Annotated in this window: 97 protein-coding genes, 2 tRNA genes and 2 pseudogenes (1 of these 101 cut by a window edge); 70 read left to right on the forward strand and 31 right to left on the reverse strand. The window is 70.3% G+C overall.

Annotation, left to right across the window (positions count from 1 at the left end; all coding sequences use genetic code 11):
- On the reverse strand, positions 1-1,949 hold a 1,949-nt coding region (gene fxsT / locus ABZ910_RS09225; RefSeq protein WP_361361202.1), incomplete at its 3' end, for an FxSxx-COOH system tetratricopeptide repeat protein.
- 934 nt (positions 1,950-2,883) lie between these two features.
- Here fxsT and ABZ910_RS09230 point away from each other — a divergent pair.
- The gene (locus ABZ910_RS09230; RefSeq protein ID WP_361361204.1) at positions 2,884-3,705 is read left to right on the forward strand and encodes a hypothetical protein; all 822 of its coding nucleotides are present in this window, start codon (positions 2,884-2,886) and stop codon (positions 3,703-3,705) included.
- A 157-nt stretch (positions 3,706-3,862) separates the two neighbouring features.
- On the opposite strand, the gene ABZ910_RS09235 is transcribed toward ABZ910_RS09230, so the two are convergent.
- The 4 genes from ABZ910_RS09235 to ABZ910_RS09250 all read right to left on the reverse strand — a co-directional run bounded on the left by ABZ910_RS09235 (position 3,863) and on the right by ABZ910_RS09250 (position 7,591).
- Positions 3,863-4,495 (reverse strand): hypothetical protein, encoded by a 633-nt coding sequence (locus ABZ910_RS09235; RefSeq protein ID WP_361361206.1) that lies wholly within the window; start codon positions 4,493-4,495, stop codon positions 3,863-3,865.
- Positions 4,496-4,576: 81 nt separating this feature from the next.
- A complete protein-coding gene (locus ABZ910_RS09240; protein WP_361361208.1) occupies positions 4,577-4,942 on the reverse strand; it encodes a hypothetical protein in 366 nt (121 codons plus the stop codon).
- Between the two features lie 428 nt (positions 4,943-5,370).
- A complete protein-coding gene (locus tag ABZ910_RS09245) occupies positions 5,371-5,964 on the reverse strand; it encodes a hypothetical protein (protein ID WP_361361210.1) in 594 nt (197 codons plus the stop codon).
- A gap of 349 nt (positions 5,965-6,313) precedes the next feature.
- The gene (locus ABZ910_RS09250) at positions 6,314-7,591 is read right to left on the reverse strand and encodes a tetratricopeptide repeat protein (protein ID WP_361361212.1); all 1,278 of its coding nucleotides are present in this window, start codon (positions 7,589-7,591) and stop codon (positions 6,314-6,316) included.
- A 272-nt stretch (positions 7,592-7,863) separates the two neighbouring features.
- Here ABZ910_RS09250 and ABZ910_RS09255 point away from each other — a divergent pair, with 272 nt between their 5' ends.
- The gene (locus ABZ910_RS09255; RefSeq protein WP_361361214.1) at positions 7,864-8,430 is read left to right on the forward strand and encodes an ATP-binding protein; all 567 of its coding nucleotides are present in this window, start codon (positions 7,864-7,866) and stop codon (positions 8,428-8,430) included.
- 310 nt (positions 8,431-8,740) lie between these two features.
- Complete coding sequence (locus ABZ910_RS09260) at positions 8,741-9,037, forward strand: hypothetical protein (RefSeq protein WP_361361216.1); 297 nt, start codon at positions 8,741-8,743, stop codon at positions 9,035-9,037.
- 410 nt (positions 9,038-9,447) lie between these two features.
- Here ABZ910_RS09260 and ABZ910_RS09265 read toward each other — a convergent pair whose 3' ends face one another.
- Positions 9,448-10,227: a GntR family transcriptional regulator gene (locus ABZ910_RS09265; RefSeq protein WP_361361218.1), complete on the reverse strand. Its 780-nt coding sequence runs from the start codon at positions 10,225-10,227 to the stop codon at positions 9,448-9,450.
- Positions 10,228-10,393: 166 nt separating this feature from the next.
- Here ABZ910_RS09265 and ABZ910_RS09270 point away from each other — a divergent pair, with 166 nt between their 5' ends.
- The 4 genes from ABZ910_RS09270 (at position 10,394) to ABZ910_RS09285 (ending at position 13,892) form a co-directional block, all read left to right on the forward strand.
- Positions 10,394-10,741: a hypothetical protein gene (locus tag ABZ910_RS09270; RefSeq protein ID WP_361361220.1), complete on the forward strand. Its 348-nt coding sequence runs from the start codon at positions 10,394-10,396 to the stop codon at positions 10,739-10,741.
- The gene (locus ABZ910_RS09275; RefSeq protein WP_361361428.1) at positions 10,741-12,045 is read left to right on the forward strand and encodes an FtsK/SpoIIIE domain-containing protein; all 1,305 of its coding nucleotides are present in this window, start codon (positions 10,741-10,743) and stop codon (positions 12,043-12,045) included. Before ABZ910_RS09270 ends, ABZ910_RS09275 begins: the two co-directional genes overlap by 1 nt.
- Positions 12,042-12,236, forward strand: a complete 195-nt coding sequence (locus ABZ910_RS09280) for a hypothetical protein (RefSeq protein ID WP_361361222.1) — start codon at positions 12,042-12,044, stop codon at positions 12,234-12,236. The genes ABZ910_RS09275 and ABZ910_RS09280 overlap by 4 nt, the downstream gene beginning before the upstream one ends.
- 300 nt (positions 12,237-12,536) lie before the next feature.
- Positions 12,537-13,892: a replication initiator gene (locus ABZ910_RS09285; RefSeq protein WP_361361430.1), complete on the forward strand. Its 1,356-nt coding sequence runs from the start codon at positions 12,537-12,539 to the stop codon at positions 13,890-13,892.
- 223 nt (positions 13,893-14,115) lie between these two features.
- On the opposite strand, the gene ABZ910_RS09290 is transcribed toward ABZ910_RS09285, so the two are convergent.
- On the reverse strand, positions 14,116-15,735 hold the full coding sequence (locus tag ABZ910_RS09290; RefSeq protein ID WP_361361224.1) for a recombinase family protein: 1,620 nt from the start codon (positions 15,733-15,735) through the stop codon (positions 14,116-14,118).
- Between the two features lie 192 nt (positions 15,736-15,927).
- On the opposite strand from ABZ910_RS09290, the gene ABZ910_RS09295 reads away from it, so the two are divergent.
- Complete coding sequence (locus ABZ910_RS09295) at positions 15,928-16,050, forward strand: hypothetical protein (RefSeq protein WP_361361442.1); 123 nt, start codon at positions 15,928-15,930, stop codon at positions 16,048-16,050.
- Here ABZ910_RS09295 and ABZ910_RS09300 read toward each other — a convergent pair.
- Positions 16,005-16,143: pseudogene (locus ABZ910_RS09300) on the reverse strand (diacylglycerol kinase); the annotation flags it as partial. The gene ABZ910_RS09295 and the pseudogene ABZ910_RS09300 overlap by 46 nt on opposite strands.
- Positions 16,121-17,008, reverse strand: coding sequence for a PPK2 family polyphosphate kinase (locus ABZ910_RS09305; RefSeq protein WP_361361226.1), 888 nt, complete (start codon positions 17,006-17,008; stop codon positions 16,121-16,123). The pseudogene ABZ910_RS09300 and the gene ABZ910_RS09305, both read right to left, overlap by 23 nt.
- A 252-nt stretch (positions 17,009-17,260) precedes the next feature.
- On the opposite strand from ABZ910_RS09305, the gene ABZ910_RS09310 reads away from it, so the two are divergent.
- Positions 17,261-17,617: a carboxymuconolactone decarboxylase family protein gene (locus ABZ910_RS09310; RefSeq protein WP_361361228.1), complete on the forward strand. Its 357-nt coding sequence runs from the start codon at positions 17,261-17,263 to the stop codon at positions 17,615-17,617.
- 63 nt (positions 17,618-17,680) lie between these two features.
- Here the strand turns inward: ABZ910_RS09310 and ABZ910_RS09315 are convergent, their stop codons facing one another.
- Complete coding sequence (locus tag ABZ910_RS09315; protein ID WP_361361230.1) at positions 17,681-18,808, reverse strand: glycosyltransferase family 2 protein; 1,128 nt, start codon at positions 18,806-18,808, stop codon at positions 17,681-17,683.
- A 262-nt stretch (positions 18,809-19,070) separates the two neighbouring features.
- On the opposite strand from ABZ910_RS09315, the gene ABZ910_RS09320 reads away from it, so the two are divergent.
- Positions 19,071-20,489 (forward strand): glycosyltransferase family 39 protein, encoded by a 1,419-nt coding sequence (locus ABZ910_RS09320; RefSeq protein ID WP_361361232.1) that lies wholly within the window; start codon positions 19,071-19,073, stop codon positions 20,487-20,489.
- 121 nt (positions 20,490-20,610) lie between these two features.
- Here the strand turns inward: ABZ910_RS09320 and ABZ910_RS09325 are convergent, their stop codons facing one another.
- The gene (locus ABZ910_RS09325; RefSeq protein WP_361361234.1) at positions 20,611-21,492 is read right to left on the reverse strand and encodes a hypothetical protein; all 882 of its coding nucleotides are present in this window, start codon (positions 21,490-21,492) and stop codon (positions 20,611-20,613) included.
- A 329-nt stretch (positions 21,493-21,821) separates the two neighbouring features.
- On the opposite strand from ABZ910_RS09325, the gene ABZ910_RS09330 reads away from it, so the two are divergent.
- The 10 genes from ABZ910_RS09330 (at position 21,822) to ABZ910_RS09375 (ending at position 37,691) form a co-directional block, all read left to right on the forward strand.
- The gene (locus ABZ910_RS09330) at positions 21,822-22,691 is read left to right on the forward strand and encodes a hypothetical protein (protein WP_361361236.1); all 870 of its coding nucleotides are present in this window, start codon (positions 21,822-21,824) and stop codon (positions 22,689-22,691) included.
- Positions 22,692-22,737: 46 nt separating this feature from the next.
- Entirely contained in the window at positions 22,738-23,538 is an 801-nt protein-coding gene (locus ABZ910_RS09335) for a TIGR03936 family radical SAM-associated protein (RefSeq protein WP_361361238.1), read from the forward strand.
- A gap of 262 nt (positions 23,539-23,800) precedes the next feature.
- Positions 23,801-27,823, forward strand: a complete 4,023-nt coding sequence (locus ABZ910_RS09340; protein WP_361361240.1) for an Rne/Rng family ribonuclease — start codon at positions 23,801-23,803, stop codon at positions 27,821-27,823.
- A 228-nt stretch (positions 27,824-28,051) separates the two neighbouring features.
- A complete protein-coding gene (gene rplU, locus ABZ910_RS09345) occupies positions 28,052-28,372 on the forward strand; it encodes a 50S ribosomal protein L21 (protein ID WP_361361242.1) in 321 nt (106 codons plus the stop codon).
- Positions 28,373-28,386: 14 nt separating this feature from the next.
- Positions 28,387-28,641: a 50S ribosomal protein L27 gene (gene rpmA / locus ABZ910_RS09350; RefSeq protein ID WP_361361244.1), complete on the forward strand. Its 255-nt coding sequence runs from the start codon at positions 28,387-28,389 to the stop codon at positions 28,639-28,641.
- A 152-nt stretch (positions 28,642-28,793) separates the two neighbouring features.
- Positions 28,794-30,239 carry a GTPase ObgE gene (obgE, locus tag ABZ910_RS09355; RefSeq protein ID WP_361361246.1) on the forward strand — a complete coding sequence of 482 codons (1,446 nt, stop codon included), beginning with the start codon at positions 28,794-28,796 and terminating at the stop codon, positions 30,237-30,239.
- Between the two features lie 186 nt (positions 30,240-30,425).
- On the forward strand, positions 30,426-31,928 hold the full coding sequence (locus ABZ910_RS09360; protein WP_361361248.1) for an FG-GAP-like repeat-containing protein: 1,503 nt from the start codon (positions 30,426-30,428) through the stop codon (positions 31,926-31,928).
- Between the two features lie 494 nt (positions 31,929-32,422).
- Positions 32,423-33,922: a bifunctional cytidylyltransferase/SDR family oxidoreductase gene (locus ABZ910_RS09365; protein WP_361361250.1), complete on the forward strand. Its 1,500-nt coding sequence runs from the start codon at positions 32,423-32,425 to the stop codon at positions 33,920-33,922.
- Positions 33,923-34,091: 169 nt separating this feature from the next.
- Positions 34,092-36,173, forward strand: a complete 2,082-nt coding sequence (locus ABZ910_RS09370; RefSeq protein WP_361361432.1) for a hypothetical protein — start codon at positions 34,092-34,094, stop codon at positions 36,171-36,173.
- A gap of 312 nt (positions 36,174-36,485) precedes the next feature.
- A complete protein-coding gene (locus tag ABZ910_RS09375; RefSeq protein ID WP_361361252.1) occupies positions 36,486-37,691 on the forward strand; it encodes a glycosyltransferase in 1,206 nt (401 codons plus the stop codon).
- 37 nt (positions 37,692-37,728) lie between these two features.
- Here the strand turns inward: ABZ910_RS09375 and ABZ910_RS09380 are convergent, their stop codons facing one another.
- Positions 37,729-39,150, reverse strand: a complete 1,422-nt coding sequence (locus tag ABZ910_RS09380) for a polysaccharide pyruvyl transferase family protein (RefSeq protein WP_361361254.1) — start codon at positions 39,148-39,150, stop codon at positions 37,729-37,731.
- Positions 39,151-39,387: 237 nt separating this feature from the next.
- On the opposite strand from ABZ910_RS09380, the gene proB reads away from it, so the two are divergent.
- The 5 genes from proB (at position 39,388) to ABZ910_RS09405 (ending at position 44,283) form a co-directional block, all read left to right on the forward strand.
- Positions 39,388-40,494, forward strand: coding sequence for a glutamate 5-kinase (gene proB, locus ABZ910_RS09385; protein WP_361361434.1), 1,107 nt, complete (start codon positions 39,388-39,390; stop codon positions 40,492-40,494).
- A 138-nt stretch (positions 40,495-40,632) separates the two neighbouring features.
- Positions 40,633-41,085 carry a hypothetical protein gene (locus ABZ910_RS09390; RefSeq protein WP_361361436.1) on the forward strand — a complete coding sequence of 151 codons (453 nt, stop codon included), beginning with the start codon at positions 40,633-40,635 and terminating at the stop codon, positions 41,083-41,085.
- Positions 41,086-41,146: 61 nt separating this feature from the next.
- Complete coding sequence (locus ABZ910_RS09395) at positions 41,147-42,433, forward strand: glutamate-5-semialdehyde dehydrogenase (protein ID WP_361361256.1); 1,287 nt, start codon at positions 41,147-41,149, stop codon at positions 42,431-42,433.
- A gap of 93 nt (positions 42,434-42,526) precedes the next feature.
- Positions 42,527-43,105 carry a hypothetical protein gene (locus ABZ910_RS09400; RefSeq protein WP_361361258.1) on the forward strand — a complete coding sequence of 193 codons (579 nt, stop codon included), beginning with the start codon at positions 42,527-42,529 and terminating at the stop codon, positions 43,103-43,105.
- 110 nt (positions 43,106-43,215) lie between these two features.
- Positions 43,216-44,283, forward strand: coding sequence for a hypothetical protein (locus ABZ910_RS09405; protein ID WP_361361260.1), 1,068 nt, complete (start codon positions 43,216-43,218; stop codon positions 44,281-44,283).
- Between the two features lie 43 nt (positions 44,284-44,326).
- Here ABZ910_RS09405 and ABZ910_RS09410 read toward each other — a convergent pair whose 3' ends face one another.
- Positions 44,327-45,502 (reverse strand): M48 family metallopeptidase, encoded by a 1,176-nt coding sequence (locus tag ABZ910_RS09410; protein ID WP_361361262.1) that lies wholly within the window; start codon positions 45,500-45,502, stop codon positions 44,327-44,329.
- A 104-nt stretch (positions 45,503-45,606) separates the two neighbouring features.
- Between ABZ910_RS09410 and ABZ910_RS09415 the strand changes: the two genes are divergently transcribed.
- From ABZ910_RS09415 to ABZ910_RS09455, 9 genes are all read left to right on the forward strand, one after another.
- Positions 45,607-45,768 (forward strand): hypothetical protein, encoded by a 162-nt coding sequence (locus tag ABZ910_RS09415; protein ID WP_361361264.1) that lies wholly within the window; start codon positions 45,607-45,609, stop codon positions 45,766-45,768.
- 156 nt (positions 45,769-45,924) lie between these two features.
- On the forward strand, positions 45,925-46,089 hold the full coding sequence (locus ABZ910_RS09420) for a hypothetical protein (RefSeq protein ID WP_361361265.1): 165 nt from the start codon (positions 45,925-45,927) through the stop codon (positions 46,087-46,089).
- A 97-nt stretch (positions 46,090-46,186) separates the two neighbouring features.
- The gene (nadD, locus tag ABZ910_RS09425; protein ID WP_361361267.1) at positions 46,187-46,798 is read left to right on the forward strand and encodes a nicotinate-nucleotide adenylyltransferase; all 612 of its coding nucleotides are present in this window, start codon (positions 46,187-46,189) and stop codon (positions 46,796-46,798) included.
- Between the two features lie 16 nt (positions 46,799-46,814).
- On the forward strand, positions 46,815-48,509 hold the full coding sequence (locus ABZ910_RS09430; RefSeq protein ID WP_361361268.1) for an LCP family protein: 1,695 nt from the start codon (positions 46,815-46,817) through the stop codon (positions 48,507-48,509).
- Positions 48,510-48,662: 153 nt separating this feature from the next.
- On the forward strand, positions 48,663-49,109 hold the full coding sequence (gene rsfS, locus ABZ910_RS09435; RefSeq protein WP_361361270.1) for a ribosome silencing factor: 447 nt from the start codon (positions 48,663-48,665) through the stop codon (positions 49,107-49,109).
- Positions 49,106-49,777 (forward strand): histidine phosphatase family protein, encoded by a 672-nt coding sequence (locus ABZ910_RS09440; RefSeq protein WP_361361272.1) that lies wholly within the window; start codon positions 49,106-49,108, stop codon positions 49,775-49,777. Before rsfS ends, ABZ910_RS09440 begins: the two co-directional genes overlap by 4 nt.
- Positions 49,778-49,872: 95 nt before the next feature.
- Positions 49,873-49,945 (forward strand) — tRNA-Ala (locus ABZ910_RS09445).
- Positions 49,946-50,186: 241 nt separating this feature from the next.
- Positions 50,187-50,360 (forward strand): hypothetical protein, encoded by a 174-nt coding sequence (locus tag ABZ910_RS09450; RefSeq protein WP_361361274.1) that lies wholly within the window; start codon positions 50,187-50,189, stop codon positions 50,358-50,360.
- A 3-nt stretch (positions 50,361-50,363) separates the two neighbouring features.
- The gene (locus ABZ910_RS09455; RefSeq protein WP_361361276.1) at positions 50,364-50,597 is read left to right on the forward strand and encodes a hypothetical protein; all 234 of its coding nucleotides are present in this window, start codon (positions 50,364-50,366) and stop codon (positions 50,595-50,597) included.
- Here the strand turns inward: ABZ910_RS09455 and ABZ910_RS09460 are convergent.
- Positions 50,576-51,802 carry a glycosyltransferase 87 family protein gene (locus ABZ910_RS09460; protein ID WP_361361278.1) on the reverse strand — a complete coding sequence of 409 codons (1,227 nt, stop codon included), beginning with the start codon at positions 51,800-51,802 and terminating at the stop codon, positions 50,576-50,578. The genes ABZ910_RS09455 and ABZ910_RS09460 overlap by 22 nt on opposite strands.
- A gap of 113 nt (positions 51,803-51,915) precedes the next feature.
- Between ABZ910_RS09460 and ABZ910_RS09465 the strand changes: the two genes are divergently transcribed.
- Positions 51,916-51,988 (forward strand) — tRNA-Ala (locus tag ABZ910_RS09465).
- 136 nt (positions 51,989-52,124) lie between these two features.
- Here ABZ910_RS09465 and ABZ910_RS09470 read toward each other — a convergent pair.
- Both ABZ910_RS09470 and ABZ910_RS09475 read right to left on the reverse strand, forming a co-directional pair.
- The gene (locus ABZ910_RS09470; RefSeq protein ID WP_361361280.1) at positions 52,125-53,735 is read right to left on the reverse strand and encodes an NADH-ubiquinone oxidoreductase-F iron-sulfur binding region domain-containing protein; all 1,611 of its coding nucleotides are present in this window, start codon (positions 53,733-53,735) and stop codon (positions 52,125-52,127) included.
- Positions 53,732-55,021, reverse strand: coding sequence for a cytochrome b/b6 domain-containing protein (locus ABZ910_RS09475; protein ID WP_361361282.1), 1,290 nt, complete (start codon positions 55,019-55,021; stop codon positions 53,732-53,734). The genes ABZ910_RS09470 and ABZ910_RS09475 overlap by 4 nt, the downstream gene beginning before the upstream one ends.
- Positions 55,022-55,414: 393 nt before the next feature.
- Between ABZ910_RS09475 and leuS the strand changes: the two genes are divergently transcribed.
- From leuS to holA, 7 genes are all read left to right on the forward strand, one after another.
- Positions 55,415-58,297 (forward strand): leucine--tRNA ligase, encoded by a 2,883-nt coding sequence (leuS, locus tag ABZ910_RS09480; RefSeq protein ID WP_361361284.1) that lies wholly within the window; start codon positions 55,415-55,417, stop codon positions 58,295-58,297.
- A gap of 154 nt (positions 58,298-58,451) precedes the next feature.
- Positions 58,452-59,162 (forward strand): hypothetical protein, encoded by a 711-nt coding sequence (locus ABZ910_RS09485; RefSeq protein WP_361361286.1) that lies wholly within the window; start codon positions 58,452-58,454, stop codon positions 59,160-59,162.
- Between the two features lie 79 nt (positions 59,163-59,241).
- The gene (locus tag ABZ910_RS09490; RefSeq protein ID WP_361361287.1) at positions 59,242-60,087 is read left to right on the forward strand and encodes a DegV family protein; all 846 of its coding nucleotides are present in this window, start codon (positions 59,242-59,244) and stop codon (positions 60,085-60,087) included.
- Positions 60,088-60,203: 116 nt separating this feature from the next.
- Positions 60,204-61,355 (forward strand): ComEA family DNA-binding protein, encoded by a 1,152-nt coding sequence (locus ABZ910_RS09495; protein WP_361361289.1) that lies wholly within the window; start codon positions 60,204-60,206, stop codon positions 61,353-61,355.
- A complete protein-coding gene (locus ABZ910_RS09500) occupies positions 61,352-63,979 on the forward strand; it encodes a ComEC/Rec2 family competence protein (protein WP_361361291.1) in 2,628 nt (875 codons plus the stop codon). Before ABZ910_RS09495 ends, ABZ910_RS09500 begins: the two co-directional genes overlap by 4 nt.
- Before the next feature lie 114 nt (positions 63,980-64,093).
- Positions 64,094-64,339, forward strand: coding sequence for a hypothetical protein (locus tag ABZ910_RS09505; protein WP_361361293.1), 246 nt, complete (start codon positions 64,094-64,096; stop codon positions 64,337-64,339).
- A gap of 102 nt (positions 64,340-64,441) precedes the next feature.
- Positions 64,442-65,431, forward strand: a complete 990-nt coding sequence (holA, locus tag ABZ910_RS09510) for a DNA polymerase III subunit delta (RefSeq protein WP_361361294.1) — start codon at positions 64,442-64,444, stop codon at positions 65,429-65,431.
- 238 nt (positions 65,432-65,669) lie between these two features.
- Here the strand turns inward: holA and rpsT are convergent, their stop codons facing one another.
- Positions 65,670-65,936, reverse strand: a complete 267-nt coding sequence (gene rpsT, locus ABZ910_RS09515; RefSeq protein ID WP_361361296.1) for a 30S ribosomal protein S20 — start codon at positions 65,934-65,936, stop codon at positions 65,670-65,672.
- A 234-nt stretch (positions 65,937-66,170) separates the two neighbouring features.
- Here rpsT and lepA point away from each other — a divergent pair, with 234 nt between their 5' ends.
- The gene (lepA, locus tag ABZ910_RS09520) at positions 66,171-68,039 is read left to right on the forward strand and encodes a translation elongation factor 4 (protein ID WP_361361298.1); all 1,869 of its coding nucleotides are present in this window, start codon (positions 66,171-66,173) and stop codon (positions 68,037-68,039) included.
- Positions 68,040-68,314: 275 nt separating this feature from the next.
- Positions 68,315-70,189: an AMP-dependent synthetase/ligase gene (locus ABZ910_RS09525; protein ID WP_361361300.1), complete on the forward strand. Its 1,875-nt coding sequence runs from the start codon at positions 68,315-68,317 to the stop codon at positions 70,187-70,189.
- Positions 70,190-70,300: 111 nt separating this feature from the next.
- Here ABZ910_RS09525 and ABZ910_RS09530 read toward each other — a convergent pair.
- Positions 70,301-70,741: pseudogene (locus ABZ910_RS09530) on the reverse strand (response regulator); the annotation flags it as partial.
- A 12-nt stretch (positions 70,742-70,753) separates the two neighbouring features.
- A complete protein-coding gene (locus ABZ910_RS09535) occupies positions 70,754-74,881 on the reverse strand; it encodes a HAMP domain-containing protein (RefSeq protein WP_361361302.1) in 4,128 nt (1,375 codons plus the stop codon).
- A 102-nt stretch (positions 74,882-74,983) separates the two neighbouring features.
- Here ABZ910_RS09535 and ABZ910_RS09540 point away from each other — a divergent pair, with 102 nt between their 5' ends.
- From ABZ910_RS09540 to ABZ910_RS09550, 3 genes are all read left to right on the forward strand, one after another.
- Positions 74,984-77,041, forward strand: coding sequence for a SpoIIE family protein phosphatase (locus ABZ910_RS09540; RefSeq protein WP_361361304.1), 2,058 nt, complete (start codon positions 74,984-74,986; stop codon positions 77,039-77,041).
- A 41-nt stretch (positions 77,042-77,082) separates the two neighbouring features.
- Positions 77,083-78,315 (forward strand): radical SAM family heme chaperone HemW, encoded by a 1,233-nt coding sequence (gene hemW, locus ABZ910_RS09545; protein ID WP_361361306.1) that lies wholly within the window; start codon positions 77,083-77,085, stop codon positions 78,313-78,315.
- A 100-nt stretch (positions 78,316-78,415) separates the two neighbouring features.
- Complete coding sequence (locus ABZ910_RS09550) at positions 78,416-78,994, forward strand: Uma2 family endonuclease (RefSeq protein ID WP_361361308.1); 579 nt, start codon at positions 78,416-78,418, stop codon at positions 78,992-78,994.
- Here the strand turns inward: ABZ910_RS09550 and ABZ910_RS09555 are convergent.
- Complete coding sequence (locus ABZ910_RS09555; RefSeq protein WP_361361310.1) at positions 78,972-79,841, reverse strand: DUF3097 domain-containing protein; 870 nt, start codon at positions 79,839-79,841, stop codon at positions 78,972-78,974. The genes ABZ910_RS09550 and ABZ910_RS09555 overlap by 23 nt on opposite strands.
- A gap of 31 nt (positions 79,842-79,872) precedes the next feature.
- Positions 79,873-80,610 (reverse strand): MBL fold metallo-hydrolase, encoded by a 738-nt coding sequence (locus ABZ910_RS09560; protein ID WP_361361312.1) that lies wholly within the window; start codon positions 80,608-80,610, stop codon positions 79,873-79,875.
- Between the two features lie 166 nt (positions 80,611-80,776).
- On the opposite strand from ABZ910_RS09560, the gene hrcA reads away from it, so the two are divergent.
- The 16 genes from hrcA to ABZ910_RS09640 all read left to right on the forward strand — a co-directional run bounded on the left by hrcA (position 80,777) and on the right by ABZ910_RS09640 (position 96,787).
- Positions 80,777-81,793, forward strand: coding sequence for a heat-inducible transcriptional repressor HrcA (gene hrcA / locus ABZ910_RS09565; RefSeq protein WP_361361314.1), 1,017 nt, complete (start codon positions 80,777-80,779; stop codon positions 81,791-81,793).
- Positions 81,794-82,942, forward strand: coding sequence for a molecular chaperone DnaJ (gene dnaJ / locus ABZ910_RS09570; protein ID WP_361361316.1), 1,149 nt, complete (start codon positions 81,794-81,796; stop codon positions 82,940-82,942).
- Positions 82,943-83,132: 190 nt separating this feature from the next.
- Positions 83,133-84,215: a nitronate monooxygenase gene (locus ABZ910_RS09575; protein WP_361361318.1), complete on the forward strand. Its 1,083-nt coding sequence runs from the start codon at positions 83,133-83,135 to the stop codon at positions 84,213-84,215.
- Complete coding sequence (locus tag ABZ910_RS09580) at positions 84,212-84,961, forward strand: 16S rRNA (uracil(1498)-N(3))-methyltransferase (RefSeq protein ID WP_361361320.1); 750 nt, start codon at positions 84,212-84,214, stop codon at positions 84,959-84,961. Before ABZ910_RS09575 ends, ABZ910_RS09580 begins: the two co-directional genes overlap by 4 nt.
- Before the next feature lie 18 nt (positions 84,962-84,979).
- A complete protein-coding gene (locus ABZ910_RS09585; protein WP_361361322.1) occupies positions 84,980-85,372 on the forward strand; it encodes a VOC family protein in 393 nt (130 codons plus the stop codon).
- A gap of 85 nt (positions 85,373-85,457) precedes the next feature.
- Positions 85,458-86,024 carry a hypothetical protein gene (locus ABZ910_RS09590; protein WP_361361324.1) on the forward strand — a complete coding sequence of 189 codons (567 nt, stop codon included), beginning with the start codon at positions 85,458-85,460 and terminating at the stop codon, positions 86,022-86,024.
- Between the two features lie 45 nt (positions 86,025-86,069).
- A complete protein-coding gene (locus tag ABZ910_RS09595; RefSeq protein ID WP_361361326.1) occupies positions 86,070-89,363 on the forward strand; it encodes a PDZ domain-containing protein in 3,294 nt (1,097 codons plus the stop codon).
- Between the two features lie 94 nt (positions 89,364-89,457).
- Complete coding sequence (locus ABZ910_RS09600) at positions 89,458-89,811, forward strand: histidine triad nucleotide-binding protein (protein WP_361361328.1); 354 nt, start codon at positions 89,458-89,460, stop codon at positions 89,809-89,811.
- A 6-nt stretch (positions 89,812-89,817) separates the two neighbouring features.
- Complete coding sequence (locus ABZ910_RS09605; protein ID WP_361361330.1) at positions 89,818-90,723, forward strand: ribonuclease Z; 906 nt, start codon at positions 89,818-89,820, stop codon at positions 90,721-90,723.
- A 20-nt stretch (positions 90,724-90,743) separates the two neighbouring features.
- Positions 90,744-91,736: an adenosine deaminase gene (locus tag ABZ910_RS09610; protein WP_361361332.1), complete on the forward strand. Its 993-nt coding sequence runs from the start codon at positions 90,744-90,746 to the stop codon at positions 91,734-91,736.
- A 109-nt stretch (positions 91,737-91,845) separates the two neighbouring features.
- A complete protein-coding gene (locus ABZ910_RS09615) occupies positions 91,846-92,949 on the forward strand; it encodes a PfkB family carbohydrate kinase (RefSeq protein ID WP_361361438.1) in 1,104 nt (367 codons plus the stop codon).
- Between the two features lie 147 nt (positions 92,950-93,096).
- The gene (locus ABZ910_RS09620; RefSeq protein WP_361361334.1) at positions 93,097-94,167 is read left to right on the forward strand and encodes a PhoH family protein; all 1,071 of its coding nucleotides are present in this window, start codon (positions 93,097-93,099) and stop codon (positions 94,165-94,167) included.
- 12 nt (positions 94,168-94,179) lie between these two features.
- The gene (gene ybeY, locus ABZ910_RS09625; protein WP_361361336.1) at positions 94,180-94,677 is read left to right on the forward strand and encodes an rRNA maturation RNase YbeY; all 498 of its coding nucleotides are present in this window, start codon (positions 94,180-94,182) and stop codon (positions 94,675-94,677) included.
- A gap of 15 nt (positions 94,678-94,692) precedes the next feature.
- Positions 94,693-96,024 carry a hemolysin family protein gene (locus ABZ910_RS09630; protein ID WP_361361338.1) on the forward strand — a complete coding sequence of 444 codons (1,332 nt, stop codon included), beginning with the start codon at positions 94,693-94,695 and terminating at the stop codon, positions 96,022-96,024.
- A complete protein-coding gene (locus ABZ910_RS09635) occupies positions 96,021-96,380 on the forward strand; it encodes an MmcQ/YjbR family DNA-binding protein (protein ID WP_361361340.1) in 360 nt (119 codons plus the stop codon). Before ABZ910_RS09630 ends, ABZ910_RS09635 begins: the two co-directional genes overlap by 4 nt.
- Before the next feature lie 53 nt (positions 96,381-96,433).
- A complete protein-coding gene (locus tag ABZ910_RS09640) occupies positions 96,434-96,787 on the forward strand; it encodes a cytidine deaminase (RefSeq protein WP_361361342.1) in 354 nt (117 codons plus the stop codon).
- 31 nt (positions 96,788-96,818) lie between these two features.
- Here ABZ910_RS09640 and ABZ910_RS09645 read toward each other — a convergent pair whose 3' ends face one another.
- Both ABZ910_RS09645 and ABZ910_RS09650 read right to left on the reverse strand, forming a co-directional pair.
- Positions 96,819-97,157, reverse strand: a complete 339-nt coding sequence (locus ABZ910_RS09645) for a P-II family nitrogen regulator (protein WP_361361344.1) — start codon at positions 97,155-97,157, stop codon at positions 96,819-96,821.
- Positions 97,154-98,473 carry an ammonium transporter gene (locus tag ABZ910_RS09650; RefSeq protein ID WP_361361346.1) on the reverse strand — a complete coding sequence of 440 codons (1,320 nt, stop codon included), beginning with the start codon at positions 98,471-98,473 and terminating at the stop codon, positions 97,154-97,156. Before ABZ910_RS09650 ends, ABZ910_RS09645 begins: the two co-directional genes overlap by 4 nt.
- Positions 98,474-98,638: 165 nt before the next feature.
- Here ABZ910_RS09650 and era point away from each other — a divergent pair, with 165 nt between their 5' ends.
- On the forward strand, positions 98,639-99,601 hold the full coding sequence (era, locus tag ABZ910_RS09655) for a GTPase Era (protein WP_361361348.1): 963 nt from the start codon (positions 98,639-98,641) through the stop codon (positions 99,599-99,601).
- Between the two features lie 16 nt (positions 99,602-99,617).
- Here the strand turns inward: era and ABZ910_RS09660 are convergent, their stop codons facing one another.
- Both ABZ910_RS09660 and ABZ910_RS09665 read right to left on the reverse strand, forming a co-directional pair.
- Positions 99,618-99,884 carry a protealysin inhibitor emfourin gene (locus tag ABZ910_RS09660; protein ID WP_361361350.1) on the reverse strand — a complete coding sequence of 89 codons (267 nt, stop codon included), beginning with the start codon at positions 99,882-99,884 and terminating at the stop codon, positions 99,618-99,620.
- A gap of 63 nt (positions 99,885-99,947) precedes the next feature.
- The gene (locus ABZ910_RS09665) at positions 99,948-101,018 is read right to left on the reverse strand and encodes a M4 family metallopeptidase (RefSeq protein WP_361361352.1); all 1,071 of its coding nucleotides are present in this window, start codon (positions 101,016-101,018) and stop codon (positions 99,948-99,950) included.
- A gap of 320 nt (positions 101,019-101,338) precedes the next feature.
- On the opposite strand from ABZ910_RS09665, the gene leuA reads away from it, so the two are divergent.
- Complete coding sequence (gene leuA / locus ABZ910_RS09670; RefSeq protein ID WP_361361354.1) at positions 101,339-103,060, forward strand: 2-isopropylmalate synthase; 1,722 nt, start codon at positions 101,339-101,341, stop codon at positions 103,058-103,060.
- Positions 103,061-103,244: 184 nt separating this feature from the next.
- A complete protein-coding gene (locus ABZ910_RS09675; protein ID WP_361361356.1) occupies positions 103,245-103,940 on the forward strand; it encodes a TerB family tellurite resistance protein in 696 nt (231 codons plus the stop codon).
- Between the two features lie 27 nt (positions 103,941-103,967).
- Here ABZ910_RS09675 and ABZ910_RS09680 read toward each other — a convergent pair whose 3' ends face one another.
- The 6 genes from ABZ910_RS09680 to ABZ910_RS09705 form a co-directional block, all read right to left on the reverse strand.
- Positions 103,968-104,903, reverse strand: coding sequence for a dihydrodipicolinate synthase family protein (locus ABZ910_RS09680; RefSeq protein WP_361361358.1), 936 nt, complete (start codon positions 104,901-104,903; stop codon positions 103,968-103,970).
- On the reverse strand, positions 104,900-105,919 hold the full coding sequence (locus tag ABZ910_RS09685) for an ABC transporter ATP-binding protein (RefSeq protein ID WP_361361360.1): 1,020 nt from the start codon (positions 105,917-105,919) through the stop codon (positions 104,900-104,902). The genes ABZ910_RS09680 and ABZ910_RS09685 overlap by 4 nt, the downstream gene beginning before the upstream one ends.
- Positions 105,916-107,913 carry a dipeptide/oligopeptide/nickel ABC transporter permease/ATP-binding protein gene (locus tag ABZ910_RS09690; RefSeq protein WP_361361362.1) on the reverse strand — a complete coding sequence of 666 codons (1,998 nt, stop codon included), beginning with the start codon at positions 107,911-107,913 and terminating at the stop codon, positions 105,916-105,918. The genes ABZ910_RS09685 and ABZ910_RS09690 overlap by 4 nt, the downstream gene beginning before the upstream one ends.
- Positions 107,910-108,872: an ABC transporter permease gene (locus ABZ910_RS09695; protein WP_361361364.1), complete on the reverse strand. Its 963-nt coding sequence runs from the start codon at positions 108,870-108,872 to the stop codon at positions 107,910-107,912. Before ABZ910_RS09695 ends, ABZ910_RS09690 begins: the two co-directional genes overlap by 4 nt.
- A 4-nt stretch (positions 108,873-108,876) precedes the next feature.
- Positions 108,877-110,511 (reverse strand): ABC transporter substrate-binding protein, encoded by a 1,635-nt coding sequence (locus ABZ910_RS09700; protein ID WP_361361366.1) that lies wholly within the window; start codon positions 110,509-110,511, stop codon positions 108,877-108,879.
- 307 nt (positions 110,512-110,818) lie between these two features.
- Complete coding sequence (locus ABZ910_RS09705; protein ID WP_361361368.1) at positions 110,819-111,334, reverse strand: GNAT family N-acetyltransferase; 516 nt, start codon at positions 111,332-111,334, stop codon at positions 110,819-110,821.
- A gap of 217 nt (positions 111,335-111,551) precedes the next feature.
- Between ABZ910_RS09705 and ABZ910_RS09710 the strand changes: the two genes are divergently transcribed.
- The 4 genes in view from ABZ910_RS09710 to ABZ910_RS09725 are tightly spaced (at most 58 nt apart) and all read left to right on the forward strand, a layout consistent with a single transcriptional unit that may run on beyond the window.
- The gene (locus ABZ910_RS09710; protein WP_361361370.1) at positions 111,552-112,343 is read left to right on the forward strand and encodes an SCO2525 family SAM-dependent methyltransferase; all 792 of its coding nucleotides are present in this window, start codon (positions 111,552-111,554) and stop codon (positions 112,341-112,343) included.
- Between the two features lie 58 nt (positions 112,344-112,401).
- Complete coding sequence (locus ABZ910_RS09715) at positions 112,402-114,240, forward strand: SCO2524 family protein (protein WP_361361372.1); 1,839 nt, start codon at positions 112,402-112,404, stop codon at positions 114,238-114,240.
- Between the two features lie 3 nt (positions 114,241-114,243).
- Positions 114,244-115,161, forward strand: coding sequence for an SCO2523 family variant P-loop protein (locus ABZ910_RS09720; RefSeq protein WP_361361374.1), 918 nt, complete (start codon positions 114,244-114,246; stop codon positions 115,159-115,161).
- Positions 115,158-115,343 carry the beginning of an SCO2522 family protein gene (locus ABZ910_RS09725; protein WP_361361376.1) on the forward strand. Its footprint extends 798 nt past the window's final position, so only the first 186 of its 984 coding nucleotides appear in the window; its start codon is at positions 115,158-115,160; the stop codon falls past the right edge of the window. Before ABZ910_RS09720 ends, ABZ910_RS09725 begins: the two co-directional genes overlap by 4 nt.

Here is a 115,343-nt window from a genome sequence, read left to right on the forward strand (position 1 = left end):
GTGATGTGCAGGGCGCGTTCCTCCAGTGGGAGGGCGTCGGTGTGGCGTCCGAGGGCGCTGTACGTGCTCGCGAGGTTGCCGAGGTGGAGGGCGGTGGTGGGGTGGTCGGGGCCGAGGGTGGTCTCGGTGATGTGCAGGGCGCGTTCCTCCAGTGGGAGGGCGTCGGTGTGGCGTCCGAGGGCGCTGTACGTGCTCGCGAGGTTGCCGAGGTGGAGGGCGGTGTCGGGGTGGTCGGGGCCGAGGGTGGTCTCGGCGATGTGCAGGGCGCGTTCCTCCATTGGGAGGGCGTCGGTGTGGCGTCCGAGGGCGCTGAAGGTGCGGGCGAGGTTGCCGAGGCAGACGGCGGTGTCGGGGTGGTCGGGGCCGAGGGTGGTCTCGGTGATGTGCAGGGCGCGTTCCTCCAGTTGGAGGGCGTCGGTGTGGCGTCCGAGGGCACTGAAGGTGCGGGCGAGGTTGCCGAGGCGGACGGCCGTGGTGGGGTGGTCGGGGCCGAGGGTGGTCTCGGCGATGTGCAGGGCCCGCTCCTCCAGTGGGAGGGCTGAATTTGCCTGGCCTCGTGCGGAGGAGTAGAGGGCAGCCCGCCCCAGTAGGGCCGCGAGTTCGGGGGTCTCTCTCATTTCCCGGTATCCGCTCATGGCTTCGACATGGGGCAACAGCGTTTGCCACTCCGGCCAGGTCCGCGTGTCTTCGGGACCGCCTGGGGGTAGGGCTGCGTGGAGCAGAGATAGGACGGCATCGCTTGGGTGGGGCGGCGCGATGGCTTGGCGGCGGTACAGCATGCGCCGGATGCCCCTGGGGCGCGCTTGTGGAGTGGGGTTTGGCGAGGTGGAGCGTAGGACGGCTTGGACAAGGCGGTGGACGGTGACGGCTGTCTCAGTGAGGGTGATCATGCTGTAAGCAGCCAGCACGCCCAGAGCATGGTCGACGGCCTGCGGTGTGGGCAACGCGGTGGCCAGAACGTGACGCGGTAAAGGATCGGGTGCGCAGTAGGCCAGGACGCGCAGCAGTTCCACTGCATGGGGGTCGGCAGCCTGTACGGCACTCAGGGTGACGCTCCAGAGTTGAGCAATGGTGCGTTGTTGGGGGTCACCAGGAGGGGTAGCGGCGAGCGCTCCGGCAGGGTCGGCGCGCAGTCTCCTGAGGTAGGAGTCGGCGCTGGTTCGGGTCTGTGCGAGGTAGGCGCCAGCCTGCTGCAGCGCGAGGGGAAGGTGGCCGAGTTCGTCGGCCAACTCGGCCAGGGCTGCGGCGTCGGTCTCGGTGAGGCGTTCGGTGATCTCCTGGAGGACAACCAGGGAGGACTCCGGGGTGAGGGTGTCGAGGCGTAGAGCCGTACCGAGGTCGTGCCAGGGGAGGTCGCGGCGGGTGGTGATCAGAACTTGGCCTGTGCTCAGTCGGCCGAGGTAGGGGCGTAGATCGGCAGGTTCTTCGGCATTGTCGAAGACCAGCAGCCATCCGGTGCGGCCTTGCAGCCACATCACTCCCCATTCGGCGGCCTCGTCCAGCGGCAGCCCGGCATGCACTGGGTTCAAGGCGGTTGCCAGCGCCGCTAGTCCGGCTGTGATGGCGGGCGCAGATGATGCCTCGATCCACCACACGGGTCCGTGTCCGGCCGCCAGATGTGCGTGGGCGTGGTGTAGGACCAGCGTGCTTTTACCGACCCCGCCCATGCCTCGCACGCTCTGTGCCACGATGCCGGTCCCGGTTGCCGGCAGTGCCTGCAGGAAGGTGAGGGCGTCGTCGCGGCCCTTGAACACGCGGCTGTCGGGCGCGGGCAGGTTATTCAGCCGCGTAACTGCTTCGCCCGGTACCGCCGCCTGCAACGTGCCTGGAGGCAGGACCAGAGTGCGCTGTTCGATTCGGGCTTGGTCGCCAGTAGCGATCACGCCAGAGCTGTGGCCCGCGGCGGCGGAGCGGCCTCCCGAAGCACGCGGTGTCTGAGGGTCGGTCATCGCTGAATAGTGTTGTTGTCTCCGGTGGCGATGATTCCCGAATTATCCTGGGTGGCTACCGCGCGCTCACCAGATGCTGTCGACCCGCCTGCCGCCGGGTTCGGGGTCGGCGATCCTATGAGGGAGGACGCCCAAGCGCCCAGGATCCCAGCGATCACGGCTCCAGCTCCCGCGCCTGTTCCGATCCGCGTTGCGTGATCCCAAGGAAGAAGCAGATCTCCCAGCCACACGGACAGCGCGAACATGATCAACGACACCGCAATGGCCAACAGCCAACGCCTCGTCCGGCTCATCTGACGCCCCCTCACGCAGGATCCGAGGCCCATCATCCCACTGAGACCCGTCCACACCAGCCGGTCGGTGCAAACCGAGTGCGCCGCTACGAATGATCCGCGCAGATTGGTTCCGGACCCCGGTACATGGGTGGCAGCGCCCGCAGATAGATACGGTCATTCAAATCGGCCCGACCGGCAACAAGCTGCTGCCTCTGACGGTCAAGAACGCTGCGCCGGCACCTGTGTCGAGCGGTCACGCGCACGGAGGTGGGCGAGGCACTCGAGTGGGTGATGGGGAGCTTGGCCGGGGGCTTGCGAGGACGAGGTATCCGCCGCGCTGGCTTCGGCCGGCGTTTCACGTCCTCGCCCATCGGCGCCACTGGCGTCCTCTCGGACGCCGCTGCCAGGCCCTGGAAGTGCCCCCCAGGCCCGCTCCACGGTGTGTGGGCCGACGGCAGACGGGATGGGAGCTCGGGCGGGTGGTGTTGAGAGGACCAGCTAGGTGCTCGCATCCTTCTACTGGGCGCCGTGCCAGGAGTGAGAAAAAACGAGGCCGATTTCCTCCTTTGGCTCTACACTCCTGAAGAGTTGGATCACCGGATCGGAAAGCCATGACTACTGTTGATCTCCGGTCGTCTCGGGCGAAGCTTGATCGCGCAGTGAAGCAGACCGGCGAATTGAATACTCTGATTGAAGGTTTTCGGGAGAGCTTAATTAGCCGCGCTCCTCTGTGCGCAGAGTTGGATCCGGAAAGCGGCTACCACATCGTCCGGATTGATTCAGTTCCCGACTATGAACCCATTCTCGAGGAAGTGAGCCTGGGCGTTGGTGACATAGTTAACAATCTTCGATGCAGCCTGGATCACTTGGCATGGCAGTGCGCTTGCGCGCATGCTCAGGGCATCCCCAATAAACCTAAGAATATCTATTTTATCCTATGTAATGCAGTAGCGGGTCAACAACACAAGACGCCCAGCATATTTTCCCCTACCGCTTGGGGTCGAATGCATGAGTACCAGCCTTGCCGTGAGGTCAATGGACGTCCAGATGGCTGGACGGGGCTGTACATCCATCAACTGGATCTTCTGACTGAGCTCTCAAACTTCGACAAGCATCAGATGCTGGTGCATATTGAACTTCAGGCCAACCACTTTGAGACGATCCCGACTCGCATTGGCCTACCGCCATGGGTGCAAAGAACCGAGTCCGGTGATTTCGATTTTCTGCCTGATCGGACTGGCGATCCAGACCCCGGAGCCGACTGTGTTGATTTCTCGTACTCATCTCACAGGATGGAGGTTGGCGAAGAAGTAGTAAGAATCTTTGCTCCGCTTTGGGGTCGTCAGCCTGAGATTAAACATGTCGGAAGCGCTGTTCCGTACTTTGCTCTTCCAGGAGGGCGGCCTGTCGTGCCGACCCTTCAGCGAATCACTGAATTCGTTGCGATGCTTACTGGCGACCTTCAGAGGAACTGCCCCTAGTCGCTAATGCGTAAATGGTCTCAACGGACTACCCATCCGCAGTCGGAAAGCGATCCAGAGTGCCGCTGTGCAGCTAGTCTTCGGAGACGCTGCCTCCATCGAAGGGTGTAGTTCGCTCGCCGGCCCTGTCGTGACTGAGTGCGGGACTATCGCAGAGTCATTTGAGCCGGTCATCTGTGCGCATCACGCGGCGCACATCAACCAATTTCTTTTCTGCACTATCAGAGTCCAGCTCCACGCGTGCCATCATCTCTTCAGTAAATGTCCGCCCTCCATATTTCTTCTTCACCTCGACAAAAAGGTGGTCCACTCTATCCAGACACAAAAGGGAGGCTTGGGCGGCGATCAATGACTTGCGCAACCGTTCTTCGATGCTTGCAGTCTCCAGAGCCATTTGGCGAAGTTCTTCATCCTCGCTGGCGATCAAGGACAATTGCAAGCCAAGCAAGTTGAGGTGAGACTTCAGCACATATAGTTCAAGGCGCTGATCGATCGAGAGTGCCGCATGGCCCTGAATGCCCTCAATCCGTTCACAGAGCCGCTCCACGTCATAATAGACGTGCGCAACATCTTCCAACTGTGCGTTTGCTTTCATAGCTATCAGCGTGTTGCGGATATCAATAGCTTGCGTACGAGTTCCATGGAGTTCAGGCAAGAGAGCGGACGCAAGAGCATTCTTTCGCCCCCGCCACTCGCGAAACTGCCCAACGGCTGGTACGAGGCCTGCACAAAAAAGTAGCAGTGTGGCAACCACCAGCCCCCATGTGGCCAGAACGAGCGGTTCTTCCATTTTTTGACTCCTTCTTCAATGGCGCCCAACTAATAAACGATTCCGCCCCCCCCTGTTCAACTGGGGAGCTCAGCGAGCCATTCAGGCGGGAGTCTCTGTGGCGAGCCTCTTCAGAAGGGGAAAATCGTGGGTGACTAATCGAGTTGTTGCTTCATGAACCTCTTCAGGAACGAACAACTCTTCAAACCATGGAAGACATACAGCATATTCCACACTTGCATCCAGTCGCCCAAGCGCCCAGAGCCGCTCGAAGCCATAAGACGTATGCCGCGAATTCGAGAGCAACTTTTTTGCAGCTCCGAGCACTCCACCACATTCCTCTACCATCTCAAGGAATCGGGTCGGGTTATATCCCGTGCGTTTTAGAGCGGGAATCCCTCTACTTACGTGCTCTTCGAATTTGGCTTCAAGTACTACCAACCTGCTTGAACCCGGCTCTCGGTCCACGCAGCACCCCCTTCGCCACTTGCGTACCGCGGGCTGCGGGACACAGCGGCTAGAGGATAGCCACCTGTGACTGGGCTGACAGCCGGTTCATTGGAATTCGACGCCCTGCCCCAGGGCTCGGTGCACGCCTGGTCTGTGCCATCTTGTTGCCATGGTTGGCGCCGAAGGGCGGAGGTGCCAGCCCTGTGCCAGATCGTGCGGGGAGCAACGGGGAACAGCGGGGATGAGACAGCGGTCAGCTGGAGTCCGAGACGGCTCCGCCGCCGGTCAGCACAGCAAGGGGACGTAGATCACCTTAGCTTCCCAAGCTGAGGTTATAGCGCTGACGGGCATCGCTCACGGCGCACTGCGGCCACGTGACACGCAGGCGCGGGTCGGCTCGATGAGATGGTTCGTCCCGGTCCGCCGTGCACGTGACAGCACACCGGTCAGCGAGCAGTCCGCCGCAGGGCAATGGGCCAGCGTCCGCCCGGCCGCGGAGGCGTCCGCAAGACAAGCTTCGAGGCCTCCGTGAACTGCCGGCGCGCCTGATGCGCCCGAGTCATCAGCACAGGCCACGAGTGCCAGTCCCGCTCGAATGGCTCATCCGGGTTTGCCTGATGGTTGAGATACCCGGACGCGGCATCAAAGGCCTTGTCCATCGCAATGACTGCCGCGTCCACCGATGCTGGGCCCAGGATGGCAGCGCGATCCAGCGGCTTCGACAAGCCCCGCCGGGCGTCCACGAGGTCTTCCTCTACGGCTATCGCCAGCTCATAAAATTCACCGCCCTGGTTGTCCAGCCACTCCTCTCGCTCCGGCCAAAGGTCCACTGCGTGTTCGAGTTTGCTGACGGCGGTGTCCCAAGCGTCGAGAAGAGCGATGTAGGCCTCTTGCCGTTGACCGCGCAGCCATTGCTCGTGCTCGACTGCGGCTTGGTCCGTGGTCTGGCGACGGTTGCCGTGGATGCCGATGTAGGCGACGACGACGGTGCCGGCCACGCCGAGGGCTGCGGTGAGGATGACGGGCCACTGATCGCGCATGTCAGTCATCCTGCCGTAGCGGGGCATACGCGAAGATCGTCACTCACGCCTTCGTTGGTGCGCGGGTGCCAGCGCTCGACAACGCCCTTGTCGAGGTCGCGGGCCGCGGTCGGCGGCAGGGGGCCCTTTTGAGCAGCACCAAGCGGCTTCCGTGCCGCTGCTGTACAGCAGCCGAGACAGCAATCACCGCGACCGCAGGCAACCGTCAACGACAGACGACTGACCTTGAGACTGTGGAAGCGCTCATTGGTGACCATCGTCGACATCGGCCGACAGGCCAGCAGCGGTTCAGAGCGGTGACCGGGTTGGCGGCCGCAGGTCACGACCACCGGTGATCAGTTGCGGCTGATTAGAACGGGAGCTCTGGCCCGGCTGTGCCTCGCTTGATGGCCATGACTTGTTCGTGGAAGTCGCGTGAGGCGGCCTCGCGCGGGTAGCGGGCGCGGAGTTCCTTGTCGAGTTCGTCGGCTACCAGAAGTAGGGATGGGAGGGACTTCCGGTCGGCTTCCAGGGCTGCTGTGCCCATGCCGATGGCTTCTTCGATCTCGCCGGTGCGGGCGGCGGCGACTCCGAGTGTGAGGCGGGCTTCCGCGGCGCGCATAGGGGAGATCTCGGTTTCGTCGGGGCCGGTGCTGATGCGGATCACGGACCGGGCGTGGGTGGCGGCGCGCTCGTCGTCGCCGAGGAGACGGTAGGCGTCCATCTCGTAGAAGTCCCACTTGTCGGGGTCGATGATGAAGTGATGTTCGGGGTGGTCGGGTCGGGGGAGCCGGTCCAGGCGGGCGCGGCCGGCGTCGAGGGAATCGCGGACCAGGCGGGCGGCGGCACGGGCCTTGTGGGCGTACAGCTGCACGCCGACGGAGTGGGTCTGGTCGGAGGCGTGTCCGGCCTCGACGGCGTTGAGCATGTCTTGCCATCGGCTCTGGGTGAGGGCGAACCATGCCTCGATCTCCCACGCCCACGCCTTGATCTCGCCGTGGCCGGCCTCCTCGCCGATGCGGAGTGCGGCGGCCTTGCTGAGGTTGGCGGCCTCGCGCTGGCCCCGGTCGTACTGGACGCACGCGTTCAGCAGGAACAGCCAACCGGTGTCCACGAGTAGGTCCCGGTGCTGGCGGAGGGTCATCCGGCCTGCGAGCTGCTTGGTGACGAACTGCAGGCCGTTCCGGGTGCGCTCGTGGAGGTAGTCGGCGTTGGCGTAGGGGTAGGCGCGGGCGAGTTGGTCGATGCCTTCCTCGATCGACTCCAGGGCCGCGCTGTTGATGTTGGACATCTCGGTGCGTCGCAGCATCTCGGCGATGTCCCAGAGGCCTGCGCCTCCCTGTGTGATCAGGGTGCTCGGGTCCTCTAGCTGGGCGGTTCGGGCCGGTCGTTCCAGCTCCCACGGTCGTGGCGCTAGTCCTGCGAGTTGACCGGGGATGCGTAGGCCGTCCACCACTTCCAGGATTTTGTGGAACTGCGTGATCCGTGGGCGGACGCCCTTGCCGTCGGTGTCGGGTCGGGCCATCTTGCCGATGTGGTCGCGCTTGTAGCCGACGGCTTCGGCGATCTTGGCGTAGCTGATGTGGCCGTGGATCTTGGCGAGTCTGAAGACTTCGCCGAAGTCGTGGTTGGCGATCGCCGACCGCACGTCTGCGCGTTCCAGTACGTGAGGCGGGAGAGCTGCCGGTGTGGGTGCAGCCACGGTCATCTCACTTCCCCATCGTGATTGACCAACGTCTGTTCTTGCTCGATCTTCTCTTTCGATCTTCGTGCCCTGTCCGTCTCGCGAGTGTACTCAGGGGGGTCCCCAAGAGGGGGGTCCCCAAGTGGGGGGAGCGACAGGCGAGATGTGGGGTGCACTCTCTGGTCACCCTGCCGGGAGGGCCTCGGCAGACGTGACCAGAGTTGGTGGTCCGTGGCATGAACGCGAGGGAATCGCGGCGGCATGAACGGGTGATGGGTGAGTTAGACGCGTTCGCTCACTGGTTCGCGGCTCCGGATCCGTCCACGGGTGGGCACTTCCTGACGCTGACGCTCTATGCCGAGTTCGCGGACACGGCACACGTTGCGCGTGACATGACGGCCCAGTTCCTGCGGAGCGCGGGTGCGGCGGCCGTCGTCGACGATGCCCGGCTGGCCGTGTCTGAGCTGGTCGGGAACGTGGTGAACCACGTGGTGCCGGAACGCTCCCTGACTCGCCCCGGCGGTAGTCGGCGTATCGACGTGTCCTTCAAGATCTGGCCGAAGTGGCTGTTCATCGGGGTCACTGATGAGGACTCCACACCCCCGCTGTTGCCTCTGGGCGACACCTTCTCGCCAGAACTGATGGGGGAGCTGTCGGAAGCGGTGTTGCCGGACAGCGGCCGTGGGCTGCTGATTGTCCAGCGCCTGGCAGCGGCGGTCTGGTGGACACCGGAAGACCAGGGCGGCAAGACCGTGTGGTGCCGCTTCGATCTCAACGGCGAGCGGGAAGACGGCCTGCCCTAACGATCTTCGGGCTGTCGCCTCCGCGTTGCTCTCTCGGGAGCGGGTGGCAGTCCGGAGCCGGAGGTGATCCCTCCGGTGATCGGGGCGTGGCTTCTCGGGACTGTCCGCCGGGATCCCCACCCGGCCCCGAGGGGCCACGCTTCACAACCCCATACCGAGACCGGACCACCCCCGCGCCTGGCAGCAACCGGGGTGGTCCGGGAGGGGACACAGCGATCCCCGGTGCCAGATGGTACCGGGGTCGTTGTGCTGCGTATCTGCCCTGGGCCAAAGACAGTTGACGATCTGTTACCTGAACGGGAGTGGCAAGGTGACTGGCGCGGGTGCGGAGTGGCCGAACGACGGTCTGGACGTGGCGGGCACGGGCTTCGGCCTGTGGGTGTCCGGCGTCGACTACATGGCGGGGTGGTGCGAGGCACGTGACGCTGCCGACCGGTTGAACCGGGCCCTGCTCGGGGTGGGCTTCGAGCTGTCCGAGGTGCGGGCCGTCGCTGCGACCAATGAGGACGGCCGCGGGGTCGTACGGCTGGCGGGCTGGCCTGGCGCCGTGGTCCAGCTCGCTGAGCTCCTGGAGGGGCGCGCGTATGGCGACGGTGGTGCAGTGTGAGGGGCCTTGTCGCTGGTGAGCGGTGCAGGTGGGCACGTCGTCGGCCGGAGAGACTTTGGGCTGGAGCTGCCATGGGGCGAGTGAACAGGGGGCCCTACGCTGGCCCGGCGAATCGGGCAGGTACTGGTCCTGCCCGCGGTTGTGCCCGATGGGCCCCCTGTTCTTCGAGGCTCGCCCCATGGTGGCTGCCTAAAGTCTCGGAGGCCGGCGACCCCCAGCCCACCACGTCCCGGCCCCTGGCAGCCGGTCGACGCCTTGACTCCTTGGGCGCGCTGCGGGTGGGGGCGCCTGCCGTCCGGACGGGATCGGCGGGCACGCCGCACGCCCGGCCGGGGCGGCCGGGCGTCCCGGCGCGCCGTAGGCGCGCCCTTGAGGAAGTGAAGACTGTTTCGACCGATGTCGGCTGCCGGTCAGGCGCGGGCGCGTCGGGTCGGCTGCTTGTCGACGGTGATCCGGAAGGTGACTTCGGCGTGGTCGGCACCGATGCGGAGCTCTTCGAGGATCAAGGGCCGGTCGTCGGTGTCGTGGGTGACGCGGGACAGGTGCAGGACCGGTGTCGCGTCGGGGAGCTGGAGGGTGGTGCGTTCGTCGGGCAGCGGCATGTGTGCGCGCACCGTCTCTGTCCACGACAGTTTGTGTCCGGCCTGGGTGAGCACCCAGTAGATCGCTGCCGGGGGCTTGCAGGGCTCCTTGCTGAGCAGCGGGACAGCTTCGGCGACCGCGAAGGGGATCAATGTGCGGTGCATGGCACGGGTCCCGGTGCCGGGGTCGATGAGCAGCCGGTCACAGCCGAACAGGGCCTCCTCCTCGCCGAGTTGAAGGTGCCGACCGGTGTCCTTCGTGGTGTGGGTGCGGTACGTGCTCGGTTCCTCGATCTCCTGCCAGACGTCCCCGTTGGGCATGACGAACTTGCCGTCGGGGGTGCGACTGATGCGGCGCTCGACGGTCAGGACTGGTTGTCCGCTGGAGCGTACGAAGCTGCCCTTGCCGTGGCGGACGTCGATGAGTCCTTCTGCGCGCAGTGCCGCGATGGCGTTGCGGACGGTGGGGCGAGAGACGCCGTAGCGGGCCATGAGCTGGGCTTCGGATGGCAGCAGGGAGTCAGGCGCGAACTCGCCCGCGAGGATCGCTTCGCGGATCGCGGCGGCCACCTGCTGGTAGAGGGCTCCGGGGCGCTGAATCTCCGACATCTCGGCATCTCCGGGGTGAGGTCGTAGTCACGTCGCACGCGCGACATCACTCGTCAGCATAAGTAGTTGCACTCGTGCCGTACAGGACTTCATAGTCGTAACTCATAAGGACAAGTGACGTCCGCATAAGAATCGGGCGTCTCCAACTGGCCAGGGAGGCCGAAGAATGCAGTCCATTCCCGTGGACACCGGGCGGCTGGGCGTACTGCGGTGCGCCATCGCGCCCGAAGCGAAGATCACCAACTCCGAGACACAGGAGGTGAAGAGGGACCGGGACGGCAACCCGGTCTGGACCGTGGCCGTCACCGTGCGGCAGGACGGTCGGCGGATCTCCGTCATCGAGATCGCCGTGAGCGGTGCGCCGAAGGGCATCGAGGAAGGCCAGATCGTCAAGGTCACCGGCTTGACCGCGTTCGCCTGGTCGATGGGCGACCGGCACGGCATCAGCTTCCGCGCCGACGCCATCACCCCCGTGCACGGAACTCCCGTTCAGGGCAAGGGTGGTGGCGCGTGATGCGGCCGATCCTGCTCGCCTTCGCGCTCGCCGTGCTGGCCTGGCTGCTGGTCGTCGGCGACCTGGTGCGGCGGCACCGTCCGGTCTGGCACTGGTACCTGGTCGGTTACCCGGTCACCGCCTGCCGGGTCCTGGCGACCTGGCGCAAGGCCGCCGTCCTCAACGACCTCGCGGTGTCCCAGCGCCCTCCGCGCGGGCTGCTCGGGGACCTGGTCGTCAAGGGAGATCCACTGCGGCCGGCGGCCCCGCGGATCTCCTTCCCCCGCGCCACCCGCATGGGGCTGACCGTGGCGGTGCGGCTGCACGCGGGCCAGACCCCGGCCACGTACATGAAGGCGGCTGACGCGCTGGTGCACGCGTGGAAGGTCCACGCGGTCCGCGTCACCTCCCCGGAACGCGGCCTCGTCTTGCTGACCGCGATAGCCACAGATCCGTTGGAGCGGCCCGGCTTAGCCACGGCTCCGGCCGAACTCCTCTCCGTGCTGATCGGCGTCCTGGAGAGCGGCGGCGCCTGGGTCATGAACCTGCGCCTGGTCCCGCACTGGCTGATCGCCGGGGCCACCCGCTCCGGCAAGTCCACCTTGCTCGCGCGGCTGATCACCCAGCTCGTGACTCAGCCGGTCGCTCTGGTCGGCATCGACTGCAAGGGCGGCATGGAACTGGGCCTGTTCGACGGGCGATTGAGCGCGCTGGCCACCTGCCGCCGTGAAGCCGTGGCTGTGCTCTCCGCGCTCGTGGTCGACATGCAGGACCGCATGAGCGCGTGCCGGTCGGCTGGGGTCCGCTCGATCTGGGAACTGCCGGACAAGCTGCGCCCGGTGCCCGTGGTCGTGATCGTGGACGAGATCGCGGAACTCTATCTCTCGGACGGCACTCGGGAGAGCAAGGCGGAAGCCGAGCAGTGCTCCACGCTCCTGCTCCGCCTCGCGCAACTCGGGGCCGCACTCGGCATCCACCTGGTGGTCGCCGGCCAACGGGTCGGCTCCGACCTCGGCCCCGGCGTCACCGCCCTACGCGCACAGCTCGGCGGTCGGATCTGCCACCGCGTCAACGACCCCGGCACAGCCGAAATGGCCCTGGGTGACCTGAACAAGGACGCCGTCGCTGTCGCCCAGTCCATCACGGCCCAGGAACGCGGCGTGGCCGTGTGTACCGGCCCGGACGGCGGCTGGAGCCGCGCCCGCTCCCACCTCACCCCCACCGAAGAGGCCGTGGCGATCACGAGGAAGTACGCCGCAACGACCCCGGAACTGCCCGCCATAGACCGCACCCTCGCAGCGCTGGAAGGAGACGAGAAGTCATGAGCACAGGCGCCGCCGTGTCCCTCGTGGTGGTCTTCGGGATCATCACCTTCCTCCTCGTCCGCTCCCGCGACGTCCGCGCCTGGGAAGCGGCCTGCATCGCCGTGTTCGGCATGTACCTCGGCCAGACCCCGGTCAGCCTCACCATCAACGGCTTCGTCACCTGGGTCCTCACCGGCTTCCAGCACTTCTGATCAGGAAGGACATACGGCAATGCCTATGCCTCGCGTGAGGTGCCCGCACTGCAAGGGCGATGGAGCCCGCAGGACCTGGACCGGACGACTGCGGCGCTGCCGCATCTGCCGGGGCACCGGGACCATCCGCTGAACCTGCCGCTCCCAAGTGGCCCCGCACAGAAGGAGATCTCTCATGAACGAGAGCGCGCCATCAACCCTCGTCCCTGCCGCTTCGGCGGCCCACCCCGGAAGGTCACCACCATCACCCCGCAGTTCACCCCGGCTGACAGGCGCGCCGCCCTCGACCGCGCGGCGCGCCTGCGTCAGCTCCCTGAAGCAGACCGCGACGCCATCCGCCTCGCCCAAGACCCCCAATTCCCCCGCTGGCTGGAGCAGATCACCGCCACCGGCGGCTGCTCCCACCCCATCCACCTCACCGGCTTCACCACCACCCTGGTCGGCACCACCGGCGAGATCCTCCAGCACTACGACACCCGCACCGAGCCCGGCGAACGCCTCCTCGTCCGCTGCCGCAACCGCCGCGCCACCGTCTGCCCGGCCTGCTCCCGCCTCCACGCCGGAGACACCTTCCATCTCGTCCGCGCAGGCCTCCTCGGCGGCAAGAACATCCCCACCACGGTCCGCCACCGACCCCGCCTCTTCGTCACCCTCACCGCCCCGTCCTTCGGGGCCGTCCACGGGGCTGGAGAGCTGTGCCGCCCGCGCCGTGACGGCGGCGCCTGCGAACACGGGCGGCCCCTCGGCTGTTCCGCCGTCCACGCCCCGGATGCGCCCATCGTCGGCCAACCGCTATGCGCCGACTGCTACGACTACACAGCCCACGTGCTCTGGCACGCGCACGCCTCCAAGCTATGGGACCGGTTTGTCATTGACGTCCGGCGGCGCCTGGCCTCCTCCGTCGGCCTCGTACAGTCCCACTTCGCCCAGCACGCCCGACTGTCCTTCGCCCGCGTCGCCGAGTACCAGAAACGGGCGGCCGTCCACGTGCACGCCGTCATCCGCCTCGACGGCCCTAACGGACCCGATGACGAACCCCCAGCTTGGGGGACCCCTGAACTGCTCATCGACGCCGTACGCGCCTCCGTCCGGCGAGTCCTGGTCCGCACCCCCTACAGCCTGGCCGTGGGCGAGCTGGCATTGCGCTGGGGCGCCCAGGTCGACGCTCGGTCGCTTCGCACTGACACCGACGGACTCGACGATGACGCGGTCGCGGCGTACGTGGCCAAGTACGTCACCAAAGGCGCGAGCGAGACAGGCGCCGGCACCGACCATCCGCCCGCTGCCAGCGACGACATTGAATCGGCGCCCGTGAGCGAACATGTCCGCACCCTCATGCGCTCCTGCTGGCGCCTGGGCGGCCTACCCGAATATCGGCCTCTCCGCTTGAGGGCCTGGACCCACACGCTCGGCTACCGGGGCCACATCCTCACCAAATCCCGCGCCTACTCCACCACCTACGCAGCACTTCGTGCCGAACGCGCCGACCACGTGGGCCACGCCAACCTGCCCGAGGCGATCACGGAGCGGCACTGGCGCTACATCGGCTCCGGCCACACTCCTGGTGCTGCCCTCATCGCGGCTGGGATCGCGGCCGACCTTGCAGAGTCCCGACGGCTGGCCCTAGCCGCGATGCAAGAGGGGGAGTGGTGCTGACAGCTGCTCTGCCTGACCGTGACTCTCAGCAGCCTCAGCGTTCGCCGCTTCCCCGGAGTGCTGACGGCAGGATGACACCTCTGATCGAAAGTGAAATCGTGATCATCGATGACGACGGAACGGAAGAGCCGTTCGACCCCGCGTCGTGGTTCGTGTGAGGCGAGACGCTGCCTGCCCGGACGCCTTGGGGAGGCGGCTGTGCTCCTGTGCCGACCAGGATGGGTCAGAACGTCTCGGCGAAGTCGTCCTGCTTCAGTATCAGCCGGTCTCGCACATCCTTGGGGATCATGAGCTTCATGTGGATGTGAGGAGCGCGCACCCCCTTCACGTTGGTCCGCGTGATCACGCACTTGACGCCGACCCTGAGCAGGTCGACGGCCATGGCCTCCATGCCGCCTTCCTGCCACCGGGACCGGAACGACTTGCCGTTGTGCACGGCTACCCACCGGTCCTTTGTCGACTCCGGGTCGATGGCTTCCAACTGCTTGATGAGGTCGTCCAGCGTCTTCTCAGCCTGCTCCTTGGTGAACCGCGTCTTCGTGAAGCGGCCTTCGGGCTCCAGCCCCGTCATGTAGTAGCTGATGGACTGTTCGAGGCGCTGTAGCTCCTTGCGGGCCTCGGCACCCTGCCGGTACTCGCGTGTCATGACCGGTTCGTCACCCAGAACCCTCAGGACGTCGTCCACGAGCTTGCTGTAGATCTCATCGGGGTTAGGGGCGCCGTGACCTCCGGCCTTGCACTTGCCGCACCTCAGGTACGAATACGATCGTTCGTTGACTCGGTTCTGCTGCACGATCATGTTCGAGCCGCAGTCGTGGCAAATCAGCACGCCGAGGAACTTCGTCGCGCCACCGGGGTGCCGTGTTGGCTGGTTCTTCCCTCGGCTGTCCAAGACCTCCTGAAGGCTCTTGAACTCTTCCTCAGTGAAGATCGGGTCGGCCACGCGGATGGGCTGGGCGTCGCTGCCAAGGACGATCTTCGAGCGGCGTTTGCCCCCGTTCTTGTCCTCTTCTACGCGGTACCCCATGAGCGCGGGGTTCCTAAGACGGCGAAGCAGCGTCGATGCTGTCAGCCCCGGTCCACAGAGGCCGGCGCGTACGAGGACCCTCGCCATGCGCCGGGCGGACGCGGGTTCGGCCCGCAAGACGGCGTTGCGGCACCAGTGCAGTGCTTTGTGCGCGTCCTCGTTGATGGCGAGTACGACCCTGCCGTCCTCGTTCTCCGATGTCTCGTATCCGTACGCGGGCTTGCCCACAAGCCAGTCACCCTGGGTCTTCGTGTAACCCCAGAGGCTCGCTACGCGTGTGCTCGTGTTGGCCGCCTCGATCTCGGCAATGCCGCCGATGATCGTGACCATGATCTTCCCGGGCGTGGTGGTCAGGTCGATCGAGTCGTTCTTGGAGACGAGGTTCTTCCCGTACTTCAGACACCAGTCGATCATGGTGCTGAGGTCGGTGAGTCGCCGCACGAAGCGGTCCAGCTTCCAGAAGAGGATTTCGTCGAACTCCGGTGCCCGGTTGTTGAGCCAGTCCCCGAGCTGCTTGCGTTTCCACGGCGGAACCTTGGTGGCCGACACGTTCAGATCGCTGGCCACGCCGACGACTCGACAGCCGCGGTCCAGGGCCATGTTGCGCAGGTCGAGTTCCTGGCGAACCGGTGACGTCGTGTCGTCGGTGAGGACAGACAGCCGCACGGACAACAGGGCTCGCGGGGCGTCGTCAGGTAAGAGTGTCTCCGCCCCCTTCAGTTTCTCCAAGAGCGCTAAGTCAGCCTTGGTCCACTCGGCCTCAACTGCGTATTGAGCGCGGTCAGTTGCTGCTTGCGTCCTCGATCGCTTCCCCATGACCGGCACGGTAGCGGTTATAGGCCCGTTGGTGAATGCCCGCAGATGGATACGGCCATCCAAATCGGCCCGACCGGCAAGAAGTTGCTCCCGCTGACGGTCAAGAACGCGGCGCCGGCGCCGGCTGCGAGCGGGCACGCGCACTGAGGTGAGCCAGGCGCACGGCCGGCGCTGCCCGCTCTGCTGGGCAGCGTGCTCGTGCTGCTCGTCACCGCCGGGTTGAGGAGCCTGCTGTGGGTGTTGATCGGCGTGGTGGGCGTGGCCGCCCGTCGCCAGTCGGCCGGGGGGCTGTTCGGTGGCGTTCCCGGTCGGTGACGCGGAACCCGGACCCGCAGCGCTCCCCGGGGTCACCCGGCAGACCACCGGAGTGGGCAGCACCACCGACTCACCATCGATGCCTGCCGGCACCGTGTCCGCGTCGGCCCCCGGTCACCGGTTGCCGGGCGGGTAAGGCAGGGCGGAGGTCCACCGGGCACCGGTCCGACGGCGGAAGGCGTTCCGCGTGAGCCGTGCCCCGCGGAACCAGCAGGTGCGTCACGCCTGCGCGGCCGGCCCGCCGCTCCAGCATCTCCGAGAACGCCCGCTGGTAGTCGTCCCACCGGGCGCGTTCGCGGATGTCGGCCGGCGAGAACTTCCAGTTCCGCTCGGGAACGTCTATCCGCTTCAGGAAGCGGACGCGCTGCTCCTCCCACGACAGGTTCAGGAACAGCTTGACGATCCTGAAGCCGTTGTCGGCCAGGTAGCGCTCCCAGTCGTTGATCTCCCGGTAGCGTCTCTCCCACACATCCAGGTCGTGTGCCGCGTCGGGCAGCCTCTGGCGCCGCAGGTTCTCCGGATGCACCCGCACCACCAGCACTTCCTCGTACTGGGAGCGGTTGAAGATGCCGATCTCCCCGCGCCGGGGCAGATGACGGGCGTAGCGCCACAGGTAGTCATGGTCGAGCTCCTCCTGCGAGGGCACCTTGAAGCCGACCACGCGTACCCCCTGCGGGTTGACGCCGCTCATGACGTGCCGGATGGTTCCGTCCTTGCCGCCGGCGTCCAGCGCCTGCAGGCACACGAGCACCCCGTAGGTGTCCTGGGCGGCCGGCCGCCGTTGGCAGTCGGCAAGGAGTTCGATGCCGCTGCGGAGCAACTCGACGCCGTCCTTCTTCTTGCGGATGCCCGCCTTGAAGCCGGGGTCGAAGTCCTTCTGCAGACGCACCCTGGTTCCCGGCTCGCCCCTCAGCGGGTTGATGAACTCCGCTATGGACTGGGCTCTGTCATCGGCCATCGACCGTTCGCCCTTTCCTTGCGCAGACCGCCCCTCCCCGTGCTCACGTCACGTAGACAGGGTCGACCTGATCAGTGGGGTGGGCCTCACCCTTCGTGGGTGGTTTGCGGTCGAGGAACAGCCCGGCTCATGGCGACCCCGCGGCTCGACGCGCCGCACCACTTGAGGGTGCTTACGCTTGATTGGCACCGTCGGGGGCCCCGTCATCAGCGGGTGGCGGTCGTTCCTACAGCACCAGAAGGCGGTCCCATCATGGCTACTGCATTCGAGACTCCTGTAATCGACACGATCGCCGCCATGACGATCGATTCCGTCGAGCGCTGTCACATGGACGAGCGGACGCTCATCCTGGCTCGTATCGCCGCACTCGTGGCGATGGACGCACCGGCGATTTCCTATCTGGCCCACATCAACCCCGCGATCAAGGCCGACTTCACGGCCGAGCAGTTGCAGGACCTCCTCATCGCCATCGCCCCCGTCGTGGGGACAGCGCGCGTCATGTCGGCCGCGAGTCACATCGCCCAGGCCTTCGGTGTCGCGCTCGCGCTGGCCGACAGCGAAGCCGAAGCCATAGCGCAGGCCGAAGCCGAGAGCCGAGGCGCCGGCTGAGGTGCGCAAGCCCGACTGAGCCGGCAGTGGGCCCCTTCCTTCGGGAGGAGCCCACTGCTGTCGTCAGCTGCCGACGAGTGTCCTCGTACCCCCTCCGGTGCCCAGGCGCAGCTTGGCCTGGGCGAAGTCCCTGTTCGCGATGACGCGTTCGCGCTGGGCCTCGGGGAGATGGCCGCCGTCCAGCAGCTTCTCGCACGTCTCCAGCGATTCGCGGTACTCGCCCACCCAATACGACGCCACCGCCAGCTCGTCCAATGCGCGCCAGGTGTACCAGGAGTGTTCCAGGAACAGGATGTCGGCGGGCTGCGGGATCTCCACCGCGCGGCGCGCGAACATGTACGCGAGCGGCCAGCGCTCCCCGTTCGTACGGCACAGGCGCGCGAGTTCGCCGAGTGGTTCGGCCCGGACGGGGCGGTACTCGTGCGTGTCGAGGTAGCGGGCGATGACCTCGGGCATCCGGCGCTTGAGATCCACCGCGAGGCGGGCCGCGTAGAGCCGAGCGCAGTACGCCTCCTCGACCCAGCCGCCCATGGCGGCGCGCCGGTCGTATGCCGCGAGCGCCTTCGCGCTTTCGCCGGCGTCGCGCCAGCTCTGGGCGAGGTAGAAGGCGTAACGGGCGTTGTCCGGCTCCTTGGCGAGGCCGTCCTTGAGGATCGCGGCGTCGCGGAGGTACTTCTGCCGCTGGCTGCCCTGGAGGCGTCCGCCGCCGCCGACGATCATCATGCGCGCGCCTTCGAAGGTGGCGCGGTCGTACTTGGTGTCGCACTCCAGGTACTCGTGCAGCACACCGACCCACCGCCAGGGGAGGCGGGTGGACACCATCGCGGCGCGCCAGTGGACGATGGAGCCGTGGCGGACCTCGAAGTCGTAGCAGTCGTGGGTCAGTTCCGGCCTGGTGAAGCCGGGGTCCGTCTCGATCAAGTCGTCGGCGTCGATGAAGAAGAGGTAGTCCGCGCGGTCCCGTGCCAGGTCGATCGCCTCGGTGCGGCTCTGGTCGAAGCCTTTCCAGGGGCTCTCGTGCAGTGACCCGGGAAGGTCGGCGAGGGTTTCGCGGATCACGTCCTGGGTGCCGTCGGTCGAGCCCGTGTCGAGGATCACCCAGGTGTCGACAAGGGGGCGCACGGATTCGAGGCAGCGCCGGATCACGTGTGCCTCGTTCTTGACGATCATATTGAGGCAGACCGTTTGCATGACTTCTTCTTTTCTGTGATGAAAAGGATTGGTCGGTGACTTTAGTAAATCGGGAAAGCCCATGCAAGGACCGGCACTGTCTGCTTGCCGTCCATACAGGTGGCGGCGCGTCCTTCCTGTCGGTCCGGCTCTCCATGCCCGTGTATAAGGGAGCAGTTCCTGCTGTCGGGCATGGGAGGTTCTCATGGTAATCACCGCGCCGCTTCCCTCTCCACGCGATGAATTCCTGGGCGCTGAGCCGATCGAATCCGGAAGCCGGCGGATGGGGCTGTGGCTATGGCCGTTCGCCCTCACCCTTGGCCTGACCTGCTACGGGGTGACCGGCTCACTCCTGGGGCGCGACGAGCTGGTCACCTGGGACATGGTGAACCGCAGCACCGACCAGATCCTCGCCACGCTCCAGAACGTCGATGCCGTACACGGTACGTATTATCTGCTGATGCACCTGTGGGTGGGGCTCTTCGGGGATTCCGTCATTTCCCTGCGGATTCCCACCGTGTTTTCCATGGCAGCGGCCGCGGCCATGGTGAGTCTCATCGGCCACCGGCTCTTCGGGTACCGTGCCGGAATTCTGTCCGGAATTCTCTTCGCGTTCATCCCGGCGGTGAGCCGCTTCGGCCAGGAGGCCCGTAGTTACGCGCTGGTCGTTTTCGTGATCGCGCTGGCGACGCTCCTGCTGCTCCGGGTGCTGGACAATCCGCGCAGTCCCTGGCGCTGGGGCGCCTATGCGCTCGCCCTGGCCTGCGCCGGACTGCTCCACTTGATTTCCTTGTCTGTCGTACTCGCCCATGGCGTGGCGGTCGCGGCCCAGGCGCGGCGGGACCGTTCCCTGTGGTGGAAGTCGGCCGTCGCCCTCCTGGCCGTCGCCGCCTGTGTCACCCCGGTCGTGCTGCTCGGCCGGTCCCAGGTCCAACGGCAGCTGTACTGGATCGCCGAGCCGGATGCCTGGACGCTCCCGCCCGTGATGGGTGACGTCTTCGGCGGTGCTCTGGGTGCCGGAGCGCTGATCGCCCTCGCGCTGCTGGCCCGTTCGCCGCGCAAGGTCCCGCTGCTGCTGTGCGGCACCTGGGCGATCGGGCCGTTCGTCCTCGTCTGGCTCGCCTCCCACGGCGCGATCTCCTACTTCCGCCACGTCTACTTCCTCTTCACCCTCCCGGCCTGGGCCCTCCTCGCCGGCGCGGGCGTCTCTGGTGCGTGCCGCTCCCGGAAGGCCCTCGCGGTCCTCCTCGCGGCGCTGGTCTACGTCACGCTGCCCGACCAGCGACAGATGCGGCAGCCGTTCGAGCACGACGCGCCCGTGCCGGTGGACTACGCGGCCGCGGCCGACGTGATCCGGCAGCACTACCGGCCGGGAGACGCCGTCGTGTACGACCGCACGGACGTCTGGAGGCTCGACGACGGAGTGCAGTACTACCTGCCCCGTGGCCTGAAGCTGCGTGACGTCTTCCTGGCGAAGTCGGCCGTCGCGGTCGACGACCTGGTCTCGGTCGAGTGCTCCGACCCGGCCCGATGCCTCAAGGGCGAGCCCCGCATCTGGATGCTGAGCCAGGGCGACGACTTCCCGTTCGCCTCCGTCAACCCGATGCAGGCGAACGTCTTGCAGAGCAAGTACACACTGTCCTCGAGCCAGTCGGTGACGGGGATGACGGTGAGTCTGCTCGTACGCAAGGAGAAGAAGTAGCCCGCTCGCTTCGAGACGCCGCGAGGGGCGTCCGACGGTCTGTTACGGCGCGTCGGACGCCCCTCATGCGATGTGCCGGCCGGTTGACCTCACGCGGTGTGAGCCGAGTGTGGCACGTCCGTTACGGCGTCCCGTCGTTGAGGGCTCCGTTGCTGGGCTGATGGACCACGAAGGTCCAGGGGCCGTTGCAGGTGACGGTGGCCGGGCTCTCGTCGTTGTTCTCGGTGCAGGGGGTCTCGTAGACCCCACCCGTGGTGGTGATGATGTCGATTTTGATGGGGTTCTTGTCGCTTTGATCTGAGCCGATCCCGCTGATGGAGACTCCACACGCGAATCCGGTTGCCGCGGTCTTGGGGTAACCCGTCAGGCCGCTGAGGTCGGTCCAGCGGATGGAGTGGTCCATAGTGGCGCCACGGAGGTCCCGGATGCCGATGAAGGTGTGACTGAAGGCGTCAGGGGCACCGGGAGTCACAGCAGAGCGGAGTTCGAAGGCGCCCGTGTTCTGCAGGGCGTCGATCTCAGCGCACGGACCAGGGGCGCCGGTGTTGCCCGTGTTCCCGGTGTTCCCGGTGTTCCCTGTGTTCCCTGTGTTTCCGGTGTTTCCGGTGTGGCCGGTCGCGCCTGTGTTTCCGGTGTTTCCGGTGTGGCCGGTCGCGCCTGTGTTGCCCGTGTTCCCGGTGTGGCCGGTCGCGCCGGTCGCGCCGGTTTTTCCGGTCGCACCGGTCGCGCCCTTGCACTTGTCCTTGTCGCCGCCGCCCGACGCGCGGGAGTCCAGGAGGGACTTCTTGTGCGGCTTCTCCTCCTTGCAGTCGTCCTTGCCGCCACCGCCGTAACGGCTCGCCGCGGACGCGTGGTGGTCGCTCATGCTACGCGCCGCCGCGGCCGCCGGGCTCATCACGCCGGCCGCCACGACCAGCGTGAGCGAGGCCAGCATTCCGGCCTTCTTGAACCTGTCTCGCGCCAGCGGACCGAGTAGCGAAGACGTCCTGTGCTCAGGACTCATCAACGTGCTCCTTAGCCTCATCCGGTTCGGGTGAAGTCCCGAAACCCAGTGCGAGACTGTCCGCTGGGCGGTCGCTCGGCACGCGTACCGGGCCGAATAGGTCTGTTTATCCTTAGATTGGACCAAACCGTGCGTTCCGATGGGTCAATCTGTGTCGGGGGACGACCAGTTGGGATGGGGCGCCGCCGTTCGGGGCACCGCTCGGCCACCCGTGTGCGTCGGCGGCACGACCTGGAGGCCGTGGTCGGTGGGAGCCGGGTGCATCCGAGTCGACGACTGCGGCGTCTCTCCCTGTATGGGTAGCTTCCCCGCCGACAGGGAACTCCGGCATGGCTCTTGAGAAGTCGTCACCCCGGCCGCGGCACCGGCCCGAGGGCTGTCTCGTCGTCGCGATCCGCGTTCCCGTACGGATCGTCGCGCTCGTGCTGGTGGTGCCGCTGCGGTTGGTGTGGGACGCGCTGGTCGTGGCCGGGCGGCTGCTGACGGACACCGTGCTGCGGCCCGTCGGGCGCGCGCTCGCCCGGCTCGGGCGCGTTCTCGTCGTCGTACCGGTCGGCTGGTTGTACAGGTACCTGCTCACGCCCGTCGGCCACGGCGTCGCGTGGCTGCTGAAGCGCCTCGTCGTCCTTCCCGCCCGGTGGCTGTACGAACGGATCCTCGCGCCCGTCGGCCGGGCGCTGGCGTGGCTCGTAGGTGTCGTCGGCGTCCTCCTCGGAACTGTCCTGTGCTGGACGGCCCGTGTCCTGGTCGTCCTGCCCGCGCTCACCCTGTGGCGCTGGGTGCTCGCGCCCGTCGCCCGGGTCCTGGCCGTCGTCGCGGAGGAGGCCGGGGAGGCGCTCGGGCACGCCTGGCGCGTCGCCGGGCACGTCTCGCGCGCCGTCGGGCGGTTCTTGGGGACCCTCTTCCGGTGGACCTTCGTGGAGCCGGGGCGCTGGGTGCACAGGACGGTTCTCACTCCGGTCGGACACGTCGTGCGGGACGCCGTCCTGCGCCCCGTCGCCGAGGTCGCGCGTGCCGTGGGGCGCGCCACCGGGCAGACGCTGGACTCCGCGCGCGAGACGGTACGGCAGGCTCGCGCCGACGTCCGGCGGATGCTGCTCGGCGAGCCGGTGCGGCCCGGGACGGCGGACCGTCGGGAACTCCCGGGCGCCGGGACACGTACTCTTGGTAGCAGGACAACCGCACTCACGAAGGACTAGGACACTGGGCAAGCGACAGCCCGTAGGCCCGCCGCCCGCACCCGCGGTGCAGCGCATCCGACTGCGCTACACCAAGCGCGGCCGCCTCCGGTTCACCAGCCACCGTGACTTCCAGCGCGCTTTCGAGCGTGCGCTGCGTCGTGCCGAGGTGCCGATGGCGTACTCGGCGGGGTTCACGCCGCACCCGAAGGTGTCGTACGCCAATGCCGCACCCACCGGCACGGGCAGTGAGGCGGAGTACCTGGAGATCGCGCTCGCAGCGGCCCGTGACCCGGAGACCCTGCGCGTCCTCCTCGACGAGTCGCTGCCCGCCGGGCTGGACATCGTCGACGCGGTCGAGGCGCGGACGTCGGGGCTCGCCGACCGGCTGACGGCTTCCGTGTGGGAGCTGCGGCTGGACGGTGTCGACCCGGCCGACGCCGAGCGCGCGGTGGAGGCCTTCATCAAGGCCGGCACCGTCGAGGTGCAGCGCCAGACCAAGAACGGCGTCCGCACCTTCGACGCCCGCGCGGCCGTCGCGAGCCTCGAGACCGTGGCGGGCCCGGAAACGCACAGTTCGCAGGCTGATAGGCCGACCGACCAGGCCTGTGCGATACTGCGGCTGGTTGTTCGGCACGTGACGCCTGCCGTACGACCCGACGACGTCCTGTCCGGTCTCCGCGCCGTGGCCGACCTGGCGCCGCCGGTCCCCGCAGCGGTGACCAGGCTGGCGCAGGGGCTGTTCGATGAAGAGACCGGCGCGGTGACCGACCCGCTCGCGCCCGACCGCGAGGCAGCAGCGACCGTGCCGCATCCGGCCGCCGCCACTGCCGCCGCGACGGCGCCGGTGCCGGAAGGTTCCGCATAAGGACGGACGTCGTAGCGCCGCCCTCGTACTCGGGAGCCACCTGGGTCGGGCAGCGCACCGACCACAAGACTTTCGCCAGGCCGTACGCAACATGGCGTACGGAACCGGCGAGACAGGACACAGAGAGCTCCCGTGCGGCGCCCGCGCCCCGGACGGCGGCCATCGCGCATCGCGCGGGCCGCGGACGTCAACGGTGGTCGATCGACGAGATCGACACCGGACCAGGTGCGGCGCCCGGGAGCCTGACGGGAGCAACGCCCGCATGCACGAGCCGACCGAATCGAAGGAATCCCAGACGGGTTCCGAACTGAACACCCCGAGCGACACCCTGCCGCCGCGCAGGCGTCGCCGTGCCGCGTCCCGCCCGGCGGGTCCGCCCGCCGCCGCGCAGGTCGCCGAGACTGACGTGGTCGAGGAGACCGCGGTGGCCGCTGAGGCCGAAGTTGTCGCTGAGGCCGAAGTTGTCGCTGAGGCGCCTGCTGTTGAGGAGGCCGCGCCTGCCGGTCGTACGCGTCGTCGTGCGACGCGGCGTGCGTCGGCGCCCGCCGGTGCGCCGAAGGCGGCCGAGGTCGCTGAGACCGTCGAGGTTGCCGCCACCACGCAGGTCGCGGAAGCCGCCCCGGTCGCCGAGGCCGCTCCCGCCGAGGAGCAGCCCGCGTCCGCCGAGACCACCGAAGACACGGCGCCGCGCCGTGGCCGCCGTCGTGCCGCGTCCCGCCCCGCGGGTCCGCCCGCCGCGCCGGCCGTCGAGGCCGACGTGGTCGAGGAGACCGCGGTGGCGGCTGAGGCCGAGGTTGTCGCTGAGGCGCCTGCTGTTGAGGAGGCCGCGCCTGCCGGTCGTACGCGTCGTCGTGCGACGCGGCGTGCGTCGGCGCCCGCCGGTGCGCCGAAGGCGGCCGAGGTCGCTGAGACCGTCGAGGTTGCCGCCACCACGCAGGTCGCGGAAGCCGCCTCGGCCGTCGAGGCCGCTCCCGCCGAGGAGCAGGCCGCCGAGGACGCCGCTCCGCGTCGCGCCCGCCGTCGGGCCACGCGTCGCGTGTCCGCGCCCGCCGGTGCTCCCGCGGCCGAGGAGGCCGCCGCGTCGACGAAGCCCGCCCAGACCGAGACGGCGTCGAAGGCCCCCGCCGCCGAAGCCGCTCCCGCCGAGGAGCAGGCCGCCGAGGCCGCCGCCCCGCGTCGTGGCCGCCGTCGGGCCGCGTCCGGGTTCTCCGCTCCCGCACCGAAGGCGGCCGAGGCCGCCACGTCCGCCGCCGAGGCCGAGGAGTCGCGTCGCCCGGCGCGACCCGCCGTGGCCGTGTTCCAGGCGCCCGTGTTCACCGAGCCGAAGTTCCAGACCCCGCAGCGCGCCGCCGCCGAAGCGGCTGCCGAGGCCGCCGAGGCCGCGGAGGCCGCTCAGACCGCGGAGCCCGTGGAGGAGCTGGCGGAGACCGCTCCCCGGCGTCGCCGCCGTCGCCGCGGTGCCGAGGCCGAGGAGCCCCGGGTCGCCGAGGCCCCCGCCGCCGAGGAAGAGGCGGAGGAGGCCGAGGAGCCGGAGCAGGCCGCCGAGGAGACCGAGGGCGACGAGTCCGAGGACACCGGTTCGCGTCGCCGTCGCCGTCGCGGAGGCCGTCGCCGTCGCCGCGGTGACACCGCGGAGGGCGACGCCGACGCCGAGTCCGACGAGCTCGCCGCCGAGCAGGCCGCGCAGGACGCCGAGGACACCGCCGAGCAGGAGGAAGAGGACGCCGACGAGGCCCGCGAGGAGTCCGGCGGTGCCGGCAGCCGTCGCCGCCGTCGTCGCCGTCGCCGCGCCGGTGACGCCGCCACGGACGCCGAGCCCGGCGAGGGCGACCCCGAGCGCACGGTCGTCAAGGTCCGCGAGCCCCGCAAGGCCAGCGAGCCCGCCGACGAGGTGCAGTCCATCAAGGGCTCGACCCGTCTGGAGGCCAAGAAGCAGCGCCGCCGCGAGGGCCGTGAGCAGGGCCGCCGCCGGGTGCCGATCATCACCGAGGCGGAGTTCCTGGCCCGGCGCGAGGCCGTCGAGCGCGTGATGGTCGTCCGCCAGCACGGCGACCGTACGCAGATCGGCGTCCTGGAGGACGGCGTGCTCGTCGAGCACTACGTCAACAAGGAGCAGTCGACCTCGTACGTCGGCAACGTCTACCTGGGCAAGGTCCAGAACGTGCTGCCGTCGATGGAGGCCGCCTTCATCGACATCGGCAAGGGCCGAAACGCCGTCCTGTACGCCGGCGAGGTCAACTTCGAGGCGCTGGGCATGGCCAACGGCCCGCGCCGCATCGAGGCCGCCCTGAAGTCCGGTCAGCCGGTGCTCACTCAGGTGACGAAGGACCCGATCGGGCACAAGGGCGCTCGTCTGACCAGCCAGGTCTCGCTCCCGGGCCGCTACCTCGTGTACGTCCCCGAGGGCTCGATGACCGGCATCAGCCGCAAGCTGCCCGACACCGAGCGGGCCCGGCTGAAGACGATCCTCAAGAAGATCGTCCCCGAGAACGCGGGCGTCATCGTGCGCACCGCCGCCGAGGGCGCGAGCGAGGAGGAGCTGCGCCGCGACGTCGAGCGTCTGCAGACGCAGTGGGAGGAGATCCAGAAGAAGGCGAAGGGTGGCAGCGCAAGCGCCCCGTCGCTGCTGTACGGCGAGCCGGACATGACCGTCCGCGTCGTGCGCGACATCTTCAACGAGGACTTCTCCAAGGTCATCGTCAGCGGTGACGAGGCGTGGGACACGATCCACGGGTACGTCTCGCACGTCGCGCCGGACCTGTCCGACCGTCTGCAGAAGTGGACCTCCGAGGTCGACGTCTTCGCCACGTACCGGATCGACGAGCAGCTCGCCAAGGCGCTGGACCGCAAGGTCTGGCTGCCCAGCGGCGGTTCGCTGGTGATCGACCGGACCGAGGCGATGGTCGTCATCGACGTCAACACCGGCAAGTTCACCGGCCAGGGCGGCAACCTGGAGGAGACGGTCACCAGGAACAACCTGGAGGCGGCCGAGGAGATCGTGCGTCAGCTGCGGCTGCGCGACCTCGGCGGCATCATCGTCATCGACTTCATCGACATGGTGCTGGAGTCGAACCGCGACCTGGTGCTGCGCCGTCTGCTGGAGTGCCTGGGCCGCGACCGTACGAAGCACCAGGTGGCCGAGGTGACCTCGCTGGGCCTGGTCCAGATGACCCGCAAGCGGGTCGGCCAGGGCCTGCTGGAGTCGTTCTCCGAGAACTGCGTCCACTGCAACGGCCGTGGCGTCATCGTGCACATGGAGCAGCCGAGTGCTGCCGGAGGCGGCGGCAAGCGCAAGAAGCGCGCCCGCGCCGGCGACGGCCATGTGCACGAGGCCGCCGAGACCGTGGTCGCCGAGGTGACCGAGACCGCCGAGCAGGAGGCGGAGAGCGAGGCGGAGGTCGCGGCCGAGGTCGCCGCTCCCGCCGCGCTGGCCTCGCCGGACTTCGCGCCGGACGAGGAGCTGTACAGCAGCGTCGCCGAGGCGGAGGCGGCGGCCGGCCGGGGTCGTTCGCGGCGCCGGGCGAGCCGGCGTGCCTCGGCTCCGGCGGGTGCGCCCAAGGGCGAGACCCCGGTGCGGGAGCGCCGTAAGGAGAAGGCTTCGGAGGCGAAGGCTTCCGCGGCCGAGGCTCCGAAGGCGGAGGCCGCCCCGGTCGCCGAGGCCGTCGAGGAGGTCCGGGTCGAGGCCCAGGCCGAGCCGGTGGCCGTGGCCGAAGCGGCGCCGGTCGCCGAGGAGGCCGCGCCCAAGGCCCGTTCGCGCCGTCGGGTGACCCGGAAGGTGTCCGCGCCGGCCGGTTCCCCCGCGGGTGCCGAGGCGGCCGTGATGACGGTCGCCGCGGAGGCCCCGGCGGAGCAGCCCGAGGCCCCGGCTCCGGCCGAGGTTCCGGTCGAGGAGGCCGCCCCCGAGGCCGCCGCCCCGGCCCGCCCGCGTCGCCGTGCCGTCCGCAAGGCCACCGCGCCGACCGCGTCCGAGGAGACGGCCGTCGTGGTCGTCGCGCCGGCCGCGACGGAGGAGGCCGAGGCTCCGGCCGCGGAGGCCGAGGAGGCCGCTCCGGTCAAGAAGGCCGCTGCCCGCAAGACGGCCAAGAAGGCCACGGCGAAGAAGGCCGCCGCGAAGACGACGACGGCCAAGAAGACCGCCGCCAAGAAGACCGCGGCGAAGAAGACGACGGCCAAGAAGACGGCCGCGAAGAAGACGACGGCCAAGAAGGCGGCAGCGACCGCCAAGACGGCCGCCGCGTCGACGGCGAAGAAGACCACGGTCTCGGCCGCCGCCGACGAGAGCTGACCGCCAGGTGCGGCCGGTCCACGTGACCGGCCGCACACGGGTACCGTCCCGGTTTGACCCCTTCGGCCGCGGGCCCGTACCCTGGGCCGTCGGCGTGTCCACTGAACATGCCACATTCCCGTAAACCTCATCCTCCCGGGCACACGGTTGGCCGGGAGAGGTCGTCCGCGTTGATCGCTGGGCGGCTGGCCTGCGGGGGTGCCGTTCTTGAGCGAAAGAGAGATCCGCGTGTACGCCATCGTGCGCAGCGGTGGTCGCCAGCACAAGGTTGCTGTCGGCGACATCGTTGAGGTTGACAAGATTTCCACTGCCAATGTTGGCGACACGGTCGAGCTCTCGACCCTGCTCGTTGTCGACGGCGACGCTGTGACCAGCGACCCGTGGGTGCTGGCCGGCATCAAGGTCCAGGCTGAGGTCGTGGACCACCACAAGGGCCAGAAGATCGACATTCTGCGCTACAAGAACAAGACCGGCTACCGCCGTCGTCAGGGCCACCGCCAGCAGTACACGGCGCTCAAGGTCACTGAGATCCCCGCGGCTGCGAAGTAAGGGACTGAGGAGAAATGGCACACAAGAAGGGCGCATCGTCCACTCGGAACGGTCGCGACTCGAATGCCCAGCGGCTCGGCGTGAAGCGCTTCGGCGGTCAGCTCGTCAACGCTGGTGAGATCCTGGTCCGCCAGCGCGGCACCCACTTCCACCCGGGCGCCGGCGTCGGCCGTGGCGGCGACGACACGCTGTTCGCGCTGCAGTCCGGTTCGGTGGAGTTCGGTACCCACCGTGGCCGCAAGGTCGTGAACATCGTCCCGGCCGCCTGAATCTCCTGATTCACGGCTGAGCCGAACGTTTCGTTCCGCGAGGCGGACCTACTTCCCGTTCGGGAAGGCGGTCCGCCTTTCGCGTGTTACTAACAAGAGATACCCGTATGCCCCCGGTCGTCGACCGGGGGGACCCCCAGGAGGCACCCACCATGACCACCTTCGTGGACCGCGTCGATCTCAATGTCGCCGCGGGTAACGGGGGCCACGGCTGTGCCTCCGTGCACCGTGAGAAGTTCAAGCCGCTCGGCGGACCGGACGGCGGCAACGGCGGCCGGGGCGGCGACGTGATTCTCACCGTCGACCAGTCGGTCACCACGCTCCTCGACTACCACCACTCCCCGCACCGCAAGGCCACCAACGGCAAGCCCGGCGAGGGCGGGAACCGCTCCGGCAAGGACGGACAGGACCTGGTCCTGGCGGTGCCGGACGGGACCGTGGTCCTGGACAAGGCCGGCAACGTGCTGGCCGACCTGGTCGGCGAGGGCACGTCGTACGTCGCCGCGCAGGGCGGCCGCGGCGGCCTCGGCAACGCGGCGCTGGCGTCGGCCCGCCGCAAGGCGCCGGGCTTCGCGCTGCTCGGTGAGCCTGGCGACCTGCAGGACATCGTCCTGGAGCTGAAGACGGTCGCCGACGTGGCGCTGGTCGGCTACCCGAGCGCGGGCAAGTCCTCGCTGATCTCGGTGCTGAGCGCGGCCAAGCCGAAGATCGCCGACTACCCCTTCACCACGCTCGTCCCGAACCTCGGCGTGGTCACCGCCGGCTCGACCGTCTACACCATCGCGGACGTGCCGGGTCTGATCCCGGGCGCCAGTCAGGGCAAGGGCCTGGGCCTGGAGTTCCTGCGGCACGTGGAGCGGTGCAGCGTGCTGGTGCACGTGCTGGACACGGCGACGCTGGAGTCCGACCGCGACCCGCTCTCCGACCTCGACGTCATCGAGGAGGAGCTGAAGCAGTACGGCGGCCTCGGCAACCGTCCCCGCATCGTCGTCCTGAACAAGATCGACGTACCCGACGGCAAGGACCTGGCCGAGATGGTGCGCCCCGATCTGGAGGCGCGCGGTTACCGCGTCTTCGAGGTGTCGGCGGTGGCGCACACCGGTCTGAAGGAACTGTCGTTCGCCATCGGCGACATCGTGGCGCAGGCGCGCGCGGCGAAGCCGAAGGAAGAGGCGACGCGCATCGTCATCCGGCCGAAGGCCGTCGACGACGCGGGCTTCACCGTCACGCGCGAGGAGATCGACGGCGAGCCGCTGTTCCGGGTGCGCGGCGAGAAGCCCGAACGCTGGGTCCGCCAGACCGACTTCAACAACGACGAGGCCGTGGGCTACCTCGCCGACCGGCTCAACCGCCTCGGTGTCGAGGAGAAGTTGATGAAGGCGGGCGCCCGCTCCGGCGACGGCGTCGCCATCGGCCCCGAGGAGAACGCGGTCGTCTTCGACTGGGAGCCGTCGATGACGACCGGCGCGGAGATGCTCGGCCGCCGTGGCGAGGACCACCGCTTCGAGGAGCCGCGCCCGGCCGCCCAGCGCCGCCGGGACCGCCAGGCCGAGCGGGACGAGGCGGAGCGGGAGTACGACGACTTCGAGCCGTTCTAATTCCGGAGCGGAACGTCGTGACATGAGGGGTGCTCCTGCGCGGGGCACCCCTCACACGTGAACGGGACGCCAATTCCCGGTGCTCTGCGGGGCAACCCCTCCGCCATCCGGTGAGTCGTACTCCGCGGAGCGGAAGCGGATTGTGCCGCTCCGGCTTCAACCACGCCGCTTGACACCGGAGTTCACATGCCCCAGCACGTTCAGCGCGTCCCCCGCCGCACCCGACTCGCGATCGCCACCGGCGTCGCCCTGGTCGCGGGCGCCCTCATGGTCCCTGTGGTGCAGGCCGCCACCCCGGCGGCCGGGACGACCACCCCCAGCCCACGGCACCTGCACGACGACTTCAACGGCGACGGGTACGCCGACCTCGCCGTGGCCACCCCGTCGGCGACCGTCGGCGGCAAGAAGGGTGCGGGCTATGTCGCCGTGGTGTACGGCTCGCCGACCGGGCTGAAGACCTCGACGAAGAAGGTGATCAGCCAGGACACCGCCGGGGTTCCGGGCGTCGCGGAAGCGGGCGACGCGTTCGGCGGGGCCGTGACGACGGCCGACCTCGACGGGGACGGTTACGCGGACCTGATCGTCGGCGTGCCCGGCGAGGACAACGCGGCGGGGCTCGACGCGGGCCTGGCCGAGGTCGTCCGGGGCGGCCCGCAGGGCCTGTCCGGGGGCGCGCCCCTGGCGTCCGGGGCAGCGGCGTACGACGGTGTCGGCGGGCACCTCGTCGCCGGTGACGTCAATGGCGACGGTGTCACGGACGTGGCCACGGTGGAGCACTACGCGAACCTCCGGGTGCTCAGCGGGCCGTTCTCCCGCGACGGCTCCACCACGCACGGCGGGCAGTCGGTGCAGGACATGTTCGACAGCCGCGTGCTCGATCTGGCCGCGGGTGACCTCAACGGCGACGGCATCACCGACGTCGCGGCGGTCGAGAACGACGGCGACGAGTACGACCACCGGCGCGTCGTGTACTGGACCGGCACCCACGACGGACTCACGCCGTACACGACCCTGCACGACAGCTCGGGCCGGCAGCTCCAGGGCGGCGAGAACCTCGACATCGGGGACGTCGACCACGACGGCTACGACGACATCGTGGTCGGCCGGGCCGCCGAGGGCTACGACAGCGACCTGGACACCCCGCTCGCCAAGGGCGGCCGGATCTCCTGGATCCCCGGCAGTGCGAACGGCCCCGACGGCGCCAAGGCGACGTTCATCAACCAGGACAGCCCCGGAGTGCCGGGGGCCGCCGAGAGGTACGACCGCTTCGGCACCGACGTCTCGGTCGCCGACATCGACGGCGACGGCTACGCCGACATCGCCACGGGCGTGCCCGGCGAGAGCTTCGACGGGATCACGCGCGCGGGCAGCGTCGTCACCCTGCGCGGCACCGCGAACGGTCCCACCGGCACCGGAGCCAAGGTGTTCAGCCAGAACACGCCCTCAGTCCCCGGCACCGCCGAGACGGACGACGCCTTCGGGCAGGCCCTGCACCTGGTGGACGCCGACCACGACGGCCGGGCGGACCTGGCCGTGGGCGCACCGGGGGAGAACGCCGGCGCCGGCGGCGTGTGGGTGCTGCGCGCCACGTCGGCCGGGATCACCCCGACCGGCTCGTTCACCTTCGGCAGCGGCACCCTCGGCACGGTCTCCTCGGGCGCGAGGCTCGGCTCCGGCTTCGCCTACTGAGGTCACCCGGGCCGGGGTGCGGGTCATGTGAATCTCCTGCGACCGGCCACCGGCCGGGCGAGGAGCGGTGAATCGTTCCCCTACGCTGGGTGGAGATCGTTCCCACACCGGGCCGAGACCGAATTGCTGCGGAATCTTGATGTGAATTCCACGGCAATGACCTCCATGGCGAACCGCATTCCATGAAGAACGCGTGCCACCCACCCCGCAGGAGGTGAAGAAGCCCACGTCATGCGGGGTGGGACGGCAGGTCGCAGGAGAAGTGGTGCCATGGTGGTGCGGGGCCGACGGCGTGGCACGTGTGGCAATCGCAAAGACCTGTGTACTTACTCACAGCAATTTCACCGAACGTCCCGGTGGGTCGCCAATCGCCGGGGGCACAAGGTGAATGGCGGGTTGCGCGCACATATGCGCCGGACGGCACTCACCTTGCACTGCGGTAACCCGAGGTGGGACCATTTCCGGGTTCCCTGACGCCCCAAGGTAGGTCACCTGTGTCCCAGCACATAGCCAAGCCCCGTACCACCGCAGTGATTCTGGCCGGTGGTACCGGTCAGCGCGTGGGTCTGTCGATCCCCAAGCAGTTGCTGAAGATCGCCGGCAAGGCAGTCATCGAGCACACTCTGACCACCTTCGAGAACGCCGACTCGATCGACGACGTCATTGTGCTGATGGCGCCGGGCTACGTGCCCGACATCGAGAAGATCGTCGCCAAGGCCGGGTTCAAGAAGGTCAAGAAGGTCATCGAGGGCGGCTCGACCCGGAACGAGACCACCGAGCGCGCCATCGAGGCGCTCGGTGAGGGCCTGGCCGAGGGCGAGGACGCCAACGTCCTCTTCCACGACGCCGTGCGCCCCCTGCTCTCGCAGCGCGTCATCGCCGACTGCGTGAGCGCGCTGGAGCGCTACCAGGCCGTCGACGTGGCGATCCCGTCCGCGGACACCATCATCGTCACGCGCAAGCACGGCGACGACGGTGAGTTCATCACCGAGATCCCGGACCGCTCCCGGCTGCGCCGCGGCCAGACGCCGCAGGCCTTCAAGCTGTCCACGATCCGGCGGGCCTACGAGGTCGCCTCCGAGGACCCCAACTTCCAGGCCACGGACGACTGTTCCGTCGTGCTCAAGTACCTGCCCGACGTGCCGATCCACGTCGTCATGGGTGACGAGTACAACATGAAGGTGACGCAGCCGGTCGACGTCTTCATCGCCGACAAGCTCTTCCAGCTCGCCTCCACCGCCGCGCCCGAGCAGAACGGCGAGGAGGCCTACCGCGAGCTCCTCACCGGCAAGACGATCGTGATCTTCGGTGGCTCGTACGGCATCGGCATGGACATCGCCGCACTCGCCGAGTCCTACGGTGCGAAGGTCTACGCGCTGGGCCGCTCCACCACCGGTACGCACGTGGAGAACCCGGAGGAGGTCGACGACGCCCTGTCCAAGGCGTACGCCGAGACCGGGCGCATCGACTACGTCGTCAACACCGCGGGCGTGCTGCGCATCGGCAAGCTCGCCGAGACCGACAACGCCACCATCGAGGAGGCGCTGAAGGTCAACTACCTGGCCCCGGTGCAGATCGCGCGGTCGTCGTACAAGTACCTGGCCGAGACCAAGGGCCAGATGCTGCTCTACACCTCCAGCAGCTACACCCGCGGCCGTGCCGAGTACAGCCTCTACTCCTCGACCAAGGCCGCCATGGTGAACCTCACCCAGGCCCTGTCCGACGAGTGGGCCGGCGACGGCATCCGCGTCAACTGCGTCAACCCGGAGCGCACCGCGACTCCGATGCGCACCAAGGCCTTCGGCCAGGAGCCTGCGGGCAGCCTGCTCTCCTCCGAGGCCGTGGCCCGCACCTCGCTCGACGTGCTGCTGTCCGAGCTGACCGGTCACGTCATCGACGTCCGCCAGCAGGACCCGACCGCGGCCGCCGGCAAGGCGTCCGGCTTCGAGCAGGCGCTGGCCAGCGTCCTGGACCGCCAGGACGGCGTGGCATAATCAACTGCAAATAGTTAACGGGTAATTCAGGCCTCTGTGGCTGCGCGTACGCGGAGCATTCACAGAGGCCTGAATCCGTAAAAGTCCGAGATCGCCCGCAAGGTCTAATTCCGGCCTTTTTGTCAGCAAAAGGTTCTCCGTGATATCCACCGCTATTCGCGTCGCCCGGGTGGGCAGCGCGGCCGAGCTGGCCGCGGCGGCACTCGTGATGCTGGGCTTCCCCTGCCTCATGCTCGCCGCGCTCGTCCCGAGCGTTTACGGCTTCGCGGCCGCGGCCGCCGTGACGTACCTGGCGGACCACTATCTGCACCGCAAGGGCAGCTACCTTGTCAACCGCCTCAGCAAGGTGCGGGCCGGTCTGTCGATCCGCTTCCTGATCCGGCAGCTGCTGCTCGTACTGCTGCTGGCTCGTCTGTCCCTCTCGAACGACCTGATCTTCTACGGTGCGATCGCCTGCTTCATCGCCTTCTACGGCCTTCAGGCCCCGCACGGCGCGCTGGTCACCCTGATCCGCAACCGCCGCCGGATGCCGGTCGCCACCCGCAACGTCGACCTGAAGTCCCGCATCCGTATCCCGGACGCGCCGCCGCGCCGCCTGCTGAGCCGCTCCGCCGAGAAGATGCTGCACCTCGACCTCGCGGCCGTCGCCGGTCTGCTGGTCGCCGCGGCCTTGGACAAGGCGCTGCCCGGCTTCATCGGCATCGGCGTCACCGTGCTCCTGGGCTGCCTGTACGTCCTGGCGCTGCTGCCGTACGTGCGTGGCAGGAAGATCCCGCCGCACGCCAAGAAGGTCCTGGCCGCCGTCGACGACTGGCTGGCCGACTACAAGCCGGAGACGGTGCTGTACTTCTCCGGCTCCAAGGACTCCGCGTACCAGGTCAACATGTGGCTGGAGACGATGGAGCAGCTGGACACCCGGCCGCTGGTCATCCTCCGCGAGCGCGCGATCCTGAACAAGCTGGCCCCCACCACGGCCCCCGTCATCTGCGTGCCCGGCGGCGTGCACCTGATGAACATGGACCTGTCGACGGTGCGCGTGGCGCTCTACGCGGCCAACGTCGGCAAGAACATCCACCTGCTGCGCGTCCCGACCATGAAGCACGTCTTCATCGGCCACGGCGACAGCGACAAGCTGGCCAGCGTCAACCCGTACAGCAAGGTGTACGACGAGGTGTGGACCGCGGGCCGGGCCGGCCGCGACCGCTACGCCATCGCCGACGTCGGCGTGCGCGACGACGACATCGTCGAGGTCGGCCGCCCGCAGCTGGCGCCCATCCAGACCTGGCAGGGCGTGCCCGAGGACCGCATGCCGACGGTGCTGTATGCCCCCACCTGGGAGGGCTGGGACGACAACCCGGGCAACACCTCGATCCTGCTCGCGGGTGAGAACATCGTGAGGACGCTGGTCCAGGCCGACCCGCCGGTCCGCGTCCTCTACAAGCCGCACCCGTTCACGGGCACCCGCAGCGCCGCCGCCAAGGGCGCCCACCAGCGGATCACCGCCCTGGTCGAGCAGGCCGCCGCCGAGCGGGCCGGCGACTCCCGCTTCACCGCCGACGCCGCCACCGAGGCCGCGGCCAAGGCCGAGCTGACCCGGATCCAGGCGCTGACAGCCGAGCTGTCCGGCGCGAGCGGTGGCAAGGGCGACGAGGCCGAGGCCACCCGCGAGGGTCAGGTCGACGTGGCTCGGCACGAGGAGATGGCCCGGCTGCGCGTCGAGTGGAACGCCGCCTACTGGCGTTCCTTCCCGTCCTACGAGCACCGGGTCATCAAGGGCGCCCAGCCGCGCCTGTACGACTGCTTCAACGTCTCCGACGCGATGGTCTCCGACATCTCCAGCGTGGTCTCCGACTTCATCGCGAGCGGCAAGCCGTACGCGGTGACGGACTCGGCCGAGCTCGGCGTCGAGGAGTTCAAGCGGCAGAACACGGCGGTGCGCGCCGCGGTGATCCTGTCCAACGACGCGAGCGAGCTGGGCGGCCTGCTGGACGCCGTACGCGACCCGTCGGCGGACGCGCTGGCCGAGGACCGGGCGGAGCTCAAGCAGTACCTGCTGGGCCCGGACGAGCCGACGTCCATCGAGCAGTTCAACACCGCGGTCGCCGGCCTCGGGCGCAAGGCCGAGACCCGCAACCTCGGCCAGGAGGCCCGCGTCGCGGCCGCCGAGGCCGAGGAGGCGCGGCTGGCGGACGTGCTGCCCGGGCAGCGGGTGGCGTCGGCCGGCGAGACGGACGGTGTGACCACGGGCTGACCCGCCCGACCGGACACAGAGGGCCCGGCCCCCGAGGAGAGATCCCCGGGGGCCGGGTCCTTTCCTGTTTCTCACCGTCGTCCCATACGGTCATTCCTCGCTCTCACCGTTGCTGAGCAGCTCTTACCCGCCCTCCGTACTGTCCGGTGTCACCCGCTGCGGCGGCCTGGCCGCCCGCGGTGTGACGTGGGAGATCCGCACAAGTCGTGAAGCAACCGCTTCGTCCGGACCACCGTCTAACAAGGTGCGATAGGCGCTCTTTAGGGCGATATGTGAGACATGCTCCGCTGAGAAGAGGGAAATGTGACCGTCGTGACGCAGCCGGATGTGAGTGTGATCATCGGGGCGTACGAGGCGATGCCGTACCTGGTCGAGTGCCTGGCGTCCGTCGAGGCCCAGACCATCGACCCGAGCCGTGTCGAGGTCATCGCGGTCGACGACGGCTCGACGGACGGCACCGGGGACTGCCTGGAGGAGTTCGCGGCCCGTGTCCCCATGGCGGTCACCGTGATCCGGCAGGAGAACTCCGGCGGCCCCAGCGGCCCGCGCAACGTCGGCCTCACGAAGGCGTCCGGACGCTACGTGTTCTTCCTGGACGCCGACGACCGGCTCGGCGCCGAGGCCCTCGAGCGCATGGTCGCCATGGCCGACGAGAACGGCACCGACGTGGTCCTCGGCCGGGTCGAGGGGATCAACCGCGTCCCGCCCCGGTCGATGTGGGGCAAGACGCTCGGCCGTACCGACGTCTTCTCCTCCAACATCAAGTTCACCCTCAGCGCCCAGAAGCTGTTCCGCCGCGCGCTGCTGGAGGAGCACGGCATGCGCTTCGACGAGTCCCTGTGGACCGGCGAGGACGCGCTGTTCACGATGGAGGCCTATCTGCGGGCCGACGGCGTCTCCGTGATCGCCGACTACACCTGCTACTACCTGGTGGGCCGCGACGACGGCAAGCACGTCACGCAGACCGGCGGCTACGTGCTCCGCTTCGACTCCGCGCGCGCCCTGATGAAGCTGATCGCCGGCATGGTCCCCGCGGGCACCCGGCGGGACGCGCTCATGGTGCGGCCCTTCCTGGTGACGCTGCTGCCGCAGTTCGGCCCGAAGTACCTCAAGGGCGACGAGGACGTACGGCGGCACAAGTTCGAGCTGGCCAAACCGCTGATGGACGCCTACTGGACCCCCGAGGTCGCCCGCCGCCTCAAGGTCGACGAGCGGCTGCGGCTGCACCTGGTGGCGGCGGGACGCCCCGACCTCCTGGAGGACGTCGTGACGTTCCTCAAGGACAAGCGGCAGGCCGCCGCCATCCTGGAGAAGCGGGGCACCCGCGTCTACCTCGTCTACCCCCACTTCCGCTCCAAGGAGGCCGGCATCCCCGACTCCCTCTACCTCGCCGAACCCCGCGAGGCCCGTGCCTTCGAGGGCTACCGCGAGGTCGCCGGCCGCTCCTTCCTGCGCCGTGTCCTGCGCAAGGTGCGGCGCGCCCTGCCCGCGGGCGGCTTCGGAGCGGCGGCGGCGTGAGGGGCCGGCCCTTCCCGGGGCCGGCCCGCGGCGGGGCCTACCGGCCCGGACGCAGCGCCCGCCGCAGCGGCCGGCCCACCACGCGGCGCGCCCGGCGGTAGACCGACGCCGGTGCGTCGGCCCCCTTGGCGGCCTTGGAGCCGGACCGGGCGCGCGCCAGATCCTTCTTCAACTGGGTGTTGTCCAGCGTCAGTTCGGTGACCCGGCTGTTGAGCCAGCCGACCCGCGTGAGGAGCGCCTCGGTGTCCGCGGGATTCCAGGGGCGGATACCGGCCGGGAACGTCAGCGAGCGCATCCGCTTGTCGAAGGCCGCGCCGCCGTCGCCGTGCGTGAAGGTGTTCTCCAGGCCGTTCTTGTCCAGGAACGCCGTGAACCGCTCGAAGCGCTCCGCGTGGCCGCCGACCAGCCCGCTGAAGTCGGCCTCCTCGTACAGGCGCGCCGGGTCCGCGGACGCCGGGTCCTTGGCGGCCTTCGCGAGCTCACGGTGCGGGATCTCGAAGTAGCGGCACAGCTCCAGCGTCCGCGAGTCCCCGCACAGCACCGTCGCGGGCGTCCCCGCGAGCAGCGCCGCGATGTTGCCGTGGATGCGGGAGCCGAAGGAGAAGTCGAAGCCGCGCAGGTCGTCGATCCAGGTGAGCGGATCGACGTAGACGCGCACCTTGTCCTCCCGGTACATCGGGTGGTCCGGGTGCGTCGGGATCGCGGTCACCTCGGCGTTCGGGTCCGACAGGTCCCGCCAGTGCAACTGCCGTGCGTCGCTGAGGTTCTGGCCGATGAAGCGCAGGTGCGGATAGCGCTCGTGGGCGCGCGCGATGATCCGGTCCAGGCCCTGCTTGCGCACCGCGCTGTGCGAGCCGTTGATCGCGATCCGGGACTCCGGCGTCAGCTCCGGCGCCCGCTTGCGCACCTCCAGCTGACGGCCGTACAGAAACAGGGACGGGCAGCCGATGACCTCGACGTCCCGGAAGCCCATGTCCTTCAGGTACCGCTCGGTGAACTCGCCCCGCACACCGATCGAGGCGCTGCGGTCCAGTACCGCCGAGACGAAGTCGCGCACGGTCGGCTCGATCCGCTTCAGCCGAGCCGCGTCGTAGCTCACCCCGGTCTGCGCGCCGACACCCAGCACCACCACGGGGATGTCCAGCTTGCGGATGAGGCGGGTCAGCCGCTGCAGCGCGAGCTCGAACGACGGCCGGAAGGCGTTGGCGAGCGGGATGACGAAGGCGTCGTACTCCTCGTTGATACGGGCCGCCTCGGCCACCCGGGTGCGCATGCCGTAGGAGAGGACCTCGGCGTTCGGGGTCTCGAGGATCTTGTGCGAGGCGTCGCTGAAGATCAGGTTGCCCGAGTTGGTGGCGATGACGTCCCGGTGGAGAGCCTCCTCGGTGGAGAGGACGTCGTAGGGGCTCTTGCCCGATCGGAGGAGAATGCGCTTCGGGCGGCGAACTGTATATGACACAGAGGTCAAAATAAGTTTGCGGCGCCTTTAATTTCTATAAGCAACCAGTACAACCTTTTTGCCGTACGCGGGACGTGAGGGCTCGGTTACCGGACGTCCGCTCGCTGCCGGTCCGGGTGCTGGACCGATGGGCGGCGCGTGATCCCCTTCGCGTAGATTGCCGGACAGGGCGGCGCGGCGGGATGCGCCGGATCCGAACGAGGGGCAGAGGGAAACGTGGCAAGGGCAAGGCAGGCCGTGGGCGAGGCCCGCAGGATCGTCGTCAAGGTCGGCTCCTCGTCGCTGACCACCGCGTCCGGCGGCCTGGACGCCGACCGCGTCGACGCGCTCGTCGATGTTCTCGCCAAGAGCAGAAGCGGGGGAGAGAGGGAGATCGTCCTGGTCTCCTCCGGTGCCATCGCCGCGGGCCTCGCCCCGCTCGGCCTGCGCCGTCGCCCCCGGGACCTCGCCCGGCAGCAGGCCGCGGCCAGCGTCGGCCAGGGCCTGCTCGTCGCCCGCTACACCGCCTCCTTCGCCCGCTACGGCGTCCGGGTAGGCCAGGTCCTGCTCACCTCCGACGACATGAGCCGCCGCGCCCACCACCGCAACGCCTCCCGCACCCTCGACAAGCTGCTGGCGATGGGCGCGCTGCCGATCGTCAACGAGAACGACACCGTCGCCACCGACGAGATCCGCTTCGGCGACAACGACCGCCTCGCCGCCCTCGTCGCCCACCTCGTCCACGCCGACCTGCTGGTGCTGCTGTCCGACGTCGACGGCGTGTACGACGGCGACCCCGGCAGGCCCGGCACCTCGCGGATCGCGGAGGTACGCGCGCCCGCCGACCTGGCCGAGGTGGAGATCGGCAGCGCGGGCAAGGCCGGCGTCGGCACCGGCGGCATGGTCACCAAGGTCGAGGCCGCCCGGATCGCGGCCGCCGCAGGCATCCCCGTCGTCCTCACCAGCGCCGTCCATGCCGCCGACGCCCTCTCCGGCGGCGACACCGGCACCTACTTCCACCCCACCGGCAAGCGCTCCGCCCACCGCCTGCTGTGGCTGCAGCACGCCTCCGCCCCGCAGGGTGCGCTCACCCTCGACGACGGGGCGGTGCGCGCGGTCGTCGAGCGGCGTACCTCGCTGCTGCCGGCCGGGATCGCCGCCGTCGAGGGCGAGTTCAGCGCCGGGGACCCGGTCGAGCTGCGCGACACCGAGGGGCGCGCGGTGGCCCGCGGGCTGGTCAACTTCGACGCCAGGGAGATCCCGCGGCTGATCGGGCGTTCGACGCGGGAGCTGGCGCGCGAACTCGGCCCGGGCTACGAACGCGAGGTCGTCCACAGGGATGACCTGGTGATCCTGCACGCGTAAACCGGGCCGCGGCGGGCGACCCCGGTGGGGGACGTTCCGTAAAACCACCACGCGGAGCCGTGCGGCCTGCTCAACTGGGACGTGTCCAAGGGGAACGTTCCGCGCGAGCGCCGGGTGAAGGAGGCCGTGGTGAGACGAGTGCGCCCTGGGGCGACGGCATCCCACGGTGATTCCCCCGTCCGCGGCACGGCCGAGGAGCGCCCCTTGACGAGTGTCGCGGCCGGCGACCGCTTCGAGGCACCGATGGACCTGCCCCGCCTGTGGCACGTGACCCTCAGCGTCTCCGGGGAGGAGGTGCCGCCGAAGGAGCTGCGGCGCGCCCTGGAACAGCTCGCCCACGACCACCCCTTCCTGCTGACCAGCAGATACGCGAACGACCACGCCGAGATCCGGTACTGGGAAGAGGCCCGCGACCTGCACGACGCGGCGGCCGTCGCCCTGCGCCTGTGGGGCGAGCACCGCCAGAGCGCGGGGCTGCCCGCCTGGGAGATCGTCGGCCTGGAGGTCATCGACCGCGAGACCTACCACCAGCGCATCGCCGAGGGGTACGGGCCGCCGCCCGCGACACCCGTGGGAGTTCACCCCTTTTGACCCCGTCTCGCGGTGCGAAATGACGCGGAGACGGACCGGGTCGGCGCACTACCCTTCCCCCATGACCACGCTCTCGCCGTACGACGCCATGTCCCCGGTCACCCGGGCTGCCTATCGCGCCAAGGCCGCCGCGGCCGACCTCGCGCCGCTGCCGCGCGCCGCGAAGGACGACGCGCTGCTCGCCGTCGCGGACGCGCTGGAGGTCCGTACGGCCGAGATCGTCGAGGCCAACGCCAAGGACGTCGCGAAGGCCCGCGAGGCCGGCACCAGCGAGGCGATCGTCGACCGGCTCACCCTCACCCCCGAGCGGGTCCGCGCCATCGCCTCCGACGTCCGGGACGTCGCGCAGCTGCCCGACCCGGTCGGCGAGGTCGTGCGCGGCTCGACCCTCCCCAACGGCATCGACCTGCGCCAGGTCCGCGTCCCGCTCGGCGTCGTCGGCATCATCTACGAGGCCCGCCCCAACGTCACCGTCGACGCCGCCGCCCTGTGCCTGAAGTCCGGCAACGCGGTGCTGCTGCGCGGCTCGGCCTCCGCGTACGAGTCGAACACCGCCCTGGTCCGGGTGATCCGCGACGCCGTGGGCGGGGCCGGGCTGCCCGCCGACGCCGTCCAGCTGGTGCCCGGCGAGAGCCGCGAGAGCGTGCGCGAGCTGATGCGCGCCCGCGGCCTGGTCGACGTGCTGATCCCGCGCGGCGGCGCCTCCCTGATCCGGACCGTGGTGAGCGAGTCCACCGTCCCCGTCATCGAGACCGGCACCGGCAACTGCCACGTCTACGTCGACGCGGCGGCCGACATCGACATGGCGATCGAGATCCTGCTCAACTCCAAGGCCCAGCGGGTCAGCGTCTGCAACGCCGCCGAGACGCTCCTGGTCCACCAGGACATCGCCCCGGAGTTCCTGCCGCGCGCCCTGGACGCCCTCGCCGAGGCCGGGGTCACCGTCCACGCCGACGAGCGCGTGCTGGCGTACGCCAAGGACTCCGGGGCGACCGTCGTCGAGGCGACGCCGGAGGACTGGGAGACCGAGTACCTGTCGTACGACATCGCCGCGGCCGTCGTCGACTCCCTCGACAAGGCCGTCGAGCACATCCGGCTGTGGACCTCCGGCCACACCGAGGCGATCGTCACCACCTCGCAGCAGGCAGCCCGCCGGTTCACCCGGCTGGTCGACTCCACCACCGTCGCCGTCAACGCCTCCACCCGCTTCACCGACGGCAGCCAGTTCGGCTTCGGCGCGGAGATCGGCATCTCGACGCAGAAGCTGCACGCCCGCGGCCCGATGGGCCTGCCGGAGCTGACCAGCACGAAGTACATCGTCACCGGCGACGGGCACGTCCGCGGCTGACGGGCGTTCGGCAGGCCTCGCCGGGTATCCCTTGGACCGGATGAATTTCCATACCGTCTGCCCAAATTGACCCCCCAGGTCTACTCTGGAGGCGTGCCGGAGGACGTGGGGGGCACGCCGTTCCCTGACGGCTGGGAGCCCGACGACGACCACGACCACGGGGTGTCGGACGAAGAGTTCGCCTCCGTGGTCTTCGACGAGGCCTTCGTCCGGGCGGCCGCGGTGCACGAGCCGACCGCGGTCGAGCGCCTCCTGGCCGCCGCGCAGGCCAGAGCCGAGGCCCACGAGGCCGAGGCCCGCCGGGCCCATGCCCGGGGCGAGCGGTACGACGACGGATACGACCCCGACGGTCACGACATCCGCCATGACCGGCCCTTCGACTACCTGGACGACTCCGACGACCCCCACGCCTCCGAGGGCCGCCACGGCGCCTCCGGGGCCTACGGCCGGCACGTCCGCTGGCACCGCCCCGTCGCCTGGGTCCTCGCCCTCGTGATGGGCGTCGGCATGGTCGCCCTGGCCTTCGCGGCCGTCTACCGCAGCGCCTCCGCGGGCAGCAGGGAGGTCCCCGCGCCCGCCTCCACCGGCCTGGAACAGGGCAGCGCGGCGGCCCCCTCCGCCTCCGCCGACTCCTCCCGGCCGGTGGTGTCGGCGATCCCGCGCTCGCCCTGAGCGGCCGTGCACCCTCCTGACAGGAACTTTCGCGCTCCTGGTGAGAACCTGTCAGAACTTGTCGTGTACCAGGGCGTTTACCCGAGCCCCACGGGACCTACTCTGAAGATATGGGCGGGCCAGGAGAACCACCTGAGGGGACACCCGAAGGCACTCCCGGTGGTGGAGAGGACGAATACCGATCCGTCGTGTTCGACGAGTCGTTCATTCGTGCTGCCCGCCTGCAGGAGTACTCCGCGCAGGAACGTATGGCCGACCACGCCCCCGCCGTGCGCCGGCGCCCGCCCCTGCACCGGGGACTGTCCCGGCAGGCGCTGATACTCGTCCTGCTGATCGCCGTCGCCTTCGGCACCGCGATCTACATGGGCGTCCGCCATCCCTACGGAGCGCCCCAGGCCCGGCAGCCCGTCGAGCCCCTGCGCATGACCGTCATCCCGCTCTCCCCGCAGGGCAAGGTGCCCGGGTCCCCCGACGCCGAGTACCTGTACACGCACAGCCCCGCCGCGCAGTTCAGCGTCGGCGCCGAGGGGATACCGCTGCCCGCCTCGCGACGCACCGCGCACTTCTCCGACAGCGACGTCGTGGCGGCCCTGACCACGGCGAAGGACTACATCGTCCGCTCCTCGCTCTACCCCGAGGTGCTGGACAGCAGCCAGGTCAGGCCCGCGCGCGTCCTCCTCGACCCCGACCAACTCGACCAGTTCGACCAGAGCTTCCGGCATCCGGCCGCGGACGGACGGCACGCGCCCACCGGATGGCTGGTGCGCTTCGACCCCGCCGTGGAGCTGGCCGACCGCAGGATCCGGGTCCAGGGCAGCCTCCAGGCCGCCGAGACCGACCCCTCCACGCTGGAGGTCACCGCGGACCACACCTTCGTGTACGCGCTCCGGCCCGTCGGTGCCGACGCGCACGCCCCGGCCTCCCTGTTCACCGTCCGCCGCGAGCTGACCTTCCGCTTCGACCGCGCCGACCTGCGCACCCGCCAGGCCCAGCTGATCGTCTCCTACGTCCAGGCGGGCCCGCTGTCCTGCGCCGGGAACTCCATCTACCACCTTCAGCCGCTCCTGGCGGGCCAGACCGCCAGGTCGGGCGGCCCGGCGGGCACCAACCCGTACGCCACGGGGAGTGCCACGGCCCTGTGCGGGACGCTGGCGGCCGGGGCGCAGCCGAAGCCGTGACGCTGTGATGCCGTGATGCCGTGATGCCGAGGGGCCGTACCCGTCAGTCGTCGTCGCGCGCCGCCGTGTCCGTGCCCGTGCCGGTGTCCGTCGGCGGCCGATCGGCGGGGCCCTGCTCCGCCGTCCCGTCGCTCTCCGTCCCCTGGCCCTCCGGACCCTGCCCCTTCGGCGGCGGCGGGCTCGCGAAGCCCTGGAAGCCGCGCCGTACCCGGCCGCCCAGGTTGCCGGCCCCGCCCGCGAGGTCCGTGACCAGCTTCATCAGGGGGTCCTTGGAGCTCTTCATGTCGTCGGCGTAGCTCGCCGCCGACTCGCGGAAGGAGTCGCCGACCGAGGTGTCCCCGTCCCCGCTGCGCCGCGGGTAGTGGCCGTCCATGATCCGCTGGTAGTCGCGGGACTCGGACCACTTCTTCAGCTCGGCCGCACGGACCGCGGCGAAGGGATGGGTGCGGGGCAGCACGTTCAGGATCTTCAGTACGGAGTCCCGCAGATCGCCCCCGGCGTCGAACTCCTCGGCCTGCTTCAGAAACGCGTCGACGTTCATCTCGTGCAGGTGGTTGCCGCCCGCCATCTTCATCAGGCCGCGCATCGAGGCCCGCGGGTCCTGCCCGACCAGCAGGCCCGCACGGTCGGCGGACAGCTCCGACTTGCGGAACCACTCCCGCAGCGCCGTCACGATCGTCATGATCGCGAGGTTGCCCAGCGGGATCCAGGCGACCTTCACCGCCAGGCTGGTCAGGAACAGCAGTATCGTGCGGTACACCGCGTGCCCGGACAGCGCGTGCCCTGTCTCATGGCCGACGACCGCCCGCATCTCCTCCTCGTCGAGCAGTTCGACGAGCCCCGTGGTCACGACGATGATCGGCTCGTCCAGGCCGATGCACATCGCGTTCGGCTGCGGGTCCTGCGTGACGTACATCGGGGGGACCTTCTCCAGGTCCAGGATGTAACAGGCGTCGCGCAGCATGACGTTCAGGTGCGAGAACTGCTGGTCCGAGACGCGTACCGAGTCGGACAGGAACAGCAGCCTGAGGCTCCGCTCCGGGAGCAGCCCGCTGAGCGCCTTGAAGACCGTGTCGAAGCCGCTCAGCTTCCGCAGCGCCACCAGGGCGGAGCGGTCGGCGGGATGCTCGTACGCGCGCGAGGAGATCCCCGGGAAGCGCCTGCGCTGCCTGCTCGGCACGTTCCGGTGCCCGTTGTCCCCGTGGCCGTCGTCGGACATGTCTTCCCCCAAGTGCGTCTGTGTCGCCCCTGTGCCCCCCGAGGCAGGGCCCAGCCTAGGCGGATATACCGTGGACGGGCAGTACAGCCGAAGGAGTCCACACCATGGAGCACACCCCCGCAGCCGCCTGGCTGACCGAGGCCGCGAGCGCCGTCCAGCAGGGCGGGTCGGGGAATCTTCTCCGGGTCGTTCTCGTCGTGATGGTCCTCGGCTGCGTGCTGACCGGCTGGTTCCTGTTGAGCGGGTACAAGCGGAAGGACGACTGAGGCGCCCGGATCGTTCCCCGCGCCCGGACGGGTCTCCGCATCGGCCCGGATCCCCGTTCGTCCGCAACAACGGAGTCGGCGTGATCGGCGCCGAGCCGTCCCTTTACGATGAGCCGACGTCTTTATCCCGCCCACACCGGATAGGTCCTGCCGAAGATGAGCTTCCACAGCACTGCTGCCCAGTTGGTCGCCCTCGCCGCCGAGGGCGAGGAGCACGGAGGCAACCACAACAGCCTCAACCCGCTCGTCACCGGTGGCAGCGCGTTCATCGTCCTGCTGCTCCTGCTGTGGATCACCACGCGGTTCAACCGCGACCGCTGATCCCGGTCGCCCGTCCGACCCCGGTCGCCCGCCGCCGGGCCGTACCCGGGGGTCCGGCGGGCGAGGTCCGCAGGCCGGGCCGGTAGGGTCTGCACGCATGGGAGAGCAGGACATGCACATGGGCAAACGCCGCCTCGGCGTCATGGGCGGGACGTTCGACCCGATCCACCACGGGCACCTCGTGGCGGCCAGCGAGGTCGCCGCGCTGTTCCAGCTCGACGAGGTGGTGTTCGTCCCCACCGGCCAGCCGTGGCAGAAGACCCACCGCAAGGTGTCCCCGGCCGAGGACCGCTATCTGATGACGGTCATCGCGACCGCCGAGAACCCGCAGTTCTCGGTGAGCCGCATCGACATCGACCGCGGCGGCCCCACCTACACCGTGGACACCCTGCGCGACCTGCGTGCGCTCAACCCCGACACCGACCTCTACTTCATCACCGGTGCGGACGCCCTCGCCCAGCTTCTGACCTGGCGCGACACGGCCGAGCTGTTCTCCCTCGCGCACTTCATCGGCGTCACCAGGCCCGGCCACCATCTGAGCGACGCGGGCCTGCCGGAAGGCGGCGTCTCGCTCGTCGAGGTGCCCGCCCTGGCCATCTCCTCCACAGACTGCCGTGCGAGAGTCGCCAATGGCGACCCCATCTGGTACATGGTGCCCGACGGAGTGGTGCGCTACATCGACAAACGCGAGCTGTACCGCGGCGAATGAGCCGAGAGGGGCACCGGTGAACGACCGATACGACCCGGCGTACGGGGGCGACCAGTACGAGCTCGTCGGCTACGACGAGTACGGACAGCCCGTGTACCGCCAGAACCCGGCGCAGCAGGCCTCCCAGGCGACGTACGACCCATATGCACAGCAGCAGGGCTACGGAAGCGACCCGTACGCCACCGGACCGCAGCAGCGCGTCCCGTCGTACGACAGCTACGACACCGGACAGCAGCCGCCCGTCCCCTCCTACGACCCCTACGGGTCCGCAGCGGGTGCGCCGGGCGGCGGTTCCGCTGCGCCGCACGACCCCTACGGGCAGCCGGGGGCCGGGGGCCCGCCGGCCCGGGGCGCCGAGCACACCACCCGCATCCCGCAGCAGACCGGGCCGGGCCGGGCCGAGGAGGTGCGGCCCCCGGAGAATCGTGAACGCGGCTACCAGGACGAGCAGTTCGCGTTCGCCGAGGAGCCGGACGGCGCCTCCGGGGACGTCATCGACTGGCTCAAGTTCACCGAGAACCGCACCGAACGCCGCGAGGAGGCCCGCCGCCGCGCCCGCAGCCGCCTCGTCGCCCTGGTCGTCGTCGTCGCCCTGACCGCGGTCGGCGGCGTCGGATACCTCTGGTACGCAGGGAAGTTGCCCTTCCTGGCGTCGTCGGGGACCACGTCCGGCACCGCGACGGCCGTCGGTGCGCAGAACCGCGACGTGATCGTCGTCCACCTGCACAACACCGCGAAGGGCGGCACCTCCACGGCGCTGCTCGTCGACAACACGACCACCAAGCGGGGTTCCACCGTCCTGCTGCCCAACTCCCTCACCCTGACCGACGACGACGGCGCCGTGACGACCCTCGCCAAGTCGGTCGACGGCGACGGCTCGTCAGGTACCCGCGACCAGCTCGACACCGTCCTCGGTACGGACATCGAGGGCACCTGGCGCCTCGACACCCCCTACCTGCAGAACCTCGTCGACCTGGTCGGCAACATCGAGGTCGACACCGACACCGACGTGCCCGACACCACCGCGAAGAAGAAGGGCACCGGGCCGCTCGTCCACCGGGGCAAGGGCCAGACCCTCAGCGGCAAGATGGCCGTCGCCTACGCCACCTACCGCGCTCCCGGCGAGTTGCCGGACGCCCAACTGCAGCGGTTCGGCCAGGTCATGCAGGGCGTGCTGCGCAAGATGTCCTCCGACCCGCAGGCCGCGACCACCACCGTGCAGACGCTGGGGCAGATCATCGAGCCGCCGCTGTCCGACAAGAACCTCGGCGCCTTCCTCGCCAAGCTCGCCGACCAGGCGAAGGGCGGCGACTACAGGACGACGCTGCTGCCCGTCCAGGCCGACGGCACGCTGAGCGCGCAGACCAGCGAGAGCGTCGTGAAGAACATCCTGGGCGGCACCGCGAAGAGCCCCAAGAAGGGCTCGGCCGTCCGGGTCTCCGTCCAGAACGCCACCGGCCTCAAGGACAACACCCAGAAGGCCCGCGTGGTGCTGCTCAACGGCGGCTTCAGCTTCCTCGAGGCCGGCGCCGCTCCCGCGGCCCAGGCCACGTCCAAGGTGACCTACGCGGACGCCGCCGACAAGGAGAACGCCACCGAGGTCGCCAAGACCCTGGGCCTGCCCGCGACCTCCGTCGCAAAGGGCACGGTCGGTGGGAACGCCGATGTCTCGGTGGTCCTCGGCCAGGACTACTCGCCGTCGTCCTCCTGAGTGCCGTACGGCACCCCGCGTGACCCTGCCGTCACGCGGGGTGCCGCGGCGCGGTCCGGGGATTGCGGGGCGCCCTCGGGGGTCTTCCCGTGGGTGCTCCCGGCCGTCCGTGAGATCCTTGGTGTCAAGTGACCGCCGACGGAAAGCCACGCAGTGACCGCCACAGACCGTTCTCTCGAGCTCATCAACACCGCCGCCCAGGCGGCCGCCGACAAGCTCGCCCACGACGTCATCGCCTACGACGTGAGCGATGTCCTGTCGATCACGGACGCCTTCCTGCTCGCCTCCGCTCCCAGTGACCGCCAGGTCAAGTCGATCGTCGACGAGATCGAGGAGCGGCTCCTGAAGGAACTCGGCGCCAAGCCCGTACGCCGTGAGGGCGACCGCGACGCCCGCTGGATCCTGCTCGACTACGTCGACATCGTCGTCCACGTCCAGCACAGCGAGGAGCGCGTCTTCTACGCCCTGGAGCGGCTGTGGAAGGACTGCCCCGAGATCGAGCTGCCGACCGACGCCAAGGCCACCCGGGGCAAGGCCGAGGAGCACGCCAAGCTGAAGGCCGCCGAGGACGAGGCCGAGCTGGGCGAGGAGTGGCGATGAGCGCCACCGGCGAGGTCATCGACCAGAAGCCGGGCCGGGGCCGCCGCATCATCCTGTGGCGGCACGGCCAGACCTCCTGGAACGTGGAGCGCCGCTTCCAGGGCTCCACGGACGTCGAGCTCACCGGGGCCGGCATCGAGCAGGCCCGCCGCTCCGCCCGGCTGCTCGCTTCTCTCAGGCCCGACGCGATCGTCGCCTCGGACCTGCAGCGGGCCACGGACACGGCCGCCGAGCTCGCCGCCCTCACCGGCCTCGACATCACCCGCGACGAGGGCCTGCGCGAGACCTACGCGGGCGTCTGGCAGGGGCTGACGCACGAGGAGATCATCTCCCGGTACGGCGACGAGTACGCCGCGTGGAAGCGTGGCGAGCCCGTTCGCCGCGGCGGCGGCGAGCTGGAGACCGAGGTCGCCGACCGTGCGGCCCCCGTCGTGCTCCGGCACGCCGACAAGCTGCCCGACGACGGCACGCTCGTGGTGGTCAGCCACGGCGGCACCATCCGCACCACCATCGGGCGTCTGCTCGGCCTGGAGGCGCAGCACTGGGAGAGCCTCGGCGGCCTGTCCAACTGCTGCTGGTCCGTCCTCGGTGAAGGTGCCCGCGGCTGGCGCCTGCTGGAGCACAACGCGGGCACCCTCCCGGAGCCCGTCCTCGGCGACGACGACTGAGCGCCCCCCCAGGGCCTCGGGACCCGGATTTCACTTTCCGGCAGGTCACAGGCTAAAGTTCTTCTTGTTCGCCCCGCCGAGCGGGAAGAACGCAAGGGGCTATAGCTCAGTTGGTAGAGCGCCTGCATGGCATGCAGGAGGTCAGGAGTTCAATTCTCCTTAGCTCCACAGATCGACACTCGGACGAGTTGTCAACGATCGGTGACGAGGATCCCGTCCCCTCAGGGGGGCGGGATTTTCTGTATCAGGCCATCCGTGGGCTTGAGTCGCTCGGGGCCGCGGGGCGTATATCTCTGGGGAGGCGCATGCTGTGGCCGGACTGGTACTAAGGCGTCGCTGACCGTATTGGTCCGGCCGTGGCAGAATCAAACGGCCGGAAGGGGGCGCGGCCCGACGGGAGGGAGTAGCGATGCCTGCGAGCATCCTCGAGGAGGTCGGCCACCTCCGCGATGCGGCGTTGATACGGGACACGGGCACCCACCTCAGCTGCCCTTCCTGCGGTTCCGGACATGTGGCCCAAGTCCTCGGTGACAACGGCGGGATCTCCTACGTGTGCACGGCCTGCGGCCACAGCTGGAGCTGATCGATGGGTGCACACAGGCGGAAGTGCGACTGGTGCGACAGCGGTACGCCCATCGTCCGCGACATGGAACCGGTCAACCCCGACTACCAGTACTGGTGCGAGGAATGCGCGCGGGCGCTGATCATAAAAGGCGACCCGATCGAGACGTACCGCGAACTGGACGGCGAGCCCATCTACGGCCGGCTCCTCGAGGAGCACTGCACCCTCAAGCGGTTCTATTCGTTCGTCACGGCCTGAGCCGGCCGCGGTTCGATCCGCGCCGGGGCGCGAAGTGCCGTCCCGGCGAGGGCGATAAAGAGGCAGCCCGCCCCCGCGTAGAGCATCGACAGCGTCAACTCGGCGATGTTCTGGTGCAGTTCGGGCCGCGCCGACCCGTGCGGAACCCACCACAGGGCGTACGAGCAGAAGACCAGCAGCGCGCCCACGGCTGCCCCCTGACGCCCGCTCGTACACAGCAGCAGCACCATCGGCACGCACCAGACCCAGTGGTGCGACCACGACACCGGGCAGATCAGCAGCGCCGTCGTCGCGCAGGCGGTCACCGCCCAGGGCCGCTCGCCCCGCAACTCCGCGGCGACCGCCACGGACAGCCCCGCCACGGCCACCAGCGCCGCCAGGACGACCCAGGGTGCCCCCGGCTCGGGCGTGTGCAGCAGCCTCGCCAGAACGCCGCGCAGGGCCTGGTTGGCGGTCGCCTCGGCATACCCGACCCGGCCCGTGCGGAAGACCATGTCGCTCCAGAACCGCCACGAGTCGTACGGCAGGACGGCCACCGCGAAGAGCGTCGCCGCGGCGAACGAAACGGCCGCCCCGCGCGCGTGCCGCAGCCACGGTCCTCCGTCGGCACCCCTGACGTACGCCACGACACCGGTGACGGCCAGGAAGACCGCGAACAGCGCCGGCGTCAGCTTGACGGCCGCGGCGAGCCCGAGGCCGGCTCCGGCCCAGCGGGCCCGGCTGCCCGGGGAGCGGTCCGCGAGGTCTCCCAGCACGAGGACCGCGAGCAGCAGATTGACCTGTCCGTAGCGCACCGTCGTCCACACCGGCTCGCACCACACGGCCGCAGCGGCGACCCACCAGACGCTCTCCACGCGCGCGTGCCCCACGAGTTTCAGCGACAGCCGCACGAACGCCACCAGGAGGGCGAGGTTTCCGGCCGTCGCCAGCACGCGCAGGCCCGCGGTGTCGAGGAGCGTCAGCGGCGTGAACAGCAGCGCCGCGAACGGCGGGTAGGTGGTGGGCAGGTGGGCCGGGGTCGCCCGCAGCGCATACAGGTCGCCTCCGCCGAGGACGGCCGCTCCCTCGGCCCGGTAGACCAGCAGGTCGATCATCGTGACGTGCGCGGCCCGCTGGGCGACCCAGAACGCCGCGAAGGAGAACAGGCACACCCTCAGGGCGACCGGGACACGGCGGCGGGCTGCGGAGGGCGCGTTCACGGTCACGAAGCCCGACACTAACGCCCGTATCCGTACAGAACGGAAACGATTTGGTGTTGCACCCGGTTGACCGTGTAATGTTGGCGTCGCCGCCGGGGAGACCGGGCGGAGCAAAGCAAGGGGCTATAGCTCAGTTGGTAGAGCGCCTGCATGGCATGCAGGAGGTCAGGAGTTCAATTCTCCTTAGCTCCACAGGAGTCGAAGGCGGATCATCCTAACGGATGGTCCGCCTTCGGCGTTGTGCGGACAGTGGTGCGCGGACGTACGGCAGAGGGCGTGTACGAAAGGCGGGTCGTCCGAGCTCGGGTGACCCGCCTTTCGTCGCGGTTCAGCGGCCGAGGGCCCGGCGGCCGCGGCCCGGGGAGACGACCGGGAGGTTGCGGGCCGGTGCCTGCGCGCGCGTGTCGTCTTCGAGGCGCAGCGCCAGCGCCGGGCAGCGGCGCACCGCACGCAGCGCCTTCGCCTCCGCGTACCGCGGCACCTGCGCCTGGGCGACGGTCGGGAAGCCGTCGGCGCCCAGTTCGAAGACCTCCGGGAGGATGTCCGCGCACAGGCCGTGGCCCCGGCACAGCGTCCAGTCGACGTAGATCTTCTGACGGCTGGCGCCGGTCTCCTGCGGCTCTCCGCCGCCCGGGATGCCCGTCGGGGCCCTGCCCCCCTCGAAGAGCGGCAGAACGCCCTCCACGGGCCGTCCGCAGCCGTTTCCGAGGACGTGCGCGGCGAGGTCGTCGGTGAACGCCTTGACGGTCGACTCCAGGAACATCGCCGAGCCGTCCGGATGCGAGCACGCGCCGCGCCGCTTCACGTTCTTGGCGACCTGCTTGAGCGCCTCCAGGGCGGCCGGCCCGCCGCCGTTGAGGATGTCCTCCATCCCGCGCGCGGCGGCGGGCAGACCGAGGTAGCAGGGCCCGCACTGGCCCGCGCTCTCCTCGGCCAGCCACTGGGCCACCCTGAGCGACTCGCCCAGCGGGCAGGTCTCCTGGCCGATGGGCAGGATCGCGCCGGCGCCGAGTGAACCCCCCACCGCGTCCAGCGAGTTGCGGGAGACGATCGCCTCGTCGACCGTGGCCGCGTCGATCCACTTGCCGTGGTAGCCGCCGGTCAGCACGCCCTGCGGGACCGGTGGGGCGCCGGCCAGCTGGAGGACGTAGCGCAGGGGGACGCCCGTGGGGACCTCGATCACCATCGGGCGGGCGACCGCGCCGGAGACCGTCAGCATCACGGTACCCGGCTCGTCGTACAGACCGGTGTTGCCGTAGCGCTCCGGGCCGATGCGGGCGGCGATCGCCAGCTGCGCGAACGTCTCGGCGTTCGACAGCAGCGTGGGCGCACCGCCGACGCCGGTCTGCGAGGCGCTGACCTTGCGGCCGGGCGGGATCGCCGGGCCGCCGTCGATCGAGCGGACCAGCGACGCGGCGGCGCCGGTGACCATGCGGACCGGGTTGCGCTGCACCCACGCGCGGAGCGCTGATCTTCGGCTGTTGCTGAGGCCGCGTTCGGCGAGCGCGGCCTCCATGGAGCGCTGGGTGGATTCCCGGGTGACCCCCACCACGAGCGTGCGGGCACCCAGGGCCTCCGCGCACAGCAGCGCGCCGTCCAGGATGAGATGCGGGGCACGGTTGATGAGCACCGTGTCCTTGCGGCAGGCCGGTTCGTCCTCGCTCCCGTTGACGACGACGACCGGCCGGACGCCGCGTTTGATCGCCGATTCGGCGACCGAGCGCAGCTTCTTGTGGAAGGGGAAACCCGCGCCGCCGCGGCCCTTCAGGTTGATGCGGTCGGCGAGCTGCGCGAGCTGCTCGCCGCCGAGGGGGTCGAGCGGCCCGTGCACCTTCAGGTGCATGGGCAGATCGAGTCTTTCGACAAGGTCGAAGCCCGACGTGAGCTGGGGAAGGCCGACCACGCGGACTTCTGGGACGTCGGGCAGGGCCTCGTTCACCTATGGCCTCCGGAAGGCATGTTCCAAGGTTCGCCCGAACCCGGTGCGTCGAACGAGGCGCCGGGCGATGTTTCAGTGGCGGGACCGCTGTTGTACGTGTCGTTCTGGTTGTACGTGTGGGAGAGCGTGTTCGTCTCACCGGTGTCGTAGACGTAACCGTCGCCGTATCCGCCGGTGCCCGACGTGCCGTAGACCGGGATGTCGTGCCCGGTGTCCTGGAACGGGTCGTAGGAGGACGGGCGCGCCTCGCCGACCGGCGGCGGGGAGGGGATCGGCCAGCTGCCGGCGGGGCCGTCCACGCGCGGCATCGCCTCCGTGGCCTGCAGGTCCGTCGGCAGGTCCACGCGCGCGCTGCGGCCGGTCGCGAAGGACTGCCGGGGCTGCGGGGGCGTCGAGACGGCCCGGTAGGCGGCCGCGAATCCCGTCGCGGGCTGCGGGGCCGCCGGAGCGTCGTACGGCGGTGCCGAGGGCGCCCCCGCGCGCCGCGGGGAGGCCACGGCGTCGGCGAACTCCGCCTGCCGTCCGTAGCCCGGCAGCGCCGACCCGGCCTCGGGGGTCCGGGAGCGGCTCATGGCCGGCTCGTCGAGGCCGGGCCGCTCCGCGGAGCCAATGACCGAGACGAGCCGGTCGGCGATGGTGCGCTTGACCGGGCGGGGCGCAGCACGCAGGGCGAGCGCTCCCATGACGCCGAGCAGGGACAGGCCGTAGAGGACGACGAAGAGCGGCTTGGCCTGACGGCCCGCGTACAGGCCGTGCACCAGCGCCGCGCACCAGGCCGGATAGGCCAGCATGTGCATGGCCCGCCAGCGGGCGGCGACCGGGGCGGGGGAGGCGAAGTTGCTGCGCAGGGCGCCGGTGACACCCACGAAGATCATCAGGAGGCCGGCCACCGAGCCGAGCCCGATCAGTCCGCCGCTCCCGGTGAGGCCGAGCGAGAACGGAATGATCGCGGCGATCAACTGGGTGTGGTCGAGCGCCACCTTCGTGGTGATGTGCAGCAGCAGGAACGCGATCGAGGCGACCGCCGTCGTCCGGTGCACGGCCTGGCCGACGATCCGCTGGCGCGTGTTGAGGAAGATCCGGTCCTGGGCGACCAGGCCCCAGATCACCGAGCAGCTGAGCGAGACGAGGGACAGCACACCCGCGCCGAAGTTCAGGAAGTCGCGGAGGCGGTCGCCTCCGACCAGCACGACCACGGGTATGAGAAGCAGGGCGACAGCGCTCGCCACTCCGTAGGCCGACCGGCCGGGTTTGGGGAGTGAACTGGTACTACGACGAGGATTCATGGGGGCGACTCCGAGCCGTTCGGGAAAGCGGTCCCGCTGCCGAACTGTAAGCGGCGCCATACCGCTCAGTACGAGGTTTGAGTTATTGCGTTGTTATCAAACGACAATGCGTCTGTTGTGGTGTCCCTTAGCGGGTGTTACGCGAAGTAATCCTTGACCTTGATTCAGGGGCTTGCCGTGTCACCCAGGCATACGGAAGCGCGTCGCGGCTTGCTCAAGGGCTGCGGTACCCTAGGCGCCATGCGTGCCGTACGCCTTCTGCTTAGCGGGCCGCGCTGATCAGTCCCGACCCTCGCGAAGAGTCGAGTGGTCGGCATCGGCGCGGCGTCCCCTCCTGTGCGAGGGGCTTTTTCGTTTCCGCAGGCAGAGACGATCGATGGAGCTTTGAGGATCATGAGCGAGACGAACCCCGCTGCCGCCGCTGCCGTGCCGGCGGAGGCCGCGCCGCACCGCTACACGGCCGCCGTGGCCGCCGACATCGAGGCACGCTGGCAGGACTTCTGGGACGCCGAGGGGACGTACGCGGCGCCGAACCCGAAGGGTGACCTGGCCGGTGACCCCGCGGTGGTCGCCAGGCCCAAGAAGTTCATCATGGACATGTTCCCGTACCCCTCCGGTGCCGGCCTGCACGTCGGCCACCCCCTGGGCTACATCGCCACCGACGTCTACGCCCGGTTCCAGCGCATGACCGGCCACAACGTCCTGCACACCCTGGGCTTCGACGCCTTCGGCCTGCCCGCAGAGCAGCACGCCGTGCAGACCGGCGAGCACCCTCGCGTCACCACCGAGGCGGCCATCAACAACATGAAGGCCCAGCTGCGCCGGCTGGGCCTGGGCCACGACAAGCGCCGGTCGTTCGCCACGATCGACCCGGCCTACTACAAGTGGACCCAGTGGATCTTCCTGCAGATCTTCAACTCCTGGTACGACGACGAGGCGAAGAAGGCCCGCCCGATCTCCGAGCTGATCGCCCAGTTCGAGTCCGGTGAGCGCACCGTTCCCGGCCACACGCGCGCGTGGAACGAACTGACCGCCGACGAGCGTGCCGACGTGCTGAGCGAGTTCCGCCTGGCCTACGCCTCCGACTCGCCGGTCAACTGGTGCCCCGGCCTGGGCACCGTGCTGGCCAACGAGGAGGTCACCGCCGACGGCCGCTCCGAGCGCGGCAACTACCCGGTCTTCAAGGCCAAGCTGCGCCAGTGGAACATGCGGATCACCGCCTACGCGGAGCGGCTGCTGGAGGACCTGGACGAGCTGGACTGGCCCGAGGCCATCAAGTTGCAGCAGCGCAACTGGATCGGCCGCTCCGAGGGCGCCCGCGTCGACTTCCCGATCGACGGCGAGCACATCACGGTCTTCACCACCCGCCCCGACACCCTGTTCGGCGCGACCTACATGGTGCTGGCCCCCGAGCACCCGCTGGTCGAGAAGTTCACCCCGGCCGCTTGGCCGGAGGGCACCCACGAGGCGTGGACCGGCGGCCACGCGACCCCCGCCGAGGCCGTCGCCGCGTACCGCGCGCAGGCCGCCTCGAAGTCGGACGTCGAGCGCCAGGCCGAGGCCAAGGACAAGACCGGCGTCTTCACGGGCGCGTTCGCGACCAACCCGGTCGACGGCGAGCGGATCCCGGTCTTCATCGCCGACTACGTGCTGATGGGCTACGGCACCGGCGCGATCATGGCCGTACCGGGCCACGACGCGCGCGACTTCGAGTTCGCGCGCGCCTTCGAGCTGCCGATCCGCTGCGTCGTCGAGCCGTCCGACGACCGCGGCACCGACACGTCGACGTGGGACGACGCCTTCGTCTCGTACGACGCGAAGCTGGTCAACTCCTCCAGCGACGACGTGAGGCTGGACGGCCTGGGCGTCGTGGACGCCAAGGCGCGCATCACCGAGTGGCTGGCGCGCAAGGGCATCGGCGAGGGCACCGTCAACTTCCGCCTGCGCGACTGGCTGTTCAGCCGTCAGCGCTACTGGGGCGAGCCTTTCCCGATCGTCTACGACGAGGACGGCATCGCCCACGCGCTGCCCGAGTCGATGCTGCCGCTGGAGCTGCCCGAGGTCGAGGACTACAGCCCGCGCACCTTCGACCCCGACGATGCCGACACCCAGCCCGAGACGCCGCTGTCGCGCAACGAGGAGTGGGTCAACGTCACCCTGGACCTGGGTGACGGCCCGAAGAAGTACCGCCGCGAGACCAACACCATGCCCAACTGGGCGGGTTCGTGCTGGTACGAGTTCCGTTACCTGGACCCGCACAACGACCAGCAGCTGGTCGACCCCGAGATCGAGCGGTACTGGATGGGCCCGCGCGCGGGCCAGCCGCACGGCGGTGTCGACCTGTACGTCGGCGGCGCCGAGCACGCCGTGCTGCACCTGCTGTACGCGCGCTTCTGGTCCAAGGTCCTGTTCGACCTGGGGCACGTCTCCTCCGCGGAGCCGTTCCACAAGCTGTTCAACCAGGGCATGATCCAGGCCTACGTCTACCGCGACAGCCGCGGCATCGCGGTGCCGGCCGCCGAGGTGGAGGAGCGCGACGGCGCGTACTACCACCAGGGCGAGAAGGTCAGCCGCCTGCTGGGCAAGATGGGCAAGTCCCTGAAGAACGCGGTCACCCCGGACGAGATCGCCGCCGAGTACGGCGCGGACACGCTGCGCCTGTACGAGATGGCGATGGGCCCGCTGGACGTCTCCCGGCCGTGGGACACGCGCGCGGTGGTCGGCCAGTTCCGCCTGCTGCAGCGGCTGTGGCGCAACATCGTCGACGAGGCGACCGGTGAGGTCACCGTCACCGACGCCGAGCCCGGCGAGGACACGCTGCGTGCCCTGAACAAGGCGATCGACGGCGTGCGCCAGGACCTGGAGGGCCTGCGCTTCAACACCGCCATCGCCAAGGTCACCGAGCTGAACAACCACCTGACCAAGGCGGGCGGCGCCCTGCCGCGCTCGGTCGCCGAGCCGCTGGTGCTGATGGCCGCGCCGCTGGCCCCGCACATCGCCGAGGAGCTGTGGCACAAGCTGGGCCACACCGACTCGGTCGTCCACCAGGACTTCCCCGTGGCCGACCCGGCGTACGTCGTCGACGAGACCGTGACCTGCGTCGTGCAGATCAAGGGCAAGGTCAAGGCCCGCCTGGAGGTGCCGCCGTCCATCTCCGACGAGGAGCTGGAGAAGGTGGCGCTGGGCGACGAGCGGGTCGTCGCCGCGCTGGACGGCGCCGGGATCCGCAAGGTCATCGTGCGGGCGCCGAAGCTGGTGAACATCGTCCCGGCGTGAGCCTCGGGCGCCTCGGCGTAAAGGCCGGGACGCCGCCTCCGGGTAGTCCCCTACGGGCAGGTTCAGGGTTCAGCGGGAACCCCGAGCCTGCCCGCTTGCGTTTACCGTTGAAGAGCGGAGCGATCTGCCCCGCGTCGGCTGGAGGTGGAGCGTCGTGGAAGCAGTGATCGCAGTCTTCGCCGTGCTCTTCCTGCTCTTCGTGGCCGTCGGCGCCTACGCCGCGGTCAAGGCGGTCGGCGCCGCCAAGCGCGGTGTCGACCGGACGGTCACCCAGGCGCGCCGCACGGTCGAGGACCACACGCTGCGCGCCAAGTCCCTCGCCCGGCTCGGTCCCGCGGGCGAGATCGCCCAGCTCCGGCTCACCCTGCGCACCTCGATGCGCGCCACCCAGGACGCGCTGGGGGCAGGTGTACAGGTCGACGAGTCGCTGAAGGAGTCCCTCGGCCTCTTCGACCGGCTCAGCGTGCACGGGCGCGAACTGGACGACGAACTCAGGCGCCTGGACTTCGAGCCCGACAGAGCGACGCTCGCGGAGCGGCTGCCCGAGCTGCGCCGCCGTACCGAGCGCATCACCCGGTCCGCGGACTCGCTGCGCTGGGCCGTGCGCGACCGCGCCCACCGCTTCGCCGAGGACGACCTGGACGCGCTGAGCGCTCAGATAGACGTCGAGGCGGGCGCACTGCGGCACTGGCAGCGTACGGAGCCCTCGGCGACGCCGCCCCGGCCGGAGGCAGGACAGCCGTCAGGCCCCGCCGACGAACCGGCCCGTTCCACCGCCGAAGCTGCCCGTCCCGCCCTCACCCGGTCCGGCAGGCGTCCGGAGTACCCCTGGCAGCGGAAACCCCGCCCCGAGCGCACCACTTGACCCCTGATCCGGCCGCGCCCGGGCGGTATGGGAGGGGTCGGTCTGCCGCCTGTGCGCTACGCCAGGTAACCTCCAGCTCATGTCCCGCCATGTCGCGATCGTCACCGATTCCACGGCCTACCTGCCGCCCCGGACGATGGAGCGCCACGGCATCACCGCGGTGCCCCTGACCGTGGTCCTCGGCGACCAGGCACTCGAAGAGGGCACCGAGATCTCGACGCGCTCCCTGGCCCAGGCACTGCAGAAGCGGCGGCCCGTCACCACGTCCCGCCCCAGCCCCGAGATGTTCGCGGAGACCTACCGCAGAGTCGCCGAGTCCGGCGCCACCGGCATCGTCTCGCTGCACCTGTCCGCCGAGTTGTCGGGCACGTACGACGCCGCGGTCGTCGCGGCCCGCGAGGCGCCGGTGCCGGTGCGGGTGGTGGACACCGGGATGGTCGCGATGGCGCTCGGCTTCTGCGCGCTCGCCGCGGCCGAGGTGACGGAGGCGGGCGGCACCGTGGACGAGGCCGTCACCGCCGCCGAGAAGCGGGCCGCGGGCACCTCCGCGTACTTCTACGTCGACACGCTCGACTATCTGCGCCGCGGCGGCCGCATCGGTGCCGCCCAGGCGCTGCTCGGCTCCGCGCTCGCCGTGAAGCCGCTGCTGCAGCTGGACGGCGGTCGCATCGAACTCCTGGAGAAGGTGCGCACGGCGTCGAAGGCGATCGCCCGCCTCGAGGAGATCGTGGCCGACCGTGCGGCCGGCGCGGAGGTCGACATCGCGGTCCACCATCTCGCCGCCCCCGACCGGGCGTCCGCCCTCGCCGACCGGCTCCGGACGCGGGTGCCGGGGCTGGCCGACCTGCACGTCAGCGAGGTCGGCGCCGTGATCGGGGCGCACACCGGGCCGGGGCTGCTGGGCGTGGTCGTGTCGCCGCGGTGACACCGGTATCCGACTGGATCACTCTTGTGGGTGGCCGAGTTGTCCACAACTGGGCGGCCGTCCCCGGAAATTGAGCAAGATCATCGCGAAGTGGCGAGTTGCCGGATCCTCGTCGCATGGCACTTCGATCACACACACGCACAGCCACAGCGACCAGCGGCCCGGGCCGTGCCCCCGCCTCCGACGGCCGTACGGCCCACCGCCGCCGCACCCCACCACCCTCCCGCCGCCGCGCCCGGAACCGGCACACACCGGCGGACGAACTGCGCCGCCGCGCGGAACTGCTCTTCGGTGAACGAGCCGGAGAACGCCGGGAGTCGGGGCATGGACCGCCGGAGTCGCGGAGGCGTGCGGATGCGGCGCCGGAGAACCTCTCCGAGGAGGGCGTCGGCGAGATCCGTGTCCGAGACGGCACGCAGACACCTGAACGGGCCGTGTCCCCTGGGGATTTCGCCGAGGACGGACCGGGCTGGAGGGAACGTCTCGGGACCGCCCTGCGTGAGCGGATGCCGGTGTGGCTGCAGGTCAGGTGTGGCATGGAGCGGCGGGGCGTGGTCGCGCTCGCGGTGCTGCTCGCCGTCGCCGCCGTGTTCGCCGTGCAGCACTTCTGGTCCGGCCGCACCCAGCCCGTACGCGCGCCGCAAGTCGTGCGGGCACAGGCGCCGTTCGGAGCGGACGACGGAGCCGGGGGAGGGGAGCACACCGGCGACGGTGCGACGGGAGCCGATGCCGCCGGTACCCCGGGCGGCTCGGGCGCGACGGCTGGGACGGCCGGGACGACGGCCGGGAGTGCTCCGGGGGCGGCGGGAGCGCAGATCGTGGTGGACGTCAGCGGCAAGGTGCGGAACCCGGGCATTCATCGGCTTCCGGCCGGTTCGCGGGTGGCCGACGCCCTGCGGGCGGCGGGCGGGGTGCGTCCGGGCACCGGCATCGAGGGCCTCAACCGCGCCCGTGTCCTCATGGACGGCGAACAGGTCGTCGTCGGCGCCCCCGCACCGGCACCGATGCCCGGCGCCGGAGGCGTGAGCGGATCCGGCTCGGCGGGCGGCTCCAGCGGCGCGGCGGGCGGACCCGCGACCCCGATCTCCCTCAACACGGCCACCGCGGACCAGCTCGACACCCTGCCCGGAGTCGGCCCCGTGCTGGCCCAGCACATCATCGACTACCGCACCGAGCACGGCGGTTACCGATCCGTCGACGAACTGCGCCAGGTCAACGGCATCGGCGACCGGCGCTTCGCCGACCTGCGGAACCTGGTGCGGCCATGAGCCACCTGTCCGACGGTGCCTCGCCCGCGAGCACGGCCTCCCGCCGAGCCGTGCACGCCGACTCCGGGAACCGGCTGGGGGTCGCCCACCCACGCCAGGAGGGACCGACGGACCTGCGCCTCGTGCCGCCGGCTCTGGCGGCCTGGGCGACGGCGGCGGTGGCGTTGGACGCCTCACCGCCGTGGGCGATCGGTGTCGCCGTCGGCTGCCTGATCACCGCAGCCGCCCTGCTCCTGGGCCGTCCCCTGCTCCTGGGCCGTCCCCTGCTCCTGGGCCGTCCCCTGCTCCTGGGGCGTCCCCTGGTACGGGCTGCCCGTGCCCGGTTCCCGGCGCGGTGGTTCACCCGACCGGTCGACGCCTCGGCCGCCGCCGTGCTGCTCTGCGTCGCCGCGGCCGCCGTGTCCGCCGGGCTGCACGGGGCGGACGTGCGTCGTGGACCGGTGCCGGCACTGGCACGCCAGTACGCCACCGTGACCGCGGAGGTCGAGCTGGAGTCCGACCCCTGGCTCAGCAGACCGCGCGTCCGGGGCGATCACGCGGCCCCGGTCACCGTCCTGGTCCGCGCCGAGGTGCGACGCGTCGAGGCATCCGACGGGACGGTGACCGGCACGCGGACACCGGTGCTGATGATGGTCGGCGCGGATGTCCCGGCACCGGGTAAGGGCGCCGGCGGGCCTGCGGGAAGCGGGCGTTCGGCGTGGCTCGGGATGCTGCCCTCCACGCGGCTGAGGGTCAGCGTGCGGCTGGCGCCCGCGATGACGGACGGGGACCGGATCGCGGCCGTGGCGCGTGTCACGCGGCAGCGGGTTCCCGAGGCCGTGGCCGGGCCGAGCGCGCCGCAGCGGCTGGCGGGGCGGTTACGGGCCGGGCTGCGCGTGGCGACCGACGGCTTGCCCTCGGATGCGCGGGCGCTGCTTCCCGGCCTCGTCGTCGGGGACACGTCGCGGATCACGCCCGAGCTGGACGAGGCCTTCAAGGAGACGGACCTGGCGCACACGCTCGCCGTCTCCGGCAGCAACCTCACCGTCCTGCTGGCCCTGCTCCTCGGACCGCCCGGCCTGGCCCAGCACGTCGAGCGCCGTGGGCTCGCCCCGCGCCTGGGCATCTCGCTCCGGACCACCGCACTGCTCGCGGCGGTGCTGACGCTCGGATTCGTCGTCGTGTGCAGACCGGACCCGAGCGTGCTGCGGGCCGCGGCCTGCGGGGCCGTCGCACTGCTCGCCCTGGCGACAGGACGCCGCAGATCACTGATTCCGGCCCTGGCGACGGCCGTCCTGCTGCTGGTGCTGTACGACCCCTGGCTGGCCCGTGGTTACGGGTTCCTGCTCTCCGTGCTGGCCACCGGCGCGCTGCTGGTGCTCGCGCCGGGGTGGAGCGCGGCGCTGCGACGGCACGGAATGCCTCTACGGCTGGCGGAGGCGCTGGGCGCGGCTGCCGCGGCGCAGGCCGTGTGCGCGCCGGTCGTCGCCGTGCTGTCGGCGCGCGTGAGCCTGGTGGCGGTGCCCTGCAACCTGCTCGCCGAGGTCGCGGTCGCCCCGGCCACCGTGCTGGGGTTCGCGGCCCTGGTGACGGCGCCGGTGGCGATGCCCGTGGCCAAGGTCCTCGCCCGGTGCGCGAGTTGGCCGGCCGGTTGGATCGCGGGTGTCGCCCGGGCCGGGGCCGCGCTGCCCGGCGGGGGAGTGGACTGGCCGGGGAACTGGCTGGGGGCGCTGCTCCTCGCCGGGGCCACGGTGGTGGTCGTGCTCGTCGGACGGCGACTGCTGCGGCACCCGTGGTGGTGCGCGGCCTGCGGGGTGCTGCTCCTGCTGCTGGTGATGCGGCCGGCACCGCTGACCCGGGTGATCACGGGCTGGCCGCCGCCGGGCTGGCGATACGCGGTGTGCGACGTGGGGCAGGGCGATGCGACGGTGCTCGCGGCGGGTGAGGGCAGCGGCGTGGTCGTGGACGCCGGACCGGACCCGGCCCTCGTCGACCACTGTCTGCGGGAGCTCGGCATCACCAGGATCCCGCTCGTCGTCCTGACCCACTTCCACGCCGACCATGTCGCGGGGCTGCCCGGCGTGCTGCGCGGGCGCTCGGTGGGCGCGATCGAGACGACGTCCTTCGAAGAGCCCGCGGACCAGGTCGAGTTCGTACGGAGGGAGGCGGCTGCCGGACACATCCCGCTCACTCAAGCGGTCGGCGGGGAGCGGCGACGCGCGGGTGCGCTCTCGTGGCAGGTGCTGTGGCCTCCGCCAAGCGCTCCCGCTCCGGACGACCCCAACGACGCGAGCGTCACGCTGCTCGTCCGGTCGGCCGGGCTGCGGCTGCTGTTGCTCGGAGACCTGGAACCCCCGGCCCAGCAGGCGCTGTTGAGATCGCCGCAGGTGGCCGAATTGGGCGGCGTGGACGTCCTGAAGGTCGCCCATCATGGCTCGGCCTACCAGGATCCGGCGCTGATACGCCTCGTGGCCCCGCGGTTGGCACTCATCTCATGCGGTGCGGACAACCCGTACGGCCACCCGGCACCCGGCACCGTGTCCGCGCTCCGGGCCGGAGGGGCGGTGGTGCTGCGCACGGACGAGGACGGCGCGCTGGCGGTCACGGGGACGGGGGCGGAGCTGCGGGTGGCTGCGCGGGAGTGAGGGAACGAACCAGTCGCTCTTCTCGATCCCTCACGACCCTCCCGACCCTCCAGCCCCTCGTGCCACCGGCCCCCTCGCCCCTCGGCACCCGTCAGGTGCCGGAGAATGGTGCACGTGAGCGATGTGAGACACGTGCTGGTACTGCCCGACCGCGATGCCGCCGAGGAGGTGGCGGACGCGCTCGGTGAGCGCTTCGGGATCGTCGAGGAGCCACGGCTCGTCCGGGACGCGCTGGCCGGTGAGGACGATGCCGAGGACGCGCAGTGGCTCGTCGTTCTGCGGGACGCGGAGGAAGCGCTGGATCCCGTGGAGCTGGACGCGCTCGCGGGGGAGTGGGACGGGTGGCGCGAGGAGCCGTGACCGTGGCTCTGCGGGGCGGCCGGGGCGGCTGTGCTTCGGCCCGGTGCGGTGGCCGTCCCGCGGCGCCGTTCGATGTCAGTGCCGCGTGGGATGCTTGTCACGATGGCCAGGAAGACTGCTAACGACGACCCTCTCGCCCCGGTGACGCTTGCCGTGGGCCAGGAGGACCTCCTGCTCGACCGTGCCGTGCGGGAGGTGGTGGCCGCCGCCAAGGCCGCCGACGCCGACACGGACGTACGTGACCTGACACCGGACCAGCTGCAGCCCGGCACCCTTGCCGAGCTGACCAGCCCCTCGCTCTTCGCGGAGCGCAAGGTCGTGGTCGTACGCAACGCGCAGGATCTGTCGGCCGACACGGTCAAGGACGTGAAGGCGTATCTCGGGGCGCCCGCCGAGGAGATCACCCTGGTGCTGCTGCACGCGGGCGGCGCCAAGGGCAAGGGGCTGCTGGATGCGGCGCGCAAGGCGGGGGCGCGGGAGGTGGCCTGCCCGAAGATGACCAAGCCGGCGGACCGGCTGGCCTTCGTGCGCGGCGAGTTCCGTGGGTTCGGCCGGTCGGCCACGCCCGAGGCGTGCCAGACGCTGGTCGATGCGATCGGGAGCGATCTGCGGGAGCTGGCGTCCGCGGTGGCGCAGTTGGTCGCCGATGTCGAGGGGACGATCGACGAGTCGGTCGTCGGGCGGTACTACACCGGCCGGGCCGAGGCATCGAGCTTCACGGTCGCCGACCGGGCGGTCGAGGGGCGTACGGCGGAGGCGCTGGAGGCGCTCAGGTGGTCGCTGGCGACCGGGGTGGCGCCGGTGCTCATCACCAGCGCGCTGGCCCAGGGGGTTCGGGCGATCGGCAAGCTGTCGTCCGCGCGTGGAGGGCGGCCCGCCGATCTCGCGCGGGAGCTGGGGATGCCGCCGTGGAAGATCGACCGGGTGCGGCAGCAGATGCGGGGGTGGACGCCGGACGGGGTCGCCGTCGCGTTGCGGGCCGTGGCCGAGGCGGATGCGGGGGTGAAGGGGGGCGGGGACGACCCCGAGTACGCCCTGGAGAAGGCCGTGGTCACGATCGCGCGGGCGGCTCGCTCCAGGGGCAGGGCGTAACGGGAGTCCCGCCGTCCGGGGAAAAGAGACAGACCCGAGAACGCCAGAACCCCCGCCGCCCACCCTGGGGAAGGGAAGGTGCGGGGGTTCCGGGTCAAGCTGTGGGATCCGCGCCCGCGTGGCGAACGCAGGCCGCGCGCGGATCATGGGGTGCCGGACGGGAGCGGATGAGAGAGGGCCCGCTCTGGGTCCTTCCGGCGGTCAAGTCAGGGGATGAGCCCGTGCGGGCCCAGCCGACTCAGCCCTTGAGGGAGGTGACCTTGGAAGCCAGGGCCGACTTCTTGTTGGCGGCCTGGTTCTTGTGGATGACGCCCTTCGAGACGGCCTTGTCGAGCTGACGCGCGGCAGCGCGCTGGTGCTCGGTGGCCTTCTCGACGTCACCCGCGGCAGCGGCCTCGCGGGCCTTGCGGATCGCGGTCTTCAGGGAGGACTTGACGGCCTTGTTGCGCAGCCGAGCCTTCTCGTTGGTCTTGATCCGCTTGATCTGGGACTTGATGTTCGCCACGAATGAGCCTTTTCAGGTTCAGGCACGGGGCCGCACGGCTCCGTGCCGGGATTTTCGAAAATTACTGAATCTTCTCGCGCGCCTCGTGCTGAGAGGGCATGAGGCACAGCCATCTACAGTACCAGCGGCCCTGCAGGCGGCCCAAAACGGTTCCCGGTCGCTGCCCGTGGGACCATGGAGACTACGTATCGATCCGACCCGAGGCATAAGGCGCCTCAAGAGACAGGACCCTGCGTGCCCGCGATCCCTAACAATGTGCCCGAGCCGAGCCGTACCGACCCGGCTCTGATCCGCAATTTCTGCATCATCGCGCACATCGACCATGGCAAGTCCACGCTCGCCGACCGGATGCTCCAGCTGACCGGCGTCGTCGAGCAGCGGCAGATGCGTGCTCAGTACCTCGACCGCATGGACATCGAGCGTGAGCGTGGCATCACGATCAAGTCCCAGGCGGTGCGTCTGCCGTGGGCTCCCACCCACGATCCGGGTAACACCCACATCCTCAACATGATCGACACCCCCGGGCACGTCGACTTCACGTACGAGGTCTCGCGGTCGCTAGCCGCCTGCGAGGGGACCGTCCTCCTCGTCGACGCCGCCCAGGGCATCGAGGCGCAGACCCTCGCCAACCTCTACCTGGCGATGGAGAACGACCTCGCGATCATTCCGGTGCTGAACAAGATCGACCTGCCGGCCGCGCAGCCGGAGAAGTTCTCCGAGGAACTGGCGAACCTCATCGGGTGCGACCCGGACGACGTGCTCAAGGTGTCCGCCAAGACGGGCATGGGCGTCGAGGCCCTCCTCGACCGGGTCGTCGAGCGGATCCCGCACCCGGTCGGCGTCAAGGACGCCCCGGCCCGCGCGATGATCTTCGACTCGGTCTACGACTCCTACCGCGGCGTCGTGACGTACGTCCGTGTCGTCGACGGTCAGCTCAACAAGCGTGAGCGGATCAAGATGATGTCCACGGGCGCCACCCACGAGCTCCTGGAGATCGGCACCAACTCGCCGGAGATGCTGCCGGCCGACGGCCTCGGCGTCGGTGAGGTGGGCTACCTCATCACCGGCGTGAAGGACGTCCGCCAGTCCAAGGTCGGTGACACGATCACCAGCCAGTCCAAGGGCGCCGAGGAGCCCCTGGGCGGATACAAGGACCCGAAGCCCATGGTCTTCTCGGGTCTGTATCCGCTCGACGGCTCCGACTACCCGGACCTGCGCGAGGCCCTCGACAAGCTCCAGCTCAACGACGCCGCGCTCGTCTACGAGCCGGAGACCTCCGCGGCCCTCGGCTTCGGCTTCCGCGTCGGCTTCCTCGGCCTGCTCCACCTGGACGTGGTCCGCGAGCGGCTGGAGCGCGAGTTCGGGCTCGACCTGATCGCCACCGCGCCGAACGTGGTCTACCGCGTGGTGATGGAGGACGGCGGCGAGCATGTCGTCACCAACCCGAGCGAGTTCCCCGAGGGGAAGATCGGCGAGGTGTACGAGCCGGTCGTGCGCGCCACCATCCTGGCGCCGAGCGAGTTCATCGGGTCGATCATGGAGCTGTGCCAGACCCGGCGCGGTGTGCTCCTCGGCATGGACTACCTGTCCGAGGACCGGGTCGAGATCCGGTACACGCTTCCGCTCGCCGAGATCGTCTTCGACTTCTTCGACCAGCTGAAGTCCAAGACCCGCGGCTACGCCTCCCTCGACTACGAGCCCACCGGCGAGCAGACCTCCAGCCTGGTCAAGGTCGACATCCTGCTGCACGGCGACAAGGTGGACGCCTTCTCGGCGATCACCCACAAGGACCAGGCGTACGCGTACGGCGTGCGGCTCGTCGCCAAGCTCAAGGAGCTGATCCCGCGGCAGGCCTTCGAGGTGCCGGTCCAGGCCGCCATCGGCTCCCGGGTCATCGCCCGCGAGACCATCCGTGCCATCCGCAAGGACGTCCTCGCCAAGTGCTACGGCGGTGACATCTCCCGTAAGCGGAAGCTGCTGGAGAAGCAGAAGGAGGGCAAGAAGCGGATGAAGATGGTGGGTTCCGTGGAGGTTCCGCAAGAGGCCTTCATCGCCGTCCTGTCCAGTGATGACAGTGCGGGGTCGGGCAAGGGCAAGAAGTAACCGGCGGCTGCTTCCGGTCAGTCCGTCAAAACAGGCGCAAGAGGGGTCCGTCGTGCGAAAGCGCGGCGGGCCCCTACGCGTGCGTAGCGTCGCTCTCTGTAGAAACTGACAGTCCGCCGCCCCTTACGCGCGGGCGGGTGGGGCTCTAGTCTGATCTCTGCTCGATAGTTACTCACGGGTTAAACAACCTCGCGGTCCGTCTCCCGAGCCCCAACCCGTGACAGAACCCAGACGCACTGAGCCAGCCGCACTGCCGCGGGGCCCCGGAGGATGTCGTGAGCGACACACAGACACTGATCGAGAACCGTCCGCCGTCCGTGGCGGCCCTCTTCCTGGACCGCGTTGCGGCCACCCCGGACGCCGAGGCCTACCGCTACCCCGTACCGCCCGCTTCGGGCCAGGGCGCGGACGACTGGAAGTCGCTGACCTGGGCCGAGGCCGCCCAGCGGGTCTTCGCGATCGCCGCGGGCCTCATCGAACTGGGCGTTCGGCCCGAGCAGCGCGTCGCGCTCGCCTCCTCGACCCGGGTCGAGTGGATCCTCGCCGACCTCGGCATCCTGTGCGCGGGCGCGGCCACCACGACCGTGTACCCGCAGACCAACGCCGACGAGTCGGCGTTCATCCTCTCCGACTCCGAGAGCCGCGTGCTGATCGCGGAGGACGCGGCCCAGGTCGCCAAGGCGCGAGAGAAGCGCGACGAGCTGCCCGGCCTCAGCCATGTGGTCGTCATCGACCCGGCCGGCGTAGACACCGACGACTGGGTGCTCACGCTCGCCGAGCTGGAGCAGCGCGGCGGCGCCTACCTGGAGAAGAACCCCGAGCTGATCAAGGAGCGGGTGGCCGCGCTCACGAAGGACCAGCTCGCCACCCTGATCTACACCTCGGGCACCACCGGCCGCCCCAAGGGCGTACGCCTGCCGCACGACAACTGGTCGTACATGGCGAAGGCGATCGCCGCGACCGGGCTGGTCGGCGGCGAGGACGTGCAGTACCTGTGGCTGCCGTTGGCGCACGTCTTCGGCAAGGTGCTCATCTCCGGCCAGATCGAGGTCGGCCACGTCACCGCCGTCGACGGCCGCGTCGACAAGATCATCGAGAACCTGCCGGTCGTCCAGCCGACGTACATGGCGGCCGTGCCGCGCATCTTCGAGAAGGTCTACAACGGGGTCGCGGCCAAGGCGCGGGCCGGCGGCGGCGCCAAGTACAAGATCTTCCAGTGGGCGGCCGGGGTCGCGCGCGAGTACGCCAAGGTCTCGCAGGACAACTTCCGCCGCACCGGCACCCACGCCGTGCCGTTCTCGCTCGGCGCCAAGCACAAGGTCGCCGACGCGCTCGTCTTCGCCAAGATCCGTGAGGCGTTCGGCGGCAACCTGCGCGCCTGCGTCTCCGGCTCCGCCGCCCTCGCCCCCGAGATCGGCTACTTCTTCGCGGGCGCCGGCATCCACATCCTCGAGGGCTACGGCCTGACCGAGTCCTCCGCGGCCTCCTTCGTCAACCCCGGCGAGGCCTACCGCACCGGCACGGTCGGCAAGCCGGTACCCGGCACCGAGGTGCGCATCGCGGACGACGGCGAGATCCTGCTGCGCGGCCCCGGCATCATGGAGGGCTACCACGGGCTGCCCGAGAAGACCGCCGAGGTCCTGGAGTCGGACGGCTGGTTCCACACCGGCGACATCGGTGAGCTGTCCCCCGACGGCTATCTGCGCATCACCGACCGCAAGAAGGACCTCATCAAGACGTCCGGCGGCAAGTACATCGCGCCCGCCGAGGTCGAGGGGCAGTTCAAGGCGGTGTGCCCGTACGTCTCCAACATCCTCGTGCACGGCGCCGACCGGAACTTCTGCACGGCCCTCATCGCGCTCGACGAGCCCTCGATCCTGGCGTGGGCCGAGGAGAACGGCCTGGGCGGCAAGTCGTACGCCGAGGTCGTGGCCGCGCCCGCCACGGTCGAGCTGATCGACGGCTACGTCCAGCAGCTCAACGAGGGGCTCCAGCGCTGGCAGACCATCAAGAAGTTCCGGCTCCTGCCGCGTGACCTCGACGTCGAGCACGGCGAGATCACGCCGAGCCTGAAGCTGAAGCGGCCGGTCGTGGAGCGGGCGTACAAGGGGCTCATCGACGAGATGTACGCGGGAAGCCGTGAGGCATAGAGCGTAGCGCTCCGCGGGAAGGGCGGGGGAACTGCGGTCCGTTGTCGGCTGCGGCCGTGCCATGGCCGGTCGCGCAGTTCCCCGCGCCCCTTCGGGTCAGGACACGTGTCCCTTGTCCATCAGTCGCCGTAACTCCCGTACCTGCGTGCGCAGTCGGTGGAGTTCCAGGAACACGTTGACCTTCGCCCGCAGGACCCAGGGGTCGAACGGCTTGGTCAGGAAGTCCGCGGCTCCTGTCGCGTAGCCGCGGAAGGCGTAGCCGGACTTCTCCTCCGTACCCGTGAGGAAGATGATCGGGACGTCCTTGGTCTGGTCGAGCCGTTTGATGTTCGCGGCGGTCTCGAAGCCGTCCATGCCCGGCATCCGGATGTCGAGGAGGACCACGGCGAAGCGCTGACGCAGCAGCGCCTTCATCGCCTCCTCGCCCGAACGCGCCCGTACGATCGGCTCGTTGAGGGACCCCAGGACGGCCTCCAGGGCCGTCAGGTTGTCCTCCATGTCGTCGACCAGGAGTATGCCGGCGTGCCCCTCGGTCGTTGCCTCAGCGCTCATGGTGACGGTGCCTCACTCGGTCTCTTCCTCCGCGGCCGGTTCGACCGCACCCGGCTCCCATTCCTGCGCGCTCTCCGGGTCGAGGAGGGCGCAGACGACCGTCAGCAGCCGGTCGACGTCCACCGGCTTGGGCACGTAGTCGTTGGCGCCGCCCGCGATGGACTTCTCCCGGTCACCGGGCATCGCCTTCGCCGTCAGCGCGACGATCGGCAGGCCCGCCCAGCGCGGGGCGCGGCGGATGGCGGCGATGGTCTCGTAGCCGTCCAACTCGGGCATCATGATGTCCATCAGGACCAGCTCGACGTCCGGGTTGCGCTCCAGCGTCTCGATGCCCTCGCGGCCGTTCTCCGCGTACAGGACGGGCATGCCGACGCGGCCCAGGACATGGGTGAGCGCGAACACGTTGCGGATGTCGTCGTCCACGATGAGCACCCGCCGTCCGGGCAGCACCTGCCCCGCCCGGCCCGCCTTCCACGCCTCCAGCTTGATGGGCGCCGGCCAGGAGTCGTCCGCGTCGTGGGCGGCCGGGAACGGCTCGGACGACAGCTGCTGCGGCAGGGCCGGCATGCGCTCCTGTGCGGTCGGACCGGTCGCCGTGTGCCCGGGGCTCGCGACGGGGACGTACAGCGTGAACGTGGACCCCTTGCCGGTCTCGCTCTCCGCGACGATCCTGCCGCCCAGCAGGCCCGCGATCTCCCGGCTGATGAACAGGCCGAGGCCGGTGCCTCCGTACTTGCGGTTGGTGGTGCCGTCGGCCTGCTGGAACGCCTCGAAGATCACCGGGAGTTTCTCGCGGGCGATCCCGATGCCCGTGTCCGAGACCTGGAAGGCGATCACCTCGTCGCTGTCGCGGACCAGACGGTGCTCCGGGTCCTTCACCCGGCTCACCCGCAGCTCCACCCGGCCCGTCGCGGTGAACTTGATCGCGTTGGAGAGCAGGTTGCGCAGGATCTGCTGCAGCCGCTGCTCGTCCGAGTACATCTCGCGCGGTACGTCGTCGCCGACCGTCACCTCGAAGGCGAGGCCCCGGTCCAGGGTGAGCGGGCGGAAGGTGGCGTGGACGTAGTCGAGGAGCTTGATCAGCGGCAGCCTCTTCGGGCGTACGTCCATCCGGCCGGCCTCGATCTTCGACAGGTCCAGGATGTCGTTGATCAGCTGGAGCAGGTCCGAGCCCGAGCGGTGGATCGTGGTCGCGAACTGCACCTCCTGGTCGGAGAGCCGGCCGTCCGCGTTGTCCGAGAGCAGTCTCGCCAGGATCAGCAGTGAGTTCAGCGGCGTCCGCAGCTCGTGCGACATGTTCGCCAGGAACTCCGACTTGTACTGGGACGAGGTGGCCAGCAGGGCCGCCTTCTCCTCCAGTTCGGCGTTGGAGCGCTGCAACTCGGCCTGCTGCTTCTGGAGTTCGTCCGAGCGCTCCTGGAGCTGCATGGCCAGCCGCTGGGACTCGCCGAGCAGGGACTCCGTACGGGAGTTGGCGATGATGGTGTTGATCGCGACGCCGATCGTGTTCACGAACTGGTCGAAGAACGCCAGGTGCACGTCGGAGAAGCGGGAGAAGGACGCCAGCTCGATCACGCCGAGCAGCTTGTCCTCGAAGAGGATCGGGATGATCACGATCGTGGTGGGGGCCGCTTCCCCCAGCCCGCTGTAGATCCTGATGTAGTCCGGCGGGGCCTCCTCCACCAGGATCCGCTTCTTCTCGCGGGCCGCCTGGCGGACCAGGCCGTGCACGGGAAGGCCGCCCGTCTCGACCGTCGCGCCCTGCGCCGAGCCGTACCCCGCGATGTAGGCCAGGCCCTTGGCGGGCACGGGCGTACGCAGGGACGAGCCCTCCTCGTCCGGGTCGGCCAGGAAGAAGGCGCCGTACTGGGCGTTCACCAGCGGGGTCAGCTCGCGCAGGATCAGGTCGGCGACCTCCATCAGGTCGCGGTGGCCCTGCATCAGGGCAGCCAGACGGGCCAGGTTGGACTCCAGCCAGTCCTTCGCGCGGGTCGTCTCACGCAGGTTGGCCACCATCAGGTTGATGTTGTCCTTCAGCTCGGCGACCTCGCCCTGCGTCTCCACGGTGATCGAGCGGGACATGTCGCCCTGGGCCACGGCGGAGGCGACCTCGGCGATCGCGCGGACCTGGGTGGTGAGGTTGAGCGCGAGCTCGTTCACGTTCGTCGTCAGGCGCTTCCAGGTGCCGTACACGCCCTCGACCCGGGCCTGGCCGCCGAGCCGGCCCTCCGAGCCGACCTCGCGGGCGACACGGGTCACCTCGGAGGAGAAGGACGACAGCGTGTCGACCATGGTGTTGATGGTGGTCTTCAGCTCCAGGATCTCGCCGCGGGCGTCCACGTCGATCTTCTTCGACAGGTCGCCCTGGGCGACGGCCGTCGCCACCTGGGCGATGTTGCGGACCTGCGAAGTGAGGTTGTCCGCCATGTAGTTGACGTTGTCGGTCAGGTCGCGCCAGACGCCGCTCACGCCGCGCACCTGTGCCTGGCCGCCGAGGTTGCCGTCGGTGCCGACCTCGCGGGCGACCCTCGTCACCTCGTCGGCGAAGGCGCGCAGCTGCTCCACCATCGTGTTGACGGTGTCCTTCAGCTCCAGGATCTCGCCGCGGGCGTCGACCGTGATCTTCTTGGACAGGTTGCCGTTGGCGACGGCGGTGGTCACCTGGGCGATGTTGCGGACCTGCGACGTCAGGTTCAGCGCCATGAAGTTGACGTTGTCCGTGAGGTCCTTCCAGACACCGCTCACGCCGCGCACCTGCGCCTGGCCGCCGAGGTTGCCCTCGGTGCCGACCTCGCGGGCGACGCGGGTGACCTCGTCGGCGAAGGCGGAGAGCTGGTCGACCATGGTGTTGATGGTGGTCTTCAGCTCCAGGATCTCGCCCTTCGCCTCCACCGTGATCTTCTTGCCGAGGTCGCCCTGGGCCACGGCGGTGGAGACGAGCGCGATGTTGCGGACCTGGGAAGTCAGGTTGTCCGCCATGTAGTTGACGTTGTCGGTGAGGTCCTTCCAGACACCGGAGACGCCCCGCACCTGGGCCCGGCCGCCGAGGTTGCCGTCGGTGCCGACCTCGCGGGCGACCCTCGTCACCTCGTCGGCGAAGGCGGAGAGCTGGTCGACCATGGTGTTGATGGTCGACTTCAGCTCCAGGATCTCGCCCTGGGCGTCGACCGTGATCTTCTGACTGAGGTCGCCGTTGGCGACGGCGGTGGTCACCTGGGCGATGTTCCGTACCTGTGAGGTCAGGTTCGACGCCATGAAGTTGACGTTGTCCGTGAGGTCCTTCCAGACGCCGCTCACACCCCGTACCTGGGCCCGGCCGCCCAACTGCCCCTCGGTGCCGACCTCGCGGGCGACGCGGGTCACCTCGTCGGCGAAGGCGGAGAGCTGGTCGACCATGGTGTTCACGGTGAGCTTCAGTTCGAGCAGCTCGCCGGTCGCCTCGACCGTCACCGTGCGGGTCAGGTCGCCGCGGGCCACCGCCGTGGTCACCAGGGCGATGTCACGGACCTGTGCGGTCAGCCGGGACGCCATCGTGTTGACCGCCTCGGTCACGTCCCGCCAACTGCCCGACAGGCCCTGCACCTTGGCCCGTCCGCCGAGCCGCCCCTCGGTGCCGACCTCGCGGGCGACCTGGGTCACCTCACCCGTGAACAGGGACAGCTGGTCGACCATCTTGTTCACGGTCCGGCCGAGCCGCCGCAGGTCGCCGCGTAACTGGCGGCTGCCGTCGTGCAGATCGACCCGCTGGGTCAGATCGCCGCCGGCGACCGCGTCGAGCACGCGCGTGGCGTTGGCCGCCGGGGCGACCAGGGCGTCGAGCACCTGGTTGACGTCGTTGACCCGGGACGTCCACGCGCCCTGTCCGGGGCTGGCCGAGAGCCGCTCGTCGAGCCGGCCGTGCCGGACCAGTTCCCGCTTCACGCGCTGCACCTCCGTGTTGAAGTGCAGGCTCCGGTCCATGATCTGGTTGAAGACCGCGGTGAGTTCGGCGGCGATGCCCTGCCCGGTCTCCGGCGCCTTGGTGAAGTCGCCGTCCCGCGCGGCGGTCATCGCGGCGAGGAGAGCACGCAGTTCGGATGCTCGGATTTGCTCCGGTTTCTGTCCGTATTCGAGCACGCGCGGTGCACGGTTCTCACTCATGGTGGCCCACTTCGGTAACTCGGCGCTTATGGGCGCGGCCAGTCTGTCACTCTGTCCGGACCGACGGAGGCCTATTCGTCCGAACTGCTCGGGGAGCCGGCCATGGGGGCCATACCCACGCAACGGGAGACCGTTTCCCGTGCCTGTGATGCGCCTGCGCACCGGGTCGCGGGGAACGGTGATCCGCCCGCGGGCGGGGCCGCGGAGAACCACGCCGCGCCTGTGGGCGGGGCCGCGGAGCAGCGGCCCGAGGTGTGTACGACGCTGCCCGGGAGCCCGCTCGCGCCCAGCTCCGCGCGGGCGCTGATGCGCGCCGCGTTCGCCGACTGGGCGCGCCTCGGGCTGGTGGGCGGGGAGCGGCTGGCCGACGACGCGATGATCGTCGTCAGCGAACTCGTCACCAACGCCGTCGTGCACGCCGGCACCGACCTCGATCTGGTCTGCCACTTGGAGGACACCGGGGCGCTCGTCATCGAGGTCTGCGACCACCACCCCTCGCGCGCCCCGCGCGACCACGGCACGGAGAGGCCGTACGAGACAGCACGCGAGCACGGCACCGGGACGCCGTACGAGACGCCGGAGTACGGGCGCGGCCTGCGCCTGGTCGCCGCGCTCGCCGAGAGCTGGGGCGTCACCTACCGCACCGGCGCGAAGACGGTGTGGGCGCGGCTGCCGGCCGAGGGGAGCGCGGCCTCCGGCGAGATCGCGGCGTACGCCGGCGAGCGCGCCCCGGAGCGCGGGCTGCACGTCGCCGAGATCCTCGCACCGGAGCCGCCGCCGCTCTCCGCCGCGCCCGACCGGTGGGACCCGCATCGCGCCGAGCGCGACCGGGACTGGCTGGGCCGGGGCGCGCTGTCCTTCCTGGCCGAGGCCTCCGACCTGCTCGCCGGACAGCTCGACGAGAACCTGGTCGCCGCCCTCACCGGGCAGCTGATCGTGCCGCGGCTCGCCGACTGGTGCGCGGTGTGGCTGGAGGACGAGTCGACCGGGCGCCGGGCCGGGAACGGGGGCGGCTGGGGCGACGGGACCGGAGGGGCCGGGCCGCGGCTGGCCCGGGTCTGGCACGGCAGCGAGAACCGCATGGAGGAACTGCGCCGGGCCCTGGAGAAGGACCCGCCGTGCCCGCGGGACGACGCACTGCGGTCCGGACCCGAGCCGTACCCCTGGCCGGGCGAGGCGCTCGGCCCGGGCGGCGCGCACGGCGCCGCGCTCGCCTACCGGCTGATCGCGGGCGGCCGGCCGCTGGGCACACTGGTCATCGGGCGGTGCGGGCTGCCGTGCTTCCCCGACGAGATCACCGGGCTCGTCGAGGACCTCGGCCGCCGGGTCGCCCTCGCCATCGGCGCCGCCCGCCAGTACGAGCGCCAGGCCACCATCAGCGCCGTGCTGCAACGCGGGCTGCTGCCCGGCGCGGTCGCCGAGATCCCCGGGCTGCGCAGCGCGCTCGTCTACGAGCCGTGCGACAAGGGCGGCCCCAGCGGCGACTTCTACGACCTGTTCCCGGCCGGCGACGGCCGCTGGTGCTTCGCCGTCGGCGACGTGCAGGGCAAGGGCCCGGAGGCGGCCGTGGTGATCGGGCTCGCCCGCCCCTGGCTGCGCCTGCTCGCCCGCGACGGCTACCGCGTCGCCGACGTCCTCGACCGCCTCAACCAGCTCCTCCTCGACGACGCGACCGAGGCGGCGGACGCGGCGGCCCGCGCGCTGGTGGCCGCGGGCGGTCGTGCCGTGGCCCCCGGCGACGGTCCCCAGACCCGCTTCCTCTCCCTGCTCTACGGCGAACTGGTCCCCTTCGACGGCGGCGTCCGCTGCACCCTCGCCTCCGCCGGTCACCCGTTGCCGCTGGTCCTCGGACCCGACGGCGAGGTCCGCACGGCCGCGCAGCCGCAGACCCTGCTCGGGGTCGTCGAGGACGCGACGTACACCAGCGAGACCATCGAGCTGGGGCCGGGCGACAGCCTGCTGTGCGTCACCGACGGGGTGACCGAGCGGCGCTCCGGCTCCCGCCAGTTCGACGACGGGGACGGGCTGGCGCAGGCGCTCGCCGGGTGCGTGGGACTGAGCGCCGAGCTGATCGCGGAGCGGATCAGACGGCTGGTGCACGAGTTCGGCGGACGGCCGCCGGAGGACGACCTGGCGCTGCTGGTGCTGCAGGCCGAGTGACGCGCTCCGGAGCTTCCCCGCCGGTGCTGGACAATGAAGGCATGCCTTCCGCTCTCCCCGACGGCGAGCCCGTACCCGCCGACGGCACGCTGCCCGCGTCCGCGCTCGCCGGGGCCGCCGACCGACCTCTCGGGTTCTACCTCCACGTCCCGTACTGCGCGACCCGCTGCGGCTACTGCGACTTCAACACCTACACCGCCACCGAGCTGCGCGGCACCGGCGGCGTGCTCGCCTCCCGCGAGAACTACGCGGACACGCTGACCGACGAGATCCGCCTGGCCCGCAAGGTGCTGGGCGACGACCCGCGCGAGGCCCGCACGGTCTTCGTCGGCGGCGGCACGCCCACCCTGCTTCCCGCCGCGGACCTCGTACGGATGCTGGCGGCGATCCGCGACGAGTTCGGCCTGGCGGCCGACGCCGAGATCACGACGGAGGCGAACCCGGAGTCGGTCGACCCCGCCTACCTGGAGACCCTGCGGCAGGGCGGCTTCAACCGCATCTCCTTCGGCATGCAGAGCGCGAAGCAGCACGTGCTGCGCGTGCTGGACCGCACCCACACGCCGGGGCGTCCCGAGGCATGCGTGGCAGAGGCGCGCGCGGCCGGCTTCGAGCACGTCAACCTCGACCTGATCTACGGCACCCCGGGCGAGTCGGACGACGACTGGCGCGCCTCCCTGGACGCGGCGCTGGGCGCGGGCCCCGACCACATCAGCGCGTACGCGCTCATCGTCGAGGAGGGCACCCAGCTCGCCCGCCGCATCCGCCGGGGCGAGGTCCCGATGACGGACGACGACGTCCACGCGGACCGCTACCTGATCGCGGAGGACCGGCTGTCGGCGGCGGGCTTCGACTGGTACGAGGTGTCGAACTGGGCCACGTCGACCGAGGGCCGCTGCCTCCACAACGAGCTCTACTGGCGCGGCGCCGACTGGTGGGGCGCGGGGCCCGGCGCGCACAGCCACGTCGGCGGGGTGCGCTGGTGGAACGTGAAGCATCCGGGCGCGTACGCGGCGGCGCTGGCCTCCGGCCGCTCCCCGGGCGCGGGCCGCGAGCTCCTCTCGGAGGAGGACCGCAGGGTCGAGCGCATCCTGCTGGAGCTGCGCCTGCGGGAGGGGGTGCCGTTGGAGCTGCTGCGCCCCGACGGCCTCGCGGCGTCGCGCCGGGCACTGTCGGAGGGGCTTCTGCAGGAGAAGCCGTACGGCGAGGGCCGCGCGGTGCTGACGCTGCGGGGGCGGTTGTTGGCGGACGCCGTGGTCAGGGACTTGGTGGACTGATCACTCCGGCGGGTGAATCCGTGCGGAACGCCGGTTCGGTCCCTAACCTGATTCGTAGGCTGCCGCCGACAGTACGCGGCGGATATGGAGGGTCACGGAGATGACCGCTGTGGACGAGCGCGGGATGACCAAGTTGTTCGAGGAGCTCGAGCCTCCCGAGGGTGTCAAAGTCGAGCTTCTCCGGGGGGAAATCGTGATGATGGCCAGCCCTGATCTGGTGCACAACGTGATCGTCGAAGAGGTGTTGGACCAGATTCCGCGCAAACGATGGGCCCGTCTCCAGACCCAGGACGTCGACATCCTCGACGAGGCCAGCGAGCCGGTGCCGGACTTGGTGGTCTTGGAGCGCGAAGCCATGCCAGGTTCAGGCCGACTTCTGCCGTGCTCGCTGATCACGATGGTCGTTGAGGTCGTCTCCAAGACCAGTGTCGCGCGAGACTACGAAGTCAAGCGGTCGATCTATGCTGCCGGCAAAGTGCCCGCCTACCTCATCGTCGACCCGATCATGGCCCAGTGCGTCCTGTTGACGAAGCCCGTCGGAGAGGGAGAGCGCGCCGACTACCAGGTGCAACAGGTCACGAAGTTCGGTGACCCGCTCCCGCTGGAGGTTCTGGGGCTCGAACTGGACACCGGGGACTTCGGAACGTTCCCCGGCGTCAAGCCCCACCGCTATCCGTAACGAAATCGATCAACTCCTCCACCCGCCCCAGAAGTTCCGGCTCCAGATCCTTGTAAGACCCCACCCGCCCCAGAATCCCCTGCCAGGCCGCCCCCGTGTTCTCCGGCCACTCCAGCGCCCGGCACACCCCCGTCTTCCAGTCCTGACCGTGCGGCACCCGCGGCCAGCCCGTGATGCCCAGGGACGACGGCTTCACCGCCTCCCAGATGTCGATGTACGGGTGGCCCACCACCAGCGCGTGCTCGGTCGTCACCGACTGCGCGATGCGCCACTCCTTCGTGCCCGGCACCAGGTGGTCCACCAGGACGCCCAGCCGTGCGTCCGGACCCGGTGCGAAGTCGGCCACGATCGACGGCAGGTCGTCGACGCCCTCCAGGTACTCCACGACCACGCCCTCGATGCGCAGGTCGTCGCCCCACACCTTCTCGACCAGTTCCGCGTCGTGCCGGCCCTCGACGTAGATGCGCCCGGCGCGGGCCACGCGTGCCCGGGCGCCGGGGACGGCGACCGAACCGGAGGCCGTACGGGCGGGACGTGGCGGAGCCGAGGACGACGGACGCACCAGGGTCACCACGCGCCCCTCCAGGAGGAAGCCCCGCGGCGCCAGCGGGAACACGCGGTGCTTGCCGAAGCGGTCCTCCAGGGTCACCGTGCCCGCCTCGCAGCGGATCACCGCGCCGCAGAAACCGGTGCCGGGCTCCTCCACCACCAGGCCGGGCTCCGCCGGGACCTCAGGGACGGGTTTCGGCCTCTTCCATGGCGGGGTCAGGTCGGAGGAATACGGACGGAGGCGCGGGCCCGAAGGGCCCTCGTTGGAAGGGTGGTGGCCGGAGACGGGCGGGCGCATTCGGATGACGATAGGAGAAGCGCCTGGGTGATCATGGCGACACGCCGAAACGCGCCGCCAGCTCGTCGCGCTGCCCGCGCACGAACTCCGCGTCCACCACCGCTCCGTGACCGGGTACGTACAGCGCGTCCTCGCCGCCCAGGGCCAGCAGCCGGTCCAGGGCCGCGGGCCACTGCGACGGTACGGCGTCGGGGCCCGCCTGCGGCTCCCCGGACTCCTCGACCAGGTCGCCGCAGAAGACGACCTCCCGGTCGCCCGGAGCCGCTCCCGGGACCAGGATCGCCAGGTCGTACGCCGTGTGCCCCGGGCCCACGTTCGCCAGCAGCGCCTGGCGGCCGCCGCCCAGGTCCAGCGTCCACTCGCCGGAGACCAGGTGGCGGGGCGGGGCGAGGGCGGCGGCCGCCTCCTCCGCGTGAGGGGCCGGAAGGCCGCCCCGGATCGCGTCCCGGCGCAGCTCCTCGCGCTCGTACGCGAACGCCGTGTCCATGCCCACCGCCGCGAACACCTCCGCGTCCGGGAACGCCGCCGCGCCGAAGACGTGGTCGAAGTGGGGATGCGTGAGAGCGAGATGGGTCACACGATGGCCGGCCAGTTCCTGCGCCCGCGCGCGGATCCGCGCCCCCTCCGCGAGGCTCGATCCCGCGTCCACGACGAGCGCCGAGCCCTCGCCGAGCACCAGCCCCGCCGTGCAGTCCCAGCCGGGCAGGCGGCACCGGCCGACCCCCGTGGCCACCCGCTCCCACCCGGCCTCTTCCCAAGTCACCGTCATACCGCGACGCTAGCGGTGAGCCCCGTACCGGGCGTGGCGCTGCGACGACCGGCCTTGCCTGTGCCGTACCCCTCGGCCGTACACTTGGCCGGGGAACGTTGGCACTCGTATGCACAGAGTGCCAGGTGACAGGCAACGGGGACGACGACTTCCGGAGGTGAGCGCGATGCTGAGCGAACGCAGACTCCAAGTGTTGCGCGCCATCGTCCAGGACTACGTCGGCACCGAGGAGCCCGTGGGCTCGAAGGCGCTCACCGAGCGGCACCGGCTCGGGGTGTCCCCGGCCACCGTCCGCAACGACATGGCAGCCCTGGAGGACGAGGGGTTCATCGCCCAGCCGCACACCAGCGCCGGGCGCATCCCCACCGACAAGGGCTACCGGCTGTTCGTCGACAAGCTCGCGGGCGTCAAGCCGATGAGCGGGCCCGAGCGGCGCGCGATCCAGAACTTCCTCGACGGGGCCGTGGACCTCGACGACGTCGTGGCCCGTACGGTACGGCTGCTCGCGCAGCTCACCCGGCAGGTCGCCGTCGTGCAGTACCCCTCCCTGACCCGCTCGACCGTGCGGCACGTGGAGCTGCTGTCCCTCGCGCCCGCGCGGGTGATGCTCGTGCTGATCACGGACACCGGCCGGGTCGAGCAGCGGATGGTTGACTGCCCGGCGCCCTGCGGTGATGCGACCCTGGCGGATCTGCGGGCCCGGCTCAACAGCCGGGTCGCGGGCCGGCGCTTCACGGACGTCCCCCGTCTCGTGGAGGACCTGCCGGATGCCTTCGAGGTCGAGGATCGCGGTACGGTCTCGGCGGTGCTCTCCACCCTGTTGGAGACACTGGCCGAGGAGAACGAGGAGCGGCTGATGATCGGCGGTACCGCCAATCTGACCCGCTTCGGACATGACTTCCCCCTCACCATCCGTCCGGTGCTCGAGGCGCTGGAGGAGCAGGTCGTGCTCCTCAAGTTGCTTGGAGAGGCCGGGGATTCGGGCATGACCGTGCGCATCGGGCACGAGAATGCTTACGAGGGACTCAACTCCACCTCGGTGGTGTCGGTGGGCTACGGTTCGGGCGGCGAGGCAGTCGCCAAGCTCGGCGTGGTCGGACCGACCCGCATGGATTACCCGGGAACGATGGGAGCGGTACGCGCAGTGGCACGGTACGTCGGACAGATCCTGGCGGAGTCGTAAGTGGCCACGGACTTCTACGCCGTTCTCGGCGTGCGTCGCGACGCGTCGCAGGATGAGATCAAGAAGGCCTTCCGTAGGCTCGCCCGCGAGCTGCACCCGGACGTCAACCCGGATCCGAAGACCCAGGAGCGGTTCAAGGAGATCAACGCCGCTTATGAGGTGTTGTCGGACCCGCAGAAGAAGCAGGTCTACGACCTCGGCGGCGACCCGCTCTCGCAGGCCGGCGGAGCCGGTGCGGGCGCGGGTGCGGGTGGCTTCGGAGCCGGGGGCTTCGGCAACTTCTCGGACATCATGGACGCGTTCTTCGGCACGGCGTCGCAGCGCGGGCCGCGCTCGCGCACCCGCCGGGGCCAGGACGCGATGATCCGGCTGGAGGTCGAACTCGACGAGGCGGCCTTCGGCACGACGAAGGACATCCAGGTCGACACGGCGGTCGTCTGCAACACCTGCAACGGTGAGGGCGCCGCGCCGGGCACGACCGCCCAGACATGTGACATGTGCCGCGGCCGCGGCGAGGTGTCGCAGGTCACCCGGTCCTTCCTGGGCCAGGTCATGACCTCGCGCCCGTGCCCGCAGTGCCAGGGCTTCGGCACGGTCGTCCCCACGCCGTGCCCGGAGTGCGCCGGCGACGGCCGGGTCCGCTCGCGTCGGACCCTGACCGTCAAGATCCCGGCCGGTGTCGACAACGGCACCCGCATCCAGCTCGCCGGTGAGGGCGAGGTCGGGCCGGGCGGCGGTCCGGCCGGCGACCTGTACGTCGAGATCCACGAGCTGCCGCACTCGACCTTCCAGCGGCGCGGCGACGACCTGCACTGCACGGTCACGATCCCGATGACGGCGGCGGCCCTCGGCACCAAGGTGCCGTTGGAGACGCTGGACGGCATGGAGGAGGTCGACATCCGGCCCGGCACCCAGTCCGGCCAGTCGATCCCGCTGCACGGCCGGGGCATCACGCACCTGCGCGGCGGCGGCCGGGGCGACCTCATCGTCCACGTCGAGGTCCAGACCCCGACCAAGCTCGACCCCGAGCAGGAGCGCGTCCTGCGCGAGCTGTCCAAGCTGCGCGGCGAGGAGCGGCCCCAGGGCCAGTTCCAGCCGGGTCAGCAGGGGCTGTTCTCGCGCTTGAAGGATGCGTTCAACGGTCGCTGATGCGAGCGGCCGGTGCGGCCGGGGGTCCGGGGGTCGCTCCCCGGGCAGGCACAGTCAGCCGGGTCGGCAGGGGCTGTTCTCGCGGCTGAAGGACGCCTTCAACGGGCGCTGATCCGCCCCGCCCGACAGGGGTCTGTGCCAAGGGACGGCCCGATTCGGACTTGTTCGGAGGACGTGACAACATGCCGTCATGTCCTCCGCACTGACCGATCTCTTCCCTCATCCGATCGTGCAGGCCCCGATGGCGGGCGGCGTCTCCGTCCCGCGGCTCGCCGCCGCCGTGTCCGAGGCGGGCGGCCTCGGGTTCCTCGCCGCGGGGTACAAGACCGCCGACGGTATGTACCAGGAGATCAAGCAGCTGCGAGGGCTCACGGGCCGCCCCTTCGGGGTCAACCTGTTCATGCCGCAGCCGGAGTACGCCGACGCCGCCTCGGTGGGCGTCTACGCCCACCAGCTGTCCGGCGAGGCCGCCTGGTACGGGACCGAGCTCGGCGACCCGGACAGCGGCCGCGACGACGGCTACGAGGTCAAGCTGGCCGTGCTCCTCGACAACCCGGTGCCGGTGGTCTCCTTCCACTTCGGCGTCCCGAGCCGCGAGGTCGTCGACTCCCTGCACCGCGTCGGCACCTTCGTCCTGGCCGCAGCGACCACGGTCGAGGAGGCCCTCGCGGTACGGCGCTCCGGCGCCGACGCCGTGATCGCCCAGGGCGTGGAGGCCGGCGGCCACCAGGGCACCCACCGCGACCACCCGGAGAACGACGGCGCCGGCATCGGCATCGGGCTGCTCTCCCTCGTCGCCCAGATCCGCGAGACCGTGGACATCCCCGTCGTCGCCGCCGGCGGCATCATGCGCGGCAGCCAGATAGCGGCCGTCCTCGCGGCGGGCGCGAGCGCCGCCCAGCTCGGCACCGCGTTCCTCGCCACTCCCGAGTCCGGCGCCAGCGACCTGCACAAGCAGGCGCTCACCAACCCCCTGTTCGCCCGTACCGAGTTGACCCGGGCCTTCTCCGGCCGCCCGGCCCGCGGCCTGGTGAACCGGTTCCTGCGCGAGCACGGCCGGTACGCCCCCGCCGCCTACCCCGAGATCCACCACCTCACCTCGCCGCTGCGCAAGGCCGCCGCCAAGGCCGGCGACGCGCAGGGCATGGCGCTGTGGGCGGGGCAGGGCCACCGGCTGGCCCGCGACCTGCCCGCCGGACAGCTGGTCCATGTGCTCGCCGGTGAACTCGCCGCCGCTCAGACGGCGTTGACGGCCGGAGGCGGTGCCCGATGACCGCTCCCGTCTTCGTCGTCGAACACCTCCCCGAGGGCGCCGCCGGACCGTACGTCCTCGACGGCCCCGAGGGGCGGCACGCGGTCTCCGTGAAGCGGCTGCAGCCCGGGGAGGCCGTCGTCCTCACCGACGGCGCCGGGCGCTGGGCGGAGTGCGAGGTGACCGGCACCGAGGGCAAGGACCGGCTCGTCGTCGACCTGCGCGAGGTCTGCGAGGAGCCGGTCGAGTCCCCGCGCATCACCGTCGTCCAGGCGCTGCCCAAGGGCGACCGCGGCGAACTCGCCGTGGAGACCATGACCGAGGTCGGCGTCGACGCCATCGTGCCGTGGGCGGCCTCGCGCTGCATCACCCAGTGGAAGGGCGAGCGTGGGCTGAAGGCGCTCGGCAAGTGGCGGGCCACCGCCCGCGAGGCCGGCAAGCAGTCCCGCCGGGTCCGCTTCCCCGAGGTCGCGGACGCGGCAACGACCAAGCAGGTGGCCGAACTTCTCGCGCGCGCCGACTTCGCCGCCGTGCTCCACTCCGACTTCGAGACCGTCAGCGAACCGCTCGCCACCGCCCAACTCCCCACCGAGGGCGAGATCGTGCTGGTCGTCGGCCCCGAAGGCGGCGTGTCCACCGAGGAGTTGGCGGTCTTCCAGGAGGCGGGGGCCAAGGCTTACGTTCTCGGGCGTAGCGTGCTGCGCACATCGACCGCGGGAACCGCCGCGGCGGCGCTGCTCCTGGGCCGTACCGGCCGCTGGGACTGAGAACGGGAAGCGAACCTCATGGAACTCGCCCAAGTCCGCCTGCTCGTCACCGACTTCCCCGCCTGCTACCGCTTCTACGCCGAGATCCTCGGCCTGAGGCCGCAGTCCGGCGCGACCGAGGGGCCGTACGAGAAGTTCAGTCCCGCCGCCGGCTCCGCGGGCATCGCCCTGCAGGACCGGGCGATGATGGCCGAGCTGCTCGGTGAACTCGGCGACACGGCGACCGGGCACCGCTCGCTGGTCGTGCTGCGCGTCGACGACCTCGACGCCTACTGCGAGCAGATCGCCACGCGCGGCGGCGTCCTCGTGCACGGCCCGGCCCCGCTGACGGACCGCATGCGCGTCGCCCATCTCAAGGACCCGGAGGGCAACCTCGTGGAGCTCCAGGAGTGGCTGCTGCTGCGCGGCTGATGCCACGCGAGGGTGATGCGCCCGAACGCGTGAGTGGCCGTATGTGCCCTACCGCCCCGCTCGGGTCGGTGGCACGCTGCCCTGTATGGGGGCATCGAGGTGCATTCGGCGCCGGTCGCGCGGGACGCGGGCGGCGGCCGTGGCGGGGATCGGCGTGCTGGCCGTCGGCACGCTCGCGGGCTGCAAGGCGGGGGATGTGAACTCCGTGACGGTGGCGTACACCACCGACCGGACCGCGACGGCGGAGCTTCAGCGGAAGCATGTCGACGTGCGCTGGCTCAGCTGCACCGGCGACTACGGCAGGGCCGCCACTTCCACACGTACGCCGTCGCCCTCCGAGACGGCCGCCGTCTCCGTCGACTGCCAGGGGCAGACCAAGGACGGGCGCAAGATCACCGTCACCGGCAAGGTCACCCGGGCCGTCGGCGGGGCGTGCGTGCGCGGCGATCTGACCGCCGAGGTGGGCGGCAAGGAGTGGTTCCACGTCCGGGGCCTCGGCAACTGCGACGCGACCCCCGGCCCGGGCTTCAGCCCGCCCGCCACCCACCGGCCTCCGGGCGGAGGGCAGCCCGGACCCACCGTCACCGTGACCGTCACCCGGACCGTCTGGTGCAAGGGTGATCCCCAGTGCTGGCCGGTCGAGGGCAAGTGATCGGAACCGGGTCCACGGGCGCGGTTCGGTGCGTAGGGTGACCGGATGACTGGGGCCACAGCGACGGGTTCGGCCGGGGCGTCGGGTGCGACGGGGTCGGCCTCGTATCTCCGATTCCCGCATCTGCACGGCGACTTGGTCGCCTTCACCGCCGAGGACGACGTGTGGCTCGCGCCCCTCGACGGCGGCCGGGCCTGGCGGGTCAGCGCCGACAACGTGCCCGTGACCCAGCCCCGCATCTCACCCGACGGCACGACCGTCGCCTGGACCTCCACCCGCGACGGCGCCCCCGAGGTGCACATCGCGCCGGTGACCGGCGGACCCGCCAATCGGCTGACGTACTGGGGGAGTTGGGGCACCCGGGTGTGCGGCTGGACCCCCGACGGAGAGGTCCTCGCGCTGAGCGCCCAGGGCCAGCCCAGCCTGCGTCGTACCTGGGCGCACGCCGTCCCGCTCGACGGCGGCCCCGCGACCACCCTGCCCTACGGGCCCGTCGGCGACGTCGCGTTCGGGCCGTCCACGGTCCTGCTGTCCGCGCCGATGGGCTGCGAGGCCGCCTGGTGGAAGCGCTACCGGGGCGGTACGGCGGGCAAGTTGTGGATCGACAGGGACGTCCGCGACGGTGAAGGTGCCGGGATATCCGGGGAGTTCGTACGGCTGCACGAGGAGCTGGACGGGAACATCGAGTACCCGATGTGGGTGGGGATGGTCCCCCCTGATCGAGCGGAGCCGAGATCTTGGGGGAGGATCGGCTTCCTGTCCGACCACGAGGGCACCGGCGCCGTCTACTCCTCGCTCGCCGACGGATCCGACCTGCGCCGCCACACCCCCCTCGACGGCTTCTACGCCCGGCACGCCGCTACCGACGGCCACCGTGTCGTGTACACGAGCGCCGGTGAACTGTGGCTGCTCGACGACCTGGAGGGCGCCGAGCCCCGGCGGCTCGACATCCGGCTGGGCGGATCGCGCGTCGACCTGCAGCCGTACCCGGTGGACGCGGCACGCTGGTTCGGGGCAGCGTCCCCCGGCCACACCGCGCGCGGCAGCGCGGTCTGTGTGCGCGGCGCCGTCCACTGGGTCACCCACCGCTCCGGACCCGCCCGCGCGCTCGCCGCCCGGCCCGACGTCCGGGCCCGGCTGCCGCGCACCTTCCGCGCCGACGGCGAGGAATGGGTGGTGTGGGTGACGGACGCCGAGGGCGACGACGCCCTGGAGTTCGCCCCGGCGACCGGCCTCGCCCCCGGCGCGATCCCCAGACGCCTCGCCGCCGGACAGCTCGGCCGGGTGCTCGCCCTGGCCATGGCACCCGACGGCAGCCGGGCCGCCGTCGCCGCGCACGACGGACGGCTGCTGCTCGTCGAACGGGAGACCGGCGAGGTGCGCGAGGTCGACCGCAGCGAGGACGGCAACGTCTCCGGGCCGGTCTTCTCCCCCGACTCGGCGTGGCTCGCCTGGGCGCACCCCGGCCCGCGCCCCCTGTCCCAGCTCCGCATCGCCCACACCACCGACCTGTCGGTCACCGAGGCGACCCCGCTGCGCTTCCAGGACTACGCGCCCGCCTTCACCCACGACGGCAAGCACCTCGTCTTCCTGTCGACCCGCTCCTTCGACCCGGTCTACGACGAGCACGTCTTCGACCTGGCCTTCGTGGTCGGCGACCGCCCGCACCTGATCACCCTGGCCGCGACCACGCCCTCGCCGTTCGGCCCGCAGCGCCACGGCCGCCCCTTCGAGACACCCGACCGGGACGAGACCCCCGACAGCGAGGGCACCCCCGCGACCCGCGTCGACCTGGAGGGCCTCGCCGACCGGATCGTGCCCTTCCCGGTCGAGGCCGCCCGCTATTCCAACCTGCGCGCCGCCAAGGACGGCGTGCTGTGGCTGCGGCACCCGGTGCGCGGCGTCCTCGGCGCCTCCCGCGCCACCCCCGACGACCCGGACCCCAAGACAGAGCTGGAGCGCTACGACCTCGCCCAGCGACGGGTGGAGCATCTCGCCGCCGACGCCGACCACTTCGAGGTCAGCGGCGACGGCAAGCGCGTCCTGCTGTGGGCCGACGGCCGGCTCAGGGTCGTACCCGGCGACCGCCGGGCCGCCCCCGACGACGACGGCGACACGAGCGTCACGGTCGACCTCACCCGGGTGCGGCAGAGCGTCGACCCGGCTGCCGAGTGGCGCCAGATGTACGACGAGGCCGGGCGCATCATGCGCGACCAGTTCTGGCGGCCCGACCTGGGCGGCGTCGACTGGGACGGCGTCCTCGACCGCTACCGCCCCGTCCTCGCGCGCGTCGCTACCCACGACGACCTGGTCGACCTGCTGTGGGAGGTGCAGGGCGAACTCGGCACCTCGCACGCCTATGTCCAGCCGCGCGGCCCATACGGTGACGGGGCCCGGCAGGGCCTGCTCGGCGCCGACATCTCCCGCCACCCGGACGGCAGTTGGCGCATCGAGCGCATCCTGCCCTCGGAGACCTCCGACCCCAACGCCCGCGCCCCCCTCGCCGCGCCCGGTGTCGCGGTGCGCGCCGGGGACGCGATCGTGGCGGTCGCCGGGCACCCGGTCGACCCCGTGACCGGACCGGGTCCGCTGCTCGTCGGCACCGCCGGAAAGCCGGTCGAGCTGACCGTCTCGCCCGCCGGTGGCGGCGACCTGCGCCACACGGTGGTGGTGCCCGTCGCCGACGAGGAGCCCCTGCGCTACCACGCGTGGGTCGCCGGCCGGCGGTCCTACGTCCACGAGCGCTCCGGCGGCCGGCTCGGCTACCTCCACGTGCCCGACATGCAGGCCCCCGGCTGGGCCCAGATCCACCGCGACCTGCACATCGAGGTCGCCCGTGAGGGACTCGTCGTCGACGTCCGGGAGAACCGCGGCGGGCACACCTCCCAACTCGTCGTGGAGAAGCTGGCCCGGCGGATCGTCGGCTGGGACGTGCCGCGCGGGCTGCGGCCCGCCAGCTACCCGCGGGACGCGCCCCGCGGGCCCGTGGTCGCCGTCGCCAACGAGTTCTCCGGCTCCGACGGCGACATCGTCAACGCGGCGATCCGCGCCCTGGGCATCGGGCCGGTGGTCGGCACGCGCACATGGGGCGGTGTGATCGGCATCGACTACCGGTACCGGCTGGTCGACGGCACACAGGTCACCCAGCCCAAGTACGCCACCTGGCTGGAGGGTTACGGCTGGGACGTGGAGAACCACGGGGTGGACCCCGACGTCGAGGTGGTGATGCGACCGCAGGACTGGGCGGCGGACCGGGACACACAGCTGGACGAGGCGATCTCGCTGGCGCTGGCCTCGCTGGAGTCGACGCCGGCGAAGACGCCGCCCGAGTTGCCGTGACCGTGCGGGGGTTCCGCGCACACCGGACGGGCTGGTTTCCCCTCACCCTCGCTACCATGCACCCGTACCGGATCATCCAGTGTGAGGAGGCCTGATGGCAGGGGAGCCGCAGGAGGACTGCCTGTTCTGCAAGATCGTCGCAGGACAGATCCCGGCGACCATCGTCCGTGAGACGGAGACGACCGTCGCCTTCCGGGACATCAACCCCCAGGCACCCACCCACGTCCTGGTGATCCCGAAGGTGCACTACCGGGACGCGGCCGAACTCGCCGCCGCCGAACCGGCCGTCGCCGCCGACATACTGCGCGAGGCGCGGGAGGTCGCCGACGAGGACAAGCTGGAGAGCTACCGCCTCGTCTTCAACACCGGCAGCGGTGCCGGCCAGACCGTCTGGCACGCCCACGCGCACGTCCTCGGCGGCCGCGGCATGCAGTGGCCCCCCGGGTAAGTCGCCGTGTCCGTCCGTGAACTGGTGGTCCTCGGCACCGCCAGCCAGGTTCCCACCCGGCACCGCAACCACAACGGCTACCTGCTGCGCTGGGACGGCGAGGGAATCCTCTTCGACCCCGGCGAGGGCACGCAGCGCCAGATGCTGCGTGCCGGGGCCGCCGCGCACGACCTGAACCGGATCTGCGTCACGCACTTCCACGGCGACCACTCGCTGGGCCTGGCCGGTGTCATCCAGCGGATCAACCTGGACAGGGTGCCGCACGAGATCACCGCCCACTACCCGCGCTCCGGGCAGCGCTTCTTCGACCGGCTGCGGTACGCGACCGCCTACCGCGAGACGGTCGCGCTCACCCAAGCCCCGGTCGACGCCGACGGCGACCTCGCGGTGACCCCGTCGTACACCCTGGAGGCCAGGAAGCTGTCCCACCCCGTCGAGTCCTACGGCTACCGGCTCGTGGAGCCCGACGGGCGCCGCATGCTGCCCGAACGGCTCGCCGCGCACGGCATCAAGGGCCCCGACGTCGGCCGGATCCAGCGCGAGGGGGCGCTCGGGGGCGTGACTCTCGACGAGGTCAGCGAGGTGCGGCGCGGGCAGCGGTTCGCGTTCGTCATGGACACGAGGCTGTGTGACGGGGTGCACGCGCTCGCCGAGGGCAGCGACATGCTCGTCATCGAGTCCACCTTCCTCGACGAGGACCTCGAAATCGCAGACGAGTACGGTCACTTGACGGCCTGGCAGGCGGGCGCGGTGGCCCGGGACGCCGGGGTGCGCCACCTCGTCCTCACCCACTTCAGTCAGCGCTACTCCGATCCGGCCGAGTTCGAGCGGCAGGCGCGGGCGGCCGGCTTCGAGGGCGAGCTGACGGTGGCGTACGACCTGCAGCGAGTGCCGGTACCGAAGCGTCGGTAAAACGCCCGTACGATGCTTTGATGCCCCTCCCCAAAGCAGAACTGCACCTCCACATCGAAGGCACCCTGGAGCCCGAGCTGGCGTTCCGGCTGGCCGAGCGCAACGGCGTGAAGCTGCCGTACGCGGACACCGACGAACTGCGCAAGGCGTACCAGTTCGAGGACCTCCAGTCCTTCCTGAACCTGTACTACGAGCTCATGGCCGTCCTGCGCACCGAGCAGGACTTCGAGGACCTCGCGAACGCCTACCTCGCCCGCGCCGCCGCGCAGGGCGTGCGGCACGCGGAGATCTTCTTCGACCCGCAGGCCCACCTCGCGCGGGGTGTGCCGATGGGCACGGTCGTCGAGGGGCTGTGGCGGGCGCTCGGTAGCAGCGGGGAGAACCACGGCGTCTCCACCAAGCTGATCCTGTGCTTCCTGCGCGACGAGTCCGCCGAGTCGGCGCTTCAGACTCTGGAGGCGGCCAAGCCCTACCTGGACCGCATCACCGGCGTCGGCCTGGACTCGGCCGAGGTCGGCCACCCGCCGGTGAAGTTCCGCGAGGTCTACGAGGCCGCCGCCGCGCTCGGACTGCGGCGCGTGGCGCACGCCGGTGAGGAGGGGCCGCCGGAGTACATCACCGAGGCCCTCGACGTGCTCGGCGTCGAGCGCGTCGACCACGGCCTGCGCTGCCTGGAGGACCCGGCCCTGGTCGAGCGGCTGGTGCGCGAGCGCATCCCGCTCACCCTCTGCCCGCTGTCCAACGTGCGGTTGCGCGCCGTCGACGTCCTGGCCGAGCATCCGCTGCCCGCGATGATCGACGCCGGTCTGCTCTGCACGGTCAACTCCGACGACCCGGCCTACTTCGGCGGTTACGTCGCCGACAACTACCACGCCGTGCGCGACGCCCTCGGGCTGACCAAGGAGCAGATGCGCGAGCTGGCCCGCAACTCCTTCCTCGCCTCCTTCCTGGAGGACGACGAGGAGCGCAGGGCGCGGTATCTCGCCGAGGTCGAGGCGTACACGTTCTCGTAGGCCGGATGCACACTGGCCGGATCCGCACCACGTCAGGGAGCGCACCGTGACCGCGTCCGATGCCGCCGGAGAGAAGCCGACACACGCACTTCAGGGGCCGGAGTACGTCCTGGAGGCGCCGCCCCGCCAGGACCAGACCCACATCGACCCCCTGGACGCCCTGCGCACGGTGGACGACCCGCCCTGGGACGTCTACCTCACGGGCACCGTCTTCCTGGACATCATCTTCACCGGGCTCGACTGCGCCCCGGTGCGCGGGACGGAGTCCTGGGCCCGGGGCATGGGGTCGAGCCCGGGAGGCGTGGCGAACATGGCCACCGCTCTGGCCCGCCTCGGCCTGAAGACCTCCCTCGCCGCGGCCTTCGGCGACGACCACTACGGCGAGTACTGCTGGGACGCGCTGAAGCGGGGCGAGGGCATCGACCTGTCCCCGTCGCGCATGGTGCCCGGCTGGCACTCGCCGGTCACCGTCTCGATGGCGTACGAGGGGGAGCGGACGATGGTCTCGCACGGCCACGAGCCGCCCCCCGAGGAACCGGCGCCGGCCTGCCCGCCCCGCGCGCGTGCCGCCGTCGCCTCCCTGACACCGGGTGTGAGCGCCCACTGGATCGCCCACGCCGCGAGCGAGGGAACCCGCGTCTTCGCCGACGTCGGCTGGGACGACACGGGCGCCTGGGACCTGGCGGCGCTGCCCGACCTGGAGCACTGCGAGGCCTTCCTGCCGAACGCCGAGGAGGCCATGCGCTACACCGGCACCGACTGCCCGCGCACGGCGGCGCACGCGCTGACCCGGCATGTGCCGGTGGCGGTGGTGACCCTGGGCGCGGAGGGCGCGTACGCCGTGGACCGCCGGACCGGGGAGGCCGCCGAGGTGCCCGCGATCGCCGTCGAGGCCCTCGACCCGACCGGGGCCGGGGACGTGTTCGTGGCGGGCTTCGTCACCGGCACGCTGGCCGGCTGGCCGCTGGCGGACCGGCTGGCCTTCGCGGGACTGACGGCCGCGCTGTCCGTCCAGGAGTTCGGCGGCTCGCTGTCGGCCCCCGGATGGTCGGAGATCGGCGCCTGGTGGCGGAAGGTGCAGTCCGTCACCGGACAGGACCCGGCGGCGCTGCGCCGGTACGCGTTCCTGGCGGACCTGGTACCGGAGGAGCAGGTACGGCCCTGGCCACTGCGGCGAGCGGTGCCGACGATCGGGTTCCGGCGGTCGGCGTGAGGGCGGGCGCACGACGTGGATGCCCTGCACGGAGGTGTGGAAAAGCCCTACGGCGTTGTCACCCCACCGTCGTACCCTTGAACCGCGAGGCCGCCCTCAGCGACGCGGCCGTGACGAGGAGGAACCGCAGGCCTACAGAGCCGGCCCATGACTCAGACACCCACAGCTCACACCTCCGCGCAGGAGCAGGCGAGAGCACAGTTCACGGTCCCCGCCCAGCACCCGATGGTCACCGTGCTGGGGTCCGGCGACTCCCTTCTGCGCGTGATCGAGAAGGCCTTCCCGGGGGCCGACATCCACGTCCGGGGCAATGACATCAGCGCGGTCGGCGATGCCCGTGAAGTCGCCCTCATCCAGCGCGTGTTCGACGAGATGATGCTGGTGCTCCGCACGGGGCAGCCGATGACGGAGGACGCAGTGGAACGCTCGATCGCCATGCTCAAGGCGAGCGAGAACGGGGAGGGCCCCGAGGAGACTCCGGCCCAGGTGCTGACGCAGAACATCCTGTCCTCGCGCGGCCGCACGATCCGCCCCAAGACGCTCAACCAGAAGCGCTACGTCGACGCGATCGACAAGCACACGATCGTCTTCGGCATCGGCCCCGCCGGCACCGGCAAGACCTACCTGGCCATGGCCAAGGCGGTCCAGGCCCTGCAGTCCAAGCAGGTCAACCGCATCATCCTGACCCGCCCCGCGGTCGAGGCCGGCGAGCGCCTGGGCTTCCTGCCCGGCACGCTCTACGAGAAGATCGACCCGTACCTGCGCCCGCTGTACGACGCGCTGCACGACATGCTGGACCCGGACTCGATCCCGCGGCTGATGGCGGCGGGCACGATCGAGGTGGCCCCGCTGGCATATATGCGCGGTCGTACGCTCAATGACGCCTTCATCATTCTCGACGAGGCCCAGAACACCAGCCCCGAGCAGATGAAGATGTTCCTCACCCGCCTCGGCTTCGACTCGAAGATCGTCATCACCGGTGACGTGACGCAGGTCGACCTGCCGAACGGCACCAAGTCCGGTCTGCGGCAGGTGCAGGAGATCCTCGAGGGCCTCGACGACGTCCACTTCTCGCGGCTGTCGTCGCAGGATGTCGTCCGGCACAAGCTGGTGGGCCGTATCGTCGACGCGTACGAGCAGTACGACAGCCAGCAGGGCACCGAGAACGGCACCCACAAGGGACACGGCCGCGGCAAGGCCGGACACAAGGGGAAGTAGACCAGCACGACCATGTCGATCGACGTCAACAACGAGTCCGGAACCGAGGTCGACGAGCAGGCGATCCTCGACATCGCCCGCTACGCGCTCGCGCGGATGCGCATCCACCCGCTCTCCGAGCTCTCGGTGATCGTCGTGGACGCCGACGCCATGGAGCAGCTGCACATCCAGTGGATGGACCTGCCCGGGCCGACGGATGTCATGTCCTTCCCGATGGACGAGCTGCGTCCGCCGGCCAAGGACGAGGAGGAGCCCCCGCAGGGACTCCTCGGCGACATCGTGCTGTGCCCGGAGGTCGCCACCAAGCAGGGGGCGGAGGCGCCCACGGGGCACTCCATGGACGAGGAGCTCCAGCTCCTCACCGTCCACGGCGTGCTGCACCTGCTCGGGTACGACCACGAGGAGCCGGACGAGAAGGCCGAGATGTTCGGCCTGCAGGCGGCCATCGTGGACGGCTGGCGCGCGGAGAAGGGCCTGACCGGCCCGTCCCCGGCGCCGACGGTCTCGTAAGAGGGTCGTCGTCGTATGAGTCCGCAGATCGTCGTCGGCGCGATCGCCCTGATCGTCGTCGCCTGGCTCGCCGCCTGCGCCGAGGCGGGCATCGCGCGCGTCTCCAGCTTCCGCGCCGAGGAGGCCGTGAAGTCGGGCCGGCGCGGCAGCGCCAAACTGGCGCAGGTCGCCGCCGACCCGACCCGCTATCTCAACGTGGCGCTGCTGGTGCGCGTCGCCTGCGAGATGGCCGCCGCGGCCCTGGTCACCTACGCCTGCCTGCAGGAGATCGACGGCACCACCCAGGCCCTGCTCGCCGCCATCGGCGTCATGGTCCTGGTGTCGTACGTCGCCGTCGGCGTCTCACCGCGCACCATCGGCCGCCAGCACCCGCTGAGCACGGCGACGGCGGCCGCGTACGTCCTGCTGCCGCTCGCCCGGATCATGGGGCCCGTCCCGTCGCTGCTCATCCTCATCGGCAACGCGCTGACCCCCGGCAAGGGCTTCCGCCGCGGTCCGTTCGCCTCCGAGGCCGAGCTGCGCGCGATGGTCGACCTCGCGGAGAAGGAGTCGCTGATCGAGGACGAGGAGCGCCGCATGGTGCACTCGGTCTTCGAGCTCGGCGACACCCTCGTGCGCGAGGTCATGGTCCCGAGGACCGACCTGGTCGTCATCGAGCGCTACAAGACGATCCGTCAGGCCCTCACGCTCGCCCTGCGGTCCGGTTTCTCGCGCATCCCGGTCACCGGCGAGAGCGAGGACGACATCGTGGGGGTCGTGTATCTGAAGGACCTGGTCCGCAAGACGCACATCAGCCGCGACGCCGAGAACGACCTGGTGTCCACGGCCATGCGGCCCGCGTTCTTCGTGCCCGACACCAAGAACGCCGGCGACCTGCTGCGCGAGATGCAGAAGGAGCGCAACCACGTCGCCGTCGTCATCGACGAGTACGGCGGCACGGCCGGCATCGTCACCATCGAGGACATCCTCGAGGAGATCGTCGGCGAGATCACCGACGAGTACGACCGTGAACTCCCGCCCGTGGAGGAGCTCGGCGACGACCGCTACCGGGTCACCGCCCGCCTCGACATCACCGACCTCGGCGAGCTGTACGGCCTGGAGAGCTACGACGACGAGGACGTGGAGACCGTCGGCGGCCTGCTGGCCAAGGCCCTGGGACGGGTGCCGATCGCCGGGGCCTCGGCGCTGGTGGAGCTGCCGGACGGACGCGAACTGCGGCTCACCGCCGAGGCCGCGGCCGGCCGCCGGAACAAGATCGTGACCGTGCTGGTGGAGCCGCTGGGCAAGACGGACCCGCCCGTCCCGGCCGCGCCGAAGGACGAGGTGAAGGAGGCCGGGGCGGAGTGACCCCGCAGCAACTGCGCGCCTTTTGCCTGTCGTTCAATGCGGCCGTGGAGGACTTCCCCTTCAATCCGCAGACCTCGGTCTTCAAGGTCCGAGGCAAGCTGTTCGCCCTGTCGGACCTCGGCGCGCGCCCGCTGACGGTCAACCTCAAGTGCGACCCGGAGGACGCGATCCGGCTGCGGAGCGAGCACGAGGGGCTGATCATCCCCGGGTACCACATGAACAAGCGGCACTGGAACACGGTCACGGCCGACGGCGAGCTCCCGGACCGGCTGGTCCGGGAGCTCATCGAGGACTCCTACGACCTGGTCGTCGCCGGTCTGCCGCGCGCCGACCGGCTCCGCCTGGACCGCCCCTGACGGGGTGTGCCCCTGACCGGCCGCGGCGGACGGCCGCTCCGTATGCTCGGATCATGACCGAGAGCAACGCGCTTGACCCCGAGGACCGCAAGATCGTCACCCTGGCCCGTTCCGCACGGGCCCGCAACGGTGTGCCCGAGGGCGCGGCCGTACGGGACGAGACGGGACGTACGTATGTCGCGGGGACCGTGGCCCTCGACTCGCTGAAGTTGAGCGCCCTGCGGACCGCGGTCGCGATGGCGGTGGCGTCCGGGGCGAAGTCGCTGGAGGCGGCGGCGGTCGTCACCGAGGCCGAGGCCGCCGACGCGGAGGATCTGGCAGCGGTACGGGACCTGGGCGGGGCCGCGACGCCGGTGCTCGTGGCCGGGCCGGACGGCGCCGTGCGGCTGACGGTCTCCGCCGGCTGACCGACGGCTGGGAAGAGCCGGGTGCGGTGGGTCAGAGCGCGTCGGGGCCGCGCTCTCCCGTGCGCACCCGGACGACCGTCTCGACGGGCACGGCCCACACCTTGCCGTCCCCGATCTTCCCCGTGTGCGCGGCCTTCACGATCGCCTCGATGACCGCCTCCGCGTCGGCGTCCTCGACGACGACCTCGATGCGGACCTTGGGCACCAGGTCGACCCGGTACTCGGCGCCGCGGTACACCTCGGTGTGGCCGTGCTGACGGCCGTACCCGCTGGCCTCGGTCACGGTCAGGCCGTGCACGCCGAGCTCCTGCAGGGCGGTCTTGACCTCGTCGAGGCGGTACGGCTTGACGATCGCGGTGATGAGCTTCATCCCTGTGCCTTGACCTTCTGCGCGGTGGGGAGTGCGGAGTGGGCGACCGGGGCGCCGTGGCCCAGGACCCCGTGATCGTAGGCCGTCTCGGCGTGCACCGTAAGGTCCAGTCCCTCCCGCTCCTCCTCCTCGCTCGCGCGGAAGCCCATCGTCTTGTCGAGCAGTTTGCCGATGCCGTACGTGACGGCGAACGCGTACCCCGCGACGACCATGACGGCCAGCAGCTGCTTGCCGAGCTGGCCGATGCCGCCGCCGTACAGCAGCCCCTCCGGGCCGCCGGTCATCTCCTTGACCGCGAACAGGCCGATGAGCAGGGTGCCGACGATCCCGCCGACCAGGTGGACGCCGACGACGTCGAGCGAGTCGTCGTAGTTCAGCTTGAACTTCCAGCTCACGGCGTACGAGCAGACGACGCCCGCGGCGAGACCGACGACCAGGGCGCCGAGCAGCGAGACCGAGCCGCAGGACGGCGTGATGGCCACGAGGCCCGCGACCGCGCCGGAGGCGGCGCCCAGGGTGGTGGGGTGGCCGTCGCGCTTCTGCTCGACGAAGAGCCAGCCGAGCAGGCCGGTGCAGCCGGCGGCGAGGGTGTTGAGGAACGCGGCGGCCGCGAGGCCGCTTGCACCCAGCGCGGAGCCCGCATTGAAGCCGAACCAGCCGAACCAGAGCAGGCCCGCGCCGAGCACCACCATCGGCAGGTTGTGCGGGCGCATCGCGTCCTTCTTGAAGCCGAGCCGCGGGCCGAGCACCAGGCACAGGGCGAGACCGGAGGCGCCGGAGGTGATCTCGACGGGGAGACCGCCGGCGAAGTCGAGGGCGCCGAGATGGTGCAGGATCCAGCCGCCGGGACCCCAGACCCAGTGGGCGACGGGGACGTAGACGAGCAGCGCCCAGACCGGCACGAAGACCAGCCACGCGCCGAACCTCGCCCGGTCGGCGACGGCACCGCTGATGAGCGCGGCGGTGATGATCGCGAAGGTGAGCTGGAAGGTGGCGAAGAGGAGGGTGGGGACCGTGCCCTGCACGCTGCCGGGGCCGATGCCGCTCATGCCCGCGTGGCCGAGGCCGCCGATGAGACCGGCGAAGGTGTCGCCGCCGAAGGCGAGGGAGTAGCCGGCCGCCAGCCAGACGACCGTCACCAGGGCGATCGACACGAAGCTCATCATCAGCATGTTGAGCACGCTCTTCGTGCGGACCATGCCGCCGTAGAAGAGGGCGAGACCCGGCGTCATCAGCAGGACGAGGGCGGTGGCGGCGAGCAGCCAGGCAGTGTCGCCGGTGTCGACGTGAGCGGCGTGCGCGGCGGCGAGGGGCACGGGTGTCTCCAACGGTGTGGGGGCTCGTCAGAGATTCACCGGTGCGCGTTTCCGGTCGCGTACGGGTGTGTTTCGGTGACGTTTCGTTGCGTGGGGGTTTCCGGAAGCTCACGGTGCGGGGTACGGCCGGGTGGTTGTGCGGCGCGCTCCCGAGGATCAGGGAGAATGGTCACCATGAGCGTTCGTACCCAGTCATCCGAGCAGTCGGCCGAGGCCGCCCACCGTGCCGGCTTCGCCTGCTTCGTGGGCCGCCCCAACGCGGGCAAGTCCACCCTCACGAACGCTCTGGTCGGGCAGAAGGTGGCGATCACCGCGAACCAGCCGCAGACGACGCGGCACACGGTTCGGGGCATCGTGCACCGGCCCGACGCCCAGCTGATCCTGGTCGACACCCCCGGTCTGCACAAGCCGCGCACGCTGCTCGGCGAGCGGCTGAACGACGTCGTGCGCACGACGTGGGCCGAGGTCGACGTGATCGGCTTCTGCCTGCCGGCGAACGAGAAGATCGGCCCCGGCGACCGCTTCATCGCCAAGGAGCTGGCCGGGATCAAGAAGACCCCCAAGGTCGCGATCGTCACGAAGTCCGACCTGGTGGACTCCAAGACCCTCGCCGAGCAGCTGATCGCCATCGACCAGCTGGGCAAGGAGCTGGGCTTCGAGTGGGCGGAGATCGTGCCGGTGTCGGCGGTCGGCGACAAGCAGGTGGGCCTGCTGGCCGACCTGATCGTCCCGCTGCTGCCCGAGGGCCCGGCCCTCTACCCCGAGGGTGACCTCACGGACGAACCCGAGCAGGTCATGATCGCCGAGCTGATCCGCGAGGCGGCGCTGGAGGGCGTGCGCGACGAACTGCCGCACTCCATCGCGGTGGTCGTCGAGGAGATGCTCCCGCGCGAGGACCGCCCGGCGGACAAGCCGCTGCTCGACATCCACGCCAACGTCTACATCGAGCGCCCCAGCCAGAAGGGCATCATCATCGGCCCCAAGGGCAAGCGCCTGAAGGAGGTCGGCATCAAGTCCCGCAAGCACATCGAGGCGCTGCTGGGCACGCCGGTCTTCCTGGACCTGCACGTGAAGGTCGCCAAGGACTGGCAGCGGGACCCGAAGCAGCTGCGCAAGCTCGGCTTCTAGGAACGGAGTCGAGGGCCTAAGCCCCCTCCTTCAGTACCCGTGACACCAGGCTGCGCTGCTCCGTCGTGAGTTTCGGGTCGGCCGCGTACACCGTCCTGCCGTCCACCGTGATCTCGTAGTGGAAGCCGTCGGGCACGCCCGTGGGCGGCGTGCCCTGGCCGGTGGCCAGTGCCTGTTCGGCCAGGGTCTGCCATGCGTGCGCGTCGGGCCGTCCCGAGGTGTCCACCTCGGCACGGCGCTCGATGCCCGCGAAACCACCCGTGCGCGTCACCTGAATTCGCATGAGTCCTGTCTAGTACGGACCGATCCGGTCGCGCTACACGGCGCTGGACCGCACCCCGGCGTGCTACGACGTCGGCACGCCCACCTGCGACCAGGCCTTCAGCATGGCCTGGAGCTCGTCGCCGTCTCCGTAGCGCTCCTTGGCCGCCTCGGTCGTCAGGCGCGCGAACTGCGCGAAGTCCGCGTCCGACGTGAGTTTGCCGCCGGTCAGCACGTCGTACCAGATCTGCCCCGCCCGCTCCCAGGCGTTGCCGCCGAGGTCGGTGGCGGCCAGGTAGAAGGCGTGGTTGGGGATGCCGGAGTTGATGTGCACGCCGCCGTTGTCGCGGCCCGTCCTGACGTAGTCGTCCATCGTCGCGGGCTGCGGGTCCTTGCCGAGGACGTCGTCGTCGTACGCCGTGCCCGGGGCCTTCATGGAGCGCAGCGCGGTGCCGGTGACGCGCGGGGCGAGCAGGCCGGCGCCGATCAGCCAGTCGGCCTGGGCCGCGGTCTGGCCCAGCGCGTACTGCTTGATCAGCGAGCCGAAGACGTCCGAGATCGACTCGTTGAGGGCGCCCGACTGTCCGAAGTAGGCGAGGTTCGCCGTGTACTGGGTGACGCCGTGGGTCAGCTCGTGGCCGATGACGTCGACCGGGATGGTGAAGTCGAGGAAGATCTCGTCGTCCCCGTCGCCGAACACCATCTGATTGCCGTTCCAGAAGGCGTTGTCGTACTTCTCGCCGAAGTGCACGCTGGCGTCCAGCGGCAGCCCGTCGCCGTCGATGGAGTTGCGGCCGTACGCCTTCAGATACAGCTCGAACGTGGCGCCGAGGCCCGCGTAGGCGCGGTTGACGGTGGCGTCCTTGCTGGGCTTGGAGCCCTCGGCGCGCACCTTCTTGCCGGGGAGGTCCTGATGGTGCCCGGCGTCGTAGATGGTGCGGTGCGGCCGGTCGGCGGCGGCCCCGGCGGGCGCGGCGACGGCCGGGGCGCCGATGACCGTGGTCAGCCGGCGACGGGTGCGCTCGAAGGCGTCGCGCTCCAGGGTCCGGCGTGCGGAGTCGGCCAGGGCGGAGTCGCCGTCGCGGGCGAGCTTGTCGAGGAGGTGGGGCGGCACGATGGTGCAGAAGACGGGCTCGAAGCCCCCGTTGGTCGTCATACCTCGCACCATTGCACTGAGTTATCAATCTGTCACTACCCGCAACCGTGATTGGTGAAATACCAGGACAAGAGGATCGCCCGGCGTCGCCGGATGCTATGGGTGCGTTCTCCTGGTCCCGCATAGTGATACGGCCGTCCGCGCCCGGGACGGCTCGGCTAGCATGCGGAACATCATGCGTTTCGGGCTGCTTCTCCTTAGCTGCCGCGGCGAGGGCCTGTAGTCGAGGCCGACCCCCTCCCCGCGGCGCTTGGTGTTGTGTCGTCGGCCGTCCCACCGGACACCCTCCGTCCCACGGACACCCTGAGGAGCCTCGCACCATGGCCAACCGCCAGCAGCCCAGTTCCCTGCCGATCCACAAGTACGGCCGGTACGAGCAGGTGGACATCCCCGACCGCACCTGGCCGGAGCAGCGGATCACCGTCGCCCCCCGCTGGCTCTCCACCGACCTGCGCGACGGCAACCAGGCGCTGATCGACCCGATGTCGCCCGAGCGCAAGCGCCGGATGTTCGACCAGCTCGTGAAGATGGGCTACAAGGAGATCGAGGTCGGCTTCCCGTCCTCCGGCCAGACCGACTTCGACTTCGTGCGCTCGATCATCGAGGAAGAGGGCGCGATCCCCGACGACGTGACGATCTCCGTGCTGACCCAGGCCCGTGAGGACCTGATCGAGCGGACCGTGGAGTCGCTGAAGGGCGCCAAGCGCGCGACCGTGCATCTCTACAACGCCACCGCCCCGGTCTTCCGGCGGGTCGTCTTCCGCGGCTCCAAGGACGACATCAAGCAGATCGCCGTGGACGGCACCCGCCTGGTGATGGAGTACGCCGAGAAACTGCTCGGCCCCGAGACCGAGTTCGGGTACCAGTACTCGCCCGAGATCTTCACCGACACCGAGCTGGACTTCGCCCTGGAGGTCTGCGAGGCGGTCATGGACGTCTACCAGCCCGGTCCGGGGCGGGAGATCATCCTCAACCTGCCCGCCACCGTCGAGCGTTCGACCCCCTCCACGCACGCGGACCGCTTCGAGTGGATGCACCGCAAGCTCTCCCGCCGCGAGCACGTCTGTCTGTCCGTCCACCCGCACAACGACCGCGGTACGGCCGTGGCCGCCGCCGAGCTGGCCGTCATGGCCGGTGCCGACCGCGTCGAGGGCTGCCTGTTCGGGCAGGGCGAGCGCACCGGCAACGTCGACCTGGTCACCCTGGGGATGAACCTCTTCTCCCAGGGCGTCGACCCGCAGATCGACTTCTCCGACATCGACGAGATCCGTCGTACGTGGGAGTACTGCAACCAGATGGAGGTCCACCCGCGCCACCCGTACGTGGGCGACCTGGTCTACACGTCCTTCTCCGGCTCCCACCAGGACGCCATCAAGAAGGGCTTCGACACCATGGAGGCCGACGCGAAGGCCAAGGGCGTCACGGTCGACGACATCGAGTGGGCGGTCCCCTACCTGCCGATCGACCCGAAGGACGTCGGCCGCTCCTACGAGGCGGTCATCCGGGTCAACTCGCAGTCCGGCAAGGGCGGTGTCGCGTACGTCCTGAAGAACGACCACAAGCTGGAGCTGCCCCGCCGGATGCAGATCGAGTTCTCGAAGATCATCCAGACGAAGACGGACGCCGAGGGCGGCGAGATCACCGGCGGCGACATCTGGGCGGTCTTCCAGGACGAGTACCTGCCCAACCCGCAGAACCCGTGGGGCCGCGTCCAGGTCAGGACGGGCCAGTCGACCACCGACACGGACGGCGTGGACACGCTCACCGTCGAGGCCACGGTCGACGGCGAGGACACGGTCCTGACCGGCTCCGGCAACGGTCCGATCTCGGCCTTCTTCGACGCCCTGCAGTCCATCGGCATCGACGTACGCCTGCTCGACTACCAGGAGCACACGATGAGCGAGGGCGCCTCCGCGCAGGCCGCCTCCTACATCGAGTGCGCGATCGACGGCAAGATCCTTTGGGGGATCGGCATCGACGCGAACACGACGCGTGCGTCGCTGAAGGCGATCGTCTCCGCCGTCAACCGCGCGACGCGCTGACCCCACTGACCGGGGGTTTCAGGGCCCTGATCGTCCTGTACGGCGATCAGGGCCCCCTCGTTTCTCGGCCGTCGGGCCGGCCCGGTCACGGAAAGGTCTCGTACGAGGTACTGACTCCGCATCGACAATGTGGCTAACATCACGCCAGCGCGGCGATGTTGCCGCGGGGCTACGGAGGTGCGACGTGCTGCCAGTACGGGGACGAGACGGCCGTTCCGCCAGGGTCGTACGCATCCTGGGCACCCGTACCGCATGGACACCCGTGGGGGACGGCGAGTTCTTCTGCCCCGGCTGCGGAGGCGACCGCAACTACCAGCGGCTGACCGGCCGCCGCCGCTTCGCCGTCCTCGGCGTGCCCGTTCTGCCGCGCGGGGTGACCGGCCCGGTCGTGGAGTGCGCGGCCTGCCGCCACCACTACGGCACCGACGTCCTCGACCACCCCACCACCTCCCGCTTCTCCGCGATGCTCCGCGACGCCGTGCACACCGTCGCCCTGGCCGTGCTGGCCGCGGGCGGCACCTGTGCCCGTACGTCCCTGGAGGCCGCCGCGAGCACGGTCCGCGCGGCCGGATTCGCCGACTGCACCGAGGACCAGCTCGCCGCGCTCGTCGAGGCGCTGGCCGCGGACACCGGCCGCCTCTTCGACCAGCCGGACGGCGCGGGCCTCGCCATAGAGCTCCACGAGGCGCTCGACCCGCTCGCCCCGCACCTCGCCCCCGGCGGCCGCGAGTCGATCCTCCTCCAGGGCGCCCGCATCGCCCTCGCCGACGGCCCCTACACCCCCGCCGAACGCGACGCCCTCGCCACCGTCGGCGCCGCCCTCACCATCGGCGCGGACGACGTGACCCGGCTGCTGGCGGCGGCGCGCACGCCGTCCTGACGCTCCCCGGGGCCCGGAGCGGCCGGGTCACAGCAGTCCGGCCGCCGCCAGGAACTTCCCGACCTGCTCGACCTCCTCCGCCGACAGCGGGATCTGCGGCTCGGCCGTCGCCGGGCAGTCGATGATCCCGCGCAGACGCAGCGCCGCCTTGAACGCGCCGAGGGCCGACGAGCCGCCGCCCATCCGGGCCGGGTCCCCGACGCCCACCATGCCGAACAGGGCGCACAGCCGGTCCTGTTCGGCGCGGGCCTCGGCCCAGTCGCCCGCCCGGCACAGCCGGTAGAGGCGGACGTAGCCGTGCGGGTCGACGTTGGCCAGGCCCGGCACCGTGCCGTCGGCGCCCAGCGCGAGCGCCGAGTCGACGATAAGCTCGGAGCCGGTGAGCAGGCTGAAGCCCGCCGTGTCGGGCCGGCTCCGGGCACCGGTGACGACCTCCCGGAAGCCGGCCAGGTCCCCGCTGGAGTCCTTGAGCCCGGCGAGCACGCCCTCGGCGGCGAGCTCCAGCACCAGCGCAGCGGGGAGCTTGCTGTGCACGGCGGCCGGGATGTCGTAGGCGAGGACCGGGACGGGGCTGGCGGCCGCGACCCGGCGGAAGTGGCGGGCGGTCTCCGCCGGGTGGGTCCGGGTGTAGAAGGGGGCGGTGACGACGACCGCCTGTGCGCCCGCGGCCGTCACCTCCCGGACGTGGTCCAGCACGCGGGGCGTGGTCATGTCGATGGCCCCGGCCAGCACCGGGAGCTGTCCGCCGAGATGGCTCACCACCGTCTCCACCACCAGCCTGCGCTGCAGGTCGGTCAGGAAGGCGGCCTCCGAGGTCGAGCCGAGCAGGAACAGCCCGTGCACCCCGGCCTCCACCAGATGCCCCACGAGCCTGAGGAGCGAGGGGACGTCCACCTCGCGGTCCGGTGTCAGGGGCGTGCAGACGGGCGGGACGACACCGGTGAGCGGGGCGGGGACGGTCATGAGGGCTCCCTGGCAGGACTCTGGCGTACGAGGTCGCGGGTGGACTGGTCCTCCTGCACAGGATGGTGACAGCGGTAGCGGTGTCCGGGGCGCGACGCGGCCGAGAAATCCGGCATGGCCGCCGCGCACGCCTCGTTCGCCCGCCAGCACCGGGTGCGGAACGGGCAGCCGCTCGGGGGCCGGGTCGCCGACGGGACCGGACCGGTCAGCGGGATCGGGTCGATCGGGTCGAGCAGCCCGGGCGTGGCGGAGAACAGGGCGCGGGTGTACGGGTGCCGGGCGTGGTCGGTGACCCGGCCGGCCGGGGTCTCCTCGACGATCCGGCCCAGGTACATGGTGATCACGCGGTCGCTCATGCGCCGTACGGTCTGGATGTCGTGCGAGACGAAGACCAGGGCCAGGCCCAGCCGTTCCTTGAGGTCGAGGAGGAGGTTGAGGATCTGGGCGCGGACCGACACGTCCAGGGCGCTCGTCGGCTCGTCCGCCACCACCAGGGCGGGGTCGAGAGCCAGCGCGCGGGCGATGGCGACGCGCTGGCGCTGGCCGCCGGACAGCTGCCCGGGCAGTGCGTCCGCGAGGGCCCGGGGGAGGCCCACCAGGGCCATCAACTCCCGTACCCGCTCGTCTCGTCGGGCCTTCGCCCCGCGCCGGTGGACGTCCAGCGGATCCCGCAGGACCTGCCGTACGGTCAGGTGGCGGTTCAGCGCGGTCGACGGGTCCTGGAAGACCATGCCGACGCCGGCCCCGACGGCCGTCCGGCGGTCGGCGGCCGGCATGGCCCACAGGTCACGGCCATGGACCGACACCGTGCCGGACGTCGGCCGCTCCACCCCCACCAGCACCTTCGCCAGCGTCGTCTTGCCGCAGCCGGACTCGCCGACCACGCCGACGGTCTCGCCGGGCGCGACGGTGAGGTCGGCGCCGGTCAGGGCGTACACCCGGTCCCGGGTGAACAGGCCGCCGCTGCGGGCCTTGTGGACGACATGGACGTCCGCGAGTTCCACCAGCGCGCTCATGTCACCGCCTCGCTCTCCGCGCCCGCCGTGGACGCCAGGTCGACCGCCGGGTGGTGGCAGGCCGCCGTGTGCGTGCGCGTGCCGGTCAGGGCGGGCGCTGTCGTACGGCACACCTCGCTCGCCGCCGGGCAGCGGTCGGCGAACCGGCAGCCGGCGGGGAAGTCGGCCGGCGACGGGACGACGCCCCTGATCTGGGTCATCCGCTCGGCCGCCGCCGACTCCAGGGACAGCACGCTGCCCAGCAGCCCGCGCGTGTAGTGGTGGGCCGGTGCCTGGACCAGGTCGGCGGTCACGCCCGTCTCGACGATCTGGCCGCCGTACATCACCACCACCCGGTCGGTGACGTCCGCGACGAGTGCCAGGTCGTGCGAGACCAGGATCAGCGCGAAGCCCAGCTCCTCGCGCAGCCGCAGCAGCAGCTCGATGACCTGTGCCTGCACGGTCACGTCCAGGGCGGTCGTCGGCTCGTCGGCGACGATCAGCCTGGGGTCGCGGGAGAGGGCCATGGCGATGAGGACGCGCTGGCGCTGGCCGCCGGAGAGCTCGTGCGGGTAGCTGCGCAGGGTGCGTTCGGGGTCGAGGCCGACCAGGGTGAGCAGCTCGGCGGGACCGCGACGGCCGCCGCGCCGGACGAGCTGCCTCAGCTGGGCGCGGATGGTCATCGCCGGGTTCAGGGAGGAGAGGGCGTCCTGGTAGATCATCGCCATCTCGTGGCCGAGGAGCCGGCGCCGCAGTCGTGTCGGCTCGGCGAGCAGGTCCCGTTGCCCGAAGCGGATGTGGCCGCTGATCCGGGCGCCCCTGGGGGCGAGCCCCATGACGGCCAGCGCCGTGAGCGTCTTGCCGCAGCCCGACTCGCCGACCAGGCCCAGGACTTCACCGGGCCGCACCTCGAATCCGATCCCGTCCACGATGTCGACGCCGCCGTGCCGTCCCTCGAAGCCGATGGCGAGGTTCTCGACCGCCAGCACCGGCTGCCGCCCCTCGGGGAGCGGGCGGGCCCGTGCCCGCAGCCGCCGGGCCGCCGCCGTCAGGCCGGGCAGCCGCACCACCTCGCCGCTGCCGGGCTCCGGCGCCTGGAGCCGGTCCTCGTCGCGTACCCGCACCTCCCGGGGCGCGGGCGCCGCCCAGGCGTCCGACACTCCCTCGGACAGGATGTTCAGCGACAGGACGGTCACCAGGATCAGCAGCCCGGGGAAGACCGTGGCCCACCAACCCCCGGTCAGCACCATGTTCTTGCCGTCCGCGATGACGCTGCCCCAGGACGGGTCCGGCGGCCGTACGCCCGCGCCGATGAAGGACAGCGACGCCTCGAAGACGATGGCCTCGGCGACCTGGACCGTGCAGAACACCAGCACGGGAGCGGCGCAGTTGACCGCCACGTGCCGCAGGACGATGTGCGGGGTGCGGGCGCCGATCACGCGCTCCGCCGTCACATAGTCCTCGCCGTACTGGTCGAGGACGTTGGCCCGTACGACCCGTGCCACCGGCGGCGTGAACACGAACGCGATCGCGCAGATCAGCACGGTGATGCCACCGCCGAACACGACGACGAGCACGGCGGCCAGCGCGATGCCCGGAAACGCCATCACCACGTCCAGACAGCGCATCAGCGTCTCGTCCGCCCCCTTGCGGGAGGTGGCCGCGACCGCCCCGACCAGCGCGCCCACGACGAGGGCGAGGGCGGTCGCGCCGAGGCCGATGGCGAGGGACCAGCGGGCGCCGTACATCAGCCGGCTGAGGATGTCCCGGCCGAGGCTGTCCTGGCCCATCCAGTGGGCGGCGGACGGGTGCCCGGTGCCGTCGACCGGGACCTGCTGGTCGAGCGGGTCGTCGGGGGAGAGCACCGGCGCGAGCAGGGCCGTCAGCACGATCACGGCCAGCAGGCAGACGGCGGCCCTGGACAGCGGGGACAGCCGTCGCAGGCCGCGGAGGCGGACACCGGGACGGGACAGGGCCGCGACGAGGCGGGTGCGCGTGTACGGAGACGTGATCATACGGCCGCATCCCTCAGTCGCGGGTTGACCAGCAGATAGAGGATGTCGATGGCGAGGTTCACCACGACGAAGCCGGTCGCCGTCGTCAGGACGACCCCCTGGACGACGGCCGGGTCGCCGTTCTTGACGGCGTCGATCATCAGCTTGCCCATGCCGGGCAGGGAGAAGATCGTCTCGATGACGACCGCGCCGCCGAGCAGATAGCCGACGCGCAGACCGAGCACGGTCAGCGGGTTGACGAGCGCGTTGCGCAGCACGTTGCGCCCCACCACCACCCGCGGCGGCAGCCCGCTGCCGATCGCCGTCCGTACGTAGTCCTTGTCCAGCTCCTCCACCACCGACGTCCGGACGATCCGGGTCAGTTGGGCCGCCACCGGAAGCGACAGCGCGAACGCCGGCAGGACCATCGTGCGCAGCCAGCCGGTGAGGGAGTCGGCCGGATTGACGTAGCCGCCGGTCGGGAACCAGCCCCGGTCCACCGCCAGGTACTGGATCATCAGCAGCGCCAGCCAGAAGCCGGGCGCGGCGACCCCGGTCAGCGAGACGACCCGGATGACCTGGTCGGGCAGCCGGTCCCGGTGGATCGCCGCCGTCACCCCGCCGGCCAGTGCCAGCACCACCGCGATGCCGAGACCCAGGAAGGTCAGCTGGAGGGTGAGCGGCAGCGCGGTGGTGACCTGGTCGACGACCGGGGCCCGGGTCAGCGCGCTGGTGCCGAGGTCGCCGTGGAGCAGATCGCCGACGAAGTGGACGTAGCGGACGGGGAGCGGGTCGAGCAGCCCGTTCTGCGCGCGGAAGTCGTGCAGCTGCTCGGGTGTGGGGTTCGCGCCCTGGAAGAACGCGGAGGCCGGGTCGACGTCGGAGAACCGCATCACCAGGAACACGAACAGGACGATGCCGAGCATCAGCGGCACGAGCAGGGCGATGCGCCGCAGCAGGATCCTGGCGACGGCGGTCATCCGGTCAGACCCACTTGGCCTGGAGGAGGTTGATCCCGGGATACGGCTGGGCCCTGATCCCGGTGAGTTTCCTCGGGTTCCAGGCGGTCATCAGCTCGTTGTGGACGACCGGGTAGAGCACGGCCTGCTCGGCGACGACGTCGATGTAGTCCTGGATCATCGCCTTCTTCCGGTCGGGGTCCGGCTCCCGGGTCGCCCGGTCCATGTCCTTGAAGAGCTGTTTGGCGACCGGGTCGGCGGCCCAACGGGTGTACTGCATCCAGAGGTTGGCCGGCCCGTAGTTGTAGTGCATGATCAGGTCGGCGTCGATGCCGAACTGGTTGGGGTTGGAGGCGGCGGCGACGACCTGGTAGTCCTGCTTCTGGTCCATCTTGGTGAAGACGGCGGTCGTCTCCTGCGGGGAGAGGGTCGTCTGCACGCCGATCGCGTCCCAGGACGCCTTGATGGTCGGCAGGCAGTCGACGATCCAACTGACGTTGACGGCCAGGACGTCGATCTTCAGGTTCGTCACCCCGGCGGCCTTCAGCAGCGCCTTCGCCTTGTCGGGGTCGTAGTCGTAGACGGTCCTGGCCCGCCGGTAGGCGGGGTTGCCCTCGTCGAGGAACGAACTCGACGGCCTTCCATGCCCCTTGAGGGCCACCTCGACCATCTTCCCGGTGTCGATGGCGTAGTGCAGCGCCTGCCGGACCCGCACGTCGTCGAAGGGCTTGTGCCGGGTGTTGAACATCAGGAACAGGTTGTTCATCCCGGCCCCGCCCGCGACCGCGAGCCCGCCCCGCTTCAGCTGGGTGATGTTGGCGTACGGGATGTTGTCGGCGATCTGCGCGCCCGCGTCGGCCCCGGAGATCTTCGCCACGCGCGGGGCGGCGTCGACGATGGTCAGCCAGTTCATCGTCCGGAAGGCGGGCCTGCGCGGCCCGTTGTAGCCGGCGAACGCCTCGAAGGTGGTGTTCGACTTCGGGTGGTGCGCGGTCTGGCGGTACGGCCCCGAGCCCACCGCGAGCCCCTTGATCGCGTCGTCCCAGGCACCCGGCCTGGAGAACACGTGCCGCGGCATGATCTTGGCGAGCGTGAGCCGCGAAACCCCTTCCGGGAAGGGGAACTTGAGCACCAGCTCCACGCTCCGCGCGTCGACCTTGCGGACCTCCTTCACCCAGCTCGCGAAGAACCCCTTCGCGAGGGTCTGCGTCTTCGGGTCCAGGATCCGGTCGAAGACGAACACCACGTCGTCGGCGGTGACCGGCTTCCCGTCGTGGAAGGTCGCGCCCTGGCGCAGCGTGAACTTCCAGGTGGTGGCGTCGAGATCGGCCGGCACCTCGGTGGCCAGCGCCGCGTACGGCTCGCGCGAGATCGGGTCGGTGTCGAGCAGCCCCTCGTAGATGTGGTTGTTGGCGGCCATGCAGAACGCGGAGGCCGTCTGCGTCGGGTCCCAACTCCCGTCGTTGCCGTACCCGATCACCGCGGTCAGGGTGCGGTCCTTGCCGCGGCCGTCGCCGCCGGTGTCGTTGGTGGACTCCGGCCCGGACGAGCAGGCCGCGAGCGACGAGGAGAGGGCTGCGGCCGCCCCCAGCGCGCCGGTGTACTTCAGAAACGCCCGGCGGTGCGGCGCCGGCACGTCGTGGATCACGTCGTCGCGCACGGTTCCTCCAGCGAAGAGGTCTGGTGGATGAGGGAGAGGGAGGAGAGGGGAGGGGAGGTACGACGTCCTACGTCCGGCCGGTCAGCGTGACCATAAGAGGAGAGGTGGGGGCGGTCAAGACATCCCGCGCGAAATGGAGGTGCCGCCAGAGGTCGGGCCAATGGCGCAAGGAAACCAGGCGAGTCGACGCCTCCCGGCGGACCGTGCGGCGGGAGGCGCTCCGCTCAACGAGCCGTGACAGCGGTGCCGCGTAAGGCGGTTCGCCGGGCTGAGGTCTGCCCGGCCTCCCCCGCTCCGAGAACCGTTCTCACATCGCGAGCCGCATCACCAGACGGGACTGGCCCGGGCCGAAGTAGTCCTTGCGGGGCTCTCCTTCGGGGGTGAAGCCCAGCGATCGGTAGAGGACGACGGCCGTGTCGTTGCCGGGCTCCACGGTGAGCCGTACGGAGGTGACGGACTCCGCGTGCAGCCGGTGCAGTATCTCCCGCATCAGCCGGCGACCCAGGCCCCGCCCGCGCAGGCCGGGCGTGACGACGAGGCTGAGTATCCAGCTGCCCGCGGCGTGGGGAGACGTGGCGACCACGTAGCCGCGCAGTGTCGTGCCGTCGTCCAGCACCAGCATGTGGTCCCCGTACACGTCGAGGAACTGCCGGAGCACGAAGTAGGGGTACGGCTCCGAGGGGAACGCCTCGGTGTCGAGGCGGAGGAGTGCGGGCAGATCGTCCTCGGTGACCGCTCTGATCCAAGGAGGGCTGCCCTCACCGGTGAGGCTCCGCAGTGATCCGGCGGGCGACGGAAAACGATCTCCGGGAAGAGGAGCCATGTATTCCCCTTTTTGTTAATTCGATGATGCGCGCCAGCCGTGTGATAACTATATCGACAGATATACCGCCGCCCGGCGTCCGTGATCGGCACAAGCTTTCCCATCATCACCCGGTGAAATCGGGTCGCTCAAGAGCGAGAACAAGCCGCCCGCTCTTCGGCGTAACCGGGCCGGACGCGTGGGGTCGGGAAGGGCCGTGGTGCGCTACATTGAGCCAATGACCTCAGGACCGCCAAGTGGTGCGCAAAAACTCAACAATGATGTTGACTGGGATGTCGACTTCGACCCCAAGGAGTACATCAGGCACAATTATCTCGTGCTGCACCGAGATGACAAAGAGATCATCTCGGCCGTGCGCAACCACTTCAGTGATCATTTCCGGCGGCATTCCGGCCGCGTCCGTTCCGGTATTGACGTGGGTGCGGGACCCAACCTCTACCCGGCGTTCACCATGCTCCCCTGGTGCGACAGCATCACGCTGCTGGAGCGTTCGTCGCGGAATGTGGCCTACCTCGAGAGCCAGCGCGACGGCTACGACGGCAACTGGGACCAGTTCTGGAACGTCCTGAGCGAGGACGACGAGTACGCCAGGTTCGGCGAGGACCCCAGAGCGCGCTTCCGGGAGGCCGTCGAGGTCAGGCCGGGCAACCTGTTCGACCTCGGTGTCGAGGGCCCGGACGGCACGGTGGAGCGCTGGTCCATGGGGACGATGTTCTTCGTCGCCGAGTCGATCACCACGTCCCTCGAGGAGTTCCGGCACGGCGTCCGCCGCTTCATGGACGCACTGGAGCCGGGCGCGCCTTTCGCCGCCGCATTCATGGAGCATTCCCTGGGATATGCCGTGGGCCGGCATGAATTCCCGGCGCGGGACGTCGGCGAGCAGGAAGTGCGCAATCTGCTCAAGGAATACGCAGGTGACGTCGATCCCGTCCATATCGGTGAGCCCGGGGGGCTCGTGCGGGAGGGCTACACGGGAATGATTCTGGCCTGCGGCCACCGGAACGACTGACTGCGGATCCGGATTCCCGTCGAAGTGGTGGCGGGTACCTGTGTGAGGGGCATGGGGAATGCAGATCAAACCGCGAATCCAATTGTTGGATGTGTGGCAGGCGATCGCCGGTCATTCCTTCAGCGGGGGCCAGTGGGACTGGGGTGAATGGGGAGGCCGCAGCAGCGTCGCCGACGCCGAACGGCTGCTCTGCCTCCTCTACCCCGCCACCGAGATCCCCGAATTCCGGTTGGACAATCCCGACACCACCCAGGAGGACGTGGAGCGCGTCCTGAAGGAGGCGGGGGACGCCACCGAGATTCCCGCGAACCTGGTGAGCATCCTCGGCGAATTCATGGGGAAGCACCACGGCGGCGACCTGGGGCCCACTTTCGCCGGCGGCTACTACTTCCTTGCCGAGGACCCGGAGCAGGAACTCACCAAGGAACAGCGGGAACTCGGCGTCGTCGACAGCTTCTCGATGTCCGTGACGCTCTGCCTCGCCACCCTCGGCTTTCTGAAGGTCTACCGGACGAAAACCATCCGCACCGACACCCAGGAACTCATCCAGGAACTCTGGGACTCGACCAGCCAACGGCTCACCGCCGCCATGGTGAACCTGCTGCGGTCCTTCACCATCAACGCCTTCGAGGCCGAGTCCCCCCAGGGGCAGGCCCTCTGCGGCCTCCTCGGCCAGGGGCGGCAGTCCGAGCGGGTGGTCGTCCAGCGGTTCCAGGAGCGCTTCAGGGCCCTGCGCGCCGTCATCATCGAGAGCTTCACCCTCGGCGTCGAGATCGAGACGCAGCTCCAGAACGAGAACCGGCTCTTCGAGTGCGGCTGGGCCTGGAGCCTCGTCAAGGACGCGCCCGAGGTGGAGACCAGCGCGGGGATCGGCGTCCAGCCCGAGGGCGCCGCCGCCTCCGTCCCCTACCTCTACTTCACCGTCGTGGCCCTCGACGGCATCCAGGACCTGTTCTCCCGCCGCACGCTGACCCTCGGCCTGCTCAACCCCGAACAGCAGCGCCTGGCCGAGGCGTTGCGGCTGCGCTGGGAGATCACCCAGCAGTACTGGTCGGAGATCGCCCGCTTCGGGGAGGGCCGCTGGCCCCTGGAGGACATCCCCTGGCGGACCACCGGCCAGCGCCTGGAGTCCGAGTACTTCTCCCTCTGCGTCGCCTCGATCCTCGTCCACGACCTGGTACGCCGCCAGGCCACCGACGACGACCTCGCCCGCACCGTCGACATCGTGGAACGCCTCGCCGAACGCGGCCGCATCACCAGCCGCATGACCGACGACGACCCGGCCGTCCTCCTGCACAACCCCGGTGTCGCCCTGCCCCTGCTGGGCAGCGACCACATCGGCCCGGCCATGCAGTGGTCGATGACGGACTTCTCCGCCCAACTGCTCAAGCGCACCATCCAGTTGTGCACGCTCTCCCGCAACCTCGACTCCTACGACCGACTGCTCCGGCTCGCCGAGGAGATCCTCGGCCATCTGTGGAGACGGCGCCGCATCGACGGCGACGGCGCCGGCCTGTGGGACAACGTGCACGCCGCGTATCCGAGTTCGCAGGAGCGCAGCGGACCGCTGTCCTGGAACATGACGGAACGCGTCGCCGAGTGCATGGTCGCCGCGTCCTACCTCCACAAGCAGCCGCCGATCCGCAGCGCCGACCTGACCACGCTCGCCCGGGCCCTGCTCAGCGAGTCGACCCACCTCCTCGGCAAGGAACAGATGGAACCAGCCCCCTCCCCGCAGAGCCGGGAAGCGGAGACGCTCAAGGGCGTCGAGGCCGACCTCAAGCGCGCGCGGCACCTCCTCGACACCGAACCGGGCACCTCCTGCGCGCTGGCGCTGGGCGTGCTGGCCCGGCTCGACACCCTGGCCCGGGCCCGGGACACCGGGGCGGGGGTGTGACCCGTGCTCGTGTTCGCCGCCTCCGACAAGGGAGGCACCGGCCGCTCGGTCACCAGCGCCAACCTGGCCTACCGGCGCGCCCTCCTCGGTGACGACGTCTGCTACCTGGACTTCGACTTCGGCTCGCCCACCGCGCCCGCCGTCTTCGATATACCGGACGTCCTGAAGGAGGCCGAGGGGCGTGGCCTGCACTCGCACCTCAAGGGCGACCGGAGCGAGCCGCTGCGCGTCGACATCTGGGCCCGTACCGAGCACTTCGTCCTGCGCGACAGGCCGGACCGCTCGGGACGGCTGGTGCTGCTGCCCGGCGACCGCAGCGGCGGCGAGTTCGTCACGGACGCGGAGAACCTCCACCGCTGCGTGGACCTCATCCTCCAGCTGAAGCGCGAGTTCGACGTGATCGTGGTCGACCTCAGCGCCGGACGCAGCTATGCCATGGACCTGGCGCTCGCGGCCACCGCGCGGGGCGCGCTGCGGCGCCTCAAGACCCGCTGGCTGATCTACCACCGCTGGACCAGGCAGCACGTCATGGCCGCCGCCGAACTCGTCACGGGCAAGCAGGGCATCGTCAGCGCGGGCGTGGAGATGGGGCACGACCGAGACACGCTCACGGGCGCCATCCGCTTCGTCCGGGCCGCCGTACCCGCCCTCGACTCGCCGCTGTGGTCGCAGCTGCCGCCCGCCCAGTCCGCCTGGATGCGCCAGTACAACAAGCGGCTGGAGAGCATCGCGGCCGACCTGGGCATCGGCCGCAGCCGGGTCCTGGGGTCCGTACCGCTGGAACCGGTCCTGCAGTTGCGGGAGCAGCTCATCACCGACCAGGACGTCCTCGACAGCCGTATCGCCAACATCGAGACCTGGCAGGCGATGGGGGACCTCGCGGACAAACTGGCCGACGACAAGTACTGGGGGGCGCTGTGAGCACCGCGGGAGCCGTCTTCCGGGAGACCAGCGCCCAGCCGCGCACGGAGGCCGTGCCGTACTCCCATCTCTCCCTGGAACTCGGCCACCTGTACATGGAGGACTTCGCGGAGGGCCCCGACCGGCTGCGCGCGCACTTCGCCGCCGTACGACCCTGGCTGGACGCCGCGCGCGCGGGCGTC

Origin of the sequence: Streptomyces sp. NPDC046805 (assembly GCF_040645355.1) — a bacterium.
Taxonomy (GTDB): Bacteria; Actinomycetota; Actinomycetes; order Streptomycetales; family Streptomycetaceae; genus Streptomyces.

Coding starts and splice junctions, on each gene's coding strand:
- ABZ910_RS09320 (WP_361361232.1), top strand. CDS start 19,071: ATGGGGCTGTGGCTATGGCCGTTCGCCCTCACCCTTGGCCTGACCTGC.
- ABZ910_RS09500 (WP_361361291.1), top strand. CDS start 61,352: ATGAGCCACCTGTCCGACGGTGCCTCGCCCGCGAGCACGGCCTCCCGC.
- ABZ910_RS09645 (WP_361361344.1), bottom strand. CDS start 97,157: ATGAAGCTCATCACCGCGATCGTCAAGCCGTACCGCCTCGACGAGGTC.
- ABZ910_RS09665 (WP_361361352.1), bottom strand. CDS start 101,018: ATGACGACCAACGGGGGCTTCGAGCCCGTCTTCTGCACCATCGTGCCG.
- ABZ910_RS09715 (WP_361361372.1), top strand. CDS start 112,402: ATGCAGATCAAACCGCGAATCCAATTGTTGGATGTGTGGCAGGCGATC.
- ABZ910_RS09440 (WP_361361272.1), top strand. CDS start 49,106: ATGAGCGCCACCGGCGAGGTCATCGACCAGAAGCCGGGCCGGGGCCGC.
- ABZ910_RS09305 (WP_361361226.1), bottom strand. CDS start 17,008: ATGGCCGATGACAGAGCCCAGTCCATAGCGGAGTTCATCAACCCGCTG.
- ABZ910_RS09410 (WP_361361262.1), bottom strand. CDS start 45,502: ATGTCCGACGACGGCCACGGGGACAACGGGCACCGGAACGTGCCGAGC.
- ABZ910_RS09360 (WP_361361248.1), top strand. CDS start 30,426: ATGCCCCAGCACGTTCAGCGCGTCCCCCGCCGCACCCGACTCGCGATC.
- ABZ910_RS09290 (WP_361361224.1), bottom strand. CDS start 15,735: ATGGGGAAGCGATCGAGGACGCAAGCAGCAACTGACCGCGCTCAATAC.
- holA (WP_361361294.1), top strand. CDS start 64,442: ATGGCCAGGAAGACTGCTAACGACGACCCTCTCGCCCCGGTGACGCTT.
- ABZ910_RS09610 (WP_361361332.1), top strand. CDS start 90,744: ATGCCCCTCCCCAAAGCAGAACTGCACCTCCACATCGAAGGCACCCTG.
- ABZ910_RS09580 (WP_361361320.1), top strand. CDS start 84,212: ATGACCGCTCCCGTCTTCGTCGTCGAACACCTCCCCGAGGGCGCCGCC.
- obgE (WP_361361246.1), top strand. CDS start 28,794: ATGACCACCTTCGTGGACCGCGTCGATCTCAATGTCGCCGCGGGTAAC.
- ABZ910_RS09695 (WP_361361364.1), bottom strand. CDS start 108,872: ATGACCGCCGTCGCCAGGATCCTGCTGCGGCGCATCGCCCTGCTCGTG.
- ABZ910_RS09560 (WP_361361312.1), bottom strand. CDS start 80,610: ATGACGGTGACTTGGGAAGAGGCCGGGTGGGAGCGGGTGGCCACGGGG.
- ABZ910_RS09690 (WP_361361362.1), bottom strand. CDS start 107,913: ATGATCACGTCTCCGTACACGCGCACCCGCCTCGTCGCGGCCCTGTCC.
- era (WP_361361348.1), top strand. CDS start 98,639: ATGGTCACCATGAGCGTTCGTACCCAGTCATCCGAGCAGTCGGCCGAG.
- ABZ910_RS09590 (WP_361361324.1), top strand. CDS start 85,458: ATGGGGGCATCGAGGTGCATTCGGCGCCGGTCGCGCGGGACGCGGGCG.
- ABZ910_RS09685 (WP_361361360.1), bottom strand. CDS start 105,919: ATGAGCGCGCTGGTGGAACTCGCGGACGTCCATGTCGTCCACAAGGCC.
- ABZ910_RS09420 (WP_361361265.1), top strand. CDS start 45,925: ATGAGCTTCCACAGCACTGCTGCCCAGTTGGTCGCCCTCGCCGCCGAG.
- ABZ910_RS09315 (WP_361361230.1), bottom strand. CDS start 18,808: ATGCAAACGGTCTGCCTCAATATGATCGTCAAGAACGAGGCACACGTG.
- ABZ910_RS09555 (WP_361361310.1), bottom strand. CDS start 79,841: ATGCGCCCGCCCGTCTCCGGCCACCACCCTTCCAACGAGGGCCCTTCG.
- ABZ910_RS09325 (WP_361361234.1), bottom strand. CDS start 21,492: ATGAGTCCTGAGCACAGGACGTCTTCGCTACTCGGTCCGCTGGCGCGA.
- ABZ910_RS09495 (WP_361361289.1), top strand. CDS start 60,204: ATGGCACTTCGATCACACACACGCACAGCCACAGCGACCAGCGGCCCG.
- ABZ910_RS09395 (WP_361361256.1), top strand. CDS start 41,147: ATGACCACGCTCTCGCCGTACGACGCCATGTCCCCGGTCACCCGGGCT.
- ABZ910_RS09550 (WP_361361308.1), top strand. CDS start 78,416: ATGACCGCTGTGGACGAGCGCGGGATGACCAAGTTGTTCGAGGAGCTC.
- leuS (WP_361361284.1), top strand. CDS start 55,415: ATGAGCGAGACGAACCCCGCTGCCGCCGCTGCCGTGCCGGCGGAGGCC.
- ABZ910_RS09415 (WP_361361264.1), top strand. CDS start 45,607: ATGGAGCACACCCCCGCAGCCGCCTGGCTGACCGAGGCCGCGAGCGCC.
- leuA (WP_361361354.1), top strand. CDS start 101,339: ATGGCCAACCGCCAGCAGCCCAGTTCCCTGCCGATCCACAAGTACGGC.
- ABZ910_RS09255 (WP_361361214.1), top strand. CDS start 7,864: ATGAACGCGAGGGAATCGCGGCGGCATGAACGGGTGATGGGTGAGTTA.
- ABZ910_RS09490 (WP_361361287.1), top strand. CDS start 59,242: ATGTCCCGCCATGTCGCGATCGTCACCGATTCCACGGCCTACCTGCCG.
- ABZ910_RS09405 (WP_361361260.1), top strand. CDS start 43,216: ATGGGCGGGCCAGGAGAACCACCTGAGGGGACACCCGAAGGCACTCCC.
- ABZ910_RS09595 (WP_361361326.1), top strand. CDS start 86,070: ATGACTGGGGCCACAGCGACGGGTTCGGCCGGGGCGTCGGGTGCGACG.
- ABZ910_RS09640 (WP_361361342.1), top strand. CDS start 96,434: ATGACCGAGAGCAACGCGCTTGACCCCGAGGACCGCAAGATCGTCACC.
- ABZ910_RS09270 (WP_361361220.1), top strand. CDS start 10,394: ATGCAGTCCATTCCCGTGGACACCGGGCGGCTGGGCGTACTGCGGTGC.
- ABZ910_RS09245 (WP_361361210.1), bottom strand. CDS start 5,964: ATGCGCGATCAGTGGCCCGTCATCCTCACCGCAGCCCTCGGCGTGGCC.
- ABZ910_RS09275 (WP_361361428.1), top strand. CDS start 10,741: ATGCGGCCGATCCTGCTCGCCTTCGCGCTCGCCGTGCTGGCCTGGCTG.
- ABZ910_RS09660 (WP_361361350.1), bottom strand. CDS start 99,884: ATGCGAATTCAGGTGACGCGCACGGGTGGTTTCGCGGGCATCGAGCGC.
- hrcA (WP_361361314.1), top strand. CDS start 80,777: ATGCTGAGCGAACGCAGACTCCAAGTGTTGCGCGCCATCGTCCAGGAC.
- ABZ910_RS09340 (WP_361361240.1), top strand. CDS start 23,801: ATGCACGAGCCGACCGAATCGAAGGAATCCCAGACGGGTTCCGAACTG.
- ABZ910_RS09265 (WP_361361218.1), bottom strand. CDS start 10,227: ATGTCGGAGATTCAGCGCCCCGGAGCCCTCTACCAGCAGGTGGCCGCC.
- rpmA (WP_361361244.1), top strand. CDS start 28,387: ATGGCACACAAGAAGGGCGCATCGTCCACTCGGAACGGTCGCGACTCG.
- ABZ910_RS09630 (WP_361361338.1), top strand. CDS start 94,693: ATGAGTCCGCAGATCGTCGTCGGCGCGATCGCCCTGATCGTCGTCGCC.
- ABZ910_RS09540 (WP_361361304.1), top strand. CDS start 74,984: ATGGGGGCCATACCCACGCAACGGGAGACCGTTTCCCGTGCCTGTGAT.
- ABZ910_RS09620 (WP_361361334.1), top strand. CDS start 93,097: ATGACTCAGACACCCACAGCTCACACCTCCGCGCAGGAGCAGGCGAGA.
- hemW (WP_361361306.1), top strand. CDS start 77,083: ATGCCTTCCGCTCTCCCCGACGGCGAGCCCGTACCCGCCGACGGCACG.
- ABZ910_RS09575 (WP_361361318.1), top strand. CDS start 83,133: ATGTCCTCCGCACTGACCGATCTCTTCCCTCATCCGATCGTGCAGGCC.
- ABZ910_RS09280 (WP_361361222.1), top strand. CDS start 12,042: ATGAGCACAGGCGCCGCCGTGTCCCTCGTGGTGGTCTTCGGGATCATC.
- ABZ910_RS09535 (WP_361361302.1), bottom strand. CDS start 74,881: ATGAGTGAGAACCGTGCACCGCGCGTGCTCGAATACGGACAGAAACCG.
- ABZ910_RS09450 (WP_361361274.1), top strand. CDS start 50,187: ATGCCTGCGAGCATCCTCGAGGAGGTCGGCCACCTCCGCGATGCGGCG.
- ABZ910_RS09705 (WP_361361368.1), bottom strand. CDS start 111,334: ATGGCTCCTCTTCCCGGAGATCGTTTTCCGTCGCCCGCCGGATCACTG.
- ABZ910_RS09680 (WP_361361358.1), bottom strand. CDS start 104,903: ATGACCGTCCCCGCCCCGCTCACCGGTGTCGTCCCGCCCGTCTGCACG.
- ABZ910_RS09585 (WP_361361322.1), top strand. CDS start 84,980: ATGGAACTCGCCCAAGTCCGCCTGCTCGTCACCGACTTCCCCGCCTGC.
- ABZ910_RS09600 (WP_361361328.1), top strand. CDS start 89,458: ATGGCAGGGGAGCCGCAGGAGGACTGCCTGTTCTGCAAGATCGTCGCA.
- ABZ910_RS09455 (WP_361361276.1), top strand. CDS start 50,364: ATGGGTGCACACAGGCGGAAGTGCGACTGGTGCGACAGCGGTACGCCC.
- ABZ910_RS09710 (WP_361361370.1), top strand. CDS start 111,552: ATGACCTCAGGACCGCCAAGTGGTGCGCAAAAACTCAACAATGATGTT.
- nadD (WP_361361267.1), top strand. CDS start 46,187: ATGGGAGAGCAGGACATGCACATGGGCAAACGCCGCCTCGGCGTCATG.
- ABZ910_RS09330 (WP_361361236.1), top strand. CDS start 21,822: ATGGCTCTTGAGAAGTCGTCACCCCGGCCGCGGCACCGGCCCGAGGGC.
- ybeY (WP_361361336.1), top strand. CDS start 94,180: ATGTCGATCGACGTCAACAACGAGTCCGGAACCGAGGTCGACGAGCAG.
- ABZ910_RS09475 (WP_361361282.1), bottom strand. CDS start 55,021: ATGAATCCTCGTCGTAGTACCAGTTCACTCCCCAAACCCGGCCGGTCG.
- ABZ910_RS09235 (WP_361361206.1), bottom strand. CDS start 4,495: ATGGAAGAACCGCTCGTTCTGGCCACATGGGGGCTGGTGGTTGCCACA.
- ABZ910_RS09310 (WP_361361228.1), top strand. CDS start 17,261: ATGGCTACTGCATTCGAGACTCCTGTAATCGACACGATCGCCGCCATG.